Annotated in this window: 98 protein-coding genes and 3 tRNA genes (1 of these 101 running past the window's edge); 55 read left to right on the forward strand and 46 right to left on the reverse strand. The window is 63.3% G+C overall.

The genetic code is table 11. The features are described 5' to 3' along the window. Positions 1–878 carry the start of a transglutaminase family protein gene (locus tag QRN22_RS15640; RefSeq protein ID WP_042556253.1) on the reverse strand. The gene continues 2,413 nt to the left of window position 1, outside the view, so the window shows 878 of its 3,291 coding nt (coding positions 1–878); the start codon lies at positions 876–878; the stop codon falls past the left edge of the window. Between the two features lie 211 nt (positions 879–1,089). On the opposite strand from QRN22_RS15640, the gene QRN22_RS15645 reads away from it, so the two are divergent. The 14 genes from QRN22_RS15645 to QRN22_RS15710 all read left to right on the forward strand — a co-directional run bounded on the left by QRN22_RS15645 (position 1,090) and on the right by QRN22_RS15710 (position 19,819). Next, entirely contained in the window at positions 1,090–1,266 is a 177-nt protein-coding gene (locus tag QRN22_RS15645) for a hypothetical protein (RefSeq protein ID WP_042556252.1), read from the forward strand. A 56-nt stretch (positions 1,267–1,322) separates the two neighbouring features. After that, complete coding sequence (locus QRN22_RS15650; RefSeq protein ID WP_042556251.1) at positions 1,323–4,277, forward strand: sensor histidine kinase; 2,955 nt, start codon at positions 1,323–1,325, stop codon at positions 4,275–4,277. Positions 4,278–4,371: 94 nt separating this feature from the next. After that, the gene (locus QRN22_RS15655; RefSeq protein WP_042556250.1) at positions 4,372–5,796 is read left to right on the forward strand and encodes a sigma-54-dependent transcriptional regulator; all 1,425 of its coding nucleotides are present in this window, start codon (positions 4,372–4,374) and stop codon (positions 5,794–5,796) included. 649 nt (positions 5,797–6,445) lie between these two features. Continuing rightward, positions 6,446–7,843 (forward strand): polynucleotide adenylyltransferase PcnB, encoded by a 1,398-nt coding sequence (locus QRN22_RS15660; protein ID WP_042556249.1) that lies wholly within the window; start codon positions 6,446–6,448, stop codon positions 7,841–7,843. 2 nt (positions 7,844–7,845) lie between these two features. Then, positions 7,846–8,325, forward strand: a complete 480-nt coding sequence (gene folK / locus QRN22_RS15665; protein WP_042556248.1) for a 2-amino-4-hydroxy-6-hydroxymethyldihydropteridine diphosphokinase — start codon at positions 7,846–7,848, stop codon at positions 8,323–8,325. Positions 8,326–8,558: 233 nt separating this feature from the next. Continuing rightward, complete coding sequence (gene panB / locus QRN22_RS15670) at positions 8,559–9,359, forward strand: 3-methyl-2-oxobutanoate hydroxymethyltransferase (protein WP_042556247.1); 801 nt, start codon at positions 8,559–8,561, stop codon at positions 9,357–9,359. Then, complete coding sequence (gene panC, locus QRN22_RS15675; RefSeq protein ID WP_042556246.1) at positions 9,356–10,216, forward strand: pantoate--beta-alanine ligase; 861 nt, start codon at positions 9,356–9,358, stop codon at positions 10,214–10,216. The genes panB and panC overlap by 4 nt, the downstream gene beginning before the upstream one ends. A 124-nt stretch (positions 10,217–10,340) precedes the next feature. Further along, the gene (pgi, locus tag QRN22_RS15680) at positions 10,341–12,005 is read left to right on the forward strand and encodes a glucose-6-phosphate isomerase (RefSeq protein WP_042556245.1); all 1,665 of its coding nucleotides are present in this window, start codon (positions 10,341–10,343) and stop codon (positions 12,003–12,005) included. Between the two features lie 137 nt (positions 12,006–12,142). Next, positions 12,143–14,080 (forward strand): acetate--CoA ligase, encoded by a 1,938-nt coding sequence (acs, locus tag QRN22_RS15685; RefSeq protein WP_042556244.1) that lies wholly within the window; start codon positions 12,143–12,145, stop codon positions 14,078–14,080. Between the two features lie 132 nt (positions 14,081–14,212). After that, on the forward strand, positions 14,213–15,088 hold the full coding sequence (locus QRN22_RS15690) for an oxygenase MpaB family protein (RefSeq protein ID WP_042556243.1): 876 nt from the start codon (positions 14,213–14,215) through the stop codon (positions 15,086–15,088). A gap of 94 nt (positions 15,089–15,182) precedes the next feature. Continuing rightward, complete coding sequence (locus QRN22_RS15695; protein ID WP_042556242.1) at positions 15,183–16,199, forward strand: class I SAM-dependent rRNA methyltransferase; 1,017 nt, start codon at positions 15,183–15,185, stop codon at positions 16,197–16,199. 77 nt (positions 16,200–16,276) lie between these two features. Further along, positions 16,277–19,219 carry a DUF748 domain-containing protein gene (locus tag QRN22_RS15700; RefSeq protein ID WP_042556241.1) on the forward strand — a complete coding sequence of 981 codons (2,943 nt, stop codon included), beginning with the start codon at positions 16,277–16,279 and terminating at the stop codon, positions 19,217–19,219. A gap of 4 nt (positions 19,220–19,223) precedes the next feature. Beyond that, the gene (locus QRN22_RS15705) at positions 19,224–19,514 is read left to right on the forward strand and encodes a DUF2845 domain-containing protein (protein ID WP_042556240.1); all 291 of its coding nucleotides are present in this window, start codon (positions 19,224–19,226) and stop codon (positions 19,512–19,514) included. Continuing rightward, positions 19,511–19,819 carry a DUF2845 domain-containing protein gene (locus tag QRN22_RS15710; protein ID WP_042556239.1) on the forward strand — a complete coding sequence of 103 codons (309 nt, stop codon included), beginning with the start codon at positions 19,511–19,513 and terminating at the stop codon, positions 19,817–19,819. The genes QRN22_RS15705 and QRN22_RS15710 overlap by 4 nt, the downstream gene beginning before the upstream one ends. Positions 19,820–19,870: 51 nt before the next feature. Here QRN22_RS15710 and QRN22_RS15715 read toward each other — a convergent pair whose 3' ends face one another. Then, complete coding sequence (locus QRN22_RS15715; RefSeq protein ID WP_042556238.1) at positions 19,871–20,158, reverse strand: PA4642 family protein; 288 nt, start codon at positions 20,156–20,158, stop codon at positions 19,871–19,873. Positions 20,159–20,435: 277 nt separating this feature from the next. On the opposite strand from QRN22_RS15715, the gene dauA reads away from it, so the two are divergent. Continuing rightward, positions 20,436–22,145: a C4-dicarboxylic acid transporter DauA gene (dauA, locus tag QRN22_RS15720; RefSeq protein ID WP_042556237.1), complete on the forward strand. Its 1,710-nt coding sequence runs from the start codon at positions 20,436–20,438 to the stop codon at positions 22,143–22,145. A 52-nt stretch (positions 22,146–22,197) separates the two neighbouring features. Here dauA and QRN22_RS15725 read toward each other — a convergent pair whose 3' ends face one another. Beyond that, the gene (locus QRN22_RS15725) at positions 22,198–22,755 is read right to left on the reverse strand and encodes a hypoxanthine-guanine phosphoribosyltransferase (protein ID WP_042556236.1); all 558 of its coding nucleotides are present in this window, start codon (positions 22,753–22,755) and stop codon (positions 22,198–22,200) included. Between the two features lie 283 nt (positions 22,756–23,038). Here QRN22_RS15725 and upp point away from each other — a divergent pair, with 283 nt between their 5' ends. Together upp and QRN22_RS15735 are read left to right on the forward strand one after the other, a co-directional pair. Beyond that, entirely contained in the window at positions 23,039–23,677 is a 639-nt protein-coding gene (gene upp, locus QRN22_RS15730; RefSeq protein WP_042556235.1) for a uracil phosphoribosyltransferase, read from the forward strand. A 3-nt stretch (positions 23,678–23,680) separates the two neighbouring features. Continuing rightward, positions 23,681–24,958 (forward strand): uracil-xanthine permease family protein, encoded by a 1,278-nt coding sequence (locus QRN22_RS15735; protein WP_042556234.1) that lies wholly within the window; start codon positions 23,681–23,683, stop codon positions 24,956–24,958. Positions 24,959–25,004: 46 nt separating this feature from the next. Here the strand turns inward: QRN22_RS15735 and hemH are convergent, their stop codons facing one another. Together hemH and QRN22_RS15745 are read right to left on the reverse strand one after the other, a co-directional pair. After that, positions 25,005–26,036, reverse strand: coding sequence for a ferrochelatase (gene hemH, locus QRN22_RS15740; RefSeq protein WP_042556233.1), 1,032 nt, complete (start codon positions 26,034–26,036; stop codon positions 25,005–25,007). A 14-nt stretch (positions 26,037–26,050) separates the two neighbouring features. Next, positions 26,051–26,950 carry a TIGR01777 family oxidoreductase gene (locus QRN22_RS15745; protein ID WP_042556232.1) on the reverse strand — a complete coding sequence of 300 codons (900 nt, stop codon included), beginning with the start codon at positions 26,948–26,950 and terminating at the stop codon, positions 26,051–26,053. A 269-nt stretch (positions 26,951–27,219) separates the two neighbouring features. Between QRN22_RS15745 and QRN22_RS15750 the strand changes: the two genes are divergently transcribed. From QRN22_RS15750 to QRN22_RS15785, 8 genes are all read left to right on the forward strand, one after another. After that, complete coding sequence (locus tag QRN22_RS15750; protein ID WP_042556231.1) at positions 27,220–28,212, forward strand: NAD(P)/FAD-dependent oxidoreductase; 993 nt, start codon at positions 27,220–27,222, stop codon at positions 28,210–28,212. Beyond that, positions 28,209–28,436, forward strand: coding sequence for a TIGR02450 family Trp-rich protein (locus tag QRN22_RS15755; RefSeq protein ID WP_042556230.1), 228 nt, complete (start codon positions 28,209–28,211; stop codon positions 28,434–28,436). Before QRN22_RS15750 ends, QRN22_RS15755 begins: the two co-directional genes overlap by 4 nt. Positions 28,437–28,567: 131 nt before the next feature. Then, positions 28,568–29,536 carry a YbgA family protein gene (locus QRN22_RS15760; RefSeq protein ID WP_042556229.1) on the forward strand — a complete coding sequence of 323 codons (969 nt, stop codon included), beginning with the start codon at positions 28,568–28,570 and terminating at the stop codon, positions 29,534–29,536. Further along, positions 29,533–30,477 (forward strand): MerR family transcriptional regulator, encoded by a 945-nt coding sequence (locus QRN22_RS15765; RefSeq protein ID WP_042556228.1) that lies wholly within the window; start codon positions 29,533–29,535, stop codon positions 30,475–30,477. Before QRN22_RS15760 ends, QRN22_RS15765 begins: the two co-directional genes overlap by 4 nt. Positions 30,478–30,488: 11 nt before the next feature. Then, positions 30,489–31,937, forward strand: a complete 1,449-nt coding sequence (phrB, locus tag QRN22_RS15770; protein WP_042556286.1) for a deoxyribodipyrimidine photo-lyase — start codon at positions 30,489–30,491, stop codon at positions 31,935–31,937. Then, positions 31,934–32,701 (forward strand): SDR family NAD(P)-dependent oxidoreductase, encoded by a 768-nt coding sequence (locus tag QRN22_RS15775; RefSeq protein WP_042556227.1) that lies wholly within the window; start codon positions 31,934–31,936, stop codon positions 32,699–32,701. Before phrB ends, QRN22_RS15775 begins: the two co-directional genes overlap by 4 nt. A gap of 112 nt (positions 32,702–32,813) precedes the next feature. Beyond that, on the forward strand, positions 32,814–33,317 hold the full coding sequence (locus QRN22_RS15780; protein WP_042556285.1) for a DUF2878 domain-containing protein: 504 nt from the start codon (positions 32,814–32,816) through the stop codon (positions 33,315–33,317). A gap of 39 nt (positions 33,318–33,356) precedes the next feature. Continuing rightward, the gene (locus QRN22_RS15785; protein ID WP_042556226.1) at positions 33,357–33,674 is read left to right on the forward strand and encodes a YkgJ family cysteine cluster protein; all 318 of its coding nucleotides are present in this window, start codon (positions 33,357–33,359) and stop codon (positions 33,672–33,674) included. A gap of 86 nt (positions 33,675–33,760) precedes the next feature. On the opposite strand, the gene QRN22_RS15790 is transcribed toward QRN22_RS15785, so the two are convergent. From QRN22_RS15790 to hemA, 6 genes are all read right to left on the reverse strand, one after another. Continuing rightward, entirely contained in the window at positions 33,761–34,279 is a 519-nt protein-coding gene (locus QRN22_RS15790; protein ID WP_042556225.1) for an acyloxyacyl hydrolase, read from the reverse strand. 229 nt (positions 34,280–34,508) lie between these two features. Then, entirely contained in the window at positions 34,509–35,297 is a 789-nt protein-coding gene (gene murI / locus QRN22_RS15795; protein WP_042556224.1) for a glutamate racemase, read from the reverse strand. Further along, positions 35,290–36,057 carry a molybdopterin-synthase adenylyltransferase MoeB gene (locus QRN22_RS15800; protein ID WP_042556223.1) on the reverse strand — a complete coding sequence of 256 codons (768 nt, stop codon included), beginning with the start codon at positions 36,055–36,057 and terminating at the stop codon, positions 35,290–35,292. The genes murI and QRN22_RS15800 overlap by 8 nt, the downstream gene beginning before the upstream one ends. Next, positions 36,050–36,883 carry a peptide chain release factor N(5)-glutamine methyltransferase gene (gene prmC, locus QRN22_RS15805; RefSeq protein ID WP_042556222.1) on the reverse strand — a complete coding sequence of 278 codons (834 nt, stop codon included), beginning with the start codon at positions 36,881–36,883 and terminating at the stop codon, positions 36,050–36,052. Before prmC ends, QRN22_RS15800 begins: the two co-directional genes overlap by 8 nt. A gap of 137 nt (positions 36,884–37,020) precedes the next feature. Next, on the reverse strand, positions 37,021–38,103 hold the full coding sequence (prfA, locus tag QRN22_RS15810) for a peptide chain release factor 1 (protein WP_042556221.1): 1,083 nt from the start codon (positions 38,101–38,103) through the stop codon (positions 37,021–37,023). After that, a complete protein-coding gene (gene hemA / locus QRN22_RS15815; protein ID WP_042556220.1) occupies positions 38,100–39,380 on the reverse strand; it encodes a glutamyl-tRNA reductase in 1,281 nt (426 codons plus the stop codon). Before hemA ends, prfA begins: the two co-directional genes overlap by 4 nt. A 377-nt stretch (positions 39,381–39,757) precedes the next feature. On the opposite strand from hemA, the gene QRN22_RS15820 reads away from it, so the two are divergent. The 11 genes from QRN22_RS15820 (at position 39,758) to QRN22_RS15870 (ending at position 49,107) form a co-directional block, all read left to right on the forward strand. Beyond that, positions 39,758–41,488 (forward strand): tetratricopeptide repeat protein, encoded by a 1,731-nt coding sequence (locus QRN22_RS15820; protein ID WP_042556219.1) that lies wholly within the window; start codon positions 39,758–39,760, stop codon positions 41,486–41,488. Further along, positions 41,488–42,108 (forward strand): lipoprotein insertase outer membrane protein LolB, encoded by a 621-nt coding sequence (lolB, locus tag QRN22_RS15825; RefSeq protein ID WP_042556218.1) that lies wholly within the window; start codon positions 41,488–41,490, stop codon positions 42,106–42,108. The genes QRN22_RS15820 and lolB overlap by 1 nt, the downstream gene beginning before the upstream one ends. 208 nt (positions 42,109–42,316) lie before the next feature. Beyond that, the gene (gene ispE, locus QRN22_RS15830; RefSeq protein ID WP_042556217.1) at positions 42,317–43,192 is read left to right on the forward strand and encodes a 4-(cytidine 5'-diphospho)-2-C-methyl-D-erythritol kinase; all 876 of its coding nucleotides are present in this window, start codon (positions 42,317–42,319) and stop codon (positions 43,190–43,192) included. 25 nt (positions 43,193–43,217) lie between these two features. Next, positions 43,218–43,292, forward strand: a tRNA-Gln gene (locus QRN22_RS15835). A gap of 59 nt (positions 43,293–43,351) precedes the next feature. Beyond that, positions 43,352–43,426, forward strand: a tRNA-Gln gene (locus QRN22_RS15840). A gap of 44 nt (positions 43,427–43,470) precedes the next feature. Further along, positions 43,471–44,412 carry a ribose-phosphate pyrophosphokinase gene (locus tag QRN22_RS15845; protein WP_042556284.1) on the forward strand — a complete coding sequence of 314 codons (942 nt, stop codon included), beginning with the start codon at positions 43,471–43,473 and terminating at the stop codon, positions 44,410–44,412. A gap of 113 nt (positions 44,413–44,525) precedes the next feature. Beyond that, positions 44,526–45,152, forward strand: a complete 627-nt coding sequence (locus QRN22_RS15850) for a 50S ribosomal protein L25/general stress protein Ctc (RefSeq protein ID WP_042556216.1) — start codon at positions 44,526–44,528, stop codon at positions 45,150–45,152. A 51-nt stretch (positions 45,153–45,203) separates the two neighbouring features. After that, a complete protein-coding gene (gene pth / locus QRN22_RS15855; protein ID WP_042556215.1) occupies positions 45,204–45,794 on the forward strand; it encodes an aminoacyl-tRNA hydrolase in 591 nt (196 codons plus the stop codon). Between the two features lie 34 nt (positions 45,795–45,828). Next, complete coding sequence (gene ychF / locus QRN22_RS15860; protein WP_042556214.1) at positions 45,829–46,929, forward strand: redox-regulated ATPase YchF; 1,101 nt, start codon at positions 45,829–45,831, stop codon at positions 46,927–46,929. A 219-nt stretch (positions 46,930–47,148) separates the two neighbouring features. After that, positions 47,149–48,903, forward strand: coding sequence for a sensor domain-containing diguanylate cyclase (locus tag QRN22_RS15865; RefSeq protein WP_042556213.1), 1,755 nt, complete (start codon positions 47,149–47,151; stop codon positions 48,901–48,903). Between the two features lie 127 nt (positions 48,904–49,030). After that, positions 49,031–49,107 (forward strand) — tRNA-Met (locus tag QRN22_RS15870). A gap of 83 nt (positions 49,108–49,190) precedes the next feature. Here QRN22_RS15870 and QRN22_RS15875 read toward each other — a convergent pair. The 6 genes from QRN22_RS15875 to QRN22_RS15900 all read right to left on the reverse strand — a co-directional run bounded on the left by QRN22_RS15875 (position 49,191) and on the right by QRN22_RS15900 (position 51,748). Further along, the gene (locus QRN22_RS15875) at positions 49,191–49,787 is read right to left on the reverse strand and encodes a putative adenosine monophosphate-protein transferase Fic (protein ID WP_042556212.1); all 597 of its coding nucleotides are present in this window, start codon (positions 49,785–49,787) and stop codon (positions 49,191–49,193) included. Continuing rightward, complete coding sequence (locus tag QRN22_RS15880; RefSeq protein WP_156152798.1) at positions 49,787–49,957, reverse strand: YhfG family protein; 171 nt, start codon at positions 49,955–49,957, stop codon at positions 49,787–49,789. Before QRN22_RS15880 ends, QRN22_RS15875 begins: the two co-directional genes overlap by 1 nt. 119 nt (positions 49,958–50,076) lie before the next feature. Beyond that, positions 50,077–50,367 (reverse strand): FitA-like ribbon-helix-helix domain-containing protein, encoded by a 291-nt coding sequence (locus QRN22_RS15885; RefSeq protein ID WP_042556211.1) that lies wholly within the window; start codon positions 50,365–50,367, stop codon positions 50,077–50,079. A 20-nt stretch (positions 50,368–50,387) separates the two neighbouring features. Next, positions 50,388–50,759, reverse strand: coding sequence for an excalibur calcium-binding domain-containing protein (locus QRN22_RS15890; protein ID WP_042556210.1), 372 nt, complete (start codon positions 50,757–50,759; stop codon positions 50,388–50,390). A 298-nt stretch (positions 50,760–51,057) separates the two neighbouring features. After that, the gene (locus QRN22_RS15895; protein ID WP_156152797.1) at positions 51,058–51,501 is read right to left on the reverse strand and encodes a hypothetical protein; all 444 of its coding nucleotides are present in this window, start codon (positions 51,499–51,501) and stop codon (positions 51,058–51,060) included. After that, entirely contained in the window at positions 51,476–51,748 is a 273-nt protein-coding gene (locus QRN22_RS15900; RefSeq protein ID WP_042556209.1) for a helix-turn-helix domain-containing protein, read from the reverse strand. The genes QRN22_RS15895 and QRN22_RS15900 overlap by 26 nt, the downstream gene beginning before the upstream one ends. Positions 51,749–52,199: 451 nt before the next feature. Here QRN22_RS15900 and QRN22_RS15905 point away from each other — a divergent pair, with 451 nt between their 5' ends. Then, positions 52,200–52,943 (forward strand): hypothetical protein, encoded by a 744-nt coding sequence (locus tag QRN22_RS15905; protein ID WP_156152796.1) that lies wholly within the window; start codon positions 52,200–52,202, stop codon positions 52,941–52,943. Here QRN22_RS15905 and QRN22_RS15910 read toward each other — a convergent pair. The 4 genes from QRN22_RS15910 to QRN22_RS15925 all read right to left on the reverse strand — a co-directional run bounded on the left by QRN22_RS15910 (position 52,935) and on the right by QRN22_RS15925 (position 57,039). Further along, the gene (locus QRN22_RS15910; RefSeq protein ID WP_082045903.1) at positions 52,935–54,020 is read right to left on the reverse strand and encodes a DNA cytosine methyltransferase; all 1,086 of its coding nucleotides are present in this window, start codon (positions 54,018–54,020) and stop codon (positions 52,935–52,937) included. The two genes, QRN22_RS15905 and QRN22_RS15910, sit on opposite strands and share 9 nt — an antisense overlap. A 67-nt stretch (positions 54,021–54,087) precedes the next feature. Further along, complete coding sequence (locus tag QRN22_RS15915) at positions 54,088–55,041, reverse strand: O-methyltransferase (protein ID WP_156152795.1); 954 nt, start codon at positions 55,039–55,041, stop codon at positions 54,088–54,090. Next, entirely contained in the window at positions 55,041–56,366 is a 1,326-nt protein-coding gene (locus QRN22_RS15920; protein ID WP_082045902.1) for an ATP-binding protein, read from the reverse strand. The genes QRN22_RS15915 and QRN22_RS15920 overlap by 1 nt, the downstream gene beginning before the upstream one ends. Before the next feature lie 385 nt (positions 56,367–56,751). Next, positions 56,752–57,039 (reverse strand): hypothetical protein, encoded by a 288-nt coding sequence (locus tag QRN22_RS15925; RefSeq protein ID WP_042556206.1) that lies wholly within the window; start codon positions 57,037–57,039, stop codon positions 56,752–56,754. Between the two features lie 229 nt (positions 57,040–57,268). On the opposite strand from QRN22_RS15925, the gene QRN22_RS15930 reads away from it, so the two are divergent. From QRN22_RS15930 to QRN22_RS15940, 3 genes are all read left to right on the forward strand, one after another. Further along, on the forward strand, positions 57,269–60,322 hold the full coding sequence (locus QRN22_RS15930) for a sensor histidine kinase (RefSeq protein WP_156152794.1): 3,054 nt from the start codon (positions 57,269–57,271) through the stop codon (positions 60,320–60,322). Further along, positions 60,319–60,957: a response regulator gene (locus QRN22_RS15935; protein ID WP_042556205.1), complete on the forward strand. Its 639-nt coding sequence runs from the start codon at positions 60,319–60,321 to the stop codon at positions 60,955–60,957. Before QRN22_RS15930 ends, QRN22_RS15935 begins: the two co-directional genes overlap by 4 nt. A 158-nt stretch (positions 60,958–61,115) precedes the next feature. Beyond that, complete coding sequence (locus QRN22_RS15940; protein WP_042556204.1) at positions 61,116–61,547, forward strand: helix-turn-helix domain-containing protein; 432 nt, start codon at positions 61,116–61,118, stop codon at positions 61,545–61,547. On the opposite strand, the gene QRN22_RS15945 is transcribed toward QRN22_RS15940, so the two are convergent. The 9 genes from QRN22_RS15945 to QRN22_RS15985 form a co-directional block, all read right to left on the reverse strand. After that, on the reverse strand, positions 61,544–62,989 hold the full coding sequence (locus QRN22_RS15945) for an ATP-binding protein (RefSeq protein ID WP_042556203.1): 1,446 nt from the start codon (positions 62,987–62,989) through the stop codon (positions 61,544–61,546). The genes QRN22_RS15940 and QRN22_RS15945 overlap by 4 nt on opposite strands. 217 nt (positions 62,990–63,206) lie before the next feature. Next, on the reverse strand, positions 63,207–64,157 hold the full coding sequence (locus QRN22_RS15950) for a GlxA family transcriptional regulator (RefSeq protein WP_042556280.1): 951 nt from the start codon (positions 64,155–64,157) through the stop codon (positions 63,207–63,209). Between the two features lie 180 nt (positions 64,158–64,337). Further along, on the reverse strand, positions 64,338–65,240 hold the full coding sequence (locus tag QRN22_RS15955) for a LysR family transcriptional regulator (RefSeq protein ID WP_042556202.1): 903 nt from the start codon (positions 65,238–65,240) through the stop codon (positions 64,338–64,340). Positions 65,241–65,292: 52 nt separating this feature from the next. Continuing rightward, entirely contained in the window at positions 65,293–65,919 is a 627-nt protein-coding gene (gene ycaC / locus QRN22_RS15960) for an isochorismate family cysteine hydrolase YcaC (protein WP_042556201.1), read from the reverse strand. Continuing rightward, on the reverse strand, positions 65,916–67,568 hold the full coding sequence (locus tag QRN22_RS15965) for an MFS transporter (RefSeq protein WP_042556200.1): 1,653 nt from the start codon (positions 67,566–67,568) through the stop codon (positions 65,916–65,918). Before QRN22_RS15965 ends, ycaC begins: the two co-directional genes overlap by 4 nt. Positions 67,569–68,271: 703 nt before the next feature. Further along, a complete protein-coding gene (locus QRN22_RS15970; protein WP_179540103.1) occupies positions 68,272–70,113 on the reverse strand; it encodes an amidohydrolase in 1,842 nt (613 codons plus the stop codon). A 148-nt stretch (positions 70,114–70,261) separates the two neighbouring features. After that, on the reverse strand, positions 70,262–71,080 hold the full coding sequence (locus QRN22_RS15975; protein WP_042556197.1) for an alpha/beta fold hydrolase: 819 nt from the start codon (positions 71,078–71,080) through the stop codon (positions 70,262–70,264). 37 nt (positions 71,081–71,117) lie between these two features. Beyond that, the gene (locus tag QRN22_RS15980; protein ID WP_042556196.1) at positions 71,118–71,681 is read right to left on the reverse strand and encodes an antibiotic biosynthesis monooxygenase; all 564 of its coding nucleotides are present in this window, start codon (positions 71,679–71,681) and stop codon (positions 71,118–71,120) included. Between the two features lie 273 nt (positions 71,682–71,954). Further along, positions 71,955–72,344: a DUF3592 domain-containing protein gene (locus QRN22_RS15985; protein ID WP_042556195.1), complete on the reverse strand. Its 390-nt coding sequence runs from the start codon at positions 72,342–72,344 to the stop codon at positions 71,955–71,957. 219 nt (positions 72,345–72,563) lie between these two features. On the opposite strand from QRN22_RS15985, the gene QRN22_RS15990 reads away from it, so the two are divergent. The 3 genes from QRN22_RS15990 to QRN22_RS16000 all read left to right on the forward strand — a co-directional run bounded on the left by QRN22_RS15990 (position 72,564) and on the right by QRN22_RS16000 (position 74,331). Next, on the forward strand, positions 72,564–72,926 hold the full coding sequence (locus QRN22_RS15990) for an RcnB family protein (RefSeq protein WP_052493861.1): 363 nt from the start codon (positions 72,564–72,566) through the stop codon (positions 72,924–72,926). Positions 72,927–73,046: 120 nt separating this feature from the next. Continuing rightward, positions 73,047–73,481 (forward strand): hypothetical protein, encoded by a 435-nt coding sequence (locus tag QRN22_RS15995; protein WP_156152793.1) that lies wholly within the window; start codon positions 73,047–73,049, stop codon positions 73,479–73,481. Positions 73,482–73,671: 190 nt separating this feature from the next. After that, complete coding sequence (locus QRN22_RS16000) at positions 73,672–74,331, forward strand: DedA family protein (RefSeq protein WP_042556193.1); 660 nt, start codon at positions 73,672–73,674, stop codon at positions 74,329–74,331. 66 nt (positions 74,332–74,397) lie between these two features. Here the strand turns inward: QRN22_RS16000 and QRN22_RS16005 are convergent, their stop codons facing one another. The 3 genes from QRN22_RS16005 to QRN22_RS16015 are packed head-to-tail and all read right to left on the reverse strand — an operon-like array spanning position 74,398 to position 80,155. After that, the gene (locus tag QRN22_RS16005; RefSeq protein ID WP_042556192.1) at positions 74,398–75,852 is read right to left on the reverse strand and encodes an AdeC/AdeK/OprM family multidrug efflux complex outer membrane factor; all 1,455 of its coding nucleotides are present in this window, start codon (positions 75,850–75,852) and stop codon (positions 74,398–74,400) included. After that, positions 75,849–78,992, reverse strand: coding sequence for an efflux RND transporter permease subunit (locus tag QRN22_RS16010; protein WP_042556191.1), 3,144 nt, complete (start codon positions 78,990–78,992; stop codon positions 75,849–75,851). Before QRN22_RS16010 ends, QRN22_RS16005 begins: the two co-directional genes overlap by 4 nt. A 14-nt stretch (positions 78,993–79,006) precedes the next feature. Beyond that, positions 79,007–80,155, reverse strand: coding sequence for an efflux RND transporter periplasmic adaptor subunit (locus QRN22_RS16015; RefSeq protein ID WP_042556190.1), 1,149 nt, complete (start codon positions 80,153–80,155; stop codon positions 79,007–79,009). Positions 80,156–80,356: 201 nt separating this feature from the next. On the opposite strand from QRN22_RS16015, the gene QRN22_RS16020 reads away from it, so the two are divergent. Beyond that, positions 80,357–80,992 carry a TetR family transcriptional regulator gene (locus QRN22_RS16020; protein ID WP_042556189.1) on the forward strand — a complete coding sequence of 212 codons (636 nt, stop codon included), beginning with the start codon at positions 80,357–80,359 and terminating at the stop codon, positions 80,990–80,992. Positions 80,993–81,050: 58 nt separating this feature from the next. Beyond that, a complete protein-coding gene (locus tag QRN22_RS16025; protein WP_042556188.1) occupies positions 81,051–81,533 on the forward strand; it encodes an LEA/WHy family protein in 483 nt (160 codons plus the stop codon). Here the strand turns inward: QRN22_RS16025 and QRN22_RS16030 are convergent. Further along, positions 81,526–82,419 (reverse strand): YihY/virulence factor BrkB family protein, encoded by an 894-nt coding sequence (locus QRN22_RS16030; RefSeq protein WP_042556187.1) that lies wholly within the window; start codon positions 82,417–82,419, stop codon positions 81,526–81,528. The genes QRN22_RS16025 and QRN22_RS16030 overlap by 8 nt on opposite strands. Positions 82,420–82,894: 475 nt before the next feature. Here QRN22_RS16030 and QRN22_RS16035 point away from each other — a divergent pair, with 475 nt between their 5' ends. After that, positions 82,895–83,233, forward strand: coding sequence for a zinc ribbon domain-containing protein YjdM (locus tag QRN22_RS16035; RefSeq protein ID WP_042556186.1), 339 nt, complete (start codon positions 82,895–82,897; stop codon positions 83,231–83,233). A gap of 28 nt (positions 83,234–83,261) precedes the next feature. On the opposite strand, the gene QRN22_RS16040 is transcribed toward QRN22_RS16035, so the two are convergent. Continuing rightward, entirely contained in the window at positions 83,262–83,987 is a 726-nt protein-coding gene (locus tag QRN22_RS16040) for a hypothetical protein (RefSeq protein WP_082045905.1), read from the reverse strand. 372 nt (positions 83,988–84,359) lie between these two features. Here QRN22_RS16040 and QRN22_RS16045 point away from each other — a divergent pair, with 372 nt between their 5' ends. Further along, positions 84,360–85,277 (forward strand): ABC transporter substrate-binding protein, encoded by a 918-nt coding sequence (locus tag QRN22_RS16045; RefSeq protein WP_052493860.1) that lies wholly within the window; start codon positions 84,360–84,362, stop codon positions 85,275–85,277. 562 nt (positions 85,278–85,839) lie between these two features. On the opposite strand, the gene QRN22_RS16050 is transcribed toward QRN22_RS16045, so the two are convergent. Continuing rightward, positions 85,840–86,787 carry a DMT family transporter gene (locus QRN22_RS16050; RefSeq protein WP_042556185.1) on the reverse strand — a complete coding sequence of 316 codons (948 nt, stop codon included), beginning with the start codon at positions 86,785–86,787 and terminating at the stop codon, positions 85,840–85,842. After that, positions 86,784–87,425 carry a carbonate dehydratase gene (can, locus tag QRN22_RS16055; RefSeq protein WP_042556184.1) on the reverse strand — a complete coding sequence of 214 codons (642 nt, stop codon included), beginning with the start codon at positions 87,423–87,425 and terminating at the stop codon, positions 86,784–86,786. Before can ends, QRN22_RS16050 begins: the two co-directional genes overlap by 4 nt. A gap of 176 nt (positions 87,426–87,601) precedes the next feature. Here can and QRN22_RS16060 point away from each other — a divergent pair, with 176 nt between their 5' ends. After that, positions 87,602–87,853, forward strand: a complete 252-nt coding sequence (locus QRN22_RS16060) for a hypothetical protein (protein WP_042556183.1) — start codon at positions 87,602–87,604, stop codon at positions 87,851–87,853. Between the two features lie 4 nt (positions 87,854–87,857). On the opposite strand, the gene rimI is transcribed toward QRN22_RS16060, so the two are convergent. The 3 genes from rimI to QRN22_RS16075 form a co-directional block, all read right to left on the reverse strand. Further along, positions 87,858–88,310, reverse strand: coding sequence for a ribosomal protein S18-alanine N-acetyltransferase (rimI, locus tag QRN22_RS16065; RefSeq protein ID WP_042556182.1), 453 nt, complete (start codon positions 88,308–88,310; stop codon positions 87,858–87,860). After that, positions 88,307–89,116, reverse strand: a complete 810-nt coding sequence (locus QRN22_RS16070) for an energy transducer TonB (RefSeq protein WP_156152791.1) — start codon at positions 89,114–89,116, stop codon at positions 88,307–88,309. Before QRN22_RS16070 ends, rimI begins: the two co-directional genes overlap by 4 nt. 116 nt (positions 89,117–89,232) lie before the next feature. Continuing rightward, the gene (locus QRN22_RS16075) at positions 89,233–90,363 is read right to left on the reverse strand and encodes a lactonase family protein (RefSeq protein ID WP_042556181.1); all 1,131 of its coding nucleotides are present in this window, start codon (positions 90,361–90,363) and stop codon (positions 89,233–89,235) included. Between the two features lie 174 nt (positions 90,364–90,537). Here QRN22_RS16075 and QRN22_RS16080 point away from each other — a divergent pair, with 174 nt between their 5' ends. Next, positions 90,538–92,163 carry a methyl-accepting chemotaxis protein gene (locus tag QRN22_RS16080; protein WP_042556180.1) on the forward strand — a complete coding sequence of 542 codons (1,626 nt, stop codon included), beginning with the start codon at positions 90,538–90,540 and terminating at the stop codon, positions 92,161–92,163. A gap of 64 nt (positions 92,164–92,227) precedes the next feature. On the opposite strand, the gene QRN22_RS16085 is transcribed toward QRN22_RS16080, so the two are convergent. Beyond that, positions 92,228–93,118: a LysR family transcriptional regulator gene (locus tag QRN22_RS16085; RefSeq protein WP_082045897.1), complete on the reverse strand. Its 891-nt coding sequence runs from the start codon at positions 93,116–93,118 to the stop codon at positions 92,228–92,230. A 105-nt stretch (positions 93,119–93,223) separates the two neighbouring features. Between QRN22_RS16085 and QRN22_RS16090 the strand changes: the two genes are divergently transcribed. The 3 genes from QRN22_RS16090 to QRN22_RS16100 are packed head-to-tail and all read left to right on the forward strand — an operon-like array spanning position 93,224 to position 96,259. Then, on the forward strand, positions 93,224–94,573 hold the full coding sequence (locus QRN22_RS16090) for an acyclic terpene utilization AtuA family protein (protein WP_082045896.1): 1,350 nt from the start codon (positions 93,224–93,226) through the stop codon (positions 94,571–94,573). Further along, the gene (locus QRN22_RS16095; protein ID WP_042556178.1) at positions 94,573–94,896 is read left to right on the forward strand and encodes an AtuA-related protein; all 324 of its coding nucleotides are present in this window, start codon (positions 94,573–94,575) and stop codon (positions 94,894–94,896) included. Before QRN22_RS16090 ends, QRN22_RS16095 begins: the two co-directional genes overlap by 1 nt. 55 nt (positions 94,897–94,951) lie before the next feature. Then, positions 94,952–96,259: a CitMHS family transporter gene (locus QRN22_RS16100; RefSeq protein ID WP_042556177.1), complete on the forward strand. Its 1,308-nt coding sequence runs from the start codon at positions 94,952–94,954 to the stop codon at positions 96,257–96,259. Between the two features lie 1,362 nt (positions 96,260–97,621). Here QRN22_RS16100 and QRN22_RS16105 read toward each other — a convergent pair. Together QRN22_RS16105 and QRN22_RS16110 are read right to left on the reverse strand one after the other, a co-directional pair. Further along, the gene (locus tag QRN22_RS16105) at positions 97,622–98,866 is read right to left on the reverse strand and encodes a saccharopine dehydrogenase family protein (protein WP_042556274.1); all 1,245 of its coding nucleotides are present in this window, start codon (positions 98,864–98,866) and stop codon (positions 97,622–97,624) included. Positions 98,867–99,110: 244 nt separating this feature from the next. Next, on the reverse strand, positions 99,111–100,208 hold the full coding sequence (locus QRN22_RS16110) for a carboxynorspermidine decarboxylase (protein WP_042556176.1): 1,098 nt from the start codon (positions 100,206–100,208) through the stop codon (positions 99,111–99,113). A gap of 270 nt (positions 100,209–100,478) precedes the next feature. Between QRN22_RS16110 and mksB the strand changes: the two genes are divergently transcribed. The 3 genes from mksB (at position 100,479) to mksF (ending at position 105,369) form a co-directional block, all read left to right on the forward strand. Beyond that, on the forward strand, positions 100,479–101,723 hold the full coding sequence (gene mksB, locus QRN22_RS16115) for an Mks condensin complex protein MksB (RefSeq protein ID WP_042556175.1): 1,245 nt from the start codon (positions 100,479–100,481) through the stop codon (positions 101,721–101,723). A gap of 119 nt (positions 101,724–101,842) precedes the next feature. After that, positions 101,843–102,538, forward strand: a complete 696-nt coding sequence (mksE, locus tag QRN22_RS16120) for an Mks condensin complex protein MksE (RefSeq protein WP_042556174.1) — start codon at positions 101,843–101,845, stop codon at positions 102,536–102,538. Continuing rightward, on the forward strand, positions 102,535–105,369 hold the full coding sequence (mksF, locus tag QRN22_RS16125; RefSeq protein ID WP_042556173.1) for an Mks condensin complex protein MksF: 2,835 nt from the start codon (positions 102,535–102,537) through the stop codon (positions 105,367–105,369). Before mksE ends, mksF begins: the two co-directional genes overlap by 4 nt. 60 nt (positions 105,370–105,429) lie before the next feature. Here the strand turns inward: mksF and QRN22_RS16130 are convergent, their stop codons facing one another. The 3 genes from QRN22_RS16130 to QRN22_RS16140 are packed head-to-tail and all read right to left on the reverse strand — an operon-like array spanning position 105,430 to position 108,989. Next, entirely contained in the window at positions 105,430–107,727 is a 2,298-nt protein-coding gene (locus QRN22_RS16130) for a PqiB family protein (RefSeq protein WP_042556172.1), read from the reverse strand. Next, positions 107,720–108,343, reverse strand: a complete 624-nt coding sequence (locus QRN22_RS16135) for a paraquat-inducible protein A (RefSeq protein WP_042556171.1) — start codon at positions 108,341–108,343, stop codon at positions 107,720–107,722. Before QRN22_RS16135 ends, QRN22_RS16130 begins: the two co-directional genes overlap by 8 nt. Then, on the reverse strand, positions 108,330–108,989 hold the full coding sequence (locus tag QRN22_RS16140) for a paraquat-inducible protein A (RefSeq protein ID WP_042556170.1): 660 nt from the start codon (positions 108,987–108,989) through the stop codon (positions 108,330–108,332). Before QRN22_RS16140 ends, QRN22_RS16135 begins: the two co-directional genes overlap by 14 nt. Positions 108,990–109,486: the final 497 nt, after the last annotated feature.

The raw sequence follows: 109,486 nt of genomic DNA on the forward strand, positions 1-109,486 counted from the left end.
TCCCAGATACGCTCCACGCGCATCTCATGGCTGAACTCGCTTTCGCAGTCGTCCACCGCCCCGCTGATCGGCGCTGCCGACGAGGGCTCCGGGCTACAGGCCAGGGGAATGTGACCTTCACCGGCGAACAGCCCGCTGGTGGGGTCGAGGCCGATCCAGCCGGCGCCTGGCAGGTACACTTCGCACCAGGCGTGCAGGTCGGTGAAATCCACCTCGGTGCCCGACGGGCCATCCAGGGATTTGACGTCGGCACTGAGCTGAATCAGATAGCCGGACACGAAACGTGCGGCCAGGCCCAGGTGACGGAACAGCTGGACCAGCAGCCAGGATGAATCACGGCACGAGCCCGAAGCATTGACCAGGGTCTGCTCGGGCGTCTGCACGCCCGGCTCCATGCGGATCAGATAATCGATATCGGCGGCCAGACGCTGATTCAGGGCGACCAGGAAATCCACACTGGCCTTTGGCGTACGATCGATGCTCGCCAGGTACTCGTTGAAGCGCGCCTCGCCCGGCAGCTTGACCAGATACGGCGCCAGCTCGCGCTGCTCGCCGGCGGTGTAGGTCAGGGGAATCTGCTCGGCATAGGGCTCGAGGAAGAAGTCGAACGGGTTGAACACCGCCATCTCGGCGACCAGATCCACCTCGACGCGCAACTCGCGGGTCTTTTCCGGGAATACCAGGCGCGCCAGGTAGTTGCCCTGGGGGTCCTGCTGCCAGTTGATGAAGTGCTCACCCGGCTCGACGCTCAGGGAGTAGGAAAGGATCCGCGTGCGGCTGTGGGGGGCCGGGCGCAAGCGAATGATCTGTGGCCCCAGATTGACGGCACGGTCGTAGCGATAATGAGTAACGTGGTGCAACGCGACATGAATCGACACGGCGGGCCTCCTGCAAGCCTGGGCGATGGAGATAACGGCGCAAGACTTGTGCCAGCGCCGGTCTGAGGCGGCGCAGCGAACAGCTCGGCGAAGACTTGGCCCCAGCATGGGGCATGCCACGCCCCACAACGAACATCACGCACCATAACAGCACCTTAGCCAGCGCAGTGCGCTTCCGTTACCATCGGCACACTCAGTAGCGAGACGCGGCATGTATATCTATCGATTGGTTCTGATCCTGGTAGTGGGCATCTACCTGTTCTCGCCCGCCATCATGGACTGGTGGATCGACCCCAACGGCGCCTGGTACCGGCCTTACATGCTGTGGCTGATCCTCATCGTGGTGACCTTCATCCTGCAGAGCCAGCGCGATGCGGACGAGCTCTGACCTGATGCGGGGTTGCCCGCCCACCGCCGTTCAACTCCACTCGCAGAGCCAACGTGATGCCGACGAGCTTTAGCCTCAGCGGGTTGATGGCGGTCAGCGCCGCCTACCTGCTCGTGTTGTTCAGTGTCGCCTGGTGCGCCGACCGCGGCCTGATTCCGCGCCGGCTGATTCGTCACCCGCTGACCTATACCCTGTCGCTGGGCGTGTACGCCAGCGCCTGGGCCTTCTATGGCACCGTCGGCCTGGCCTACCAGTACGGCTACGGCTTCCTGGCCAGCTACCTGGGCGTGACCGGGGCATTCCTGCTGGCGCCGGTGCTGCTCTACCCCATCCTGCGCATCACCCGTACCTATCAGCTGTCGTCGCTGGCCGATCTGTTCGCGTTTCGCTTTCGCAGCACCTGGGCTGGCGCGCTGAGCACGCTGTGCATGCTGATCGCCGTGCTGCCGCTGCTGGCCCTGCAGATCCAGGCGGTCACCGATGCGATCGGCATCCTCACCCGGGAACCGGTGCAGCCACAGATCGCCCTGGCGTTCTGCGGCCTGTTCATTCTGGTCACCATCCTGTTCGGCGCCCGCCACCTGGCGACCCGGGAAAAGCACGAAGGCCTGGTGTTCGCCATCGCCTTCGAGTCGGTGGTCAAGCTGCTGGCCATGGGCGCCATCGGTCTGTATGCGTTGTACGCGGTATTCGACGGCCCGCGCGAGCTCGAGCAATGGCTGGTGCTCAACCAGGCGGCGCTGGCCAGCCTGCACACGCCGTTGCAGGAAGGCCCGTGGCGCACCCTGCTGCTGGTGTTCTTCGCCTCGGCCATCGTCATGCCGCACATGTACCACATGACCTTCACCGAGAACCTCAACCCGCGCGCCCTGGTCAGTGCCAGCTGGGGCCTGCCGCTGTTCCTGCTGCTGATGAGCCTGGCCGTGCCGCTGATTCTCTGGGCCAGCCTGCGCCTGGGCTCGACCACCAGCCCGGAGTACTTCACCCTCGGCCTGGGTATCGCCGTGGACAGCCCGACCCTGGCGCTGATCGCCTACATCGGCGGTCTGTCCGCCTCCAGCGGCCTGATCATCGTCACCACCCTGGCGCTGTCGGGCATGCTGCTCAACCACGTGGTGCTGCCGCTCTACCAGCCACCGGCCGAGGGCAATATCTACCGCTGGCTGAAATGGACGCGCCGCGCGCTGATCGTCGCCATCATCCTCGCCAGCTACGGCTTCTATAACCTGCTCGACGCCCAGCAGGATCTGGCCAACCTGGGCATCGTGTCCTTCGTCGCCACCCTGCAGTTCCTGCCCGGCGTGCTCTCGGTACTGTACTGGCCGACCGCCAACCGCCGCGGCTTCATCGCCGGTCTGCTGGCGGGCATCGGCGTGTGGTCGGTCAGCATGCTGATGCCGCTGCTGGGCACCCTGCCCGGCCTCTACGTGCCGATTCTGGACCTGGTCTACGTGCTGGATGACAGCAGTTGGCACATGGCGGCCATCGCCTCGCTGGCCACCAACGTGCTGGTGTTCACCCTGGTCTCGGTGTTCACCGACTCGAGCCCGGAAGAGGACAGCGCCGCGGAAGCCTGCGCCGTGGACAACGTGCGTCGCCCACAGCGCCGGGAGCTGCTGGCGCTGTCGCCCCAGGAATTCGCCACCCAGCTGGCCAAGCCGCTGGGTGCCAAGACCGCCCAGCGTGAAGTTGAACAGGCCCTGCGCGACCTGCATCTGCCGTTCGACGAAAGCCGCCCTTATGCGCTGCGTCGCTTGCGCGATCGCCTGGAAGCCAACCTGTCCGGGCTGATGGGACCGAGCGTGGCCCAGGACATCATCGAGTCCTTCCTGCCCTACAAGTCCGGTAGCGAAAGCTACGTGACCGAGGACATCCACTTCATCGAGAGCCGCCTCGAGGATTATCACTCGCGCCTCACCGGCCTCGCCGCGGAACTCGATGCCCTGCGCCGCTATCACCGCCAGACCCTGCAGGAACTGCCGATGGGCGTCTGCTCCCTGGCCAAGGATCACGAGATCCTGATGTGGAACAAGGCCATGGAAGAACTCACCGAAATTCCCGCACAGCGCATCGTCGGTTCTCGCCTGTCGACCCTTGGCGAGCCCTGGCGTGACCTGCTGCAACGCTTCATCGAGATTCCCGACGAACACCTGCACAAGCAGCGCCTGGCGCTGGACGGCCAGATCCGTTGGCTCAACCTGCACAAGGCGGCCATCGACGAGCCGCTGGCACCGGGTAACAGTGGCCTGGTGCTGCTGGTCGAGGACCTGACCGAAACCCAGATGCTCGAAGACAAGCTGGTGCACTCCGAGCGCCTGGCCAGTATCGGTCGCCTCGCCGCCGGCGTGGCCCATGAAATCGGCAACCCGATCACCGGCATCGCCTGCCTCGCGCAAAACCTGCGCGAAGAACGTGAAGGCGATGGCGAACTGACCGAAATCAGCGCGCAGATTCTCGAGCAGACCAAGCGGGTCACGCGCATCGTCCACTCGTTGATGAACTTCGCCCACTCGGGTAGCCATCAGCAAGCCGACGAGCCGGTCTGCCTGGCCGAAATCGCTCAGGAAGCCATTGGTCTGCTGGCGCTTAACCGGCGCAGTGTGGACGTGCAATTCTTCAACCTGTGCAAGCCCGATCATTGGGCACACGGTGATCCACAGCGCCTCGCCCAGGTGCTGATCAACCTGCTGAGCAACGCTCGCGACGCCTCGCCAGCTGGCGGTGCCATTCGCGTGCGCAGCGAAGCGTCGGAACACACCGTCGACCTGATCGTCGAGGACGAAGGCAGCGGGATTCCCAAGGGCGTGATGGACCGGCTGTTCGAGCCGTTCTTCACCACCAAGGACCCCGGCAAGGGAACCGGACTCGGCCTCGCGCTGGTCTATTCCATCGTGGAAGAGCATTATGGCCAGATAACAATCGACAGCCCGATCGACCCCGAGCAGCAACGTGGCACCCGCATCCGGGTAACGCTGCCGCGGCACATCGAGGCAATGCCACTGGCGACCTAAATTCCGAAGAACCGCATTCCTGGCGATGCGCGTGGCCCAGCTTGGCTACAGCACCGGGAAGCAGGTTCCGAGACCGTCGAGAGAATTCGATTAAATGCCTCATATCCTGATCGTCGAAGACGAAACCATCATCCGCTCTGCCCTGCGTCGCCTGCTCGAACGCAACCAGTACCAGGTCAGCGAGGCCGGTTCGGTACAGGAAGCCCAGGAGCGCTTCGACATCCCGGGGTTCGATCTGGTGGTCAGTGACCTGCGACTGCCTGGCGCACCGGGCACCGAGTTGATCAAGCTCGCCCAGGGCGCTCCGGTGCTGATCATGACCAGCTATGCGAGCCTGCGCTCGGCGGTCGACTCGATGAAAATGGGCGCTGTCGATTACATCGCCAAACCCTTCGATCATGACGAGATGTTGCAAGCCGTGGCGCGCATCCTGCGTGATCGTCAGGCGGTACGCAGCCAGGCAGGGAACGCTCCGGCCGCAACACGCGGCGCGGAAAAGAGCGACAAGGCCGCCAATGGCGAAATCGGCATCATCGGCTCCAGCCCGGCGATGCTGGAGCTGTACAGCAAGATCCGCAAGGTCTCCCCCACCGACTCCAACGTGCTGGTGCAGGGCGAATCCGGTACCGGCAAGGAGCTGGTCGCCCGGGCGCTGCACAACCTGTCGAAGCGCGCCAAGGCCCCGCTGATTTCGGTCAACTGCGCGGCGATCCCGGAAACCCTCATCGAATCCGAGCTGTTCGGCCATGAAAAGGGCGCATTCACCGGTGCCAGCGCCAGCCGCGCCGGCCTGGTGGAGGCCGCCGACGGCGGTACCCTGTTTCTCGATGAAATCGGCGAACTGCCCCTGGAAGCCCAGGCGCGCCTGCTGCGCGTTCTGCAGGAAGGCGAGATACGTCGGGTCGGCTCGGTGCAGTCGCAGAAGGTCGACGTGCGCCTGATCGCGGCGACTCACCGCGACCTGAAAACCCTGTCGAAAACCGGCCAGTTCCGTGAAGACCTCTATTACCGGCTGCACGTCATCGCCCTGAAACTGCCGCCACTGCGCGAGCGCGGCAGCGATGTGCTGGAAATCGCCCGCGCCTTCCTGCTGCGCCAATCCACCCGCATGGGGCGCACCGACCTGCATTTCGGCCCCGACGCGGAACAGGCCATCCACCACTACAGCTGGCCGGGTAACGTGCGGGAACTGGAGAACGCCATCGAGCGCTCGGTGATCCTCTGCGACGGCAGCACCATCAATGCCGACCTGCTGGGTATCGACATCGAGCTGGAAGACCTCGACGACGATGCGTTCATGGGCCTGCCGCCACAGAGCGGAGCGGTCAATGGCACCAGCCAGGACCCCAGCGAGGATCTTTCGCTGGAAGACTACTTCCAGCACTTCGTACTCGAGCATCAGGACCACATGACCGAGACCGAACTGGCCCGCAAACTGGGCATCAGCCGCAAGTGCCTGTGGGAACGTCGCCAGCGCCTGGGCATTCCGCGGCGCAAGTCGAGCGTTACCAGCGAATAGCGTCTAGCTCGGCTGTTACCGCACCGAGCGAAGCACGTAACAAAGCCGGGGTTTACGGTAACGGAATCCCGGCTTTTTTTTGCCCTCGCAAAAGTCAAAAAACCTAAATTATTGTTTTTAAAGGAAAAATAAAAACTGGCACGCGGAATGCTTTATCTCTCGCACAACAACAATAACAAGCATGACCAACGACAATAAAAATAAGACGAAACGACTCCAGCACAATAAGAACAAGACGGCAGGAGACGCAGCTAACTGATTCTTTTGGAGAGGATTTCCTCATGGGGCCTTGCCCCGTAACCAGATAGAGAACAATAAAACTGTCGATAGACAGCACCGGTTCTGGTTGGGTCAGAGACCCGAGGTAGCGTCAGCATCCAAAGTAATCCGTTTGCTCTTGCTCCCGATACGGGAGGTTTTCCGGACGGCATGGATTCCGGAACGGGCGATCGAACAAGAACAACAAGCCCGCATAACAAGAAAAACGCATAGCAACATTTGTGGGGGAGCTTCGGCTCCCCCAGTAGCTTGTGCCCCGGCCTGCCCTCCCTCCCCCGCTTACACCCATCCGCGACTCAATGCTAGAATCCGCGCTATTTCTGCGCCTTTACATTATTCTGGCCATTCATTTCGTCATACAGTGCTCTCCATGCTGAAAAAGCTGTTCAAGTCCCTTCGTTCGCCGCTGCGCCGCGCTCACCAGCCTCACAGTACGCCGCACGTGCTGAACAACAACCAGCACCCGATCCAGCGTGGGCAGATAAGCCGCTACGCGATCAGCGTGGTCGAGCGTCTGCAGAATGCAGGCTACGAGGCCTATCTGGTCGGTGGCTGCGTACGCGATCTGCTGCTGGGCATCGAGCCCAAGGACTTCGACGTCGCCACCAGCGCTACCCCGGAGCAGGTCAGGGGTGAATTCCGCAATGCCCGGGTGATCGGTCGCCGCTTCAAGCTGGTCCACGTGCACTTCGGCCGCGAGATCATCGAGACCGCCACCTTCCGCGCCAACCACCCGCAGGGTGAAGAGGAAGAGGATACCAACCAGTCCTCGCGCAACGAGAGCGGCCGCATTCTGCGTGACAACGTCTACGGCACCCTGGAGGACGACGCCCAGCGCCGCGACTTCACCATCAATGCGCTGTACTACGATCCGGTATCCGAGCGGATTCTCGACTACGCCAATGGCATGCACGACATCCGCAACAACCTGGTGCGGCTGATCGGCAACCCCACGCAGCGTTATCAGGAAGATCCGGTGCGCATGCTGCGTGCCGTGCGCTTCGCCGCCAAGCTGGACTTCGATATCGAGAAGCACAGCGCCGATCCCATCTATGACCTGGCTCACCTGCTGGGGGGCATTCCCGCCGCTCGCCTGTTCGACGAAGTGCTCAAGCTGTTTCTCAGCGGCTACGCCATCTACACCTATGACCTGCTGGTGGACTACGGCCTGTTCGGCCAGCTGTTCCCGGCCAGCGCCGCGGCGCTGAGACAGAACCCGGAATACACCGACACACTGATCCGCAACGCCCTGGACAACACCGATCTGCGCATCCACCAGGGTAAGCCGGTCACCCCCGCTTTCCTGTTCGCGGCGCTGCTCTGGCCAGCGCTGCCGGCTCGGGTGATTCGCCTCCAGGAGCGCGGCATGCCGGCCATTCCGGCCATGCAGGAAGCGGCTCACGAACTGATCGCCGAGCAGTGCCAGCGCATCGCCGTGCCGAAACGCTTCACCCTGCCGATCCGCGAGATCTGGGACATGCAGGAGCGCCTGCCACGACGCAGCGGCAAGCGCGCCGATTTGCTGCTGGAAAACCCACGCTTCCGCGCCGGTTACGACTTCCTGCTGCTGCGCGAGAGCGCGGGCGAGGAAACTGGCGGCCTCGGCGACTGGTGGACGGACTACCAGGACGCCAGCGACAGCGACCGCCGGGTGATGATCCGCGACCTGTCCAGCAAGGACGACGCACCAGGCGCGCCCCGCAAGCGCCGCCGCAGCGGCGGCAACAAGCGCAAGCGCAGCCCTCAGGGCGGCGGCGCAGCCGACTAAGCATGGAACGTGTCCATATCGGTCTGGGCAGCAACCTCGCCGAGCCGGCCGAGCAGTTGCGCCAGGCGCTTGCCGCGCTCGAGCACCTGCCAGATACCCGCCTCGCGGCGGTTTCTTCCTTCTATGTCAGCGATTCGCTGCTCCCCGGCCAGCCGCGCTACACCAATGCCGTCGCGGCGCTGGACACCGATCTGCAGCCGCTGCAGCTGCTCGATGCGCTGCAGGCCATCGAACGGGGTCAGGGCCGCGAACGCCACGAACGCTGGGGCCCACGTACGCTCGACCTGGACATCCTGCTGTTCGGCGAGCGGCTGATCGACGAGCCACGACTGCGCGTCCCGCACTACCACATGCACGCGCGGGCCTTCGTGCTCTACCCACTCGCGGAAATCGCTGCCGGCCTGGAGTTGCCCGATGGCCGCTCCCTCGGCGCACTGCTGGCGGCCTGCCCCTTCGAGGGCCTGGAACGCCTGACGCCCTGAAGCAGGTGGTTCTGCCGCTGGCGGTAACGACGTAACAGCGCGGTAACACATTCGATTGACTTGCCCCCCCGCCATCGGGACTATAGCCACCCATTGCCCCATGCCGGAGCAAAAAGGGCCGCCAAACAGGCCACATTGAAGCAGCCTAGCTGCCTCTTCGATGCCAGAAAGAACCTGCTCCACGAGAGCCTGCATTCAACAGGCCCGCACAGGTTCCGAGTGAGGATACGTTCATGCCTGATGTAACCCTGACCACCCTGCAAGCGCTCAAGCAGAAGGGCGAAAAGATCACCATGCTGACCTGCTACGACGCCACCTTCGCCAAGGTCAGCTCGCAGGCAGGCGTAGAAGTGCTGCTGATCGGGGACTCCCTTGGGATGGTGCTGCAGGGGCATGACAGCACGCTACCGGTCAGCGTCAACGACATGGCCTACCACACGGCCAGCGTCAAACGCGGCAACCGCGGTGCGCTGATCGTCGCCGACCTGCCCTTCATGGCATACGCCACCGTGGATCAAGCCCTGCAAAATGCCGGCGCCTTGATGCAGGCGGGTGCTCACATGGTCAAGATCGAAGGCACCGCCTGGCTGGCCGAATCCATCGCGCGCCTGGCTGAACGTGGTGTGCCGGTGTGCGCACATATGGGCCTGACCCCGCAAACCGTGAATATTCTCGGTGGCTACAAGGTGCAGGGCCGTCAGGAGGCACAGGCCCGGCAGATGGTTGCCGACGCCATCGCGCTGGAGCAGGCGGGTGCGGCCATGCTGTTGCTCGAATGCGTACCGGTCGACCTGGCGGGCGAGATCAGCCGTACCGTGAAGATACCGGTTATCGGCATTGGTGCCGGCCCGCAGACCGACGGCCAGGTACTGGTGCTGCACGACATGCTCGGGGTGTCCCTGACTGGCCGCATGGCCAAGTTCGTGAAGAACTTCATGGATGGCCAGGCCGGTATCGAAGACGCCATCGCGGCCTATGTGAAAGCCGTGAAGGACGTCAGCTTCCCGGCCGCCGAACACGGATTCTCCGCATGAACACCGTGAAGACCGTGCGCGAGCTGCGCGCTGCCGTTGCCCAGGCCCGTGCCGAAGGCAAGCAGATCGGCCTGGTGCCGACCATGGGCAACCTGCACGCCGGCCACGCCGCACTGGTGGAAAAGGCCGCGCAACGCAGCGACTTCGTGGTCGCCAGCATCTTCGTCAACCCGATGCAGTTCGGCCCCTCCGAAGACCTCGACAAGTACCCGCGCACGCTCCAGGCCGACCAGCAGCGCCTGGTCGACGCTGGCTGCCATCTGCTGTTCCACCCGGACGTCGCAGAGATGTACCCCGGCGGCATGGGCGAGCAGACCCGCATCAGCGTGCCGGGCGTGTCCGAGGGCCTTTGCGGTGCCAGCCGCCCTGGCCACTTCGAGGGCGTCGCCACCGTGGTCACCAAACTGTTCAACATGGTACAGCCCGATCTGGCGGTGTTCGGCCAGAAGGACTTCCAGCAACTGGCGGTGATCCGCACCATGGTGCGCGACCTCAACATGCCCATCCAGATCATCGGCGAACCCACCGTGCGCGCCGAGAGCGGCCTGGCCCTGTCATCGCGCAACGGTTATCTGAGCGATGAGCAGCGCGAAACCGCCACGGTTCTGTACCGCTCGCTGCAGCACATCGCCCAGGCCATCCAGGCTGGCGAGCGCGACCTGCCGGCCCTGATCGCCCAGGCGCAGCGCCAGCATGCCGATGCAGGGCTGCGTGCCGACTATCTGGAAGTGCGCGAAGCACAGAGCCTGCGCCAGCTCGGCCCAGGCGACCGCGAGCTGGTCGTGCTGGTGGCCGCCTACCTGGGTAATACCCGGCTGATCGACAACCTGAGCTTCACCCTTGATCAAGGCTACTGACGGCCACCTGCACCGGGCCTGAAAACCCGGATACACTCGAAAGCCCGGACGATCATCCGGGCTTTTTGGTATGTACCACCCTCGCTGAAGTCTGCCCAACCCAATGCCCCAACAAGGAAGCCCCATGGCGTATTACCAACAGCCGCTCGATGTTCTCGCCCTCCCTACCTGGCAGGCGTTGCAGCAGCATCGCCAGGCCATGCAGCACTTCAGCATGCGCGACGCCTTCGCTGGCAACCCGCAGCGTTTCGAGCAGTTTTCCCTGAGCAGTTGTGGCCTGTTTCTCGACTATTCGAAGAACCTGGCCAGTGACGAGACCGTCTCGCTGTTGATGGCGCTGGCCCGCGAAGCCGGCCTGGAGCAATCGATCCGCGCCATGTTCGACGGCGAGAAGCTCAATGCCTCGGAAGGTCGCCCGGCATTGCATACCGCACTGCGTCGGCCGCTCGGCGACAAGGTGCTGGTCGACGGCATCGACGTGATGCCACAGGTGCAGCGGGTACTGCAGCAGATGACCGAGCTGGTCGGGCGCATCCACAACGGCCTGTGGCGCGGTTACACCGAAAAACCCATCACCGATGTGGTGAACATCGGCATCGGCGGCTCCTTTCTCGGCCCGCAGCTGGTTTCCGAGGCACTGCTGCCCTTCGCCCAGCGCGGCGTGCGCTGCCACTACCTGGCCAATATCGACGGCAGCGAATTCCACGAGCTGTCGGCCAAGCTGCAGGCCGAAACCACCCTGTTCATCGTTTCATCGAAGTCCTTCGGCACTCTGGAAACCCTCAAGAACGCCCAGGCCGCACGCGGCTGGTACCTGGCTCAGGGCGGCTCCGAGGCCGAGCTGTATCGTCATTTCATCGCCGTGTCGAGCAACCGCGAAGCCGCGGTGGCGTTCGGTATCCGCGAAGAGAACATCTTCCCGATGTGGGACTGGGTCGGTGGGCGTTACTCGCTGTGGTCGGCCATTGGCCTGCCGATCGCCCTGTCCATCGGCATGTCCAACTTCAAGGAACTGCTGGCCGGTGCGTACAGCATGGATGTGCACTTCAAGACCGCGCCATTCGAGCAGAACATGCCGGTCCTGCTGGCCTTGCTGGGTATCTGGTACGGCAATTTCTGGGACGCCCAGAGCCAGGCGATCCTGCCGTACGACCATTACCTGCGCAACATCACCCGGCACCTGCAGCAACTCGACATGGAGTCCAACGGCAAGAGCGTGCGCCAGGACGGTAGCCCGGTCAGCGGCGCGACCGGGCCAGTGATCTGGGGCGGCGTGGGCTGTAATGGCCAGCACGCCTATCACCAGCTGCTGCACCAGGGCACCCAGCTGATTCCGGCGGACTTCATCGTTCCGGTGGTCAGCTACAACCCGGTCGCCGACCACCACCAGTGGCTCTACGCCAACTGCCTGTCGCAGAGCCAGGCCCTGATGCTCGGCAAGTCCCGCGAGGAAGCCGAGGCGGAACTGCGCGGCAAGGGCCTCGGCGAAGACGACATCCAGCGCCTGGCGCCGCACAAGGTGATCCCCGGCAACCGGCCGAGCAACACCCTGGTGCTCGAGCGCATCAGCCCCCGCCGCCTCGGCGCGCTGGTGGCCCTGTACGAGCACAAGGTGTTCGCCCAGAGCGCCATTTGGGGCATCAACGCCTTCGACCAGTGGGGCGTGGAACTCGGCAAGGAGCTGGGCAAGGGCGTCTATTCGCGCATGGTCGGCAGCGAGCAAAGCAGCGCCGAGGACGGCTCCACCCAGGGGCTGATCAACTACTTCCGCGGTCGCCATCGCGGTTGATGGATTGCCGGCGCTCGCTCATCGGCGAGCGCCGGCAACACTTTGCGTCACTCTCGGCCTCGTCGGGGTCGACCAGTAAAACTTGGCTGCTACCCTTAGTGTCTATTGCGGACATATAACAACAAGGGTACCCCGCCATGTTCACGATCAGCCGCCACCCTGTCAGCGACGAAACACGCCAGCGTGCTCACCTCGACGACGCCGCCTACCAGCGCCTCTACCGCCAATCGGTCGACGACCCGCAGACGTTCTGGGGCGAACAGGCCAAGGCCTTTCTCGACTGGTTCAAACCCTGGGATGAAGTCTCCAGCGGCAGCCTGAGCAAGGGCGACATTCGCTGGTTTTCCGGTGGCCAGTTGAACATCAGCCACAACTGCATCGACCGCCATCTGGCCAAACGTGGCGATCAGGTGGCGCTGATCTGGGAAGGCGACGACCCCAAGGATTCGGCCAGCATCACCTATCGGCAGTTACATGAGCAGGTCTGCCGGCTGGCCAACGTGCTCAAACAACGCGGCGTGAAGAAGGGCGACCGCGTGTGCATCTACATGCCGATGATCCCGGAAGCCGCATACGCGATGCTCGCCTGCACCCGCATCGGCGCCGTGCACTCGGTGGTGTTCGGCGGCTTTTCGCCGGATGCCCTGCGTGACCGCATTCTCGATGCCGACTGCCGCACCGTGATCACCGCCGATGAGGCCGTGCGCGGTGGCAAGTTCATCCCCCTCAAGGGCAATGTCGACAAGGCCCTGAAAAACTGCCCCAACGTCTCCACCGTGCTGGTGGTCGAGCGCACCCACAACACGATCGAGTGGGACGAGAGCCGCGATCTCTGGTACCACGAGGCCGTACGACAGGTGGCCGCCGACTGCCCCGCCGAGCCCATGGACGCCGAAGACCCACTGTTCATCCTCTACACCTCCGGCAGCACCGGCAAGCCCAAGGGCGTGCTGCACAGCACCGCCGGCTACCTGCTGCAGGCGGCGATGACCCACAAGTACGTGTTCGACTATCACGATGGCGATATCTACTGGTGCACCGCGGATGTCGGCTGGGTCACCGGGCACAGTTACATCGTCTACGGCCCGCTGGCCAACGGCGCCACCAGCCTGATCTTCGAAGGCGTGCCCAACTACCCGGACACCTCGCGCTTCTGGCAGGTGATCGACAAGCACAAGGTGAACATCTTCTACACCGCACCGACGGCACTGCGCGCACTGATGCGCGAAGGCGAAGCGCCGGTGAAGAAGACCTCACGCAGCAGCCTGCGCCTGCTCGGCAGCGTCGGCGAGCCGATCAACCCGGAAGCCTGGGAGTGGTACTTCAACGTGGTCGGCGAAAAGCGCTGCCCCATCGTCGACACCTGGTGGCAGACCGAGACCGGCGCCATCATGATCACTCCACTGCCCGGCGCCACCGACCTCAAGCCCGGCTCGGCGACCCGTCCGTTCTTCGGCGTGCAACCGGTGCTGCTGGACGAGCAAGGCAAGGAAATCGAGGGGCCCGGCGCGGGCGTACTGGCCATCAAGGCCAGTTGGCCAAGCCAGATCCGCAGCGTCTACGGCGATCACAAGCGCATGCTCGAGACCTACTTCACCGCCTACCCCGGTTACTACTTCAGTGGCGACGGTGCGCGCCGCGACGAGGACGGTTACTGGTGGATCACCGGGCGTATCGACGACGTGATCAACGTCTCCGGCCACCGTATCGGCACCGCCGAGGTGGAAAGCGCGCTGGTGCTGCACGACGCCGTGGCCGAAGCGGCTGTGGTCGGCTACCCCCATGACGTCAAGGGCCAGGGCATCTATGCCTTCGTCACCACCATGAACGGCATCGAGCCAAGCGACGAGCTGAAAAAGGAACTGCTCAGTCTGGTCGGCAAGGAAATCGGCAGTTTCGCCAAACCGGAGCTGATCCAGTGGGCACCGGGCCTGCCGAAGACCCGCTCAGGCAAGATCATGCGCCGCATCCTGCGCAAGATCGCCTGCAACGAACTGGACAGCCTGGGCGACACCTCGACCCTGGCCGACCCGGCCGTGGTCGACAGCCTGGTGGCCGAGCGGCTCAATTCCTGACGACGATTTCCCCGGGTATCGCCACACTCGACCGCAGGCTAAGGCCATCGCCTTGCAGCGTAGCGGTAACCGGGGCAACCGCGAACGGAACCATGACTTGTGGCGCGCAGCCCGGCGCTTTAGGCTCGCGCCATGGAAGTCATCCGCCGTCGTATAGAAAGCCAGGTACTCAGCCTCAGCGGCATCGCGCTGGGACAGATCGATTTCGAGAACCCCAAGGGCGATCCCGGCCTGTTCGGCCCGGATTCGGTGTGCTGGCGCATCCACGGTGACTTCACCAGCATGCTCATTGGCGGGGTCAGCGCCCTGCTGCTGCAGGCGTTGCATCCACTGGCCCTGGCCGGCGTATGGGACCACTCCAATTTCCGCGAGGATCTGCTGGGTCGCCTGCGCCGCACCGGCCAGTTCGTTTCCGGCACCACCTTCGCCAGCCGCGACGACGCCGACTGGCTGATCGACAAGGTCAAACGCATTCATTTGCACGTGGTTGGCACCGCGCCGGACGGCCGCCCCTATGCCGCCAGTGACCCGCATCTGCTCACCTGGGTGCATGTGGCCGAGGTGTACAGCTTCCTGCAGGCGCACCTGCGCTACCTGAATCCACGCATGAGCGAAGCCGATCAGGATCGCTACTACGCAGAAATCGCCCTGGTCGCCGAGCGCCTGGGGGCCGCCGAGGTACCGCGCAACCGGGCGCAGATAGCGGCCTACCTCGAGCGCATGCGCGAGCAATTGCTGTGCGACGAGCGCTCCCGGGAAATCCTGCGCATCCTGCTGGCCGCACCGGCACCCAGCAGGCTGGCAGCCCCCGTTGGCCAGTTGTTCCTGCAAGCCGGTATCGACCTGTTACCGGGCTGGGCGCAGAGCATGCTCGACCAGCGCATGACACCGCTGCGCAGCCGCCTGATCCGCAGCGGCGTGCACGCCATCGCACCGATCATCCGCTGGGCGGTACGCAGTGGTTCGCTGCACAAGTCGCGGATACGCATGGGCCTGCCACCCTACTGAGCATCTGCTCGACGCAGCAGGACCGATGCGCAGCAGGCGTTGAACTGATTGCGAGGGTGGTAGACTGCGCGCCCCTTATCACGAGTCGCTGCACATGCCGTCTCTCGACCAGGCAGTGCGCAGCGCACTTGCCAATCGCCACGCCCTGATCGCCGAGCTGCACGCACAGCAGACCGATTGCTATCGCCTGTTCCACGGCAGCCAGGAAGGCGCCGGCGGCCTGACCGTCGACCGCTATGGCCAGCAGTTGATGGTGCAGAGCTTTCACCAGACGCTGACCCGCGACGACCTGCTGGCGCTGCACGAACAGGTCAACGAAACCCTCGGGCTGCACACGCTGCTGGTCTACAACGACCGTTCCGGCGGTAACTCCCGTGTCGATCGCAGCGACCCCGTCTACAGTGCCAGCGACGAAGCCCTGGCCGATCAGGTGGGTCGGGAATGGGGCCTCGATTACCGCGTGCGAGGCCGCCATGCGGGCCAGGATCCGCTGCTGTTCCTCGACCTGCGCAATGCCCGTGGCTGGATCCAGCGCCACAGCGCCGGGAAAAGCGTGCTCAACCTGTTCGCCTACACCTGCGGTGTTGGCCTCAATGCCGCGGCGGGCGGCGCACGGGAAGTGGTCAATCTCGACTTCGCCGAGGGCAACCTCGCGGTCGGTCGCGAAAATGGCGCGCTCAACCCGCAGTTGCCGGCCATGCAGTTCGTCCAGTCGGACTACTTCCCGGCGATCCGCCAGTGGGCCGGCTTGCCTATCGCCGCGCGCCGCGGCCAGAAGCTGCCGAGTTACCCACGCCTCGAGCAGCGCCCGTTCGATCTGGTGTTTCTCGACCCGCCAGCCTGGGCCAAGAGCGCCTTCGGCACGGTCGACCTGCTGCGCGATTACCAGAGCCTGCTGAAACCGGCGATTCTCGCCACTGCCGAGCATGGTAGCCTGGTGTGCTGCAACAATCTGGCGAAAGTGCCGATGGCCGATTGGCGCGAGCAGGTGCTGCGCTGCGCCAGCAAACTGGGGCGCCCGGTGCGCGAGCATGAACAACTGCTACCCGCCGCGGACTTCCCCTCCACCGATGGCAACCCGCCGCTGAAAACCCTCGTCCTGCATTTTTGAGCCCGCGCGGCGTGCCGCGGAACCCAGGGCTCATGCCATAATCCAAGGCACTCTCGCCAGGAAGATGAAGCAAGACCATGCACAAAGGATTGCGACGCGCCGCCACCGCTCTGCTGATTGCCATTGGCCTGTACAGCCTGATCGGTTTCCTCATCCTGCCCGGCATTGCCCTGCGCATCGCCAATCAGCAGCTGGAACAGTATGCGACCGAGCCTGCACGGCTCGATCGGCTACAGCTCAACCCCTTTACCCTCGAGCTGGACCTCTGGGGGCTGCACCTGGGGGCGCCCGGCAAGGAACAGGTCGCTTTCGAGCACCTGGCCGTGAACCTGCAGCTGGACAGTCTGTGGAGCGGTGCCCTGCACCTGGCCGACGTCAAGCTGGTCAAGCCTCACACCGAAGTGCGTTTCGACAAGGACGGCACCCTCAACCTGGCGCAACTGTTCAAACTGCCGGCCAGCGAGAAACAGCCGGAAGAAGCCAGCGAGCCGTTTCCCCTGCGCATCGACCGCATCGAACTGCTGGGCGGCAATCTGCACTTCCAGGACCTGCGTCCGCAGGAGCCGATCGACATCCATTACGATGACCTCAATCTCGAGCTGCGCAACCTCAGCACCCTGCCCGATGACAACGCCGAGATGACCCTGGTGGCCACCGGCCCGGCTGGCGGCCGTATCGACTGGAGCGGCGAGCTGAGCCTGAGCCCGATCAGCTCCAGCGGTACCCTGAAGATCACCGACGAGCCGATGAAGGCGTTCTGGCCCTACGTGCGTGACGCCGTTCCGCTGGTACTGGAGAAAGGCGTCGTGAGCCTGTCCACCGACTACCGGTTGAACCTGCGTGACGGCACCGAGCTGCTGCTCAGCGACGCCCGCATCAAGGTGGCGCCATTCGCCATGCAGGCGCCGGACGGCAAGCCGCTGGTGAAACTGGACTCCCTCGAAGTCAGCGAAACCTCTCTGGACCTGGCCAAGCAGCAGGTGGTGATCGGCAAGGTACGCGGGCAGAAACTGGAAGCCTGGGCGGCCCGCGAGGCCGATGGCGAACTCGACTGGCAGAAACTCCTGGCCGGCAAACCGCAGCAAGCCGCCACGCCGGCGCCTGTGGCAGATGCACCGAAGCCAGAAGCCACTACCACTGCTGGCGACGAGGCACAGCCAGCCGCCAAGCAGCCCGCCAAACCCTGGCAGGTGCAGGTCAAGGACGTGCAACTGCGCGACTACCACGCCCACCTCGTCGACCGCGTGCCGAACGAAGCAGTCGCCGTGGAGCTGGGCCCGCTCGATCTGGACATGCAGAACTTCGACAGCCTCGGCACCTCGCCCTTCGCGCTCAAGCTCGATACCGGGGTCGGCAAACAGGGCAAGCTGCAGGCCGAGGGCCAGGTGCAACTGAGCCCGACCACCGCCAATCTGAAGGTCGCCACCCGCAATATCGACCTGCGTGTGGCACAGGCCTACATCAGCCCCTTCGTGCACCTGGAACTGCGTAGCGGCCTGTTGAGCAGCGATCTTGGCGTCGAGCTCACGGCAACCGAACCTCTGGCTCTGCGTGTTCAGGGCACCGCCCAGATCACCCAGTTGCACACCCTCGACACCCTCAAGGGCCGCGACCTGCTGCGCTGGAAGCAACTGGACCTGGGCGGCGTCGACTATCGCCATGGCGAGCGCCTGGACATCGCACGGGTCGATCTGGAGCAGCCCTATGCACGCTTCATCATCAACGAAGACCTGACCACCAACGTCAATGACCTGATCATCAAGCAACCTGCCGGCAATGCCGCCCAGGCGCAGTCCTCGGCCGCCGCCGAGAAGCCGATGGCGATCCGTATCGGCGAGGTCAGCCTGAAGGACGGCTCGGCCAACTTCGCCGACTTCAGCCTCAGGCCCAATTTCGCCACCGCCGTGCAGCAGCTCAATGGCCGCATCGGCACCCTCGACAGCACCAGCAGCAAACCGGCGCCCGTGGATATCAGCGGCAAGGTCGACCGCTACGCCCCCGTCAGCATCAAAGGCAGCCTGACGCCTTTCGACCCGATGCAGAGCCTGGATATCGCCACCCAGTTCAAGCAGGTCGAACTGACCACCCTGACGCCCTACTCCGGCAAGTTCGCGGGCTACCGCATCCGCAAGGGCCGCCTGAATCTGGACCTGCACTACCGCATCAATGACGGCAAGCTGAATGCCGAGAACAAGGTGCTGGTCGAACAATTGCAGCTGGGCGAAAAGGTCGACAGCCCGGACGCCGTGGACCTGCCGATCCGCCTGGCGGTGGCCCTGCTCAAGGACACCCAGGGGCGGATTTCCATCGAATTGCCACTGCAGGGTGATCTCAACAACCCGCAGTTCAGCGTCATGCCGATCGTCTGGCAGACCCTGCGCAATCTGGTGCTGCGTGCCGCCCAGGCGCCCTTCAAGTTCATCGGCGGGCTGGTCAGCGGTGGCGCCGAGATGGACCTGAGCACGGTGGTCTTCGCCGCCGGCAGCGACGAGCTGGACGGCCAGGCGAAGACGTCCCTCGACGTGCTCGCCACCGCCCTGCAGGAACGCCCGACCCTGCGCCTGGAGATCGAAGGCGCCAGCGCACAGAGCAGCGACGGCCCGCTGATGGCCGCCCAACGCCTGGAGCGCGAATATCAGGACTATCTGTATCGCATCATGCAGCGCCGTGGCGATCAGGTGCCGGCCAGCGCCGACCTGCTGGTCGTGCCCGAGGACGAGAAGGCTCCGCTGCTGGAAGGCATCTACCGCGCACGCCTGAAACAGCAGCCGCCTGCCGAGTGGGCCGAGCTCGACAGTGACGAGCGCACGGTGCGCCTGCGTGATGCCGTGCTCGAATCCTGGAGCGACAGCCGTGGCCTGCTGCGCCAGTTGGCTCAAGATCGCGCTGCGGCGATCAAGGCCTATCTGGTCGATAGCGGCAAGCTGGCGGCCGAGCGCGTCTACCTGCTCGACGTCAGCTTCGGCGAGGCTGCGAACGACGGCCGTGTGGCCACCCCCTTACACCTGGGCAGCGAGTGACGACATGAAACGACTGGGTCTGATGCTGGCGCTTTGCGCCGCCCCATTGCTGAGCCAGGCCGACACCCTGCGCTGCGGCAGCAAGCTGGTGAACCTCGGCGATCGCACCTTCGAGGTGATGCAGAAATGCGGCGAGCCGGCGTTCCGCGACCCTGTCGGCTACACCCTGGGCGGCTACGACAGGCGCGAAACGAATATCGAGGAATGGGCCTACGAGCCCAGCAACGGCATGTTCACCATCCTGACTTTCGAGGGCAACCGGCTGACGCGCATCGAGCGCAAACGCCAGCAATGACGACTATGAAGACACTGATCTCCTGCACCCTGCTGATGCTTCTGGCCGGCACCGCCAACGCGGCGACCTGGCGCTGCGGTAACGCGCTGGCGAGCACCGGCGACAGTACCGCCGAAGTCCAGTCCAAATGCGGCGAACCGAACAACCGCGCGTTCATCGGCTACAAGGACCAGACCGACAGCTACGGCTTCACCCATGAAGTGCAGATAGAGGAATGGAATTACGGCCCGCGCAACGGCATGAACTACTTTCTGCGTTTCGAGGGCAACCGTCTGAACAGGATCGACAGCAAACGCGGCGATTAGCCGCCAGTCGATCGGAACGGGTGGCGGCAGGACACCGTCACCCGCCAGCGATCAGCCGCGCGCGGCTTCGATCGCCTGGATGTAAGGTTCGGACTGACGCTGATCCCTGATCAGGGCGACGAAGTCGTTACCGTCGGCATCCTTGGCATCAAGGTCGTAGCCGGCTTCGACGAAGAACCCCACGAAACGCTCGAAATCGTGGTCACGCAGGCCACGGTAGGCCTTGACCAGCTTGTGCAGCGAGGGCGGCGTGGCATCAGCCGGTTCCACGGCGAGAAACAGCTTGATCTGCTCGTCGCTCACTTCGTCGCCAATCACCTGCTTCTTGTCTTTACGCATCGCTCACTCCAGCAAACCAGACCACACGGGGCGGGCAGTGTAACCCCGGCGCCGCACACGCTCAACGCAGGCGGTCCATCCCGTAGGGCGGTCGTGTGGATCTGTCACAGCCCCTAGCACCCGCCTGACGCGAGCGGTACGCGACCTAAGTCAACAACCACTCCTCCCGCCCGCTCCTATACTGGCGCATGATCAGGTTCCACTGACCGATCAGCACGACCGCGCCAAGGCCCGGCGGCTTGCGCTGAACCATCACCCGTTGCCAGGAAGTGCCACGATGCCCACCCTGTTCGCCGCTTGTCGCCAGAGCCTGCGCGGTTACTCCTGGGCCAGCCTGCGTGGCGATCTGAGCGCCGGCCTCACGGTGGGCATCATCGCCATCCCGCTGGCCATGGCCCTGGCGATCGCCGTCGGCGTGGCGCCGCAACACGGCCTCTACACCGTGCTGGTGGCAGCGCCGCTGATCGCCCTGTGTGGTGGTTCGCGTTTCAACATCTCCGGCCCCACCGCAGCCTTCGTGGTGATTCTGCTGCCGATCACCGGGCAGTTCGGCATCGGCGGCCTGTTGCTGTGCACCATGCTGGCCGGGCTGATCCTGATCGCCCTGGGCTTGCTCAAGGCCGGCCGCCTGATCGAGTTCGTGCCCTATCCGGTCACCCTCGGCTTCACCGCCGGTATCGGCATCGTCATCGCCACGCTGCAGATCAAGGACTTGCTCGGCCTGCAACTGAGCGGGCAGCCGAGCCACTACGTGGAGCAATTGCAGCTGCTGTTCCAGGCCCTGCCCGGCATCCACCTGGGCGACAGTCTGGTGGCGTTGGCCTGCCTGGGCGTGTTGCTGTTGTGGCCACGGCTGGTGCCGCGCATCCCCGGGCATCTGGTGGCACTGACGGTCGGTGCGCTGCTGGGCATGCTGCTGGAGCGAGGCGGTCTGCCGGTGGCGACTCTGGGCGAACGCTTCAGCTACGTCGTCGACGGCGTCAGCTACCCCGGCATTCCACCCTTTCTGCCAACCTTCGCCTGGCCCTGGCATCTGCCTGGCGCCGATGGTCAGCCTCTGGTTCTGTCCTTCGAGCTGATCCGCCAGTTGCTGGCTCCTGCGTTCGCCATCGCCATGCTCGGAGCCATCGAATCACTGCTCTGCGCCGTAGTCGCCGATGGCATGACCGGCAGCAAGCACGACCCCAATGCCGAATTGCTCGGCCAGGGCATCGGCAACCTGGTCGCGCCACTGTTCGGCGGTATCACCGCAACCGCGGCCATCGCCCGCAGCGCCGCCAACGTGAGAGCCGGTGCCCGCTCGCCCCTGGCAGCCATCATTCACGCGGCCGTGGTATTGGCGGCGATCCTGTTTCTCGCTCCCCTGTTCAGCTACCTGCCGATGGCCGCGCTGGCCGCCCTGCTGCTGATGGTGGCCTGGAACATGAGCGAGGCCCATCATGTGGCTCATACCCTGCGCATCGCGCCACGCAGCGACGTGCTGGTGCTGCTGACCTGCCTGCTGCTCACGGTGCTGTTCGACATGGTGCTGGCGGTCGGCGTCGGCCTGTTGCTGGCCGCCGGGCTGTTCATCAAGCGCATGAGCGAACTGACCGACACGCGCAGCCTGCCACGGCACAGCCATCAGGCCCTGAGTGACCTGCCGGAGCATGTACAGGCCCTGGCCATTCGCGGCCCGCTGTTCTTCGGCGCAGCGGAGCGCACGCTGGGCGCCCTGCGCCGCCTCGATCCGCATATCCGGGTGGTGATTCTCGACGTCAGCGGCGTGCCGATGCTCGACATGACCGCCCTCGCGGCACTGCACAGCATCGTGCTGGAGTACCGCAAGCACGGCATCTCCCTGATCGTCAGCGGTGCCTCGCCGTCGCTGCGCCTGAAGCTGCGCCGTGCCGGCCTGCAGAATGCCCACGGCCGCCTGAGCTATGCCCGGGATCTGCCTCGCGCCCGGGCGATCTGCGAGAGCTGGCGATCAGGCGCCAGCGAATAAGCGGGGGCTTACAGGCCGTGTGACCGAGCGCAGTAGTGTTCACACAGACTGCTTAGAGTCCCTTCACCGCATAGATCCCCGGCGCATTGCGCCAATAGCCCTTGTAGTCCATGCCGTAACCGAAGATATAGCGGTCGACGCACGGCAGGCCCACGTAGTCGGCCTTGAGATCGGGGCGCGCCTTGCGGTCGTGATCCTTGTCGATCAGCACGGCGGTGTGCACGTTGGCCGCGCCCGCGTGATGGCAGAAGTCGATGATCGCGCCCAGGGTGTGCCCTTCGTCGAGGATGTCGTCGATGATCAGCACATCGCGGTCGATGAACGAGACTTCCGGCTTGGCCTTCCAGAACAGCTCGCCGCCACTGGTCTGGTTGCGGTAGCGGCTGGCGTGCAGGTAGGACGCCTCCAGAGGGAAGTCGAGCTTGGTCAACAGCTTGCCGGAGAAGATCAGCCCGCCATTCATCACGCAGAACACCACCGGGTTGCGGTCGGCCAGCTCGGCGTTGATGGCCACGGCGACACGGGCGATGGCGGCTTCCACCTCGGCTTCGCTGTACAGGCAGTCGGCTTCGGCCATTACTTGGCGGATGTGAGCGAGATCGGCGGGCATGTCATGTCCTCGTTGGCGGCGATGGTGGGCAGAACCCTGGCTCTGCGGGCATCGATCCGCACGGTTATGGATGGCTCCGGCGCAAGAGCTGATCACCGGGTCAGAAAAAAGGCGGCAACGTTACCCATCCGCCGGGTGAGGCGCAAGCATCCACGGATACGCTCGACCAGTGGCAGGGCCCTTGTTCGCCGATTGTAAAAAGTTCCACATCCGCAGCGCCCACAGCGCAGTGCAATGCTTTAATCTAGCGTGTTTTTTGCCCATTTTTGCCGGAGACCCCGCAATGCCAGTCCTCGAGATCCGCCATCCGCTGATTCGCCACAAGATCGGCCTCATGCGCCGCGCGGATATCAGTACCAAGAATTTCCGCGAACTGGCCCAGGAAGTGGGTGCCCTGCTCACTTACGAGGCGACCAAGGATCTGCCGCTGGAAAACTACGAGATCGCGGGCTGGGCAGGCCCCGTGCAGGTCGAGAAGATCTCCGGCAAGAAGATCACCGTGGTGCCGATCCTGCGTGCCGGTATCGGCATGCTCGACGGCGTGCTCAGCCTGATTCCGGGTGCCAAGGTCAGCGCCGTCGGCGTGGCGCGCAACGAGGAAACCCTGCAGGCGCACACCTACCTGGAGAAGCTGGTACCGGAAATCAACGAGCGTCTGGCGATGATCATCGATCCGATGCTGGCCACCGGCGCCTCGATGGTCGCCACCATCGACCTGCTGAAGAAGGCCGGCTGCAAGGAAATCCGCGCCATGGTGCTGGTCGCTGCGCCCGAGGGCATCAAGGCGGTCAACGAAGCCCACCCGGACGTGAAGATCTACACCGCCTCCATCGACCAGCGTCTCAACGAACATGGCTACATCATCCCCGGGCTGGGTGATGCCGGCGACAAGATCTTCGGCACCAAGCAGAAGGACGCCTGATCGATGCGCGACGAATTCAACGATCCGTTGTGGCGTCAGGTGCTGTCCGGTGCGCAGATGCTCTTCGTGGCTTTCGGCGCCCTGGTGCTGATGCCGCTGATCACCGGCCTCGATCCCAACGTGGCACTGTTCACCGCGGGCCTGGGCACCCTGCTGTTCCAGATCGTCACGGGCCGTCAGGTACCGGTGTTCCTGGCGTCGAGCTTTGCGTTCATCACCCCGATCATTCTCGCCAAGGGCCAGTTCGGCCTGGCGGAAACCATGGGCGGCGTGGTCGCGGCCGGCTTCGTCTACACCTTTCTCGGCCTGGCCGTGAAGATCAAGGGCACCGGTTTCATCGACCGCCTGCTGCCACCGGTGGTGATCGGCCCGGTGATCATTTCCATCGGCCTGGCCATGGCACCGATCGCCGCCAACATGGCGATGGGCAAAGCCGGTGACGGCAGCGTACTGCTGCCCTACAGCACGGCGATGTGGATTTCCATGCCGACCCTGCTGACCACCCTGATCGTCGCCGTCTTCGGGCGCGGCATCTTCCGTCTGGTGCCGATCATCTCCGGCATTCTGGTGGGCTTCGCCCTGTCGATCTACTTCGGCGCCCTCGACCTCAGCCATGTTGCCGACGCGCCCTGGCTGGCGGTGCCGGCCTTCACCGCACCGGCCTTCAACTGGCAGGCGATTCTGTTCATCGTACCGGTGGCCCTGGCTCCGGCCATCGAGCACATCGGCGGCGTGATCGCGGTGGGCAGCGTCACCGGCAAGAACTACCTGAAGAAGCCGGGCCTGCACCGCACTCTGTTCGGTGACGGCCTGGCCACGTCGGCAGCCGGTCTGTTCGGCGGCCCGCCCAATACCACCTACGCGGAAGTCACCGGCGCGGTGATGCTGACCAAGGCCTACAACCCGAAGATCATGACCTGGGCGGCGATCTTCGCCATCACCCTGGCCTTCATCGGCAAGTTCGGCGCCATCCTGCAGAGCATTCCGGTACCGGTGATGGGCGGCATCCTCTGCCTGCTGTTCGGCTCCATCGCCGCGGTAGGCATGAACACCCTGATCCGCCATAGCGTCGACCTCAGCGAGGCGCGCAACCTGGTGATCGTCTCGGTGACTCTGGTGTTCGGTATCGGTGGCGTGCTGATCGGCACCGGTGACGGCCCGGACGACTTCGGCCTGAAGGGCATCGCCCTGTGCGCCATCGTCGCCATCGCCCTGAATCTGATCCTGCCGGGCAACGATGGCTGGAAGAAGAAGAGCGCGGACGACGCGCCAGATATCTAAGCGCTGAGCACCATCGCGCCCGGCTCCAGCAGCCGGGCGCGTGGCCTTACACCATGCTTTGCGGGGCTCGCTCGCAAAGCCGCTTGAGTGCCGCCGCCCAGTCCGGGTGGTCGTTCAGGCAAGGCACCAGCTCCAGGCTCTCGCCCCCCGCTTCCACGAACTGCTCGCGGCCGCGATCACCAATCTCCTCCAGGGTCTCGATGCAGTCGGCAACGAAGGCCGGGCACATCACCAGCAGCTTCTTGACGCCTTGAGCGGCCAGCTCGTCGAGGCGCGCTTCGGTGTAGGGCTCAATCCACTTGTCCTTGCCGAGCCGCGACTGGAACGACACCGACCACTGCTCGGGCCGTAACCCCATGCGCGCAGCGAACGCCTCGGCGGTGCGCTGGCACTGGCTGCGGTAACAGCGCGCCAGCACCTCGTCGCTGACCCCCACGCTGTCAGGCCGACGCAGGTCGTGCTTCGGGTCGATGTGCTTCACCAGCTTGCGGATGTGACGTTCCGGCAAGCCGTGGAAGCTCAACAGCAGGTGATCGAAATCCTTCTGCAGATAAGGCCGGGCACTCTCGGCCAGGGCGTCGAGGTAGTCGGGATCGTCGAAGAATGGCTGCAGGATGGCGAAACGGATCGGCAACTTACGCTCGCGCACCACGCGCTTGGCCTCTTCGATCACGGTCGTGGTGGTGCTGTCGGCGAACTGCGGATACAGCGGCGCCAGGGTGACCTGCTCGATGCCCTGGCTGGCAAGGCGGGTCAGTACGGTTTCCAGCGAGGGCTCGCCATAGCGCATGGCCAGCTCGACCGGCCCATGGGTCCACTGGCTTTTCATCGCCTCCTGCAGACGCTTGCTGAGCACGATCAGCGGCGAACCATCCGGCCACCAGATCGATGCGTAGGCATGGGCCGACTGCGCCGGGCGGCGGATCAGAATCAGCGACACCAGCAACCGCCGCAGCGGCCACGGCAGATCGACCACATAAGGGTCCATCAGGAACTGGTTGAGATAACTCCTGACATCCGCGACGTCGGTTGAGGCCGGTGAGCCGAGGTTGACCAGTAGTAAGGCGTGATCGGTCATGCAATGTCATCCTGTTAATGAAGGCTCAGCAAATCCACCAGAGCCACGTCCAGATGAGTGAAACGAAATTCGAAGCCGGCCTCCTGCGCCCTGACCGGCAGGGCGTGCTGGCCACCCAGCAGAAGCAGCGACATCTCACCCAGGCCGGCGCGCAGCGCAAAGGCCGGTAGCGGCACGATGGCGGGCCGGTGCACGGCATGGCCGAGCTCGCTGGCGAATTCGCCGTTGCGTACCGGGTGCGGCGAGCAGGCATTATAGGGACCGCGCGCCTGCTCCTGCTGCAAGAGAAAATCAATCAGGGCGATTTGGTCGGCGATATGAATCCACGGCATCCATTGGCGGCCACCGCCGATACGGCCGCCCAGCCCGAAGCGAAATGGCGTGACCAAGCGCTTGAGAATGCCACCCTGCTTCGCCAGCACCAGGCCGGTGCGCAGCAGGATCACGCGAATGCCCATGGCCTCGGCCTGCTGCGCGGTGTCTTCCCAGGCCACGCACAGCTGCGCGGCGAAATCGGCGCCCGACGGCGACTGCTCGTCGACGATGTGCTCGCCACTGTCGCCATACCAGCCAACAGCCGAGCCGGACAACAGCACGGCCGGTTTCTGCTCACGGCTCTGCAGCCAGGCCAGCAGGCGCTCGGTCAGTTGAATGCGGCTTTCCCACAGCAGTTGCTTGCGTGCCTTGCTCCACGGGCGGTCGGCGATCGGCGCGCCAGCCAGATTGACCACGGCATCCAGTGGCTCGTCGCCGATATCCTCGAGCCGTCCGACACCCCGTACGCGAGTACCGCAGAGCATGGCCACCTGCTCCGGGCGACGACTCCACACGGTCAGTCGATGCCCCTGTTCGATCCACTGGTGACAAAGCGCGCGGCCGATCAGACCAGTACCGCCGGTGATCAGGATATGCATGGCAGATTCCTCACTGTTTGTGCTCCGGAATTCGACGCTGCTGACAGAGGGCGAATCGCACCTCGGAACAGACCGTCGACAGAAACGGGGAAACTATTGCCGCCCGTGCCTATTCTGAAGAATAGATGCCCTGGCTGCGGATACTGGCCGACCGGACATAAGCTTATACATCAATTGTACATTGTATGAGCCATGTCCAAGGCGTAGCCTTGGGGCCCAGCGGCCTGTCGACATGCAGTTGCGACAGCCCGACAGCACGTGAGGTAGACATGACCAGCACAGCCCCCATCGCCATCATAGGTACCGGCATCGCCGGCCTGTCCGCGGCAGAGGCCCTGCATGCCGCCGGATACCCGGTGCAATTGTTCGACAAGAGTCGCGGCAGCGGCGGCCGCATGGCCAGCAAGCGCAGCGACGCTGGCGCCCTGGACCTGGGCGCTCAGTACTTCACCGCCCGAGACCGTCGCTTCGCCGCTGCCGTTCAGCAGTGGCAGGCCCGCGGCTGGGTCGAGGAATGGACCCCCAGCCTCTACCAGTACGCCAATGGTTCGCTCAGCCCGTCGGCAGACGAGCAGATACGCTGGGTCGGCAAACCGCGCATGAGCGCCATCACCCGCGCCATGCTCGGCGCCCTGCCGGTGAAGTTCTCCTGCCGCATCACCGAGGTGTTTCGCGGTGAACAACATTGGCATCTGCTCGATGCGGATGGCGAAAGCCACGGGCCATTCAGCCACGTCGTCATCGCCACCCCGGCGCCCCAGGCCAGTGCCCTGCTGGCAGCCGCACCCAAGCTCGCCGGAACGGTGGCCGGAGTCAGCATGGAGCCGACCTGGGCGGTGGCGCTGGCCTTCGAAGAACCGCTGAAGACGCCTCTGGAAGGCTGCTTCGTGCAGGATGAGGTACTCGACTGGACGGCACGCAATCGCAGCAAACCGGGCCGCGATACCACCCTGGACACCTGGGTGCTGCACGCCAGCAGCAGTTGGAGCCGCCAACATCTGGATCTGTCCAAGGAGCAGGTGATCGAGCGCCTGCATGGCGCCTTCGCGGAAATGATCGGCTGCGCCGTACCGGCCCCGGTGTTCAGCCTGGCCCATCGCTGGCTGTACGCCCGGCCGGCGGCGGCCCATCAACTGGGTGCCCTGGCCGATGCCGATCTGGGCCTCTACGCCTGCGGCGACTGGTGCCTGTCCGGCCGGGTCGAAGGCGCCTGGCTCAGCGGCCAGGAAGTGGCCCGCAAACTGATCGCGCACAATCAATGAACACCGCCAGGCATCGCCTCACCCCGCGCAAGCTGCTGCTGTCCAAGTGGACGGCAGCCACGCCACAGAACCGCGAAAAGCACTTTCTGGTCACCGAACTGTTCTGCGACGAAGAAGGCACGGTGCTGGAAGTCGAGCTGCAGGCCGTGCTCAGCAAGCGTGCCCAGCGCATCGACTGGCGCGTTCTTCAGGATGCCGACAACTGGAAGATGGGCTGGCGTTGAAACGCCGCCCGTTGGTCCTGTATCGGGTTGAGGCTGTACACAGCATTTGACTTGTACAAGATCGCGCTTAAGATGAAATGAAACTTGTACAAAAATAAATCCTTGTACAAGCACATTCTCGAAGGTGCGCCATGCCCGTCAGCCCGCTCCACCGCGAAAAACCCAAGCTTGGCGTCAGTGCCTGCCTGCTCGGTGCCGAAGTACGCTACAACGGCGGCCACAAGGCCTCCAGGCTGTGCCTGGATCAGTTGCGCGACTATTTCGAGTTCGTCCCCTTCTGCCCCGAAGTCGCCATCGGCCTGGGTACGCCGCGCGAGCCGATCCGCCTGGTCGGCGACCCGGCATCACCCCGCGCCGTGGGCACCGTGCACCCCGACAAGGATCACACCGAGGCGCTGACCGCCTATGGCGAGCAGGTGGCTGCCGATCTGCCGCCAATCTGCGGCTACATCGTCATGCAGCAGTCGCCGTCCTGTGGCCTGGAGCGGGTCAAGGTCTATCAGGACAACGGTCACCCCAGCGAGCCGAAAGGTCGTGGCCTGTACACCGCCGTGCTGTGCGAGCGCCACCCGAACCTGCCCATCGAGGAGGATGGCCGGCTCAACGACCCGGTGCTGCGCGAGAACTTCCTGACCCGGGTATTCACCTACGCGCAGTGGCAGGCGCTTTGCCAGTCCGGCCTGAGCCGCGGCAAGCTGATCGAGTTCCATGCCCGCCACAAGTACCTGCTGATGGCCACCGATCCACTGCGCTACAAACGCCTCGGCCGCCTGCTCGGCGACCTGTCCGGGCAGGATCTGCCGAGCCTGGCGGAGCACTACATCGGCGAGCTGATGATCGCACTGAAACGCTGCGCGACGCGCGGTACGCACGCCAACGTGCTGCAACACCTGAGCGGCTACCTGAAGGGCTCCCTGAGCGCCGGAGAAAAACAGGAAATGCAGCAGCTGATCGGTCAGTACCGGCAGGGCATCGTGCCGCTGGTGGTACCGCTGACACTGCTCAAGCACCACTTTCGGCAACACCCCGACAGCTACATCGCCCAGCAGGTGTATCTGCAGCCGCACCCGGAAAACCTCAGCCTGCGGAACGCCCTATGAACCAGCAGACCTCTGCCGAGCCAGGTGCCGAGACGTATCGCGACGCCATCGCCGACGGCTACCTGCCGATCCGCGACGTCGCCAGCCTGACCGGCGTGAATCCGGTCACCCTGCGCGCCTGGGAGCGCCGTTACGGGTTGATCGTCCCGCACCGCACCGCCAAGGGTCACCGCCTGTACTCCCCGGAGCAGGTGCAGACCATCCGGGCCGTACTCGGCTGGCTCAATCGCGGCGTATCGGTCGGCCAGGTCAAGGGCCTGTTGCGAGCGGATCAGCCGCTGCCCGCCGACCAGGCGTCGCAATGGCAGGAAAAACGTGAACAGCTGTGCCACGCCATCCACCTGCTCGACGAGCGTCAGCTGGACGAACGCTTCAACGCCGAACTGTCGCTCTATCCGCCACAGATTCTCTGCCAGCACCTGCTCCTGCCGCTGCTGATAACCCTCGAAGAACGCTGGCCGCAGCGCCCCGGCGCGAAGACCGAACGGCTGTTCCTGCACAGCTGGTTGCGCAGCAAGCTCGGCGCACGGGTCTACCACGACAACCGTCAGCACAGTGGCAAGCCGCTGCTGCTGATCAATCTCTGCCAGGTGCCGATGTCGCCGCAGCTGTGGCTGTGCGCCTGGCTGATCGGCACCGCCGGCTGCCCGGTCGACGCCTTCGACGGGCCGATTCCGCCCAGCGAGCTGCCCTTGGCCATCGCCCGCCTGCAACCCCGCGCCCTGCTGCTGTTCTGCGAGGCGGACGCCAACCCCGACGCCGAGTCATCACTGCATCACTGGCTCGGCGACCACGGCATTCCCTGCCTGCTGATCGGGGTACAAGACCCGGCACGTGGTGAGCGACTGATCGCCAGTGCGCCACCGGGCGCAGACATTACCTTCATGGCCGATCCGCTGGCAGCGCTGCAGACGCTCGCCGATCGCCATCTGCTCGAATAGGACGACTCATGTTGCAACTGATGTGGTTTCGAACCGACCTGCGCGTCACCGACAACAGCGCGCTGGCCGCAGCCATGCAGGCCGGGCCTACGGTCGCGGTGTTCCTGCTCAGCCCGGCTCAGTGGCGCCAGCACGACGATGCACCGAGCAAGGTGGATTTCTGGCTGCGCAACCTGGCCGAACTGAGGTTGGAACTGCAGCGCCTCAACGTGCCGCTGCTGATTCGCGAGGCGGATCGATGGAGCGCCGCGCCAGAGGTACTCGGTAAACTGGCGCAGGAACTGGAAGCCTCTGCCGTGCACGCCAACGAGGAATACGGCGTCAACGAGGCCCGCCGTGACCGGGATGTCGCCGCCGCGCTGGATGAGCTGGGCATCCACTTCCACAGCCACCTCGACCGCCTGCTGTTCAAGCCCGGCAGCGTACTGACTCGCACGGGCACCTACTTCAAGGTCTACAGCCAGTTCCGTGGCGTCTGTTACCAGCGCCTGCACAGTGCGCTGCCGCCCCTGGTGGCATTGCCGAAAGCCCAGACGAAGCTGAACATCGACGCCGACCAGGTGCCGGACAGCGTTGCCGGCTTCGAAACGCCAAGCCAGGCGCTGCGCGATACCTGGCCGGCCGGCGAGCAGGTCGCTCGTGAACGCCTGCAGCGCTTCGCCGATGAATGGATCGAGGACTATCACGACAACCGCGACTTTCCCGCACGCCCCGGTACCAGCCAACTGTCCGCCTACCTGGCGGCGGGCGTGGTCTCGCCGCGTCAGTGCCTGCACACGGCGTTGAACAACAACCAGGGCGAGTTCGAAAGCGGCAATCAGGGTGCCGTCACCTGGGTCAACGAGCTGATCTGGCGGGAGTTCTACCACCACATTCTGGTCGGCTACCCACGGGTCTCCATGCACCGAGCCTTCCGCCCGGAGACCGAAGCCCTGCCCTGGCGTAACGCCAGCAAGCATCTGCAGGCCTGGCAGGAAGGCCGCACCGGCATCCCGATCATCGACGCGGCGATCCGCCAGTTGCTGGAAACCGGCTGGATGCACAACCGCCTGCGTATGGTGGTGGCGATGTTCCTGACCAAGAACCTGCTGATCGACTGGCGCGAGGGCGAGCGCTTCTTCATGCGCCACCTGATCGACGGCGACCTCGCCGCCAACAACGGCGGCTGGCAGTGGAGTGCCTCGACCGGCACCGACTCGGTGCCCTACTTCCGCATCTTCAATCCGGTGAGCCAGTCCCAGCGTTTCGACCCGGATGGCCGTTTCATCCGCCATTGGCTGCCGGAACTGGCCAAACTCAGCGACAAGGCGATTCACGACCCGCACGCCGGTAGCAAGGGGCAGAAAGGCCTGTTCGGCAGCGGCCCGGACTACCCGTTGCCCATCGTCGACCTGCGCGCCAGTCGCCAGCGCGCTCTGGACGCGTTCAAGAACCTGCCCTCGGCCAGCGAGCTCGCATGAGCGCCTTCAGCAAGCGGATCTGGCTCACCGGTGCCAGCAGTGGCATCGGTCATGCCCTGGCAGAACGCTTGCTGCGTGATGGTCATCACCTGGCCCTGAGTGCACGCCGTGAAGAACCGCTGCGGACCCTGGCGGCACGTTTTCCTGACCAGGTACTGGTGTTGCCCGGCGACCTCAATGAAACCGCCGAGGTCAACGCCATTGCCGCCCACCTCACCGAACAGTGGGGCGCACTGGACTGCGCGATTCTCAACGCTGGCACCTGCGAGTACATCGATGCCAGCAACTTCGAAGCAGACACGGTGGAGCGGGTAATGCGCACCAACCTGTTCTCGGCCAGCCACTGCATCGTCGCGGCACTACCGTTGCTGCGCCAGGCCGAGTCGGCGCACCTGGTCGGCGTGGCCAGCGCGGTCACCTACGTGCCGCTGCCTGGCGCCGGTGCCTTCGGTGCATCCAAGGCGGCGTTGCGTTATCTGCTCGAGTCCCTGCGCGTGGACCTCGCCCAGGAAGGCATCGCCGTCACCGTGGTCAGCCCCGGCTTCGTCGATACGCCGCTGACCGAGAACAACGATTTTCCCATGCCCATGCGCTGGTCCGTGGGCAAAGCCGCCAATCACATCGCCGACAGACTCGACGCTCGCCCGTTGGAAATCGCCTTCCCCGGCCCGTTCATCGCTGCACTGGGCCTGCTCGGCCGGCTGCCCGCCCGGTTGCAACTGGCACTCGGCAAATGGCTGGCCCGCAAGGACCGCGACACGTAATGAAACCACCGGGGCGGTTGCAGCGCAGCCCGCCACGAAGGCACCATCGCCGTTCTTGCACAGCCGTCGCTGCCATCAGCGGCTGATTTATCGCGACTATCGGAAATTCTCGGTGCCCAGAAACCTGCTCAACGCGCTGCTCTTCGCCATCGGCTGGTTCGCCTGCATAGCTGGCGGCGGCCTCTGGTTGTGGTTGGTGGCAGTGATCATGCTGGTGCACCTGCTGCATATCGGCAGCTGGCAACGCGAAGGCAAGCTGCTGGTGAGCGTGTTCCTGTTCGGCAGTGCGGTGGACAGCTTTCTGCTGCAGTTCGGCCTGTTCGACTTCGGCGAACCGCGCCAGTTGATTCCCCTCTGGCTGGCCCTGACCTGGCTGCTGCTCGGCAGCACCCTGTGCCATTGCCTGGCCTGGACCGCTCGCCCCTGGTGGCGCGCCAGCCTGCTGGGCGCCTGCCTCGCGCCGCTGCACTATTACGCGGCAGCCAGCCTCGATGGCGTGAACTTCCCTTATGGCAGCGCTGCCACCCTGATTCTGCTGGCACTGATCTGGGCGGCCATGCTGCCGGTGCTGCATGGCTTCGCCCGACTGCATGCAGCGAACAACCACTCGGCTTGAACCCACGCCTTGCGACGGCACCTGGCGTAAACTACGCCGATGAGCGCCAACCACTACATCCCCCACACGCAGATTCCCGAAAGCACCGAGGTCAGCTGCAGCACCTGCGCGGCCTGCTGCTGTCAGCTGGAAGTCATGCTGATCACCGATACCGGCGTGCCGGAGCGTTTCATCGACAACGATGACTGGGGCGGCGAGGTGATGCGCCGTCTGGATGACGGCTGGTGCGCGGCCCTGGATCGCGACACCATGCGCTGCACCATCTACGAGGTGCGCCCATTGATCTGCCGCGAATTCGAACTGGGCGCCCCCGAGTGCCTGGAAGAGCGTCGCGGCATTTCCAGCATCTACCGCTGACAGCACGTCAGCCAACTGGCCGTGAACGTGCGGCGAGCATAAAAAACCGGGCGCGAGGCCCGGTTCCGGTATTGCGAGAAAGCCGCTTAGAAATTCAGACGGTAATGCACGGCATAAGACTCGACGCCATCGTTGGGCTTCTTGATGCCGGCGTTGGAATAGTGGATCGCACGAATACCGACTTCATGACCACCGGCGAAACGCAGGCCCGCGCCGATGCGATCTTCGAACTGGAACGAAGAACCCAGGTCATTGGACTCGAGTTTGGTGCTGGAGAACGCTGCCACACCGATACCGGCTTCCAGGTAGGGTTTGACGTTCTGCCCGGCGAACTCGTAAACGAACACCGGTGCGAAGGAAACACTGTGGTTGGTCGACGTGTCGTCACCTTCCCAGTAGGTGTAGCCGGCGTCCCAGTAGCCGCCCAGATGGCCGACACTGCTTTCGAACCAGCGGCTGTTGAAATCGAATTGAGCACCGAGACGGTAAACCATGGTGGAATCACCAGACTGACCCACGGAAAAGGTCAAACCTGCGGCCTGAACTGCTGTTACCGAGCCAAGAGACAACGCAACTGCAGCGGCCAAGCCAACCAGCTTCTTCATTGGAAACATCCTTTTTATAGGGATCACGGATTGTTTTAAGTGCGGCACGGGGAAAACTATAGTTACAGACTTTAGCTAAGTTCCATTTGTTCTAAAAATATTTAATGGCCATTGGCCCACGGGCGTTTCCAGCGCGTGCCTGCCAGCCCCCGGGCTAGAGCCCTGCACGGCAGCGTTTGGGGAGAGGTGAAAACGATGGCGGGTCGGAAGACCGCGGCTGACCGGCTGTTCAGAAAAAGCCGTTTACCCGTTCGGCATGGCCCCACAAACGCGGCATGACGTTCTGCATGAGTGCGGGATCGCCACTGCACCAGAAACGGTCTGGCGCTGCCGGGCCGGCAGCCAGTAACCCTCTCTCCCCCAACAACCGTTGCAGTTGCCGGGCGACGGCGGCGCCGGTGTCGATCAGGCTGATCGACGGGTCCAGCCATTGGCTCAGCAAGGGCTTGAGAAAAGGGTAATGGGTGCAGCCGAGAATCAGCGTGTCGCAGCCCTCGGCAAGCAGTGGGTCGACATAGCCGCGCAGCAACGCATGCAGCCGCGGATCGTCCAGCTCTCCCGCTTCGATCAGCTCCACCAGGCCTGGACAGGGCTGAGTGACCACCCGCACATCGCTGGCGAACTGGTCGAGCAGCGCGGCGAAGCGTGCGCTTTTCAGCGTGCCGGTCGTCGCCAGCACGCCGACCACGCCGGAACGGGTCGCAGCGGCAGCCGGTTTCACCGCAGGCTCCATGGCGACGATGGGCAAGTGCGGGTAAAGCGAGCGCAGTTCGGCGACGCCGGCCACGGTCGCGGTGTTGCAGGCCAGCACCAGCGCCTTGGCCTCGCGGGCCAGCAGGAACTCGGCGATGGCGCGGCAACGCTCGCGGATGTACTCGGCGCTCTTTTCGCCATAGGGCACATGACCACTGTCGGCCACATACAGCAGCGACTCCTGCGGCAGCAGGCTGCGGATCTCGCGCAGTACGGTGAGGCCGCCAACACCGGAATCGAACACCCCAATCGGCGCTTCACTCATGGGCATTGCCCGCACAGACCGCACACCCCGGATCGCGCTTGACCCGCAGCTCGCGAAAGCGCGAGCCGAAAGCATCGATCAGCAGCAACCGCCCCACCAGTGGCTCACCGAAACCGGCCAGCAACTTCAGCGCTTCGAGAGCCTGCAGGCTGCCGACCAGGCCGACCAGCGGGCCCGCCACACCGGCTTCGCTGCAGGTCAGCTCGGCTTCGCTGCCATGGCCGTACAGGCAGTGATAACAGGGGCTGTCGGCGCGTCGCGGGTCGAACACCGACAACTGCCCTTCCAGGCGGATCGCGGCGCCACTGACCAGCGGCCTGCGGGCAGCGACACAGGCCGCGTTGACCGCCTCGCGGGTGGTGAAGTTGTCCGAGCAGTCGAGTACCAGATCGACCGCCGTCACCGCTGCGGCCAGGGAGTCCGCATCCAGCGCCTGGCGGTGGGCACGCAGCTGGATCCCCGGGTTGATCGCCGCCAGCCGCGCCAGCGCCGAATCCACCTTGCTCTGCCCGATGCTCGCGGTGTCGTGGGCGATCTGCCGCTGCAGGTTGCTCAGGTCGACGCTGTCGAAATCCGCCAGGTGCAGCTCACCGACCCCGGCCGCCGCCAGATACAGCGCTACCGGCGAACCGAGCCCACCGAGGCCGACGATCAGCACACGGCTGCCCTTGAGCCGCAGCTGGCCGTCGATATCGACCTGCGACAGCAGGATCTGCCGGCTGTAGCGCAGCAGCTCTTCATCACTCAAGTGTTCATTCATGCGGCCACCGCCCCAGGCTGATGCGTTCATGACTGGCCAGATCGCGACGGCTGTGAACCTCGGCAAAACCGCGCTGGCTCAGCAACGCACGCACCGCCTCGGCCTGATCGAAGCCATGTTCGAGCAGCAACCAGCCGGGAGCCATCAGATGCGCCGGCGCCTGCTCGATGATCGAACGGATATCGTCCAGCCCATCGACGCCCGATACCAGCGCGCTGCTCGGCTCGAAGCGCACATCGCCCTCGCCCAGATGACGGTCGTCACTGGCGATATAGGGGGGGTTGCTGACGATCGCGGCATAGCGCTCGCCGCCCAGCCCTTCGAACCAGTGGCTGGATAAAAAGGCGGCGTTGTCCAGGCCGAGGCGCGCCCGATTGCCTTGCGCCAGGGCCACGGCCTGCTCGACCCGATCGACGCCGGTCACCTGCCAGGCCGGGCGCTCGCTGGCCAGGGCCAGGGCGATGGCGCCGCTGCCGGTGCCCAGGTCGAGCACCCGCGCCGGGCCGCCCGGCAGCAACGCCAGCGTGGTTTCCACCAGCAGCTCGGTATCGGGGCGTGGAATCAGGGTATGCGGCGCGACGTCCAGATCCAGGCTCCAGAAGCCCTGTCGGCCAAGAATGTAAGCCACCGGCTCGCCCTCACGTCGGCGCGCCAGGCTGGCCGCGAATCGCCCAGCCGCGTCGGCCTCGACCTCACGATCCGCCCAGGTGCGCAGATAGCTGCGCGGCTTGCCAAGGGCATGGGCCAGCAACAGCTCGGCATCCACACGGGCGCTGGGCGAGTCCGGCAGTTCGGCGGCGTTCAATAGAGACTCAATGGAAGCCATGACGCACCGCCTTTCGTGGGAACTCGCTTGCCAGCGAAGTCGTTCGCGCGATGAGCGCCGGCAAGCCGGCTCCTACAGGAGATTTATCGATCACGTATGCACCGTCCACGACATCCTTCCTCAAGCCCACTCGGGGCTCAATCGCTCAGCGCGGCCAACTGGTCGGCCTGGTATTCGGCGAGCAGCGGTTCGATCACCGCGTCGACGCCACCGGCGATCACTTCGTTGAGCGAATACAGGGTCAGGTTGATGCGGTGGTCGGTGACCCGGCCCTGGGGGAAATTGTAGGTACGGATACGCTCGGAGCGGTCACCGGAACCGACCAGCAGCTTGCGCGTGTCGGAAATTTCCTTGTGCGCGGCGGCGTCCTGCTGGTCCTTGAGCTTGGCCGCCAGCCAGGCCATGGCCTTGGCGCGGTTCTTGTGCTGCGAGCGCTCTTCCTGACACTCGACCACGGTACCGGTGGGAATGTGGGTGATGCGGATCGCCGAATCGGTGGTGTTGACGTGCTGACCACCGGCGCCCGAGGAGCGATAGGTGTCGACGCGCAGGTCGGCCGGGTTGATCTCGATGGCCATCTGCTCGTCCGGCTCGGGCAACACCGCCACGGTACAGGCCGACGTATGAATGCGCCCCTGGGACTCGGTTTCCGGGACGCGCTGCACACGGTGCGCGCCGGATTCGAACTTGAGCTTGGCGAACACGTTGTCGCCCTCGACCCGGGCGATCACTTCCTTGAAGCCGCCGTGCTCACCTTCGTTGGCCGACAGCACCTCGACGCGCCAGCCCTGCTTCTCGGCATAGCGCGAGTACATGCGGAACAGATCGCCGGAGAAGATCGCCGCCTCGTCACCGCCGGTGCCGGCACGCACTTCGAGGAACACGTTGCGACCGTCGTTGGGGTCCTTGGGCAGCAGCATGCGCTGCAGGCTGTCTTCCAGCTCGAGCAGGCGAGCCTTGGCGGTGTCGACTTCTTCCTCGGCCATTTCGCGCATGTCCGGGTCGCTGTCCTTGAGCAGCGCCTGGGCGCCCTCCAGATCGGCCTGTACCTTGCGGAACTCGCGGAACGCCATGATCACCGGTTCGATCTCGGCGTATTCCTTGGAATATGCGCGGAACTGGTTCTGGTTGCCGATCACTTCGGCATCACCGAGCAGGGCCGTGACCTCTTCGAAACGATCCTGCAAAACGTCGAGTTTATTGATCAGCGAAGCTTTCATTGCATGCCTTTGTTGGACGACGCGCCTTCTTCGAGGGCGAAGAGTTCCTGGGCCACGCCAAGCGCATCGGCGCGCCCGTCGGCGGAGAATTTTTTCAATTGCACGCTGGGCGCGTGCAGCAACTTGTTGGTCAGGCCGCGGGCCAGTTGCGCCAGCACGTCTTCGGCGGCGGCACCGTTGGCGAGCATGCGCTGGGCACGGGCCAGTTCATCGTCGCGCAGGCGCTCGGCCTGCTGCCGGTAAGCGCGTAACACATCCACCGCGGCCAGCTCGCGCAGGCGCACCATGAAATCATCGGCACCGACGGCGACCAGCTCTTCGGCGGCCTGGGCTGCGCCCTGGCGGCTCTTGAGATTTTCCTCGATGACTTCGTGCAGGTCGTCGACGGTGTACAGATAGACATCGTCCAGCTCACCGACCTGAGGCTCGATGTCGCGCGGCACGGCGATGTCGACCATGAAGATCGGCTTGTGCTTGCGCTGCTTGAGGGCACTTTCCACCGCGCCCTTGCCAAGAATCGGCAACTGGCTGGCGGTGGAACTGATGACGATATCGCTGTGCGCCAGTTCCTGGGGAATATCGGAAAGCAGCACGGCGTGGGCGCCGAACTGTTCGGCCAGGCTGCTGGCGCGTTCGAGCGTACGATTGGCCACGACGATTCGCTTGATCCCCTGATCATGAAGGTGACGGGCGACCAGGCTGATGGTCTCCCCCGCGCCGATCAGCAGCGCCTGGCTGCGATGCAGGTCGGCGAAGATCTGCTTGGCCAGGCTCACGGCGGCGAACGCCACCGATACCGGGTTCTCGCCGATGGCCGTGTCGGTACGCACCTGCTTGGCGGTACTGAAGGTGGCCTGGAACAAACGCCCCAGCAACGGCCCGAGGGTGCCGGCTTCACGAGCCACGGCGAAGGCCGACTTCATCTGACCGAGAATCTGCGGTTCGCCCAGCACCATGGAGTCGAGGCCGGACGCCACACGCATCATGTGACGAACTGCCGCATCGTCTTCGTGAACGTAGGAACAGGCTCGCAGCTCGTCGAGGCTCAAATGGTGGTAATCGGCCAGCCAGCCAAGCACCGCATCGACGCCCGGGCCGTCCTGTTCCAGATACAGTTCGCTGCGATTGCAGGTCGACAGAATCGCCGCCTCACGGCTCGGCGTGTGCCGGCAAAGCAGCTGCAGCGCCTCTACCAGCTGCTCCGGGGTAAAAGCCACGCGCTCGCGGACGTCCACCGAAGCGGTCTTGTGGTTGATACCGAGGGCGATAAAGGCCATGCACGTCGCTGACAGGGGGGTGGAAGCCGCCAATTGTCCTACTTCGGTCGAGGTAGGACAACCATTGCCCACCGCATCGCGACGATAGCCAACATCGATCGCCGGCAATGAGAATTACTCAACCCGCCACACCGGCAGGGCATGCCCGCCGAAGCCCGACAGGCCTGATTGACCTCTATATGCAGTCGACCAACGGCGTGGCTCACCTCACCAGCGGGCGAGTTCGCTGGCCGGCAAGGGAGCGCCTTTGATCCGATGCAACACTGCCCGGGTTCGGCAGTCCAACCTCACATCGCCAGGACACACGGCCTGCCCATGGGCTTGCCCAACGGCTTGTGTCATGATGGCCAAAACCGCAGGTTAGTCGCATTTCCTCTATGAATAGACCCATCGCGTTGCTGACCGCCCTTGCCTTTTTGGGTGGTTGCCAGACTTTTGCGCCGTCCGCTCCGGATGGCACCGCGCCCGTGGAAGAACCGGGCAATCAAGCGCAGGCCGAGGCGCCCGAGGCGTACGGCTCGTTCAGCCAGGAAACCCTGCTGGCACTGCTCACCGCCGAACTGGCGGGGCAGCGCAATCGCTTCGATATCGCCCTGAGCAACTACGTCCAGCAGGCCAACTCGACTCAGGATGCCGGCGTCGCCGAGCGCGGCTTCCGCATCGCCGAATACCTGGGTGCCGACGAAGAAGCGCTGGAAACCTCGCTGGTCTGGGCCAAGAACGCCCCCAGCAACGTGGACGCGCAGCGTGCCGCTGCCGTGCAACTGGCGCGTGCCGGTCGCTACGACGAATCCATGACCTACATGGAGCGCGTGCTGCAGCGCCAGGGCAACACCCATTTCGACTTCCTCGCCCTGTCGGCGGCGGAAACCGATCCGGACACCCGCGCCGGCCTGCTGCAGAGTTTCGACCGCCTGCTCGGCAAGTACCCGAACGACGGCCAGTTGCTGTTCGGCAAGGCCCTGCTGTTGCAGCAGGATGGCCGCCCCGAAGAAGCCCTGAAACTGCTCGAGAACACCGACGCCAAGCAGGACCAGGCCGTGCCACTGCTGCTGCGTGCGCGCCTGCTGCAGAGCCTGGGCCGTGGCGAGGAAGCGCTGCCGCTGCTCAAGAAAGGCATGGAGCAGAACCCCAGCGACAAGCGCCTGCGCCTGACCTACGCCCGCCAGTTGGTCGAACTCGGCCGCATGGACGACGCGCGTGGCGAGTTCTCTTCGCTGCTGCAACAGTTTCCCGAAGACGACGACCTGCGCTTCTCCCTGGCACTGGTGTGCCTGGAAGCCGAAGCCTGGCGCGAAGCCATCGTCTACCTGGAAGAGCTGGTGGCCCGCGATGCCCACGTCGACCCGGCGCAGTACAACCTCGGCCGCGCCCATGAAGCCCTGGGCGATGTGGACGAAGCCCTGCTCGCCTACTCCATGGTCGGCGGCGGCAACGATTACCTGCCGGCCCAGGCGCGCATGACCGATCTGCTGGTCGCCAACGGCCGTGGCGCCGAAGCCTCCAGGCACCTGGCCGAAGCGCGCGACAGCGAGCCGGACTATGCCCTGCAGCTGTACTTGATCGAAGCCGAGTCGCTGTCCAAGCAGAACCAGCCGGACAAGGCCTGGGCGCTGATCCAGCAGGCACTGGCGCAATACCCGGGTGACCTCAACCTGCTTTACACCCGCGCCATGCTGGCCGAGCCGCGCAACGACCTGAAGCAGCTGGAACAGGATCTGCGCACCATCCTCGACCGTGAGCCGGACAACGCCATGGCGCTCAACGCCCTGGGCTACACCCTGGTCGACCGCACGGATCGCCATCAGGAAGGCCTGGAGCTGATCCAGCAGGCGCACGACCTCAACCCCGAAGATCCGGCGATCCTCGACAGCCTCGGCTGGGCCAACTTCCGCCTGGGCAACCTGGCCGAAGCGGAGAAACTGCTGCGCCAGGCGTTCGAACGCTTCCCGGACCACGAAGTCGCCGCCCACCTGGGCGAAGCGCTGTGGGCTCAGAACAAGCAGCGCGAGGCCAGGAAGATCTGGCGTGACGCGCTGAAGGAACAGCCCGACAGTGAAATCCTGCGCAGCACCGTGCTGCGCCTGACCGGATCAGAGAGGCCTTGATGCAGTTCCGCCCCCTACTCGCACTCGCCCTGGTAACCCTGCTCGCTGGTTGCTCCGGCCTGTCCACCCGTGAAGCGGTGGAACAGGGCCTGGGCGACCCGGCGCGCTGGCAGGCGCACAAGCAACAGATCAGCACCCTCGACGGCTGGCAGATCAACGGCAAGGTCGGCATCCGCGCCCCGCGTGACTCCGGCAGCGGCACGCTGTTCTGGCTGCAACGCCAGGATTACGCCGACATTCGCCTGTCCGGCCCGCTCGGCCGTGGCGCCGCACGCCTCACCGGGCGCCCGGGTGACGTAGCGCTGGAAGTCGCCAACCAGGGCCGCTACCAGGCCGAATCGCCGGAAGAACTCCTGCAACAGCAGTTGGGCCTCAACCTGCCGGTTTCCCATCTGCTCTGGTGGATCCGCGGCCTGCCCGCCCCGGACAGCAAGAGCCGCCTGACCCTCGACAAAGACAGCCGCCTGGCGCAGCTGAGCCAGGATGGCTGGGAAGTGAGCTACACCCGCTATGCCGAGCAGAATGGCTACTGGCTGCCCGAACGTCTGCGCCTCGAAGGCCACGACATTCAGGTGACCCTGGTGATCAAGGACTGGCAACCACGCCAACTCGGCCAGTAACCCGTCCCGTCCGTCAGCGTGCGATGCATTGCCGTGTCGCACGCTGAGCCTGATTGCCGGCAAGCCGGAACCTAGGGTTCAGTGCGGTATCACGCATTCGCACAGCGCTACGCGGGACCTTGCCCGTGGTATCGCCGCGCTCGACCCGGGCCACGGGCTACGTTAGCCTGCAGCGCTCTCTAATCCCCTCTCGCCAGCCATTGCTCCCATGACGACCCACGCCATCCCTGCTCACGCCGAGCTGATTCTGCCGGCTCCGGCCAAGCTCAACCTGATGTTGCACATTCTCGGCCGCCGTGAAGACGGTTATCACGAGCTGCAGACCCTGTTCCAGTTCCTCGACCACGGGGACCAGCTCGGCTTCAGCCTGCGCGACGATGGCGTCATTCGCCTGCACACCGAGATCGCGGGCGTGCCCCACGACAGCAACCTGATCGTGCGGGCTGCGCGGCAGTTGCAGGAACAGAGCGGCACGCGCCTGGGTGCGGATATCTGGCTGGACAAGCGGCTGCCCATGGGCGGCGGCATCGGTGGCGGCAGCTCGGACGCCGCCACGACCCTGCTCGGCCTCGCTCACCTCTGGAAGCTCGATTGCAGCGAGGATCGCCTGGCAGCACTGGGCCTGAGCCTGGGTGCCGACGTGCCGGTATTCGTGCGCGGCCGTGCGGCATTCGCCGAAGGTGTCGGCGAGAAACTCACGCCCGTGGAGCTGCCCGAGCCCTGGTTTCTCGTCGCCGTGCCGCAAGTGCTTGTCAGTACAGCAGAAGTTTTCTCCGACCCTGAGTTGACACGCGATACGCCGCCCATTAAAGTTCGCAGCCTTCTTGAGGGGGGTGGTCGTAATGACTGCCAGCCGGTCGTCGAGAAGCGTTACTCAGCTGTTCGTAACGCACTGATCTTGCTGAACAAATTTGTTCCAACAAGATTGACCGGCACTGGAGCTTGTGTGTTTGGGAGCTTCCCAAACAAGGACGATGCTGATAAAGTCGCCCGCCAACTTCCAGCCACACTGCCAAGTTTTGTTGCGCAGGGTGCCAACGTTTCGATGTTGCACCGCACGCTGCAAGAACTGGCCAGGAAGTGAATGCGTAGCATCGGTTATACGTTACAGGGGCGTCGCCAAGCGGTAAGGCACCAGGTTTTGATCCTGGCATGCGTTGGTTCGAATCCAGCCGCCCCTGCCATAACCACCCAAGGGTGGCTCGTACTACCGAATTGAGCAGCATTGCGTCACACACGATACAGGGGCGTCGCCAAGCGGTAAGGCACCAGGTTTTGATCCTGGCATGCGTTGGTTCGAATCCAGCCGCCCCTGCCATTTTTATACTCATCCAGGTTACCCTCAGCCGGCAGGTACTGCGCGTGTCCAAGATGATGGTCTTTACGGGGAATGCTAACCCCGATCTGGCGCGACGTATCGTTCGTCAGCTGCACATCCCCCTCGGCGATGCCTCTGTCGGAAAGTTTTCCGACGGCGAAATCATGATCGAAATCAACGAAAACGTCCGCGGTAAAGACGTCTTCCTGATTCAGCCGACGTGCGCGCCAACCAATGACAACCTGATGGAACTGGTCGTGATGGCAGATGCCTTCCGCCGCTCCTCAGCCACTCGAATCACCGCTGTCATCCCCTACTTCGGCTATGCCCGCCAGGATCGCCGTCCGCGTTCCGCCCGTGTGGCAATCAGCGCCAAAGTCGTGGCCGACATGCTGACCGTAGTGGGCATCGACCGTGTTCTCACCGTCGACCTGCACGCGGATCAGATTCAAGGCTTCTTCGATATTCCGGTAGATAACATCTACGGTTCGCCAGTACTGGTGGACGACATCGAAGATCAGCGTTTCGACAACCTGATGATCGTCTCCCCGGATATCGGCGGCGTGGTACGTGCGCGTGCCGTGGCCAAGTCCCTGGGCGTGGACCTGGCGATCATCGATAAGCGTCGTGAGAAAGCCAACCACTCCGAAGTGATGCACATCATCGGTGACGTGGAAGGTCGTACCTGCATCCTGGTCGACGACATGGTCGACACCGCCGGCACCCTGTGCCACGCGGCCAAGGCTCTGAAGGAACACGGCGCCGCCAAGGTGTTCGCTTATGCGACTCACCCGGTACTGTCGGGCCGCGCCATCGAGAACATCGAGAACTCGGTACTGGACGAACTGGTGGTGACCAACACCATCCCGTTGTCCGCTGCCGCGCAATCCTGTTCGCGCATTCGCCAACTGGACATCGCGCCGGTTGTCGCTGAAGCGGTACGCCGCATCAGCAATGAAGAATCTATCAGCGCGATGTTCCGCTAACCCGGAATACCGCTGGTAAAAAGACGCCTGGCCATTTGGCCAGGCACATCACCGAACCGCCCCGTCGCTGGTCGCAAGCGTAACGGGCGGTTTGGTTATTCTGGAGAAGTGAAATGACTGCTGAATTTACTCTGAATGCCGAAGCGCGTTCCGACCTGGGGAAAGGTGCGAGCCGCCGCCTGCGTCGTAACGCCGCCCTGGTTCCTGCCGTAGTTTACGGTGGCGAGAAAGCCCCTCTGTCCATCAGCCTGGTTGCCAAGGATTTCGCCAAGCTGCTGGAAAACGAAGCGGCGTTCAGCCACGTGCTGAACCTGACCGTTGATGGCAAGAAAGAAAACGTACTGATCAAAGCCCTGCAACGTCACCCGTCCAAAGGCTTTGTTCTGCACGCTGACTTCATCCGCGTGATCGCTGGCCAGAAACTGACCGCACACGTACCGCTGCACTTCATCAACGAAGCCACCTCGGTTGGCGTCAAGCAAGGCGGCGGCGAAGTCCTGCACTCCTTGAACGAAGTCGAAGTTTCCTGCCTGCCGAAAGACCTGCCGGAATTCCTCGAAGTCGACATCGCCAAAGTCGAACTGGACCAGACCGTTCACCTGTCCGACATCAAACTGCCGAAAGGCGTTGAGCTGGTTGCTCTGGCCCACGGCAGCGATCTGCCGGTTGCCAGCATCCACCTGCCGCGCGTTCGTGTAGAAGACGCAGCTGAAGGCGAAGGCGAAAGCACCGCCGAGTAATTGGCGAGCTCCACACCTCGGTGTGGAACTGCTTTAGGAAAGGGCTCCTGTATGACTGCCGTACAACTGATCGTTGGCCTGGGTAACCCGGGTCCCGAATACGACCAGACCCGGCATAATGCAGGGGCCCTTTTCGTTGAGCGCCTGGCCGACAGCCAGCGCGTGAACCTCAGCGTCGATCGCAAGTATTTCGGCCTGGTGGGCAAATTCGTCCATCAGGGTCGCGAAGTTCGTCTGCTCATCCCCACCACCTTCATGAACCGCAGCGGCCAGTCCGTGGCGGCGTTGGCGAATTTCTTCAAGCTCAAGCCCGAAGAAATCCTGGTGGCCCACGACGAACTCGACATGCCCCCCGGCGTCGCCAAACTCAAACAGGGTGGCGGGCACGGCGGGCATAACGGGCTGCGCGACATCATCGCGCAGCTCGGCAACCAGAATAATTTCCACCGCCTGCGGCTTGGCATCGGCCACCCCGGGCACGCCAGCATGGTTTCCAATTTCGTGCTGGGCCGCGCACCGCGTGGCGAGCAGGAACTGCTGGATACCAGCATCGGCTTCGCCCTCGACGTCCTCCCGGAAATACTCGCCGGTGACTGGACGGTAGCGATGCGCAAGCTGCACAGCCAGAAAGCCACTCTCTAACTTCATCTACCGCCTTTGGCGCGAGGGACACACCATGGGATTCAATTGCGGCATCGTCGGCCTACCCAACGTCGGCAAGTCCACCCTGTTCAATGCCCTCACCAAATCCGGTATCGCGGCCGAGAACTTCCCGTTCTGCACCATCGAGCCGAACAGCGGCATCGTGCCGATGCCCGACCCGCGCCTCGACGCCCTGGCGGAGATCGTCAAGCCCGAGCGCGTGATCCCCACCACCATGGAATTCGTCGACATCGCCGGCCTCGTGGCGGGCGCGTCCAAGGGTGAAGGCCTGGGCAACAAGTTCCTCGCCAACATCCGCGAGACCGACGCCATCGCCCACGTGGTGCGTTGCTTCGAAGACGAGAACGTCATCCACGTCGCCAACAGCGTCGACCCCAAGCGTGACATCGAGATCATCGACCTCGAACTGATCATGGCCGACCTCGACAGCTGCGAGAAGCAACTGCAGCGCGTCACCCGTACCGCCAAGGGCGGCGACAAGGAAGCCGTGGCGCAGAAAGCGCTGCTGGAAAAGCTCATCCCCCACTTCACCGAAGCCAAGCCGGCGCGCAGCCTGCTCAAGACCCTGGGTGACGACGAGAAGCGCCTGGCCAAGACCTTCCACCTGCTGACCACCAAGCCGGTGATGTACATCGCCAACGTCGCCGAAGACGGCTTCGAGAACAACCCGCTGCTCGACGTGGTGCAAGCCATCGCCGACGCCGAAGGCGCCATCGTGGTACCGGTGTGCAACAAGATCGAGGCCGAGATCGCCGAGCTGGACGATCTGGAAGAAATGCAGATGTTCCTCGAGACCATGGGCATGACCGAGCCCGGCCTGAACCGCGTGATCCGCGCCGGTTACTCGATGCTCAACCTGCAGACCTACTTCACCGCCGGCGTGAAGGAAGTACGTGCCTGGACCGTCAAGGTCGGCGCCACCGCACCGCAGTCCGCTGCCGCGATCCACACCGACTTCGAAAAAGGCTTCATCCGCGCCGAAGTAATCGCCTATGACGACTTCATCCAGTTCAAGGGCGAAGCCGGTGCCAAGGAAGCGGGCAAATGGCGCCTGGAAGGCAAGGAATACATCGTCAAGGACGGCGACGTGATGCACTTCCGCTTCAACGTCTAAGCCGCACCCTGACCAGACGAAGCCGCGTTTTTACGCGGCTTCGTCGTTTCTGCATGCCTGGAAAGCCCGCAAAGCCAGTCACGGCGGTGCTTGCAGGCACGCTACCAGCTACCCGGCAGACGAACGGCAGTAAAATGGCGGCATTTAGCCACCACTCGCCATCGCTTTGCTCCAGCGCCGCAGTATACTGGCCCAGCCCTCACCAGCAGGCGCAGTCCCTTGAAACCTGACGATGAGCTTCTGGAGTCGTCGAACGCCGCCCCCGCGGAAGCCCGTTTCGACGCTTTGTTCCGGCTCGCAAAACGCCTGTGTGGCGTCACCCTCGCAAGGATCGCAACCGACACCCACCTCAGCGGTTCTACAGAGCCCGAGCAACGCCTGCCCGCAGCATTGGACGCCTACCTGCAGGAACTGATCGCCCGCACCGGCCTCGGCCACTCGCCCCTGTTGCTGCCCGACACCCGCCTCGACACCGCGCCCCAGGCCGCACCGTCGCCCGGCTTCTTCGTCGGTTACCCGCTGCGCAGCGTCGATGGCGGCTATCTGGGCGTGTTCTACCTGGCCGATGGCGAACCGCAGCGGCTCAGCGACGAGCAGTTGCTGGCCCTGGACGATATCGCCGAGAGCGCCGCCAACCTGCTCGAACAGATCCGCCGCGAAGCCGCCGCCCGTCAGGCCAGCGAAGCCCTGCTCGCCCAGGAAAGCCGCATGGCCCTGGCCATTCAGGGCAGCGGCACGGGTATCTGGGACCGCGACGTGGTGACCGGCGAGATCCACTACTCCAGCGCCTGGAAAGCCCTGCTCGGCTACGCCGACCACGAGGTCAGCAACCGTATCGAGGACAGCTACGGCCGCGTCCATCCCGACGACCGCACCTACGTGCAGCAAGCCGTGCTCGCGCACTTCGCTGGCCACACCGAGAGCTACGAAGTGGAGCACCGTCTGCGCTGCCGCGACGGCAGCTACAAATGGGTGTGCAGCCGCGGCAAGGTGGTTGCCCGTGACGAACGGGGCAATGCCCTGCGCATGCTCGGCACCACCACCGACATCACCGCCCTGCGCGAGCTCTCCGAACGCCTGCAACGCAGCGTCGAACTGATCACCCGGCTGACCGACCAGGTGCCCGGCATGGTCTTCCAGTTCCGCAGCCTGCCCGACAGCAGTGGCTACTTCACCTACCTCAGCGCCGGCGTCTACGACATGTTCGAAGCCACCCGCGAACAGATCGACAGAGACCCGGAGATCCTCCATACCCTGGTCCACCCGGACGACATGGAGACCTACCAGATGGCCCGCCTGCGCGCCGAACGCGAGCTGAGCACCTGGCACATCGAATACCGCGTGATACTGCCGCGCCAGGGCCTGCGCTGGCGCCTGGGCGAAGCGCGGCCACAACGTGAAGCCGACGGCAGCATCGTCTGGCATGGCGTGGTCACCGACATCACCGAACGCAAGCGCATCGAAAGCGAGCTGCAGGAATTCGCCTCCCTCGACGCCCTCACCCAGCTACCCAACCGCCGGGTGTTCATGGCCCACCTGGAAACTGAGCTGGCGCGTATCCAGCGCAGCGACGTCTTCACCTCCACCCTGCTGATGTGCGACCTCGACCACTTCAAGCTGGTCAACGACAAATGGGGCCACGCCATTGGCGACCAGGCGCTGCGTCACTTCAGCCGCATCCTTCGCGAACAGCTGCGCAAGAGCGACCTGGCCGGCCGTGTCGGCGGCGAAGAATTCGCCGTGGTGCTCAGCGGCGCGGGGCTGATCCAGGCCCGCGACTTCGCCTGCCGGGTGCAACACAGCCTCAAGGACGAGCCCCTGAACATCGAAGGAAAAAAGATCCACCTGACCCTGAGCGTCGGCATCGCCCTGCTCGAGCGCCAGGACACCACCCCCGACACCGTACTGTGCCGTAGCGATGCCGCCCTCTACCGCGCCAAGAAGAACGGCCGCAACCGCGTCGAGGTCGGCTGAGCCCCCCTCACCACCGAGCGCCCACCGGCAAAGCGCAGCCGTTCGGCTAAGCGTTTGAAAGTGCGTAAATTTATTCTGCCTCAGGGCTTGACACACCAAGGGCAGATGCGGAAAATGCGCGCCACTCGGCTACGTAGCTCAGCTGGTTAGAGCATAGCATTCATAATGCTGGGGTCCGGGGTTCAAGTCCCTGCGTAGCCACCAAACAAAACAAGGGTTTACCGAAAGGTAGGCCCTTTTTTGTTTCTGGGGTGTCCCCAAACTGTCCCTTTCTTGTCCCGCCCACATCAGGCGATGGGATCACCGATGCAGCGCTCGAAAATGGCGGTCATTGCGCGATAGTCGCAAACCACCGAATCGATGTTTGCCTGAATCCACTCAGCCTCATCTACACCCCACCAGTCGACCTGATAGCCCGCGTTGATGATCAGGTGCTCGAACAGAATCCGCTGAGCCCGGCCATTTCCCTCCCGAAACGGGTGGATGATGTTCAGATCTCCGTACAACTCTGCTGCGGCCACCACCAGATCTGGTCGAGCCATCGCTTCGAACCAGCCTGCTGAGGCTACTCGCTTGAACAGCTTGCTGGATTCCGCCGCGATGCGGGTCACGTTGCAGAAATGCGTTCCGCCCTTTGAGATATCGACCGTGCGCAACTCACCCGCCCAATCGTAGACGTCGCCGAACAGATGCCGGTGTATACGCTGCAGGTAGGCGAGATCGTAGGGAGGTAGGTCGAAGTCCAGCTGGCTAGCTGCGATTTCAGAGAGGCTGCGCTCAGCCTCATGCAGAGCGCTATCGTCAGTCAGGCCAAGACGATTACGTAGAACATCGGTGCCTGGGTAGCAGTAAGGATCTTGCCCAGCGCCGTACTTGTCGAGCATCAGGCCTGACTAGACCGCGCAGCGTTCAAAGCAGCCTCACGGGTCGGGAGCTTACGCTCGGCATCGGCCTGGGTCGTGTTGAACCCCTCGAGGCGCAGGCTGGCCGCGTAGTTCGACCGGCGTGCCTTGGCGCAATAAGCCTTCTTGGCTTGCAGAGATACACCTGTCATGGGATTGCCTCTTCGGTTTCGCCAGCGGCCATTATACCGGATGCACGCCGCTATCAGGTTGCCCCTCATTCTGGCTCAGTAATGCAATCGGTGAAAGGATCAAGGCGGTGTCGAAGCGATCAGGTGCCAGATGCGAATACTGGCTTCATCCGTTTGGAAAGCACGTTGTCGTCGAAGCTCGCAGCCTTGGCTTTGGTGTTTCGCTCAGGCACATCGAGGTCAACACCACCCGCCGCAGAAAAACGAGCGTGGAGGCGACGCCCTAAGCCACCTTTCTTATCTTGCTTGGTCAGCGCTTGGCGAATGATCAGTCTCGCCTCTTCTTCCATGGAGCGCCCGTGGCTGGCAGCAACGACGCGCAGCATGGCCTTGAGGTCATCGTCCAGATTTCGAATCGTGATAGTTGCCATTCAATGCCTGCGTTTCGTGACTACCCGCACCACTGTCGCTCGCAGGGTACGCCATCGTTATTGCCGTCCATCTCTACGCCGGGGCAGTTATGTAGAAAGAATTTGGCCTCGTCACAAGAACGCATCTGGGAACAATGCTGACGGCCATCGCAGCGATAGCTCGAGGCGGGCTGCGATTGGGACTTTGGCTTGATCTGAGCGTCCGTGCCGGTCCAGGCGAAGGTCGGGATGAAGCGTTCGAGAGAAAACGCCGGGGCGGGCTGTTCGATCACCGGGCTGCTCAAGACCGAGCCGTCGGCGGCGACATTGGTGATTACCGGGCTGCTTGGCGGCTTCAGGTAGAAGTGCCAGAAGGCAAAGCCCAGGGCGATGATGACGATCAGTTTTTTCACGCCTGCACTCCATTGCGTAACGGCTTTCGCAGCCTGCGGACGGCAAGATTAGCGCATCCTGCTTTGGCCGTGGAGTCATCTATCCAGCAGCATGGCACTGCAGCGTGCCGCACAGAACCCGGCGCCTGCCGACTGGCTACCTTGTAGCGTTATCACAGCGTCTCGTCAGCGCCATGCTCCGACTAACCGGGCACCTGCGCCCTCTCCTCGGCTAGACCGTCGAGGCGCACCACCCGAAGGGTGCGGATATCCGAGAAGAACACCTCATCGGGAAACGGGCTAGCGCCCGCCACGCCCATCACCATGAAATAGCCGTGCGCCCAAACACCCTCCACCGGCAGCACAACACCCACCACCTGGACGCACTGCCACAAAGGCTCCAACTGATCGTCCCACACCAGCTCGACCAGATGGTCTGCCCGAGATAGGCCAGGGCAGCCTGAGCATCCTGAGCTAGCTGTTCGCCCATGGTGTTGCGAGCTTCGCCGATGTCGCCCTCCTCCCCATCGAGACCAGTTGCACGCAGCTTGCTCAGATCGACCATCAGCAAGTCAGCGCGGGTTACGCTCGGCAGGCTGCCGTTCTCGATCATCTCGCCCACCTGATCGGTAGTGATTCCGCAGGTAGCGGCAAAACGCGCGATGCTGAGTAGGTCGTTGGCGGCGGTGCTGAGTAGAGCAACCTTGCCGTCCGCATCGACCTCGCTAGAAATTGGCTCAGTCATCACGGCAATCCCTTTCATAGACCATGCTCTTGCCGCAGTCTGTTCCTCGGCGGATATGGTGCAGGTTGATGACGCGGTGACGGCCAATTTTGGCGGTCGGGACGGTGCCGGATTCGATCCAGCGGCGTACGACATCCTCGGTAATGACGTCGATGCCCACGAGCTTGGCGAACACGAGCTTTGAGCAAAACGGCGCATCACGCAGGTCGTTGACGCGTTCTGGGTTTCCCTGTGTGTCGAACCCCTCTATTCCAGACTGTTCCATGCAAAGCCCCTATAATCCGTCGATCATCACATCGGCCTAAGTGGTAAATCTCCATAGGCTTAGTGGAATAATACCACCTCAAATGAGTTGTGGAATATTTCAACGAAGAGCTTTTAGATCTTTATGAAATCAACACAGGATCGCGTTAGATACTTTATGTCTATCCTCGGCCACCGAGAGGTTGGCGAAGCCACAGGACTAAAGGAAGAGAGATGCAAAACGATCCGCTACGACAAGCGGGCAAATCTGCGCACCAACGAGCTGGACTTGATAGCAAATCGCTACCCTGAGTACTCTCTTTGGCTTCGGACTGGGATGACGGCGCCGGAAACCGGCCAGATAGATCCAGACTACGCAGAGGCAAATCGAAACTTGACCGGTCAAAACGCGGGATAGCGATCACTCAGGAAGCAGCTAGGCGCTGGTACGCCCGAGACTCAGGGACGAGATGATGAAAACTAAATCAACTAAAAAATTTGATATCGGGGTGAAGACCCTATTGCCGGTTCTTATAGGTGTAGCAATAGTAATAGGTTTTTTTCTATTCGAATTCCAAGCCCAGCCATTATCAGGAAAAACAGAGCATTGGGGGCAATTCGGAGATTATCTTGGCGGAACCTTAAACCCATTCCTGAGCTTTATAACAATAATCATACTAATTGCGACACTAAAGTCCCAAAAAGAAGAACTTGCCACATCAAAAGAAGATCTTGAACTGACTCGTATCGAGTTGAGAAAAACGGCAGAAGCCGCTACAAATCAAGCATTACACCTTGAGAAACAGGCTGCCCTGTCGGAAATACAACTGTTAATAGAAAAACTAGCGACCCGAATAAATCGAAACTTTAACGAAAACCGTCTCGAAAGGGATGGATCAATTCATAGATTTGTACAGATTTTCAAAAAGAAGAAGAATTCAAATTATGTTGAAATGTACAGCGCACTGTATACGCAGGAAGGTTCCGCAACCCAAGAAACCGTAAACTGGATCAGAAGCGACTTGCATAGACTCGCAGTATTGATAAAAAAATATGAAGAAATTGCGAGAAAAAACTCAACCACCACGACAACTGAATCTCAAGTCCCTGGATATTATCAGGAAGAATTCGGCGACATGGTGGAAGCGTTATACATTAACGGAATGTTAGATGGGAACCTAATGGAATTCTATAGGCCCTGCAAACAATTATACTGATAAATTCTTCTCGAAATTTGAGGGGCGCTCTGCAACTCGAAGTTCGGACAAACCATCGTGAATATTTCCCAACAGAGCTTCGGCAATGATTGGTGACACACTATTCCCAATCATCCGAAAGCTGTGCCAAACAGTATCATGAAATATAAACTCGTCAGGAAAGCCCTGTAACCTAGCCCCTTCACGCGGGGTTATGACTCTATCCTCATCAGGATGTAGAGGACGGACAGACTGATAGGAGCCCTTGTCTGACCCTGTACCCGCTCGCAGTGTTGGGCAGTAGCCTGACCAAGCCAACCTCTTATGCTTACCGACAGGATCTACACCGCCTTGAGGAATAGTCGAAAATCGGAGCTCAGTTGAGAGTTTATGTTTGGTCAATTGATGGCCATTAAACTTTCCCGACTGAGATCTCATCTTGAAGGCATATGTAGACCTAGCTTTACTCTTATATCTCCACAAACCGTCTTTAGCAATATAAGCCCCTTTAAGATCTGCAATCGCATCCTTCACATTGACACTAGGATAGAAACCAGAAGTAATTTTCGATAGGGAAAGAGGAGCAGTTTTTAATTTATTAAACCCAAAAACGAAAACCCTCTTTCTTTTCGTAGGCGCACCAAAATCGGACGCATCGAGTATAACAGGCCCGACAATCTCCCACTCAGAGCCTAAGCGAGCAAGTGCAGAATCAAGAACGGGTTTATTATCTGGAAACATTAATCCGGGGACATTCTCCATTACAAAGAACCGTGGAGAGACCAAATCAACAATGCGAAAGAACTCTCCCAAGAGAGTTCTTCTAGGATCTGCAGCATCGCCCCGCCCTATTCCGCTGAACCCCTGACAAGGAGGCCCCCCTATAACACCATCTACACCGTGCGCTATAACCTCGGAAAGATTTTCTGCTCCCAACAAACTAACATCGGCACGCAGAAAAGGAATATTCGGAAAATTCTTCCCAAAGGAACTACTCAAGATGGGATCGATATCAACCGCGAGTGCCGTCTGAAAGCCTGCGTTCTTGGCTCCCAAAGTCATTCCACCGCATCCACTGAACAGATCTAGCAATTTCATTTTAATTCCCACAAATACGCTGGAAACTATTATACAACACAATATAGGCCGGTGTCGATCGTGCCGTTTAGATAAGAATCTCGCCAAAAACGGGATACAGCTTATAAAACTCCGAGTAACCACTGAGGCTTTTCTGTGGAATTCTAAACCCACAAGCATCTTCAAACTTGGCCTCACTTATGCCTTCATGATCAGGAAGCAGGCTATCCAGTACAGCTCGTTCCCTTTGTGTTAAGTGTGGAATACTTATCTCGAAAAGAGGATTATTTAGATAATGACTAGTTTGCACATGAGTGTTAGTAAGAAATTTTTCTTTAGTTGGAGTGTCTAGAAAAACACCACCTACAGTGATCATTGGCGCATTATCACTATACTTGAAGTTCATAAATGGATAAAACTCGATACCTCTAGCTGATCGGCGAGTTTCCCTTTCAACGCATAGCGTCAGGGCCTTGGCTAGGGCAAAAGGGTATTGTTTAAGATTTAAGTTAGGAAACTCACTGTCATCGGGTGCAAACTCCCCCATAAGTTCGGAAAGAGCTTCGTGTCTTGTAATTGGATTCCCTTGGCTATCTTTATCCGGAAGCCTAGCAACGTGGGCATTGAGAGTGATCAGTAAAAAAGAACCAACAGACATGCGCTGAGCAAGATAACCTACATCTTCAAGAACAGGGCCTTCGGGGCCGGTATCATAATCCAGCCAAACAACTGAATTTTCCTGCCAGTTTAGGTTTTTAATTCCATCAGATACTGTTTCTCCGCGAACTTCAATGGCCTTATAAGGGCAATTAAACTTAGCTCTACTCGAGTAATCAGGGTGCTCAAAAGAAATCAGCTTTGAAATACCTAAATTTCTGTGAGCTAAAACGAAGTCAATAAACCACATTGACCCCATTCCAACATATATGTAGCTAGGTATATCGAAAGTCTTCGAGAGGTGCAAGAGCGTATCAAAAATCAACTTTCGCTCAACACTTTTATTTGGACGAATCAAGTAATTTACAGCTTCAAAAGAGGCCATTATTCACCGACCTCATTCTCATAAAAATACTCAAATGTTTTTATGCCAACATCTTTGTAAGAAAGAGATCGATTACCTAAAGCCCTTGCTACCGCCTCTACTTGCTCGACAGGTTTTTGGTAGAGAATATTAGCCATTCTAACTTTCGGCTTTGGACTATAAGTGGGTAGCTTCATTGACTTGGCGGCTGAGGGTGCAGCTGTTTTTACGGATACGTACTCAGCCTTTCCCTCGACTGTTTTTGCCTGTTCTAGAGATGACTTTCTGGTGTTAGTATAATTAAGATAGGTGCGAGTTGCATCACGCATTCCAACGACAGCGCGGCGATACACCGGAACGGTTTCATCTATTTGGCGCTTAGTAGTTGTCCATGGTAGCTCGCCAGGCTTATCTGACTCAAAAAATACAATCCCCATAAAGCCATTATACTGGGGGTGCCAGCTTGGGAATGTTCCGTCACCCCAAACTGTTTTGTCGGTCTTATCTCCCGCTAGCACGACGCGATTATTGCACACCACAAACCAGCCCCAGTTGCTTGTATTTCGGCTGACTACATCAGGATCTGAAGCATCATCTGGAGGAACTCCGGCAAGGCCAGACACGATTCTTACGGTTACACCTGTTTCTTTATCAACGTAAGAGTCTACATATGGTTCGATCTCTTCACTGGATCGAACACCAAAAATATGTTGCTTGACTGTTACACCATTAACTTTTATTTCAAATCCGTCTTCTATGAAAAACGAATAATATCGACCGATGTTCGTTCTGAGCTCCTTAACGAAAAGCTCATCCCCAAATTCGGCACCTACACCTTCTTTGAGATCTGTTATATCAATCTGCGTACCAATGAAATCAGGCTGGGTAAGCTGCTCCAGGGTGAAGTCCCATTCTTTACTTGCGGCCCAGTTATCGACCTCAATGGTCGTTGAAAATGCCTCTTGCGGGTTACTCTTGGTTGAGCTCTGAATTACAATCTTTTTCCCTATTTTGAAAACCGCCCTCTTCATGCCAATACCATAAAGACCGATAGAGCGATCAGAGTCTTTAGGTGCATCAGCACGCCGACCAAAATGGAAGGCGTAATCCGTCGCGTCAGATAGCTTCATGCCTCCGCAGTTATCATGGATTGTAAAGGAGTCGGCATAAACATTAATTTCGGCATGGAAGCCATCCAGGCGGCCATTTTCATGACGGTTTCTATAAGCGCCATCTATGCTGTTATCAAGTAGATCAAAAATACATTCATCTAGACCGATATCTCTCGTGATCATGTCGATGAAGAATTCTTTAGTAGGATCAGCTTTAGCAGTCCACTGCGTCATCCTTGCCCCCAAACTTTCGTCCGAAATTTAATTGCAAAACTAGGTCTTATCAGAGTTTTACAGCGAGTCACCGTTCTGTAGCTAGATGCTCGTAGCATGACGAGTGACTGACTGCAATGTGCCATCCCTTGAGAAGCTAGCGCGGTAAGACGCAGAGGTAAAGATGCAAGATGACTACATTGATCGAATTTTCTGGAAAAGACTGGTCTAGCTAGCACCATGAAGGGCTAGAAGGGCTGATCTATGGGGGGCTCTGGCTCAGCGAGGAGGTTCTTAGGGGATTCATAATGCTTAGCGCGTCCTTTCTCCGGAAACCAAAAAGGCTTATCAACCGATAAGCCTTTTTCTCCGCTGCCTATATCTGCCCTACCCGCTCCAACCTCCGTTAAAAAACGAAATATCCCACCGCCACCATCGACCCGCAGGCGACCACGCCGAGGATCAGCAGCAGGCGGCTGGTGCTGGAGCCTTCGCGGGCGTCGAGGAGTTGTTGGGCGTGCAGGTGCAGGTAAGAGGGGGTCGCGCGCAGTTTGGCGGGGCGCTGGATTCTGAGGACGCTGGCGTCAGGCGTGGAGGGATCGTTTTCAGGTTTGGCCCTGAAGTTGTCCCATGATGCGTTGTGTCCCTGCTGTCGGCGCTCTTCGCGCCACCACTCGTGGTCTTCCAATCCCATGATCAGCCCTCCTGGCTGGTGATGATCATTCCCGTCGATCATTGAGAGCCACGATGGCGGCTCGGAGTTCAGTGTACAGCTGTAAACAGATTCGTGCAGGTTCGTTGAGGCGGATAATTTTAGTCCCACTTACATTTCGCGTGCTGTGCGGCCGGTCACCCTACGGCTATGGCATCGCTGTAACGCTGGGCGCACAATCGGCGTTTTCGCGTTTACCTGACGGCCTGCCGTGAACCGCCCTCCCCTGACTCTAGCCTATGGTGTGCCTGACGTGGCACGGCGTGGTCGCGCCTGGCTGCTGGCGGTGTTACTGGGTGTGTGCCTGCCGGGCGTGCAGGCCGAACCGCTGGCGGTGCGCGAGCATCACCGCTGGACCACGGCGGACGATGACGGTCCCAACCAGGTGGGCACACTGGCGCAGACGGCCGATGGCTACCTGTGGCTGGGCAGCGATGACGGGCTGCTGCGCTTCGATGGTTTCACCTTCGTGCCCTATCGCCCCGGCGACGAGCAGCCCCTGGGCACCGTCGCCAGCCTGCTGGCGGTGGACAATGGCCTGTGGGTCGGGCTGCGGGCCGGTGGCGCGCGGCTGATCGAGGGGCCGGCCGCCCGCTACTTCGCGCCCGGGGCCGGGCTGCCGAGCGGAGCGCTCTACGGTTTCGCCCGTGAGCCCAGCGGCACGCTCTGGGCGGCGGCCCATGACGGCCTGGCACGTTTCGACGGGCAGCGCTGGCAGCGGGTCGGTGAAGCCGAGGGTTTTACGGCGAACAGTGCCCGGGCCGTGTTCGTCGACCGGGAGGGCGGTGTGTGGGCGGCGAGCAGCAAGGGGCTGTATCAGCGCCCTGCCGGTGCGCCGCGTTTCAGCGAGGTGGCGGGCGAGCTCGATTGGGCCAGCCAGATCGCCCAGGCGGCGGACGGCACGCTGTGGGTCGCCGAGCGCTACGTCAATCGCCTGCACCGCGTCGTGCAGGGCCCGGCGCCGCACCTGCTGAGCCAGGAACTGGACTCGCCCATCAACGGTTTGTTGTTCGACCACAGCGGCGGGCTCTGGACCAGCACGCCCGGCAACGGGCTGCGCCGCTACCCGGCCGCGAACGCGATGCTGAAGGAGGCCGATGCCGAGCAGCTCACCAGCGCCCAGGGGCTGAGTGCCGATTACCTGTGGCCCTTGCTGGAGGACCGCGACGGCACGGTGTGGGCCGGCAGCAGCGGCGGCCTCGACCGCTTTCGCTTAGGCGAGCTGAAGGCCGCATCGTTGCCCGCCGGCACCCTGAATGCCGCACTGGCGGTGGCCAGTGACGGCGCGCTCTGGGCAGCCAGCAATAACCAGGGAGTGATGCGCCTGCACGGCGGTGACCTGCAACGCTGGCCGATCCCCGAGCCGGTCACCAGCCTGATCGCCGCTGCCGATGGCGCAGTCTGGGTTGGCGGCCCCAATGGGGTATGGCGCGGCACGCCAGGGGGCGTCGAGCGACAGGCCGAACTGCCCGAGCAGGCACCGGAAGATGCCTCGATCCGCGCCATGGCGGTAGGTGCTGAGGGCGCCTTGTGGGTGTCGATCAACCGGCTCGGGCTGTTCGTGCTGCGCGGTGGGCAGTGGCAGGCGGTGCCCGGCGTCAGCGAGGCGCCGAGCCAGATGATGCCGGTCAGCGCGGGGAGCGATGAGCAAGGCCGCCTGTGGTTCGGCTACCGGGACAACCTGCTGGTCACCCGCCAGGGCGATCAGATGCGCCGATGGGGCGCGGCGGATGGCCTGAACATCGGTCACGTTACCGCTCAGTTGCATCAGGGCGGCAGCTCCTGGGTCGGCGGCCAGCATGGCCTGGCACGTTTCGACGGCCAACGCTTCCAGACCCTGCATCTGCCGGACAACGGCCAGTTCGACAACATCTACGCGATTCTCCCCGGCACGGCTGGAGACCTGTGGGTGCATGGCAAGGCTGGCATCGTGCAGGTGCCTGCGGCCGAGTGGCAGCGTGCCCTGGCCGAGCCGCAGCATCGCCTGCGCTACCGCTCCATCGGCCTGGACGGCAGCCTGGCCAACGACCCCTACCGGGTGCTGCCCTTGCCCACGGCGGTGGCCGGGCCGGATGGGCGGCTGTGGTTCTCCACCAGCGCGGGGGTGAGCTGGATCGACCCGGCCAGCCAGTCGCCCGCCCCGCCGCTGCCACTGGTGGTGATCGAAGGGCTGCAAGTGGACGGTGCGCCCATGCCACTGCAGGCAGGGCTGCGACTGCCCGCCGCCACCCAGCGCCTCGTCATCGACTACACGGCGCTGAACCTGCGGGCGCCGCACAGCCTGTCGTTCCGCTATCGCCTGCAGGGTTACGACCGCGTCTGGATCGAAGCCGGGCGCCAGCGTCAGGCCATCTATACCGGGCTGCCAGCTGGGGATTTCCGTTTCGAGGTGCAGGCCTTCGACCAGGGGGGTGGCGAACCGGCCGCGCCGACCGTGCTGGCGTTCAGCGTCGAGCCGGTGTTCTACCTGCGGCCGCTGTTTTACCTGCCGCTGGGCACCGCGCTGCTGCTCGGCCTGTGGTGGCTGCATCGCCTGGTGGTGCAGCGTGATCGGCGGCGCCTGCAACTGCGCCTGCAGGCCCGGCAGAGCGAACGCGAGCGGATCGCCCGGGAGCTGCACGACACCCTGCTGCAAGGTTTGCAGGGGCTGATGCTGCGCTTCCAGGCGGCGACCGACACGCTGACGGCCGACCACCCCGCACGGCCGCGCCTGGAGCACGCCCTGGACCGCGCCGACGAGGTGATGCACGAAGGCCGCGAGCGCGTACAGGACCTGCGTCAGCCGGGCCCGGGCATCGACCTGCCCGCCGCGCTGGAGCGCCTGGGCGCAACGCTGGACGAGCCGGGCCTGGCCTTTGCCGTACAGGTCAAGGGCCAGCGGCGCGCCCTGCAGGCGCCGGTGCATGACGAGGCCTATCGCATCGCCGCCGAGGCCATCGGCAACGCGATACGCCATGGCGCGGCACGGCGCATCGCGGTTCGCCTGGTGTATGGTGGGCGGCGCTTCCAGTTGCGTATCGACGATGACGGCCAGGGCATCCCGGCCGCCTACACCGCCGCTGAAGGTCGGCCCGGGCACTGGGGCGTGCGTGGCATGCACGAGCGCGCCAGCGGTATCGGCGCCCGCCTCGTGGTGCAACCGCTGCCGACTGCCGGCACCCGCGTGCACCTGCAACTGAGCGCCAGCCTGGCCTATGCCGGGCCAACCCGAAGTGCCTGGCGGCGCTGGCTGACGGCGCGCCCCCGAACGGAAGACGATGCATGAACGACGCCCCCATCCGCCTGCTGGTGGTCGACGATCACCCCCTGCTGCGTGACGGCATCGCAGCGGTGCTCGACGCCCACGACGACATCCTGCTGGTCGGCGAGGCCGCCGATGGCCTGCAGGCCGTGGAGCGGTTCGCAGCGCTGCGCCCGGACGTGACCCTGATGGACCTGCAGATGCCCGGCCTCAACGGCACCGAGGCCATCCAGGCGATTCGTCGGCAGTTCGCGGACGCCTGCATCGCCGTGCTCACCACCTACAGCGGCGACGCCCGTGCCTTGCAGGCGGTGCAGGCCGGTGCCCGGGGCTACCTGCTGAAAAGCATGCTGCGCAAGGAGCTGGTCACGGCCATCCGTACCCTGGCGGCGGGCAAGCGCTACTTCCCCGAACCGATCGCCAGCGAGCTGCTCGATGCCATCGCCCAGGACACCCTCACCGCCCGGGAAACCCAGGTGCTGGGCAGCGTCGCCCAGGGCCTGGGCAACGGCGATATCGCCAGCCAGCTGGGCATCTCCGAAGACACGGTGAAGGGCCATATGCGCAGCATCATGGACAAGCTCAAGGCGCGTAACCGCACCCACGCGGTGGCCATCGCGATGCAACGCGGGATCATCGACGCCTGGCCGCCAGGCTGATGTGTTGCAACGTTAAGCACCGCCCTTAACCTTAATTAACATTACGCAACTCGCCCCTACCGCCCTGCTCTCCAACAATCCGTATCGCCCGCGGCGTTCTCTGCAATGCCGCACAGCACCGCGCTCCTGCGGCGCTGCCAGCGAATACGGACATCCCAATGAATCGAGCAGCGCAGCCCCGCCCTACCCTCGTCGCCAGCGACGCCACGCCTGCGATCGGTCGGCTCGCGACCTGGCAGGAGGCCATCGCCAAGCGGCTGATGCTCGAACACCTGGATGCTGGTATTTCGGTCGCCGAAGTGGCCGAGGCCTGCGCCCTGTCACGCAGCCATTTCACCCGCAAGTTCAAGGAGAGTACCTGCCTGTCGCCCCACGTGTGGTTGCGCCAGCAACGGGTAGCAAAGGCCAGGGAAATGCTGCTGCAGTCGTCGCTGTCGCTGACGGCTATCGCCATGGATTGCGGCTTCTTCGATCAGGCGCATTTCTGCCGGGTGTTCGCCAAGAGCACGGGCCTGAGCCCGCTGGCCTGGAAGCGCCAGCAGATGGCTGCCCAGCCGGTGTCGGCGCTGCTCCGGCAGGTTGCCTGCTAAGCCGGTGTCGGCAGCACCTGCGCCGCAACGATGGCGGCCTGGCGGCGCTTCTCGGCGGCGTAGGCGCGGGTGCTGTTGAGCATGTGGTAGTAGACCCGATCGCCGTCGCGGCGCAGGCCGATCAACGACAGCGAGACCAGCCGCGCCAATGAAGCGCAGCGCTCGCTGTCGCTGATCGGCAAGCCTGCCAGTGCGCTGCGCACATCGGCCACGGTGAAGTATTCGTCGCACACCGACAGCCCGTGCAGGCAACTGCGCTGGCGCTGGTCGAGCAGCGCGTAACTCCAGTCCAGCGAGGCCATCAGGCTGGACTGCCGGGCCGGCGTGGTGCGCCGCCCAAGCAGGCTCAGGTAACTGTGGTTTTCCAGCTGGGCGAGGATGCCTTCCAGGCTCTGCACGTCGAGTTGCGCGGCAGCCAGTTCGATGGCCAGGGGCAGGCCGTCGAGGCGCCGACAGAGTTCGACGACCCGCGGCACATCGGTCTCGCGCAGGCTGAAGCCCGACTGCCGCGCCCGGGCACGGCGGGCGAACAGCTTTACCGCGGGGTAACGCAAGGCAGCGGCCAGGCGCAGGTGGCTGCCCAGCGGCGGGGTGTCCAGCGGCGCCAGCGGTTGCACGTATTCCTCGCGGGTACGCAGGGCCTCCCGGCTGGTGGCAACAATGCGCAGAGCTGGCGCGGCGTGCAGCAGGGCTTCGCAGAGCGCGGCGCAGGCGTCGATCAGGTGCTCGCAGTTGTCCAGCAGCACCAGCATGTGACGGTGCGCCAGGGTGGTGAGCAGAAAGGCCTGGGCGTGCTGATCGGCCGGCACCGCGAAGCCCAGTTCCGAGACGAGCGCAACCGCCAGTTGCGCCGGGTCGCTGACCATCGCCAGGTCGACGAAGCGCACGCCGTCGCGGAACTGGCCGAGCTGTTGCTGGGCGACGCGCAGGGCGACGGTGGTCTTGCCGACGCCACCGGGGCCGATCAGGGAGATGTGCCGGCGGGTCTGCAGGCGCCGGGTCAGTTCCTCGATCAGTTTGTCGCGGCCTTCGATGCGCACCGGCTTGCCGGGCAGGCTGGGCACTGCGCAGGGCTGCAGGTCGAGCTCGCCGGAACGCTGGCTGACCTGCTCGACGTAGGCGACGAAGCTGTAGCCGCGCTGGCGCACGTTGGTGATGTAGTCCCGCGATTGCGGGCAAACGCCCAGGGCCCGGCGCAGGGCCGAGATGTGCACGCGCAGGTTGATCTCTTCGACGAAGGTCTTCGGCCAGACCTGGGAGATGATGGTCTCCTTGCTGACGATCTTGCCGGCGCTTTCCACCAGCACCAGCAGGATGTCCAGAGCCCGGGCGCCGATCTGCAGCGGGCGGTCGCCATCGAGCAGCAGGCGGCGCTGCGGGTGCAGTTCGAAACGGCCGAAACGCAGGACAGTGTCTTCGCCACGGGTGTCGAGATCGTGCATGATCCTTTCAGCGTCGCGCCAGGCCGGACACGCACCCCAATGGGCCTCGGCTGGTCGGCGATGCGCCGCTCCTTGCAGTGATAAGAGAATCATTCTCCGCCGATCGCCGACGGTGCGACATCGCTATGGGGGTATCGATTCGGCCATACCGGTGCCCATCACGGACAACAGCCTGGCCGCTCTGGCACGGGGCTTTCGTCAACCAAACGGGTCGAGATCAGCCGAACTGGTGGCGGTACTGCACCGGGGTCAGCCCCAGGCGTTTGTCGAACATCTGGCGCATGTGCCGGGCGCTGCCGAAGCCGCTGCGAAAGGCCACGGTCTTCATCGGCAGGTCGGTGCCTTCGAGCAGGCTGCGGGCGTGGTCGATGCGGGCGGCGAGCACGAACTCCATGGGCGTCATCTGCAGCTCACGGGTGAATACCCGGGCGAAGTTGCGCACGCTCATGGCCGCCAATTCGGCCAGTTGCTCGACGCTGAACGGCTCGTGAATGTTCTCCAGCACGTGCTGCTGGATGCGCTCGAGGGGCGTGGCACCCTGCCCGGTCGGTGGCAGCAGCGGGCTGAACTGGGCCTGCCCACCCTGGCGCTTGATCACCACCAGCAGCACCTTGGCGACATCCAGCGCCAGCTTCTTGCCGTGGTCGTCGGCAAGGATCGACAGCGCCAGGTCGATGCCAGCCGTCACGCCGCCGGAGCTGAGCAGCTTGCCGTCCTTGGTGAACAGCTGATCGCTTTCCAGCCGCGCCTTGGGATAGCGCTTGGCCAGGCGATCCAGATAATGCCAATGGGTGGTCACACGATGGCCGTCGAGCAAACCCGCCTCACCGAGGATGAACGCACCGGTGCACACCGCGCCATGCCGACGCGACGCTGCGGCGGCGTCCCGCAGCCAGGCATGCAGATGCGGGTGGCTGGAGTCGTAGGCGCCGGGGCCGCCGGGCACCAGCAGGGTGTCGTAGGCGACCGGCGCGTCCTCGGCCAACTGGTCGGCCTGCATGACAATGCCGTTGGAGGCGCGCACGGCCAGCGACGACGCCCCCAGGGTGAGGATGCGGTAGTGATCGCTCTCGGGCAGATAGCGGTTGGCGACCGAAAACACCTCGATAGGGCCGGCCACGTCGAGCATCAGCACGTCGGGAAAGAGCAGGATCGCCACGGTTCTAATGGGCATGCAGGGTCTCGAAACACGGAGGGACACGGCCTGACATGGATGTCGGACAACTGCCGGGTGGGGAATCGTACGCCGATTATCGGGGCCCGACAGCCTGAATGGCAGACCCGCAAGGACCGCCTCGGTACAACACTAAAGTGTTGCTGGCAGGCGGCCAGAAAGGCACCAGCGGGATCAGGCGCCCATGAAGCGCAGGATCTGCTCGCGCAGCCAGCGCTCGGCGGGGTCCTGGTCCTGGGCGGCGCGCCAGACCATGGTCAGTTGCGCGGGGACGATATCGAACGGTGGCGCTTCCATCACCAGCCCACCGCCTTGCACCAGGGCTTCGGCGGCGTAATCCGGGATGGTGGCGATCATGTCGGAATTGCGCAGCAGCGCACCCAGGCCATTGAAGTGCGGCACGGCCAGGGCGATCTTGCGCGAGCGCTCGAGGCGCGCCAGATCCTGATCGATGTTGCCGCACAGGTCGCCGGACATGGACACCAGGGCGTGAGGCCGCGTGCAGTAGTCGTCCAGGCTCAGCGGCGGCGTGCCATCGGCAGCACGGATGACCATGGCACGGATGTCACGCAGGCTGCGGCACTTGGCGTTGGCCGGTAGCTGCGTGGTGTAGCTGATGCCGATGGACACCTCGCCCGTGGCGAGCAGCCCCGGCAACAGCAGGAAGTTGGCGTTGCGTACCACCAGCACGCAGTCGGGCGCCTGTTGGCGCAGGTGGGCGAGCAACTGCGGGAGCAGGCCGCACTCGACGTCGTCGGACATGCCGATGCGAAACACCGCGGTGCTGCTGCTCGGGTCGAAGTCCGTCACTTCGCTGATCGCCTGGGAAATGCCATCCAGCGCCGTTGGCAGGCGGCGGAAGATTTCCAGCGCGCGGGGCGTGGGCTCCATCTCGCGGCCGTTGCGCACCAGCAGCGGGTCATTGAAATAGTCGCGCAGACGGGTCAGCGACGCGCTGATCGCCGGCTGGCCGAGGTAGAGCTTCTCCGCCGTGCGCGTGAGGTTGCGCTCGTGCATCAGGCTTTCGAATACGACCAGCAGGTGCAGGTCGACCTTGCGAAGATCGTTGCGGTTCAAGAAGGTGCTCCAGAGGCCGACCGCGGCGAAGGATCACCGCGGCCGGGTGTCATCACTTGCTGGCGGTCAGCGTGAAATAGCTGGTCATCAGGTTGCGGTAGTTGGGGATGTGGTTGGACAGCAGCGCGCCCAGCCCTTCGATATCGTTGCGCCAGTCGCGATGCAACTCACAGGCCACGGAGAACCAGTTCAGCAGTTGTGCACCGGAAGCACTCATGCGGTTCCAGGCGGCTTGCTGCACGGTCTTGTCGAAGGTGCCGGAGGCATCGGTGACCACGAACACGTCGAAGCCTTCGGCGATGGCCGAGAGGGTCGGGAACGCCACGCAGACGTCGGTCACCACGCCAGCGATGATGATCTGCTTCTTGCCGGTGGCCTTGACCGCCTTGACGAAGTCTTCGTTGTCCCAGGCGTTGATCTGGCCAGGGCGGGCGATGTACGGCGCATCCGGGAACAGCTCCTTGAGTTCGGGAACCAGCGGTCCGTTGGGGCCTTGCTCGAAGCTGGTGGTGAGGATGGTCGGCAGGTTGAAGAACTTCGCGCAGTTGGCCAGGGCCAGGACGTTGTTCTTGAAGTCGCTGGGGCTGAAATCCTGAACCAGGGAGATCAGGCCAGCCTGGTGGTCGACCAGCAGAACGACGGCGTCATCTTTGTTGAGGCGCTTGTAGGGAACGGTCATGGTGATACTCCTGTTGCGTTAGGGGTGTTTGCTGAAGGGGCTTGCGGGGTATGCGGTGCCGGCACGCCGAGCAGGTGGCGAATGCGCACGGCGACGCCGTCGCGCTGGTACTGCCGGGCGTTGGCTTCGATGCGTTGCTCGGCGACGGTGACGCGGCCGTGGTGGCGCAGGTGCTCGAGCCAGGACGCATCGAAGAAGAATTCCTGCCAGAGCTGCGGGTTCTCGCTGTCCTGCAGCAGGCCCCAGGACAGCGCGCCGTTGCGCCGGCGCATGGCACGCACGGCGAGCATGGCTTCGCTGAACGCGGCGGCGTTCTCGGCGGGGATGTCGTACTCCAGGGTGACCATCACCGGGCCGCGCTCGCGGTCCATGTCGGCACTGAGTACCGGCGCGGGCCAGTGCACGGAGGGCGCCAGGTCTTCGGCAGCGGTGACCGGCAACGCGAACCCCCAGGACAGCAGCACACCGAGCAGCAGCATCGTGCCGCCGCCAGCCAGGGCAACGGTCAGCGAAAACTCGCTGGCCAGCGAACCCCAGACGATGCCGCCCAGGGCACTGCAGCCGAAGAACACCAGGATGTACACCGCCAGGGCCCGGGCCCGTACCCAGCTGGGCACCGAGGTCTGTGCGGCCACCTGCAGGCTCGACAGCACGGCGATCCAGGCGGCGCCGCTGACCAGCATCACCGGAATCAACAGCGCGAAATCGCGGATGAAGGCCAGGGCGAACAGCACGGCGGCATAGGCGACGCTGGCACCGGCGACGATCAGGTCGCTACGCAGCCGCTCACGCAGCTTGGGCAGGAACATCGCCCCGGCGATGGCACCAGCGCCCACGCAGCCGAGCAGGATGCCGAAATCCGCCGCCGTGCCCTGCAGTTCGCGGCGCACCAGCAGAGGTAGCAACGACATACCGGCACTGGCGCCGACGAAGAACGCCAGGGTGCGTACCAGCACGGCCTGCAGCGGCTTGGCACTGCGCGCATAACGCACGCCGAGGCGCACCGCGCCGAACAGCCGCTCGGCCGGCAGGATGCTCACCGTAGGCGTGCGTTTCCAGGCGTACAGGGCGGCGATCACCGCGAAGAACGACACGGCGTTGAGGGCGAAGGTCAGCCAGGGCCCGCTGAGGCTGACCAGAATCCCGGCGATGGCCGGCCCGATGGCCCGCGCCACGTTCATGCCCAGGCTGGAGAGCGCCACCGCGGCTGGCAGTTCATCCTTGCCGACCAGCTCCGGGGTGAGTGCCGACCAGGCCGGCATCATCAGCGCGGTGCCGATGCCCATGGCCAGGGTCAGCAGGAGCAACAGCGGCACGTTCATCCAGCCGAGCAGCGTCAGGCTGGCGAGCAGCACCGCCACGCTGGCCATCCACAGCTGCACGGTGAGCAGGTAGCGACGCTTGTCGACGATGTCCGCCAGGGCGCCAGCGGGCAGCGCCAGAAAGAACATCGGCAAGGCCGCCGCCACCTGCACCATCGCCACCGCGAGTGGGCTGGCAGACAACGAGGTCATCAGCCAGCCGGCCCCCACCTCGTGCATCCAGGTGCCGATGTTCGAGGCGATACTGGCCAGCCACAACCAGCGAAACACGCTGCTGCGCAACGGGCTCCAGGGGCTGGCGGGGTTCCGCTTGATGACGCTTTCCATGGCTGCTCTCGTAAACCGCACAATGACGATCTGTGTTCGTTGAAAAAATGCGCATGCCCGCAATGCAGACGTCAGCCCATGCCTCGCGAATCTCCTCCTCACCTGCGGGAGCGTCGCCATGCGTGCGAATCGCGGGCATGGCCCGCTCCCACAATCCCCGCAGGGTGGATGACGCTTCACCCATCCACCGGGGCCGAAATCGCTTGGTGGATGAAAAAAGCGTCATCCACCCTACGGGCGCCCATGCCTCGCCAATTGCCTTCTCACCTGTGGGAGCGCCGCCATGCGCGCGAATCGCGGGCGTGGCCCGCTCCCACAATTCCGTGGGGTGGATAACGCCTTATCCATCCACCGGAGCCAAAATCGCTTGGTGGATGAAAAAAGCGTCATCCACCCTACGGCGCCCATGCCTCGCCAATCGCCTCCTTACCTGTGGGAGCGTCGCCATGCGCGCGATTCGCGGGCATGGCCCGCTCCCACAATTCCGTGGGGTGGATGACGCTTCACCCATCCACCGGGGCCGCAATCGCTTGGTGGATGAAAAAAGCGTCATCCGCCCTATGGCGTGCGAGCCCATGTCCCGTAAATCGCCTACTCACCTGTGGGAGCGTCGCCATGCGCGCGAATCGCGGGCATGGCCCGCTCCCACGGTTTAATGCGGCCCGTCGTTCTCGCGCAGAGCGTGGGAACAACGAGGCCGGTTCTAGAACGCGAAGCACGAGCAGCCGAAGGCGCCCCAGAAGCCGGCGTAGTCGCTGATCGGCACCTTGCTCTGCCGGGCGCGCTCATGGCTGTGGGCATGCACGGCGCAGGAGCCGATGCACTGATGCACGGCGGCTTGCAGCGGTGCGGACGGTTTCCAGTGCCCAGGCACCTTGGCCACCGGGGACCATTCCGGCAGGACCGGCAGCGGCGGGTTGCCGAGTTTGTCGAATTCGCCGGCGCCATAGACGACCTTGCCGCCGACCACGGTGAGGACCGACTCGAGGTGCTTGATGGCTTCTTCCGTCACGCTGAAGTAATCCGCCGAGAGCACCGCCACGTCAGCCAGTTGCCCGACCTTGATCTGGCCCTTCTTGCCCTGTTCACTGGAGAACCAGGCACTGCCCTGGGTGAACAGTTGCAGGGCGACGGCGCGGGACAGACCTTCGGGGTACAGCGCGGTGCCGCCCACGGTCTTGCCGCTGACCAGCCAGTACAGCGATGTCCAGGGGTTGTAGCTGGCGACGCGGGTGGCATCGGTACCCGCACCGACCGGCACGCCTTCGGCGAGCATGCGCTTGATCGGGGGCGTGGCTTCGGCTGCCTTGGCGCCGTAGCGGTCGACGAAGTACTCGCCCTGGAAGGCCATGCGGTGCTGGATGGCGATGCCGCCGCCAAGCGCCCTGACCCGCTCGATGTTGCGCGGGGTGATGGTTTCCGCGTGGTCGAAGAACCACGGCAGGCCATTGAACGGGATGTCACGGTTGACCTTCTCGAACACGTCGAGCATGCGCGAGATGGATTCGTCGTAGGTGGCGTGCAGGCGGAACGGCCAGCGGTGCTCGACGAGGTGACGCACCACCGGCTCGAGATCGGCCTCCATGCCGGCGGGCAGGTCCGGGCGCGGCTCGAGGAAATCTTCGAAGTCGGCGGCGGAGAACGCCAGCATCTCCCCTGCGCCGTTGTGGCGGAAGTAATCGGTGCCCTGGCCGTAGGTGACGGTCTTGGTCCATTTCTGGAAGTCGGCCAGTTCTTCCTTGGGCTTCTGGGTGAACAGGTTATAGGCGATGCGCACGGTGAGCTGATCGGCGTCGGCCAGTTGCTGGATCACCTGGTAGTCGTCGGGGTAGTTCTGGTAACCGCCGCCGGCATCGATGGCGCTGGTCAAGCCGAGGCGGTTGAGTTCACGCATGAACTGCCGGGTGGAGTTGACCTGATAGTCCAGAGGCAGCGCCGGCCCCTTCGACAGCGTCGAGTAGAGGATCATCGCGTTGGGCCGGGCGATCAGCATGCCGGTCGGTTCCCCGCTGCTGTCACGCTGGATCTCGCCACCGGGCGGGTTAGGCGTGTCTTTGGTATAGCCAACCACCCGCAGTGCGGCACGGTTGAGCAGGGCGCGGTCATAGAGGTGCAGCAGGAATACCGGGGTGTCCGGCGCCGCCTGGTTGATCTCGGCCAGGGTCGGCATGCGCTTTTCGGCGAACTGGAATTCGTTCCAGCCGCCGACCACGCGCACCCACTGTGGCGTGGGTGTGCGGTCGGCCTGGTCCTTGAGCATGCGCAGGGCATCGGCCAGGGACGGCACGCCTTCCCAGCGCAGCTCCAGGTTGTAGTTCAGGCCGCCACGAATCAGGTGCAGGTGCGAGTCGTTGAGGCCGGGAATCGCGGTGCGCTTGTTCAGGTCGATGACCTTGCTGCCTGCGCCCTTGGTGGCCATGGCTTCGGCGTCGCTACCCACGGCGATGAAGCGGCCGTCCTTGATGGCGACCGCGGTGGCCTGGGGCCGCTCGGGGTCGACGGTGTGGAATTTGCCGTTGAGCAGGATCAGGTCGGCGTCGTTCATGTTCGCTCCGAATGCGTAGCCGGCGCGACCGGCGAAAGGTAAGGCGGACCAGAGCGCGCCGGCGGCGCCGAGCAGGCTGCCGGCAGCGACGACCTGGCGGCGCTTGGGATCTTTGGGATCTGAAGTCATGGCGGGGCGCTCCGGTCGGTTAGCGGGACACGAAGGCCAGCAGGTCTTCGTTGAGGCGCTGCTGGTGGGTCACGGCGAAACCGTGGGGCGCGCCCTCGTAGACCTTCAGTTCGGAGCCCTCGATCATCTGCGCGGCGAGCCTGCCGGTGGTCGCGAAAGGCACGATGGCGTCGGCGTCGCCGTGGATCACCAGGGTCGGCACGTCGACCTTGGCCACGTCGGCGCGGAAGTCGGTTTGCGAGAATGCGCTCACGCAGTCCACGGTGCCCTTGAGCGAGGCCAGCAGGGCAATGTTGAGGGTCTGAGCGAGCACGCCAGCGGAGACTTGCTGGCCCTTGTCGATGCCATAGAAGGGGGTAGCGAAATCGGCGATGAACTGCGCGCGATCCTTGAGCAGGCCGGCCTTGATGCCCGCGAATACCGACTCGTCGACGCCCTCGGGGAAGTCCGCCGCCTTGCCGAAGATCGGCGTCACCGCGCCGAGCAGCGCCAGCTTGGCGACCCGCGAGGTACCGTGGCGGCCGATGTAGCGGGTCACGTCGCCGCCGCCCATGGAGAAGCCCACCAGGGTCACGTCACGCAGGTCGAGGTGCTCAATCAGTTCAGCGATGTCGTCGGCGAAGGTGTCGTAGTCGTAGCCGGTCCACGGCTGGCTGGAGCGCCCGAAGCCGCGACGGTCGAAGGCGATGGTGCGGTAGCCACGGCTGCTCAGGTACTCCATCTGGTAGTCCCACATGTCCGCGTCCAGCGGCCAGCCATGGCTGAACAGGACGGGCTTGCCGCTGCCCCAATCCTTGAAATAGATCTCGGTGCCGTCGCGGGTCGTGAACGTGCTCATGGGCGTTTCCTCTCGGGTATCGCAATGGATGGGGAAATCAACGGGCGCTCAGCCAGCCCGCGCAACAGCGAGTAACTGCCGGCATGATCCAGAACACCACCGGCACGACGATGCACAGGGTGATCAGCAGGTTGCTCGGTACCACCGCGCCCAGGGCCGGGTACTGCTGGAACAGCGGCAGCCAAAACTGGGGGATGAGCATGGTCAGCGGGCAGATGACCAGGTAGGTCAGTACGGCCTGCTTCCACTTCGGCGGTTGCGCAGCCTGGGCGTGTTCGGGGGTGAACCAGAATTCGTGATCGCGGCTGACCTGGGTCTGGTCGCCGCCGTCGAGCAGTGGCAGCACTTCGTCGATCAGCAGGCGGCGGCGGTCGGAGGCGATCCACTCGTCCAGCTGCCAGCTTTCGGCGAAACGCAGGACGGTGGTGAAGGTGTCGCTCTGCCCGTCCGAGCGAATCACGTTCACGCCCAGGTGACCGCTCTGCTGCTCGGCGGCCGTCAGGGCACGCTTGAGCCAGGCCTCGTAGGCCGGCACATGACCGGGGCGCACCTTGTGCTGGATGACCAGGGTCACCACGTCGCTGGGTTGAACGGCAGTCATGGTCACTGGCCTCCTGCCAGATGCACGCAGCCGGGCCACACACGCAGACGCTCGACGGTGGATGGCGAGGCGCGCAGCAACGGCTTCAAGGGGCTGACCCTCGTGGCAAAAATCGACGAACCGCAGGGCCATGCAACGAGCGCCAGCGGCATCCCGGAGTCGGGCCCTGAGGCGCACGACGACCGTGCAGCCACTATGCCGCCGGGGTCGGCTTATCGATTGGACGTATGTGCTGAATCGTCGCAAGCCGAGGGGATCGGCCGCAGGGCGTGGCTACTGCAGTACCAGCTCGACGAGCAGGAACAGGCCGGCGATGCTCAACAGCAGCACGCCCAGCCAGAAGAACGAGGCGCCACGCTGTACCGCGGTGTCGATCACCGCGCGCTTGGGGAACGCCGGGTCGTAGCGCACCGAGACCGCATCGCCTTTGCGGTAGTGGCGCCAGCTGCTCATGCTGCTTTCGTGCATGTGCAGGTTGCCGTGCTCGTCGCGCCACTCGAAGCGCGGGTAGCGGCTCGAGGTATTGAGCCCCCAGTCACTGGCGATGATTCGCCCCTGGGCCAACTGCCAATCCTGGCTGGCGCGGCGACGGGACAGGCCAATGCCCACCAACACGGCGCCGACACAACCGAAGACCAGGGCGAGAAACACGGAAACAGGCATGACGGACTCGAATAGTGGAACGTCATCAGTAGGCGCATTAGCGAAGCGAAGGTTCATGGAAAAACCGCACCGTTCGGCGGTTGTATGATCTCCCTCCTCCCGTACGTAACACCGCACGTCCGAAATATCCGGCGGCCGATAGCCCGTGAAAATTTAGGTTGAGTTTTCTGCAACCTCCCCCTGTCCATAATCATGGACACGGATTAAGGAGAGTCACCGATGAAAACCACCAATACCCTCAGCGTTCTGCTCGCCAGCCTGATGGTCGCGGGCCTTGCCCACGCGGCCGATCCTGCAGAGCAGGAACCTGCCCGCGAGGTCTATCAGGAGCAGGTGCTCAAGCAGCAGCCTGATCAGGAAGACCCGCAGGCCAAGGACCCGATGCACATCGGTGATCTCAAGGAAGGTACCCCGGCGCCGCACAAGTACTGGCGCGAGGATTACGCCATCAAGGACCTGAAAAAACATGACCTGCCCGAGCCGGAAGACAAGGAACACGAGCAGTGGGTGAAGATCGGTACCGACTATGTGTTGTTGAATAACAACACCGGCACCATCCAGCGCATCATCAAGGGCAAGTAACCGCTCTGGCGCAGCGTTCCGGCGCTGAAATAAAGCTTATCAGCGGCGCGTAAATGGCTATTATTCACTGACGTTTCCGCCATGATCATATGTCGGCCCTTTCTCTTCTAGGGATGGATGATGAAAGCTTCAGTTCGAACCCATCGTAGCGAGCTCATGCGCGGTGCCACGGCGATAGCCGTTGGTGCCGCGCTGGCGTATGGCGGTGCCTATCTGCTCGCCATGCTGCGAGGTGCGCCGCAGCAGACCGCGCCCGAGGTCTTCGAGGTGGTGCCCGCCGTTGCAACGCACAAGCCGCAGGTGGTCGAGCCGCCTGCGCCCGGTGAAGATCCCTGGTGGCGCGGTGATGCGGCGTTCTGGCAGGAGCAGGCACGCCTCAACAGTGCCGTGGTCGCGCCGCAGTACCGCGACCTGCAAGTCGCCTGGTCGGAGAAGATGGCGGCCAATGCCAGGCAACGTGCCTTGCAGGATCCCAACGGCAACGAGCCACTGGCGATGCCGGCCAATGAAGCACAAACCACCGAATTGCAGATCCCCGAGAAGCCGCGCCGCTGAGCGCAGCCCATTACCGTTTCAAGGTTTTCGTCGCGCTGCGACCAATCCACGGAACGCTTGCCCGCCTGACGGCTCAAACCCCTGCCTTGACCCTGTAACACGCGCCTGTGCACGCTGACGCGCGCATAATGCCGCCCTCAAGCAGCCCTCCCCTGAACGCACCGGGCTGCGCATATCGTTGGAGCCCTCGATGGAATTCATTCACCTGGTTATCGATTTCATTCTGCATATCGACCAGCACCTGGCGGCCTTGACCGCCCAGTACGGCACCTGGATCTACGCGATCCTGTTCCTGATCGTGTTCTGTGAAACCGGCCTGGTGGTCACCCCTTTCCTGCCGGGCGACTCGTTGCTGTTCGTGGCCGGTGCCATCGCCGTGCACGGCACCATGAATGTGCACCTGCTGGTACTGCTGCTGATCACCGCGGCGATTCTCGGCGACGCACTGAACTACACCATCGGCCGCTTCATGGGCCAGAAGCTGTTCAGCAACCCGGACTCGAAGATCTTTCGCCGCAGTCACCTGGAGGTGACCCAGAACTTCTATGCCCGGCACGGCGGCAAGACCATCATCCTGGCGCGCTTCGTCCCCATCGTGCGGACCTTCGCGCCCTTCGTCGCCGGCATGGGCCGCATGAACTACGCCCACTTCGCGGCCTACAACGTGGTCGGGGCGATTCTCTGGGTGACCCTGTTCACTTACGGCGGCTACTTCTTCGGCAACCTGCCGGCGGTACAGAGCAACCTGCACTACCTGATCATCGGCATCATCGTGGTATCGATCCTGCCAGGCGTGATCCAGCTGATCCGCCACAAGATGAACAGCTCGGCCCGTGTGCAGACGCCTTGACCGGCGAATCGCAGACATGAAAAAGCCCCGGAATTCCGGGGCTTTTTCTTGCCTTGCCGCTGTCGGTCAGGACTGCGGGGCGGCGGGTGCAGGTGCGGGGGCTGTCTGGGTACGTTCGTTCCAGCCACCGCCGAGCGCTTTGTAGAGCTCGATCTCGCTGGTGAGCTGCGACAGACGCACACCGATCAGCTCCTGCTGCGCGCTGAACAGCTGGCGCTGCGCATCGAGCAGGGTCAGGTAGCTGTCCACGCCAGTACGGAAGCGGCGATCGGCGAGATCGTAGTAGTTCTCGGAAGTCGCCACCAGGCTGCGTTGCGCCTGCAGTTGCTCTTCATAGGTACCCCGGGCAGCCAGGCCGTCGGAGACTTCCTGGAAGGCGGTCTGGATCGCCTTCTCGTAGGTCGCCACCTGGATGTTCTTCTGGATCTCGGCATAGTCGAGGTTGGCGCGCAGACGCCCGGCCGTGAAGATCGGCAGGTTGATCTGCGGCTGGAACAGCCAGGTACCCGAACCACCATCGAACAGCCCCGACAGCTGGCTGCTGGCGGTGCCGGCGTTGGCGGTCAGGCTGATGCTCGGGAAGAACGCGGCACGCGCGGCGCCGATGCTGGCATTGGCGGCGAGCAGTTCACGCTCGGCCTGCAGCACGTCGGGACGACGCTGCAGCAGATCGGACGGCAGGCCAGCGGGAACGTCCGCCAGCAGCTGCTTGCTCAGGCCTTCGCCTTGCGGCAGATCGGCCGGCACGGGGCCACCGAGCAGCACGCCCAGGGCGTTGCGGTCCTGCGCCACCTGACGGGTGTACTGCGCCAGGTTGGCCTGAGCGGTCTGCACCGAGGTGCGCGCCTGGCTCAGAGATAGGGCATCGGTCACGCCGACGTCGAAGCTGCGCTGGGTCAGTTCCAGGCTGCGCTGGAAGGTGCCCAGCGTCTCGCGGGTCAGCTTGAGCAGCGCTTCATCGGCCTGCAGGGTCAGGTAGGCGTTGGCCACACTGGCGATCAGGCTGATCTGCGTGCTGCGCTGCGCTTCTTCGGTCGCGAAGTACTGCTGCAGGGTCTGCTCGTTGAGGCTGCGCAGGCGACCGAAGAAGTCGACTTCCCAGGCATTCACACCGACGGTGGCGCTGTACTGCCCGCCCACGGCGGAGCGGCCGGTCTGCGACAGATCGGCTGGCGTGCGCTGACGGGTACCGCTGCCATCGGCCGAGATGTTGGGGAACAACTCGGATCGCTGGATGCGGTACTGGGCACGATAGGCGTCGACGTTCAACGCGGCGACGCGCAGGTCGCGGTTGTTGTTCAGCGCGGTTTCCACCAGACGCTGCAGCGCCGGGTCACGCAGGAACTCGCGCCAGCCGAGATCGGCTGCGGCGACGGCGCCCTGCACGTTGCTGCCCTCGTAAGCCTTGCCCTGGGGCCAGGCTGCCTCTACCGACGCCTCGGGGCGCTGGTAGTCGGGGATCATGGTGCAGCCGCTGAGCACGATGCCCGCGACTGCCAGAGACAACAGGGACTGCCTCACTGGACGGCCTCCTCATCGTTGATTTTTTTGGCGCTCTTGTCCTTGAACATAGAGCTGACGACCACATAGAACAGCGGAATCCAGAAGATAGCCAGCACCGCGGCGGTGATCATGCCGCCGATCACGCCCGTACCGATGGCGTGCTTGCTGCCGGCACCGGCGCCGCTGGAAATCGCCAGCGGTACCACACCGAGGATGAAGGCCAGCGAGGTCATGATGATCGGACGCAGACGCATGCGGCAGGCTTCCACCGCGGCCTCGAGATGGCTCATGCCCTGCTCGTGCAGCGACTTGGCGAACTCGACGATGAGAATCGCGTTACGCGCCGACAAGCCGATGGTGGTGATCAGGCCCACTTGGAAGAACACGTCGTTGGACAACCCACGCCCCAGGGTGAACAGCAAGGCGCCGAGGATACCCAGCGGAACCACCAGGATCACCGAGAACGGAATCGACCAGCTTTCGTACAGTGCCGCCAGGCAGAGGAACACCACCAGCAGCGACAGCGCATAGAGTGCCAGCGTCTGCGAACCCGCCAAGCGCTCCTCGTAGGACTGACCGGTCCAGTCGAAACCGACACCCTGCGGCAGCTCGGCAGCGATGCGCTCGACTTCGGCCATGGCCTCACCCGAACTGTGCCCTGGCGCCGGCGCACCGAGAATCTCGATGGCGCTCACACCGTTGTAGCGCGACAGCTTGGGCGACCCGTAGGTCCATTCGCCGGTGGCGAAGGCGCTGAACGGGACCATCTGGCCCTGGTCGTTGCGCACGTGCCATTTGCTCAGGTCTTCAGGGTTCATGCGCGAGTCGCTTTCACCCTGCAGATAGACCTTCTTGACCCGGCCGCGATCGATGAAGTCGTTGACGTAACTGCCACCCCAACCGATTTGCAGGGTGCTGTTGACGTCCGACAGGGAGACACCCAGGGTGCGCACCTTCTCGTCGTCGATCAGCAGCTTGTACTGCGGTTCGTCGAGCAGACCGTTGGCCCGCACGCTGGACAGCACAGGGCTCTGGTTGGCCAGTTGCAGGAACTTGTCACGAGCCTCGTTCAAGGTAGCCTGGCCGACGCCGGCGCGATCCTGCAGGAACAGGTTGAAACCGGTGGCGTTACCCAGCTCCATGACCGCAGGCGGAGCGAAGGCGAAGACCATGGCATCGCGGAACTCACCACCGAAGAACCGGCCCTGAGCACGCTGCGCCAACTCGGCAACGCTGGTACCGGCAGCGGTACGCTCGGACCACGGCTTGAGCATGATGAACGCCATGCCCGAACTCTGGCCACGGCCGGCGAAGTTGAAGCCGGTTACGGTGAACACCGAGTTGACCACGTCCTTCTCGTCTTCGAGCAGGTATTTGCGCATGTCGTCGACGACAGCCTGGGTACGCTCGGCGCTGGAACCCGACGGGGTCTGTACCTGAGCGAACAGCACGCCCTGATCTTCCTCGGGCAGGAACGCCGAGGGAATCAGGGTGAACAACCAGCCCGCGACCGCAACGATCACCGCATAGATGATCAGGAACGGCGCCTTGCGCTTGACCACGCCACGCACGCCACGCTCGTAGCTGTTGACGCTACGCTCGAAGGTGCGGTTGAACCAGCCGAAGAAACCACGCTTCTCGTGATGGTCGCCCTTGGCGATGGGCTTGAGCATGGTGGCGCACAGCGCCGGGGTGAAGATCAGGGCGAGGATCACCGAGAGCACCATGGCCGAAACGATGGTGATGGAGAACTGCCGGTAGATGACCCCCACCGAGCCGCCGAAGAAGGCCATGGGCAGCAGTACCGCCGACAGCACCACGCCGATGCCCACCAGCGCGCCCTGGATCTGGCCCATGGATTTGCGCGTCGCTTCGAGTGGCGAGAGCCCCTCCTCGCGCATGACCCGCTCGACGTTTTCCACCACCACGATGGCGTCGTCCACCAGCAGGCCGATGGCCAGGATCATGGCGAACATGGTCAGGGTGTTGATGCTGTAGCCGAATACCGCGAGCACACCGAAGGTACCCAGCAACACCACCGGTACGGCGAGGGTCGGGATCAGGGTCGCACGGAAGTTCTGCAGGAACAGGTACATGACCAGGAAGACCAGCACGAAGGCTTCGATCAGGGTCATGATCACGCCGTGAATGGACTCCTGCACCACGGGGGTGGAGTCGTACGGCATGACCACTTCCATCCCGGCCGGGAAGAAAGGCTTGAGCTCATCGATGGTCGCGCGAATCGCCTTGGCGGTATCCAGGGCGTTGGCCCCGGTGGCCAGCTTGATCGCCAGACCCGATGCCGGGTTGCCGTTGAACTGGGCGCGGATGTTGTAGTTCTCGCCGCCCAGCTCGACTCGGGCGACATCGCCCAGACGAACCTGGGAACCGTCACGGTTGACCTTGAGCAGAATCTCGCGGAACTGCTCCGGGGTCTGCAGACGGGTCTTGCCGATGATGGTGGCGTTGAGTTGCTGACCCGGGCCAGCAGGCAGGCCGCCGAACTGACCGGAGGAGATCTGCACGTTCTGCGCTTCGACCGCGCTACGCACGTCGACCGGAGTCAGCTGGAAGTTGTTGAGCTTGGCCGGATCCAGCCAGATACGCATGGCGTACTGGGCACCGAACACCTGGAAGTCACCGACGCCCGAGGTACGGGAGATCGGGTCCTGCATGTTGGCGACGATGTAGTTGGAGAGATCCTGGTTGGTCATGCTGCCGTCGGTGGAAACCACGCCGATGACCAGCAGGAAGTTCTTCACGGCCTTGGTGACGCGCAGGCCCTGCTGTTGCACTTCCTGAGGCAGCAGCGGAGTAGCAAGCTGCAGCTTGTTCTGGACCTGAACCTGAGCGATGTCCGGGTTGGTACCCTGGTTGAAGGTAACGGTGATCTCCATGCTGCCATCGGAGTTGCTCGCCGAGCTGATGTAACGCAGCCCGTCGATACCGTTCATTTGCTGCTCGATCACCTGGACCACGGTGTCTTGCACGGTCTGTGCGGAAGCACCCGGGTAGTTGACCTGGATGCTCACGGCGGGGGCCGCGATGCTCGGGTACTGGTTGACCGGCAACTTGAGGATGGACAGACCGCCCGCCAGCATGATCACCAGCGCGATCACCCAGGCGAAGATGGGCCTGTCGATGAAGAAATTCGACATCGTGAAATCGCTCCTTAGCGGTTGTCAGCCTGGTCGGAAGCCGACGCCTGCTGCTGCGGTTCTGCCACGTTCTTCGCGTCGGTGGTCTTCACCTCGGCGCCTGGCTGCACGAACTGCAGACCTTCGGTGATCAGCTTGTCGCCAGGGTTCAGGCCTTCGAGGATCAGCCAGCGGTTGCCCGCGGTGCGCTCGGCCTTGAGCTGACGCAGCTCGACCTTGTTCTCGGCATTGACCACCAGGGCGGTCGGCTCACCTTTGGAGTTGCGGGTGACGCCTTGCTGGGGCGCGAGGATGGCTTGCTTGTTCACACCGGCAGCCAGGCGCGCATGCACGAACATGCCGGGCAGCAGGTTGTGATCCGGGTTGGGGAACACGGCGCGCAGGGTGACCGAACCGGTGCCCTCGTCGACCGACACTTCGGAGAATTCCAGGGTGCCTTCATGCTCGTAGTTGCTGCCGTCTTCGAGACGCAGTTGAACCTTGGCGGCGTTGTCGCCTGCCTTCTGCAGTTGACCGCTTTCCAGCTCGCGGCGCAGACGCAGCAGATCCTTGGTGGGCTGAGTCACGTCGACGTAGATCGGATCGAGTTGCTGAATGGTCGCCATGGCGTTGGTCTGGCCGTTGCTGACCAGGGCACCCTCGGTGACCGCGGAACGACCGACGCGACCGGCGATGGGCGCCATCACCTTGGTGTAACGCACGTTGATGCGCGCCTGCTCCAGCGACGCTTCGGCCTGCAGACGGGCAGCCTGGGCTTCATCGTAGGCCTGACGGCTCACGGCCTGGTCGGCGACCAGATCCTTGTAGCGCTCGGCCAGCGACTTGGCCGAAGCCAGGGTCGCCTGGGCGCTCTTGGCAGCGGCTTCATAGACCGACGCATCGATCTGGTACAGCTGCTGGCCAGCCTTGACTTCAGAACCTTCCTGGAACAGACGCTTCTGGATGATGCCATCGACCTGCGGACGCACTTCGGCGATACGGAAGGCGGCGGTGCGGCCCGGCAGTTCGGTGGTCAGCGTGTAGGGCTCGGCCTGCAGGGTGACGATACCGACGGTAGGCGCCTGTTGCGGTGGTGGCGCGGCGTCTTCGCTGCAACCAGCGAGCGTCAGCGTGGCCAGAGCGATAGCGGAAACCATAGCGGCGAAGGCTGGCTTCTTCTGCATCTGAAAGGACCTCATTTTCATATTGATTCGAGCCGCACGGGCGGTACCTGGCAGATAGCCGAGGTGGATACTGGGAGATAGGTGGTAAATATACTTACATCCGAGAATGTTTGTAAACGCATCTTTTGTGTAACACTGTGGTCTGCCTCAGACCCTGAGACGGGGTTTTCATCCACTTTTTCATTTCCTGGGACCTGCCAGATGGTGAGACGCACCAAAGAGGAAGCCGAAGAAACCCGAGCGCACATCCTTGATGCAGCGGAGCGGGTGTTCTATGCCAAAGGCGTTTCCAGCACCTCGCTGGCCGATATCGCGGCCTCGGCAGGTGTGACTCGAGGCGCCATCTATTGGCACTTCCAGAACAAGGTGGACGTGTTCCAGGCCATGCTGGACCGCCTCATGCTGCCCCAGGAAGAGCTGGCCCGGGCCTGCGAGAGCGAAGACGAGCCCGACCCGTTGGGCAGCATGCGCCAGTTACTGGTGCAACTGCTGCTGCGCATGTACAGCGACGCCCAGTGCCGCCGGGTTGGAGAAATCCTGCAATACAAATGCGAATACACCGCCGAACTCGGCGACCTGCGCCAACAGATGCAAACATTCAACCAAGATTGCGATCAGCGCATTGCAAAGACGTTACGCAATGCCGTGAACCGCGGCCAGTTGCCTGCCGATCTCGACTGCCAGCGAGCCGCCATCTGCCTGCACGCCTATATGGACGGCATCCAGGCACACTGGTTGCTCAACCCGGAAGCCTATGACCTCGGCGCCCACGCCCATGCCATGGTGGAAGCGATGATCGACATGCTTCTGCACAGCAAGGCACTGCGCACAGCCTGAGCCGAACTCGGTCGAGTGCGGTCACAACTGCATGATCGACTGCCATCGGAGATATGCCATGCGCTTCGCCGCATCCCTGCGTCACCTGAGCATCCTGCTGCTGGTGGCGACCCTCGGCGCCTGCGCCAACTGGGCGCCACGCGACCCGCTGCACATCGACCTGGTCGGCCTAGAGCCCCTACCGGGCGAGGGCCTGGAGGTTCGTTTCGCGATGAAGCTGCGGGTGCAAAACCCCAATGAAAGCGCCATCGACTTCAATGGCGTGTCGCTGCAACTGGATATCAATGATCAGCCCCTCGCCCGGGGCGTCAGCGACCAGAGCGGCCAGGTACCGCGCTTCGGCGAAACCGTGATCAGCGTACCGGTGACCATCTCCGCCTATTCGGTGTTCCGCCAAGCCTGGGGCGCCAGCGCCCATCAACCTGGCCAGAGCCTGCCGTATCAACTGCGCGGCAAGCTCGCCGATGGCCTCTTCGGTACCCGCCGCTTCAGCGACAGCGGGCAACTGACCTGGCCACCGGCACAGCCCAGCGTCAGGTAGTGGGCTCGTTTTCCGGCAGGATCTCCTTGTCGCCCGGCGCCTTGCCTTCTTTCGAGAAATGTTCGATCACCGCATTGAGCTCGGCGCCGAACAACAGCACCGCACAGGAGATGTGCAGGTACAGCAGGAAGATGATGATCGCCCCGATACTGCCGTAGGTGGCGTTGTAGTTGGCGAAGTTCTGCGCGTAATAGGCGAAGCCCAGCGATGCGGCGATCCACACCACCACCGCCAGCACCGAGCCCGGGGTGATGAAGCGGAAGCGCTGCTCGACATCCGGCGCCACGAAGTACACCACCGCCACGACGATCATCAGCAGGGAAATCGCCACCGGCCAGCGCAGCCAGTTCCACAGGGTAACGACGATCTGCTCGATGCCGATCTGCTGCGCCAGCCAGCTCATCACCTGCGGGCCGAGCACCATCAGCGCGGCAGCGGTGAGCAGGGCAGCGGCGATGCCGATGGTGTAGAGCAGCGACAGGGGGATGCGCTTCCAGGGCTTGCGCCCCTCTTTCACGCCATAGGCCTTGTTCATCGCGTCCATGGTCGAGCGCACCGCCGACGAAGCCGTCCACAGCGCTACCACGATACCGATGGAGAACAGGCCGGCTTTCTGGGTCTGCAACTGATCGATGACCGGGTTGACCAGCTCCACCGTGGACTGCGGCAGCACCAGCTCCGCCTGTTGGCGCAGCCAGTCGAAGAACGGTTGCATGTCCAGCAGGCTGATCAGCGCGACCAGAAACAACAGAAAGGGAAACAACGAGAAGAACATCTGGAAGGCTAGGGCCGACGCGTAGGTGGGCAGCTCGTCCTCGATGAAGTCACTCACCGTTTTCTTCATCACCTGGAACAGGCTGACACCCTCTAACTTGGGTAAAAACATAGCGCCTCCACTGGCTATGCCGGCCCGCACGCTCGCGGCCCGGTGAATCATCGGCAGATGCAGCGCCCGATCCCGGATCAGACGGCTGCTACAGAGCCTGTTCACGCTTGGCGAGCTCGCGCCATACAAGGCGAAAATAATCGAGGAAGCGGCGTTTACGAACTGTAAGTCAGCATTCCGACTGGGCTGGCAATCCAGTTTGTTTTCAACGCCGCAGGGCCGAGGTGCCGCAGATCGTGAACAGGTCCTAACGGTTGGAGGTACCGAACTCGGCATGAGTTCGGGTTATCCGTGCGCGCTCTCGAACGCGCTGCGCCGACGAGCTTACCTGACAGGACGCAGCCCTTCGGATTCGTTGACAATTCGTCACAACCGGACAGGCAAGAACCCCGATCGTCTGCCGCGATCAACCGGCCACGGCTAAAACCCTATATAATCTGCGGCCTTTTTATCATTGGTCTCAGAAGGATCCCCCGTGAGCACGCTGCCACCCTGCCCCGCCTGCAACTCCGAATACACCTACGAAGACGGCACCCAACTGGTCTGCCCGGAATGCGCCCACGAATGGTCGGCCAATGCCAGCGAAGCGGCCGATGACGTCAAGGTGATCAAGGATTCGGTCGGCAATGTGCTGCAGGACGGTGACACCATCACCGTGATCAAGGACCTCAAGGTCAAGGGCTCGTCGCTGGTGGTCAAGGTCGGTACCAAGGTCAAGGGCATCCGCCTGGTCGATGGTGACCATAACATCGACTGCAAGATCGACGGGATCGGCGCGATGAAGCTCAAGTCCGAGTTCGTCAGAAAGGTCTGACCCGCTGAGCGCTCGCCGAGGCGAGCGCTCACTGCACCGGCAGGAAGTTCAGGAACATCAGGCTGTGGGCGTAGTTCACGCCGATACGCCGGTAGCGCTCGTCGAGCACGTCGCTGAGGTAATCCAGGCGCGCGACGATCTTGCCGAACTCCACGGCGAAGCTCAGGTTGCGCCCCTGCTCGGACAGCTCGTTGGACAACAGCAACGGATTGCCCTGGGCATCGCGCCGGGTCGCCAGCAGCCAGGTGGCCTTCTCGATATTGCGCGCAGCGTTGTGCACGAACTGCGCGTCGATGGTATCGGTGATGTAGAACTGGGTGTTGCCGCCATGGGCGGTGACCAGCATGCTGCCGATGGCATAGATGAACGCGCCGACCCTGTCTCCCTGAAACTCCGGGCTCAGCGCGTAGCTGAGGGCCACGATGTCCTGCCTGCCGTCCAGTGACGCCGGCGGCCTGCCCTGCTCGATGGCCTGCTGCACCGCACGCTGGGTGGCCTCACGATCACCGAGACCGCTCTTGCGCCATTCCCGTGGATTGCGCTGGTAAAGCTTGCCCATCACGCGGTAGAGGCTGTTCAGGTTGTTGCGCATGCCGATGGTGGCAAGGCGGTCGGAATGGGTCTGGAACAGTTCGCTGGGCGCTGCGGGCGAACTGTTGCTGAGGAAGGCGCGGTTGTCCTGGTTACGGGCGCAGCCCCCCAGAGAGAGCACCAGCACCAGCAGCATCACGCCCTGCCAGCGGGCGCTGCGCATAGACACGAAAAACGCCGCCAGCGTGGTGGCGGTACCCGTTTGGTAAGCTCGAGAGACGTGCGAGTAATCCATTAACTCACGATCCATCCTTCCGCAGATGACATAACAGTAGCAAGGTTCTGCATTTATGCCCGTTACGGCGCCGCGTCGAGACGCACGCCAGCCAACGACATAGACCCCCGAATATCGTGCAAAGTTTTCCAGCACCTGAAATTAGCCTTACAAAGCCCGAGGTAAAAGGCCTGCGCTGCGCTGCGTTTGCAATCTTTACCCGTTGAGAAAGCTTCTCGATCAGCCTCGAATGCTATGGTCCCCGCCCTGAGGATGACGGCACGTCAGCCGCGATCCATCACGACAAGGAGCATCATCGAGGTGAAGAAGGTCACTCTGTTTACACTGCTCGCCCTGGCCATCGCCGGTTGCAGCCACGACACCCAGCAACGCGCCAGCACCGTCAGCGTTGCCCAGGCCGACGGGCAGGTCGACGTCGCTCGCGACCCACAACGGGTGGTCAGTTTCGATTACGGCAGCTACGACACCTTGATCGCCCTGGGCGTCGGTGATCGCGTGGTGGCGACGCCTGCCAGCGTGCCGCCCTATCTGGCCGACAAGGCCGGCAAGCTGCGCGACGCCGGTGGCATGAAGACCCCGGACGTGAACACGGTACGCGCCCTTCAGCCGCAACTGATCCTGATCACCGGGCGTCAGGGCGAAAGTCGCGATGCGCTGCAGCAGGTGGCACCGACTCTGGACATGGGCATCACCGCAGGGGACTACTTCGCGGGGGTGGCTCATAACGTCAATCTGCTCGCGCAGCTCTTCGACAAATCCGCCGAGGCGCAGCAGGCGCTCGCCGCACTGCGCAGCAAAGCCGACAAGGCGCGCGACGTCGTCGCAGCCTCGAACAAGCGCACGCTGGTGCTGACCCACAACGATGGCCGCTTCTCGCCGACCGAGCAACCGGTGATCTATTCGCTGTTGCAGGCCCAGCGCACCCTGCCCGCACCCGCACCGCAGGCACCCGGCGCGCCTCGCCAACGCCCGCAAGCGGTCACCGCGCAGACCATCGCCGCCGCCAACCCGGAAGTGATCTTCATCATCGACCGCAGCGCGGCCATCGGTGCCACACCGCTGGATGTCGACACCCTGGCCCATTCGCCGCTCTCCACCACACCAGCTGCCCAGGCCAAGCGTATCGTCTACCTGGACCCGGCGCTCTGGTACCTCTCAGGCGGTGGTCTGCAGAGCCTGGACCTGCAGATCGACCAGGTGCTGGCGGCTTATCGCTGACAATGCCGGTGGGCTGAAGCCCACCCTACCCCTAGGTGCATCAACCGTAGGGTGGGGCTTTAGCCCACCAAAACCATTCAACCCCGATGGTGGCTGGAGGTCCAAAGCACGCGGTTCAGCACACCGGGCCGTGGCTTGTGGTGCTGCGCTGAAACCCACCCTACTCCCAGGGGCATAAACCGTAGGGTGGGGCTTTAGCCCACCAAAACCATTCAATCCCGATGGTGGCTGGAGGTCCAAAGCACGCGGATCAGTACCTCGGGCCGTGGGGTGTGGTGCTGCGCTGAAACCCACCTTACTCCCCAGGGCATAAGCCGTAGGGTGGCGCTTTAGCCCACCAAAACCATTCAACCCCGATGGTGGCTGGAGGTCCAAAGCATGCGGTTCAGTACCTCGGGCCGTGGCCTGTGGTGCTGCGCTGAAACCCACCTTACTCCCCAGGGCATAAGCCGTAGGGTGGCGCTTTAGCCCACCAAAACCATTCAACCCCGATGGTGGCTGGAGGTCCAAAGCATGCGGTTCAGTACCTCGGGCCGTGGCCTGTGGTGCTGGGTTTCCTCCCCTACGGCGCCGCGCGCGGTGCGTGATTGGTCGCCAGGGTCGAGCGTTTTGGCAGTGTGGCGAGGAGCAGGCCCGCGAAGATCATGGCGCCGCCCAGCCAGTGGAACAGTTGCAGGGCCTCGTTGAGCAGAATCCAGCCGAGAATCGCGGTAAACACCGGCATCAGGTAGTTGCCCATGGCCGCCGTCGAGGCACCGAGCACCTTCACGCCATGGTTCCAGCCCAGATACGCCACCAGCGAAGCGAACACCGCCGTGTAGGCGATGGCGGCGAGGTTGGCGGGAGTCGCCAGCAGTTGAGCGCCATTGGCCAGTTCGTAAAGGTACAGCGGCAGGATCAGCGGCACGCCGAGCAGCATGAAGGTGCCCAGCAGCGCCAGCGGCGGGATCGGCGCCAGGTAGGATGCCCAGCGGCGCAGCAGGACGGTGTAGAGCGCCCAGTCGAGCACCGCCAGCAACATGATCAGGTCGCCACGGTTGAACGCCAGCCCGGCCAGGGTCTGCCAGTCCCCCCGGCAGATCAGCACCAGCAGCCCCAGCACTGCCAGGGCCATGCCCCACCAGGCGCGGCGGGCTGGCCACTCGCCAAGCAGCAGCCCGGCGAAGATGAAGGTCACCAGCGGAATGCAGGTGTTGACCAGGGTGATGTTGATCGCGGCAGTGGTCTGCGCTGCGCTGTATAGAAAGGTGTTGTAGCCGGCGATGCCGAATGCGGCGATGACCAGCAGGCGCCAGCCGGCATGCCGCAGTGCCGCGCGATGACGCCACAACGGCAGCACCACGAACGGCAGCACGATGACCAGCGCCAGGCTCCAGCGCCAGAACGCCAGGGCCAGGGGCGGAATCTCTCCGGCGAAGGCTCGGGCCACCAAGGCATTGCCCGCCCAGCACAGCACCGCCACCAGCACACCGGCAATCGCCAGCTGGCGGGAGTGTCCCCCGCCACTCATGATTGCAAGGGGCGCAGACGGTACTGCTCGGGCAGTTGCTCGGCACCGGTGACGGTCACGTCGAGGTCTTTCCAGCGCCCATCCTTGAGGCCGTAGATGCAGCCGTGCACCGACAGCGGCTGACCACGGTGCCAGGCATTCTGGACGATGCTGGTGCGGCTGACGTTGGCCACCTGCTTCATCACGTTCAGTTCGCAAAGGCGATCGACCCGTGCTTCCTCGTCGGCCAGCGCAGCCAGGTGCTCGTGCTGCTCGTAATACAGGTCACGGATGTTGCGCAGCCAGCCATCGATGAGCCCGAACTGCGTGTCGTGCATGGCTGCGCGTACGCCGCCACAACCGTAGTGGCCGGTGACCAGCACATGTTTGACCTTGAGTACGTCGACCGCGTACTGGATGACCGACAGGCAGTTGAGGTCGGTGTGCAGCACGACGTTCGCCACATTGCGATGCACGAACAGCTCACCGGGCAGCAGCCCGACGATATCGTTGGCGGGCACGCGGGCGTCCGAACAGCCTATCCACAGATACTCGGGCGTCTGCTGGCGAGCCAGGCGGGGAAAGAAGTCCGGGTCGTTGTGGGTGATGTTTTCAGCCCAGCGCTCATTGTTGTCGAACAGGTGTTTCAGGTCGCTCATGCCGGTGGCTCGCGGAAAGATCGATGTGCACCATACGGATGCGCTGCCCTTTTTGACAAGGCGATTTCCACCCTGGCGCGTGCACCGAAGGCCACGGCGAGGCATACGAAACGCTGAATCTTTCAGCCGACAAGGCCGTCCACTGACTGTAGCCATCGACAGATCCGGAGTTCGTGATGACGGACAAACAGCTTGAAAACCGCGTGCCGCCAGTTGGCGAACCGCCCATTCTCTGGGACCGGGTGGAAGAGATTCCGCCGAGTCTGCGCGAAACAGGCCCTACCCGTACGCTCGCCAACCAGGGGGACGACGAGGCCCGGGAGACCGATGATCAGCGTGATGCCGTGCAGCCGCCGCCCCTATCGGATGAATACGACCTGAGCCTGGTCGATGACGAGCGCGAGCTGCGCCGTCAGGCACGCCGCTGAGCGATCACTCGACCAGCGTACAGGCCATCACCAGCGCGTCTTCGCGGCCGCCCGGCGCCGGGTAGTAATCGCGGCGCCGGCCGATCTCGTTGAAGCCGTAGCGCTCGTAAAGGCGGTAGGCGGCCTGATTGCTGGAGCGCACTTCGAGAAAGCATTCCCCCGCCTTGAGCTGAGCGGCACGCTCCATCAGATGCTCGAGCAGGCGCAGGCCCAGCCCACGGCCCTGGCTTTCCGGCTTGACGGTGATGTTGAGCAGATGCGCCTCGTCGATGATCACGTTGATCACCCCGTGGCCGACCTGCTGGCCACCTTCGAACATCAGCCAGACTTCGTAGGATTTCAGGCTGTCGAGGAAGATGCCGCGCGTCCAGGGATGACTGAAGGCCGCGTATTCGATCTTCAGCACGGCGTCGATATCCGCCTCGGTGGCCCGGCGGAAGGAGATCGCGTCACTCATGCCGATGCCTCCAGCCAGCGCCGCCGCACCCGCTGCATGGCCTGCCACAGCTCGCGCTTGCGCTGAGGCTCGTCCATCAGCAGTTCCAGGCCAGGGAGCGCCCAGGCGGCGCCCAACTCCTCGACCTGCAACTCGCGGTTGTAGGCCTCGGCGTCAGCGTCGCCGGCGAAACGAATCGCCGGCAGGCCGATCAGCCACAGGCAGGCGCAGGGCTCCTGCTCCTCCAGGCGCGCACCGATGAAGCTCTGCACGAAATCCAGGGCTGCCTGTGGCCCCTGATCCATATTGCCGCGCACCAGCAAGGGCCAGCGCACCGGTTCGCCAACGATCTGCGGGGCGTCCGGCAGGCCGGCGGCGCGCAACAGGTCCTTGAGCAGCAGATAGGCCGGATCGCGACTCTGGAACGGCTCGCCCGTGGGAAGCTCGACCAGCAGCGCACAGCTGCCGGCACGCAACAACTGCAAGGCGAAACGCGGTGGAGGAGCCGGGCGTTCTCGGGGCGGCGGCGCACTGACTTCAGCGGTCGCCGCGGGCTCACTGGCCTTGGCTGCAGAACCGGGTTTGGGCACCTCGATGCGTGGCCGCTCGCGAACCACCTCGTTGCCGGCGGGTGCCACCACTGGCGCGGCTACCGGTGCCTTGGCCTGCGGCTGTGGTGCCACGGCCACTTCAGGCTCCGGCTGTGGCTCGACAGCAACCAGCAACTCGGGCCGCGAAGGTGCCGCGAACGGCAGTTCGACACGGGGCAGCCAACTGGCCACTTGCATGGCATCCAGATAGGCGCGGCGTCGCAGCTCGGTGTTCAAACGTCAGGTACCCGGCACTTCGATTTTCGAGGGCGGTGATTGTCGCGTGAATCGCCTGCTGCGGGTAGCCCCAATGATCCAAAGGATCACCGAGGCGCCCTTGCCTGGCCGTGCGATCAGGGCCGCTGCAGGATCTCGATCCACAACGCGCCATCACCGGCTGGGGCCTCACCGACCCGCTTGAGGCTACCGTTCTCGCCAATCGCGTAGCTGCCCACGGTCTGGCTTTTCTCACCAGTCACCAGCAGCCACTTGCCGCTCGGAAAGAAGGCGATGTTGCGCGGCTGCTTTTCCTCGAGCGGGTAATTGCCGATGTAGCTCAGGCCACCGCTCCGTGGATCGACCTTGAAGGCCGAGACCGAACTGGTGGTGCGCTCGGTGATGTACAGCAGCGTGCCATCTGGCGACAGACGAATATCGGCAGCCCAGATACGGGGCGTTGGGTCATCCTTGAGGTCGTTGTTGGCCGCGCTGCGGGCCTCGCCCCGCGCCAGCCCCAGGCTCTCGGGAACGCCCTCGGCAAGGGCGACTTCCTTCAATGCGCCAGAGTCGGGATCGATGGCGTAGCCGGTGACGCTACCGCTGAGCTCACCGACCACATAGAGGAACTTGCCATTGGGTGAGAAGGCGATATGCCGTGGGCCGGTCTTCGCGGCGGTGCTGGCGAAGCCCTCACCGATGGGCGTCAGCGCGCCGGTTTGCTTGTCCTGGCTGAACTGCAGCACCTTGTCGACGCCCAGGTTGCCGGCGTAGACGAAGCGATCGCTGATGTCGCTGCGGATCGAGTGGGCGAACGGGCCGGTCTTGTAGACCTCGGCCTTTTCCGACACACGCTGCTCGGCATCGATGGCCTGAACGGTGAGTACCGCACCGCCATAGGACGCGCCCATCAGAAACCGCCCGCTGCGGTCGGTCGACAGGTACGCCAGGCTATCGGCCAACGGCGCCTGGCCGCGCTTGTGCAGGCGCCCGGTTTTGCCATCGATGCTGTACACCAGCACGGTGAACGGTGCGACGCGTTGTGCGGCGAAGAGCGTCTTGCCGTCCGGTGAAAGGGCCATCGGGTTGACCTTGTCCCCCGCCGCCGTTTGCTCGACGAGCGCGATGGCACCGTTGCTTTCGTCCAGGCGGTACTGGGAAATCAGGCCGTCATTGGGGCTGGAGATGTAGGCGAACGTGGTGGCGGCATGGACGGGTGCGGCAAGTGCCGAGGTCAGCGCAGCGGCAAGCAGGAGCGGCTTGAACATGATCGAGTGGCCTGTCTGTTGTGATTATTGTGGTCAGTCATCGTATGACTACATAATTATTACGGCAAGTGTAGAGCTACTGGACTCCCGCTGGCGTTGATGCTCAAGCCCGACAGGCGGCAGCCGATACGCTCAAAGAATTACAACAATATCTGCCCGAACAACGAGGCTTTCATGTCATTACGCAATTTGAACATTGCTCCTCGAGCTGCCCTTGGATTTGCCTTGATCGCGCTGATGGTGGCTTTCCTCGGCATTTTCTCGCTGATCACCATGTCGAGCATTCGCGACCGGGCGTCCACCATCGAGACCGACTGGGTGCCCAGCATCCGTACCGTCGATACCATTCGCGAAAACATGCTGCGCATCCGCACCATTTCCTTGCGCGTGGCACTCGACCCCGATCCCAAGAACATCGACACCTACGTCGGCCAGTACGAAGCGCGCAACAAGGTCCTGATGCAGAACATCCAGGACTTCGAGCCCTTCGTCGACACACCGGACGAACAGCGGATCTACGACCAGTTTCGCAAGGACTTCGCCGCGTATCAGCGGGGCATGGGTGAATCCTTCGTGCTGGCGCGCAGCGGCGATCGGCAAGCACTGAACAAGCTGTTACTGGTGGACATGAAACCGGTCGTCGATGGCACCGGGGCACAACTCGCCGAGCTGGGAGAGATTTACGGCAAGGGCATCGAAAACGAAGGCAAGGTCTCGGCCGAGGAATATGCCCAGTCGCGGCTGGTGGTCATCGCCGTGATTCTGCTCGCCGCTCTGGTGACCGTACTGCTGGCCTGGTTGCTGACGCGCAGCATCGTCGGGCCGCTGAAGAACGCCGTACAGGCGGCGCAGCACGTGGCCGACGGCGACCTGACCAAGCGCATCGAAGTCGACGGCCGTGACGAAGTCAGCCAGTTGCAGACCTCGCTGGCGCAGATGCAACAGCGCTTGCGCGAGACCCTGGCAGAGATTTCCGGCTCCTCGACTCAGCTGGCAGCGGCTGCCGAAGAGCTCAACATGGTGACCGAGGAAGCCGGTCGCGGGCTGCAGCAGCAGAACGACGAGATCGAACAGGCCGCCACCGCCGTCAATGAGATGAGCGCGGCGGTGGATGAAGTCGCACGCAACGCGGTATCGACCTCGGAGGCCTCGAAGGCGTCCAACCAGTCGGCCCAGGTCGGCCAGACCCGGGTATCGGAAACCATCGCGGCCATCAGCGGCCTGTCCGGGGAAGTGGAAGGCACCTCCACACTGGTGCAGCGCGTAGCCGAGCAATCCCAGGAAATCGGCAAGGTGCTGGACGTGATTCGCGCCATCGCCGAGCAGACCAACCTGCTGGCGCTCAATGCCGCCATCGAAGCGGCACGTGCCGGTGAGTCCGGGCGCGGCTTCGCGGTAGTGGCCGATGAAGTACGGGCGCTGGCCCACCGTACGCAAAACTCCACCCAGGAAATCGAGCAGATGGTTTCCAGCATGCGTACCGGCGCCAGCCAGGCGCTTACCTCCATGCAGTCCAGCACCAGCAGGGCTCGCGAGACCCGTGAGCTGGCACAGAGCGCCGGCACGGCGTTGAACGACATCACCAACGGGATCAGCGAGATGTACGAACGCAACCTGGTGATCGCCAGCGCGGCGGAGGAGCAAGCTCAGGTGGCCCGCGAAGTCGACCGCAACCTGGTGAACATCCGAGACCTGTCGGTACAGTCCGCCACGGGCGCCCACCAGACCAGCGCATCCAGCCATGAGCTGTCCCGCCTGGCGGCGGACCTCAGCCGCCTGGTCGGGCGCTTCAGCGTCTGAGCAAAACCTGAGTCAGAGAAAGGATCGCCGCGGCGATCCTTTTTTCATTCAGGGCAGGCGTCGATCAAGCGGTCGCACCCGCCTGCTGCTTGAGCAGGCTGACGAAAGCCTGGGCCGGTGGGCTCAGGTAGCAGGGTTTGCGTTGCAGCACGCCAATGCCACGGGGCGGTGCAGCCGGCAGCGGATGGACGGACAGGCTGCCATCGCCATTGAAGGTGTCGGCCACGCTCGCCGGCAGCAACGCATAGCCCAGCCCTGCCCGCGCCAATGCGGCTGCGCTGCTCATGTAGGCGACCTCCCACGCTGGCTCGCGCAGCAGGCCCATGCGTTCGAGAGTCTGGTCGGCCATGGTGCGCAGGCTGGTATCCCGGGTAGTGGCCACGTAATCGAGAGCCTGCAGGGCGGCCACCAATTTTGCGCCACGCAGCCTGGCCAGGCCTCGCACCAGCAGCACCAGGCTGTCGTCGTAGAGGGGCTGAAAATCCAGCACACCGGGCTCGTCCGCCACCGAGGTGATGGCGAAGTCCACTTCGGCGTTGCTCACCCACTGACGGATTTCCCCGGCGCGGCCATCGCGCAGGCTGATCTCGATCCCGGGATAGCGCTGGCGATAGTCGACCAGCACCCGGGGCAGCGGCTCGATGGCGACCGAGGGCAACACCGCGATACGCAGCGAACCGCTCTGCAAATGCAACTGTTCGTGGGCGTCGTGCACCGCGTTGTGCATGTCGCGCAGCAAGCGGCGGGCCTGTTCGAGAAAACGCACCCCGGCCTCGGTCAGCTCCACGCTGCGGGTGTTGCGCGCGAACAGCGACAGCCCCAGCGCCTCCTCGAGCTTGCGCAGGCTGTAGCTCAGAGCCGGTTGCGACAGATGGATCTGCTCGGCAGCGCGACTGAAGCTGCGCTGCTCGGCGATCAGCACGAAGGCTTGAAGCTGGCGAAAGCTGATATCCATGGCCACTGCTTTTATAAAATTAACTTATCAATTGATATCACATTTCGAATTCACAACTAAATCCAGACGCTGCAGGCTGACACCCGACCTCGACCTGGATCAATAATGATGACAACAGTCCATATCGGTTGCGGGGCAGGCTTCGCCAACGATAGACCCGATGCCGCCCTGGCGCTGGCGAGCGATCTGGCCGCTCGTGACGGCCGCCGCTTCCTGTTCTTCGAACTGCTCGCCGAACGCACCCTGGCCGAGGCGCAGCTTCGTCGCCTGGCTGACGCGGAAAGCGGCTACGCCACCCGCCTATTCGACTTTCTCGAGCCTGTGCTGGATATCTGCCTGGCTGCCGGCATCCCGATCATCACCAATGGCGGCGCGGCCAATCCCAGCGCTGCGGCCCGGCGCCTGCGCAAGCAACTGCAGGCTGGCCGCTTCGCAGCGGCGCGAATTGCCTGCGTACTGGGTGACGATCTGCTCGGGTCGGGCGAGGTGCTACGACGCTGGCTGCCAGAGACACTCGACGGCGAGGTGGTGTCGGTCAACGTCTACACCGGTGCCGATGGCATCGCCCAGGCCCTCGACGAAGGTGCCGACATCGTCCTTTGCGGGCGCGTGGCCGACCCAAGCCTGGCGGTTGGCCCGCTACGCCATGCCTTCGGCTGGCAGGCCGAGGATTGGGACCGCATTGCCCTGGCCACTGCGGTTGGCCATTTGCTGGAATGCTGCACCCAGGTCAGCGGTGGCTACTTCGCCCATCCGGGCCTCAAGGATGTGCCGGATCTGGCCAACGTCGGTTGCCCGATCGCCAGCGTCCAGGCCGACGGCCGTGTGACCATCGGCAAAGCCGCCGGCACCGGTGGCTGCGTCAGCGAACGCACGGTCAAGGAGCAGTTGCTCTATGAAGTCCATGACCCCGCTGCCTACCTGACCCCGGACGTGACTCTCGACCTGAGCCAGGCAACAGTTCGGCAGGTCGGTCCTGATCGTGTAGAGGTAGAAGGCATACGCGGTCATCCACGCCCCGCCGAACTGAAAGGGCTGGTCGGTCTGCGTGGCAACTGGTTCGCCGAGGCGGAAATCTCTTACGCAGGGCCCGGCGCCCTCGCCCGCGCCGCCCTGGCCCGGGACATTCTGCTGCAGCGCTGCGCCCGCCTGGCGCCGCGGCTCACGCCCTGGATCGATCTGATTGGGGTCGCCAGCCTGTTCAACGACGCGCGAGGCGAGTGGCTGCAGCAGCGCCTGGCCAACGCAGCGGACCCGCAGGATGTGCGCCTGCGCATCAGCTTCGTCGACCACGACAGGGCACTGCTGGAAAACCTTCTGCTCGACGCCGAGTCGCTCTACACCAACGGCCCGGCGGGCGGCGGCGGTGTGCGCCGGCATCTGAGCGAATCCCTGGGCACGGCGAGTTTCTTAATCCCACGCACCGCGGTGCAGCAACAGGTGGAGTGGTTCTGATGAGCGATACGGTATTGCTATGCGATTACGCCCACGCTCGCGCAGGCGACAAGGGCAACATCCTCAGCGTGGCAGTGTTCGCCTATGACCCGGCGCATTACGCCTGGCTGGTCGCCGAGCTGACCAGCGAACGCGTGGCGGGCTGCCTGGCCCACCGGCGGATCGGCAGCGTACGCCGTTATGAGCTGCCGAACCTGGGCGGCCTCAACTTCGTGGTGGAAAACGCCCTGGAGGGCGGCGTCAACGCCAGCCCCGGCATCGACCGGCATGGCAAGAGCCTCAGCTATGCCCTGCTTGACCTGAGGCTTCCCACGCCCTCCTGAGCTCACCCAACGCCAGACCCGCGACTCCAACAATAATAAAACCGGAGAGATCGTCATGATCACCGCACTCGGTTTCACCCTGATGTTCGCCATCGTCATCCTGATTCTGATGCGCCGCATCACCCCGCTGGTGGCCTTCGTCACACTGCCGGTCATCGCTTGCCTGCTGGCCGGTTTCGCGCCCGCGCAAATCGGCACGTTCATCACCGAAGGGCTGAAGACCGTGGCGCCTACAGCCACGCTGTTCATCTTCGCCATTCTGTATTTCGGCATCATGCGTGATCGTGGTCTGTTCGACCCGCTGGTGCGTTTCCTGCTCAAAAGCACCAAGGGTCGTCCGCTGGCGGTCGCCATCGTTACCGTCGCGGTGACGGCGGTCACTCATCTGGACGGCATCGGCGCCGCCACCTTTCTGCTGGTGATTCCCGCCTTGCTGCCGCTGTACCTGCGCCTGGGCATGAGCCGGCAGATGCTGCTCTGCCTGGTGGTGCTCAGCGCCGGGGTGATGAACATGGTGCCCTGGGGCGGCACCACCACGCGCGCTGCCGCGGTGTCCGGGCTGGATGCCTCGCAGCTGTGGATATCGCTGATCCCGATCCAGGCCATCGGCCTTGCTCTGGTGATGTCGCTGGCGGTATTTCTCGGCCTGCGCGCGCAACGCAGCTTCGCCGCCAGCGGTGGTGTGATCGATGACAGCGAACCGGCCGACGCGCCGCTGCCCGACACCTCGCAGATGCTGCCCCCCAATACCTGGCTCTATTGGGCCAATCTGGCGCTGACCGCGGGCATCCTGGCCTGCCTGTTCACCGGTGCTTTCCCGCTGTTCGCCTGTTTCATGGTCGGCCTGGGGGTGGCGTTACTGCTCAACTATCCAAGCCTGGACGAACAGAACCGCGCCCTGCGCGCACACGCCACCGATGCCATGCAAATGGCCCTGGTGATGCTCGCTGCCGGCATCCTGCTCGGGGTACTGGCCGGTGCCGGCATGTCCGATGGCATGGCCCACTGGATGATCAACGTGCTGCCCGAAGGCTCGGCCAACTGGATTCACGTGATCATCGGCGCTTTCGGCGTGCCGCTGGGCATGCTGTTCTCGCCGGATGCTTACTACTTCGCACTGCTGCCCGTGATTCGTGATGTCGCGGTAGCGGCTGGCGTCGACCCGGCCGCCGTGGCCAGTGCCATGCTGATCGGCGAAAACACCGGCTTCGGCGTCAGCCCGGTGGTACCCAGCGTGTACCTGGCCATCGGCCTGGCCGGTGTCGAGCTGTACAAGCACATCCGTTACACCGTGCTGTGGGCCTGGGGCATCAGCCTGATCATGCTGGCCTCGGCGGTGCTGCTGGGGGTGGTGACGGTCTGAGCGAGCCCGCGCGAAGCCGTAGACGCCCGCTTGCGGGCGGTGCGATGGCGGGCATTGCCTTTATCTGCGCCATGGCCACCATTCGCCGGCAAGCCGGCTCCTACAGGATCACGGTGATCGTGCCAAGCGTAGGAGCCCGCTTGCGGGCGATGCGATGGCGGGCATTGCCGGTATCCGCGCCATGACCACCATTCGCCGGCAAGCCGGCTCCTACGGATCACGGTGATCTTGCTATGCGTAGGAGCCCGCTTGCGGGCGATGCGATGGCGGGCATTGCCGGTATCTGCGCCATGGCCGCCATTCGCCGGCAAGCCGGCTCCTACAGATCAAGGTGATCTTGCTACGCGTAGGAGCCCGCTTGCGGGCGATGCGATGGCGGGCATTGCCGGTATCTGCGCCATGGCCGCTATTCGCCGGCAAGCCGGCTCCTACAGATCAAGGTGATCTTGCTACGCGTAGGAGCCCGCTTGCGGGCGGTGCGATGGCGGGCATTGCCTTTATCTGCGCCATGGCCACCATTCGCCGGCAAGCCGGCTCCTACAGGATCACGGTGATCGTGCCAAGCGTAGGAGCCCGCTTGCGGGCGATGCGATGGCGGGCATTGCCGGTATCCGCGCCATGGCCACCATTCGCCGGCAAGCCGGCTCCTACAGATCACGGTGATCTTGCTACTCGTAGGAGCCCGCTTGCGGGCGATGCGATGGCGGACTTTGCCGGTAGTTGCGCCATGGCCACCATTCGCCGGCAAGCGGGCTCCTACAGATCACGGTGATCGTGCCACCCGTAGGAGCCCGCTTGCGGGCGATGCGATGGCGGCCTTTGCCGGTAGTTGCGCCATGGCCGCCATTCGCCGGCAAGCCGGCTCCTACAGATCAAGGTGATCGTGCTGCGCGTAGGAGCCCGCTTGCGGGCGATGCGGTGGCGGCCTTTGCCAGTATCCGCGCCATGGCCACCATTCGCCGGCAAGCCGGCTCCTACAGATCACGGTGATCTTGCTATGCGTAGGAGCCCGCTTGCGGGCGATGCGATGGCGGGCTTTGCCGGTATCTGCGCCACCATTCGCCGGCAAGCCGGCTCCTACAGATCACGGTGATCGTGCTGCGCGTAGGAGCCCGCTTGCGGGCGATGCGGTGGCGGGCATTGCCGGTAGTTGCGCCATGGCCACTATTCGCCGGCAAGCCGGCTCCTACAGATCACGGTGATCTCGCCACCCGTAGGAGCCCGCTTGCGGGCGATGCGATGTCGGGATTTGCCGGTAGTTGCGCCATGGCCACCATCGCCGGCATGCGAGTTCTCACCCGCATGGAAATGAAAAAGGACCGCCGAGGCGATCCTTTTTTGCAGCGAGTGTGCAAACACGTCTTACAGGGACTGATCCCACGGGCGGTCGCCGTGCTCATCCTTGATGCGCGTCGGCAGGCCCATCACGTCCAGCGCCTTGAGGAACGGCTGGGCTGGAAGCTCTTCGACGTTGACCATGCGCTGCACGTCCCACTCGCCACGGGCAACCAGCAGGGCTGCCGCCACCGGTGGTACACCTGCGGTGTAGGAGATGCCCTGGCTGTCGGTCTCGGCATAGGCTTCTTCGTGGTCGGCCACGTTGTAGATGAACACTTCGCGCGGCTTGCCATCCTTGGTGCCTTTCACCAGATCACCGATGCAGGTCTTGCCGGTGTAGCCCGGCGCCAGCGAGGCGGGATCTGGCAGCACGGCCTTGACCACTTTCAGCGGCACGACTTGCAAGCCTTCTGCCGTGGTTACCGGTTGCTCGGAGAGCAGGCCAAGGTTCTTCAGTACGGTGAATACGTTGATGTAGTGCTCGCCGAAGCTCATCCAGAAACGCACGTTGGGCACGTTCAGGTTCTTGGAGATCGAGTGCACTTCATCGTGACCGGTCAGGTACAGGTTCTGCTCGCCGACGACGGGCAGGTCATCGGTACGCTTGACCTCGAACATGGTGTTGGTCGTCCACTGGCTGTTCTGCCAGCTGTAGACCTGTCCGGTGAATTCGCGGAAATTGATTTCCGGGTCAAAATTGGTGGCGAAATACTTGCCGTGGGAGCCAGCATTGACGTCGAGGATGTCGATCGACTCGATCTTGTCGAAATGCTCTTGCTGGGCCAGTGCCGCATAGGCGTTGACCACACCCGGGTCGAAGCCCACGCCGAGAATGGCGGTGACGTTCTTCTGCTGGCATTCCTCGAGGTGTTTCCACTCGTAGTTGCCATACCAGGGCGGAGTTTCGCAGATCTTGCCCGGTTCTTCGTGAATGGCGGTGTCCAGATAGGCAACGCCGGTATCGATGCAGGCACGCAGCACCGACATGTTGAGGAAGGCGGAACCGACGTTGATGACGATCTGCGATTCGGTCTCGCGGATCAGCGTCTTGGTCGCCTCGATGTCCAATGCGTCAAGCGCGAATGCCTTGATCTCGGCCGCCTGTTTCAGGCTGCCCTTGGCATGCACGCTGTCGATGATGGCCTGGCATTTGGAGATGTTCCGTGACGCGATGGCAATACGACCGAGTTCGTCGTTGTGCTGCGCGCACTTGTGGGCCACCACCTTGGCGACACCTCCTGCACCAATGATAAGAACGTTCTTCTTCAATTGTTTCACCTCCAGATACTGCATGTGTTGAGAAAGTTACTGCGCTATCACAAGCCAACTCACGCCTGAGTACGGCGCTGAAAGCCATTCGATCCGGTGGGCTGAAGCCCACCCTACCCCGCACATCGCGGTATCACTACAGGTGACTCGTAGGGTGGACGTCGCTTCATCCGTCCACCAAACACGGTGTCCAAAAGAGCGTTGGCCACGCGCCCCGGCCCCCCCTACGCCCACATTGCGGCTGTTATGAAAGGCTCGACAGGTAGTCGTCGAAACCGAACTCGCGCACCACCTCGACACTGCCGTCGAGCTGCTTCACCACGATGGCCGGCATCTTCAGGCCGTTGAACCAGTTCTTCTTGACCATGGTGTAACCCGCCGCGTCGACGAACGACAGGCGATCGCCGATCTGCAGGGGCTTGGCGAACTGGTACTCGCCGAAGATATCGCCGGCCAGGCAGGATTTACCGCACACCATGTAGGTGTGCTCACCCTCGCTGGGCGCCAGTTTGGCGTTGAGGCGATAGATCAGCAGGTCGAGCATGTGCGCTTCGATGGAGCTGTCGACCACGGCCAGGTGCTTGCCGTTGTAGAGCGTGTCGAGCACGCTGACTTCCAGCGATGCGCTGCCGGTGATGGCCGCTTCGCCTGGTTCCAGATAGACCTGCACGCCATACTTCTCGGAGAACGCCTTGAGGCGCGCGCAGAAGGCGTCCAGTGCATAACCTTCGCCGGTGAAATGAATGCCGCCACCGAGGCTGACCCACTCGACCTTGTGCAGCAGGTGGCCGAAGCGCTCTTCGATGTGCGAAAGCATCGTGTCGAACAGGCCGAAGTCGCCGTTCTCGCAGTTGTTGTGGAACATGAAGCCGGAGATCCGATCGATCACCGCTTCGATCTTCGCCGGATCCCACTCGCCCAGGCGGCTGAACGGGCGCGCCGGGTCGGCCAGCAGATAATCCGAGCTGCTCACCTGCGGGTTCACGCGCAGGCCACGCACCTTGCCTTCGGACTGTTCGGCGAAGCGCTCGAGCTGACCGATGGAGTTGAAGATGATCTTGTCGCAGTTGGCCAGCATCTCCTCGATCTCATCGTCGGCCCAGGCCACGCTGTAGGCGTGGGTCTCGCCGGCGAACTTCTGGCGACCGAGCTTGAGCTCGTAGAGCGAGCTTGATGTGGTGCCGTCCATGTACTGCTGCATCAGGTCGAAGACCGACCAGGTGGCGAAGCACTTGAGCGCCAGCAGCGCCTTGGCACCGGAGTGTTCACGCACGTAGGCGATCTTCTCCATGTTGCCCAGCAGCTTCTGTTTGTCGATGAGGTAGTACGGCGTTTTGATCATTGCGCAGTCCGTAATAAAGGTCGGCCAACAGGAGCCCGCCAGCCTCCTGAAAAAAGCGGACGCGAATTGTGCCGACAACCGCCACAGATCGAAAGGCCGCTGAGCATATTTTGTCCATTTGCGGATATTTCAGGCCGCGAACCGATCAGCGTCCAACGCGCTATTCGCCGCCGAGCATGCCCATCGGCGATGACGACCGCGTGACAATGCAGCGGCATGCCGCTTTCCCGTACAATTGGCGTTTTTTCGAAATCGAGCGACCGCCCCGCGATGATCGACCCCAAACGCGTATTGCGCGCCCTAGCCGAGCACTGGGCGCTGCTCGAACCGCTCTGTGAAAGCTTCGATAGCGGCACCCTGAGCCTGGTCGAGCTGCGCAAGCAGCTTACCGCCCAGTTGCCGCCGCAAAGTACCGCGGTGGACGTCACTGCCCTGCTCGACCAGTGGATCCGTCTGGATATTCTGGTACCAGTGGCCAAGAGCCCCAACCGTTTCGAGCTCAACGCGCAGATTCACGACTTTCTAGCCTACCTGCGCCGCGAGCACCGCCTCGGCCTGTGCCTGGAAATCGAAGCCTACCTGCGCCACCTCGAGCGCCTGGCCGGCTACATCCAGGACGCCTTCGAGATACGCGACGGCAACGATCTGGCCCGCCAGTTGCGCCTGCTCGACATGCGCGTGCGAGACGTTCTGAAGAAGCTGGGCAACGATGAACAGGCGCTGATGGGCGTGGCCGAACGGGCCAAGACCAGCGACCGGCAGATCCCCCTGCGCCAGCGCTACGCCGAAGTGCTGGCCACCTGGGACGAGTACGTCGAGCCGATGATCCAGTTGGTCGCCGCCGACGGCGCCTTCGAGCAGGGTGTGCGCCGTGTCGAGCAGGTGCTGCTCAAGCTGCTCGGCGAACAGCAGCGCCTCGGCCAACTGGTCGATGATGACCTGCTGCTGCGTACCCATGCCCGTATTCTGGAAATGCAGACCACCGCCCAGTTGACCCTGCGCAAGGCCCGCGAGCTGCTGCTGCCGCTGCGCGAAGAGGCACGCCGGCACAACGCCGTGACCCGCGGTGCGGCGCTGGCCCTGTCGGTGATCCGCAAGAAGGGCATCGAGGCGGTGCCGCAGGCTGCGATGCCGATGTTCACCCGCCCGCAGAGCAACTTCCTCGGCAGCGCGTCCCAGGTCGAGGCCTATGTGTATGCACTGGCTCGCTTCGAGGCCAAGCCCAATCATTTCCCGAAGGCCAGCGGCAAGCGCAAGGGCGACAGCCCACGGGCACCGAAAACCGCACGGGAAATGATCGACCGCTGCGAGCAGTCGCTGCCGCTGCCGGACCTGATGACCTGGCTGCTGGAACAGGAGCCCGAGGGCGCCACCGACGAACTGCTCTACTGGTTCTCGCGCCTGTCGCGCGAAGGCCGCTTCCAGCGCGATCGCCTGGAGCGCCAGGTCTACCTGACCCGCGAGCACGAGATCAGCCTCGCGTCCTTCGCCCTGGTGGGCCGGCCAAGTGCCTGATTTTTACGTAGGGTGGACCGGGGCGCGCGGCCAACGCGGTCTTTTGTCCACCTTATTGATTGCCATGCGGTGGACGGATAAAGCGCCGTCCACCCTACGACTGCCCGTGAGCATGACGCATGAACATTGATTTGAAAGAAATGACCCAGCTCGCAGCCGCGTTCCGCGACCTGTTCAAGGGCTACCACATCTCGCGCAGCGAGCCCGAGTGCTACGCCCAGCTGTCCAGCATGCAGGATCAGTATCGCGCGCTGTTCCGCGCCCTGGGCTTCGAGCTGGTGTGCGACCCGCGCGGCTTCTACTACTTCGTGCCGGAGCAGGCCGCGCCGCAGGTCAACAAGACCGCCCAGCGCCTGGCGCTGTTCACCTTCATCCTGGTCGAGCACCTGGCCGATCAGGGTCGCGACCCGCTGTCGGTGCTCGACGGCGGCAGCATCGGCCGTGACGAGTTGCCGGCCCTGCTCGACAAGTACCGCGACCTGTTCCTGCAGGCCGAAGTGACCACCCATGAAGAGCTCGAAGACAAGGTCATTCGCCGCCTGACCCAGCTCGGTTTCGCCGAGGACAGCAACGGCGTGTACCGCTTCCTGCCGCCGATGCATCGCTTCCTCGACGTCTGCCTGGCGGTGCAGCACGACCGTGATCTGGCAGCCAGCCTGCACAGCTCGGAACTGTCGCTGCCGGCGCCGGTGCTGATCGACGATGACAGTGGTGACCCGATCATCACCCTCGACGATGCCGTCGAAGAAACCGAGGAACAAGCCATGGCCCGCGCCCTGGCCGAAGAGCGCGCTGCACAGGAGCAAGACGCATGACCCAGGAACGCTACGGCATCCGCCGCTTCGCTCTGCTGAACACCGCCGGCTACAGCCTCGGCCTGTTTCCGCTGGAAAACCCGCTGTCGGTCTATGGTGCCAACAACCTCGGCAAATCGGCGTCGATCAACGCCCTGCAGTTCCCGATCCTGGCGCGCATGTCGGACATGAGCTTCGGCAAGTACAGCCTGGAGCAATCGCGCAAGTTCTACTTCGCCACCGACACCAGCTACATCCTCGTCGAAGTCGCCCTGCCCCATGGTCCGCACGTGATCGGTGTGGCGGGGCGTGGCCCCGGCGGCGGCTTCGGCCATCAGTTCTTCGCCTACGCGGGCGAACTGGATCTGGATCACTACCAGCAGGGTGGCACCTGCCTGCGTCAGCGCGAGCTGTTCAAGAACCTCGGCCAGGCCGGCATCACCGCCTATGAGCTCAAGCCCGACGAACTGCGCCGACTGCTGGTCGGCGGGCACACCAGCATCCCGCTGGATCTGACCCTAATTCCGTTGCGCTCGACCAGCGAGCAGAGCCTGAAGACCTTCCGCGCGTTGTTCATCAACCTGCTGCACATGCGCGAAATCACCGCTGCCAAGCTCAAGCAGCTGTTCCTCGACGCTTTCGAGCACAGCCTGCGCTCCGGCAGCGTCGACTACATCGCCGCCACCGAAGAGGCCTTCCGCGACGTGCGCCGCATGGAGCAGGACTACCAGGCGCTGGTCACCGCCGGCCCGCTGATCGAGGCACTGGCGTCCGGCGTGACCCAGCGCGAACAGCTACGCGGCAAGCTGCATCGCCTGTCGCCGCTGCTCGACTCGCTGCTCGGCACCTGGCACGACTATGCCGATGCCCGCAAGGAAGAGCTGGTGATCCAGGCCGAGCACTACCGCAACGAGCAGGATGGCCTGCAGAACGATCAGCGCGGCGGCACTCAGGAACTGATGCGCATGGAGCGCGAGATCAGCGAGATCCAGCGCTGGCTCGGCGAGCTGGCGGTGCTGAAGAACCGCTTCGCCCTGGTCGACGACGTCAAGGTACTGGAAGCCCAGTTGCTGGCCGCCAAGGATGCCCACGACGAACTGGCCGGGGCCCTGGCGCAGTCCCGCCAGTTCTCCAGCGAAGACCTGGACGAACGCCTGCGCGATCTGGAGAAACGTCTCAAGTCGGTCAAGCAGCAGCTCGACCACGCCGACAACAACAGTTACTCGCGCCTGCGCGAAGAGTTCTCCCAGGGCGACGTCGATCGCCTGATGCGCCTGTTCAACGGCCAGCTATTCAGCCTGCCACTGGGCGAGAAAGGCATTCAGCTCGACGACGGCGATGTGTGGGTCAAATCCCTGGAAGCGATTCTCGACAGCTTCAAGGGCGAACACTTCCAGGTGCCCGGTCTGGACATCGACCTCTCGAACATCGAGCCGCCTGCCCTGCAGGCCCTGGCCGATCGCGCCGCACTGCGTGACCAGAAGGATCGCCTCGACCGCGAGTACAAGCAGCTCAAGACCCAGCAATCGGTGGCAGCCGACCGTGCCGCCAGCAAGGCCCAGGCCGAGCAGCTGTACCAGGCCGTACTCGACGCTCAGAAGGCGCTGGAAGACTTCCGTCGCAGCCAGACACTGACCGCCGAAGAAGACGGCAAGCTGGAAAAGCTCGCCCAGCTGGAAGGCGCTCAGGACGAACTCAAGCGTGCCAGTGATGCCTTCACCGAGCGCGTCCAGCAGCTCTCCGCCAAACTGCAACTGGTCGGCCGGCAGATCGCCGATCTGGAGGCCAAGGAGCGCACCCTGGAAGATGCCCTGCGCCGTCGCCAATTGCTGCCCGCCGACCTGCCCTTCGGCACGCCCTACATGGAGCCGGTCGACGACTCACTGGACAACCTGCTGCCGCTGCTCAACGACTACCAGGACACCTGGCAGGGTCTGCAGCGCATCGACGGGCAGATCGAGGCGCTGTACGCCCAGGTCCGCCTCAAGGGGGTCGCCAAGTTCGACAGCGAAGACGACATGGAGCGCCGCCTGAAGCTGCTGGTCAACGCCTACGCCCACCGCCAGGACGAAGCCCTGACCCTGGCCAAGGCACGTCGTGCCGCGGTGACCGACATCGCCCGCACGCTGCGCAACATCCGCAGCGACTACGACAACCTCGAGCACCAGTTGGCACTGTTCAACCGCGAGATCAACAAGCGTCAGGTTTCCAACCTGCAGAGCTTCCGCATCGTCCTGGCGCCGAACAAGGATGCCCTGCGGCATATCGATCAGATCATCCACAGCGCCGGTCAGTACGAAGAGGGCGAAACCCTGTCGGTATTCGACCTCAACCAGTCCAGCGAACAGGATGCCAAGAACGAAGAGGCCAAGGACTACCTGTCGCGCCTGGTCGCTGCCAACGGCAACCAGCTGGGCCTGAAGGATCTCTTCGAACTGGCCTTCGAAATCACCAAGGTACACGGCCAGCCGGTGATCCACACCGACATCGATGGCGCAGCAAGCAACGGCACCACGATGACCATCAAGGCGCTGACCAACATGTACCTGCTGCTGCACCTGATGGATCGCGATCAGGCTGGCCGCGTACGCCTGCCCTACTACCTCGACGAGGCGGCGGACATCGACGAGCGCAACCAGCAGGCGCTGATCGAGACCAGCCTGCAACTCGGTTTCGTGCCGATTCTGGCCTCGGTTAAACCTCAGGTCTCGGCCACCGTGGCCATCGATCTGGAAGGTGGTAGCGGGCCGAACGGCATCTACATCGACGAAGCCGACTGGAAGTACATCAAACGCCGCGAGCAAGCCGAAGCACCGGCAAGCAGCGAGCAGGATGCGGCCGAGCCGGCCTGATAGCGCTGTACAACGTAAAAGGCCCGCGTTTTCACGCGGGCCTTTTCGTTTACGGGCAAGTCACTTGGGCAGGGCGATTTTCGGCGCCCACTGCAGCCACTCCGGCTGCGACTCATCGAACAATGCGAACGTCTGCCCGGCTCTGGCCGTATTGCTGTCACCCTCCGGGGTGGCAAAGGCAACGCCGCCGGCAACCAGGGTTTCCAGGGACTCGGTGCGGACCGTCATGCCCTTGAACAAGCCGACATCGATACCGAAACCCGAGCTGTTCCAGAAACGGCTGCCGGTTTTCACCAACCCGGCATAACGCGGCTCAATGAGCACCTCGATCAGTACCCGATCCGCCGTGGCCCCCAATTCGTAACCCGTTACCTTGCCGACCTGAATTTCCCGGTAGGTGACCGGCGCTCCGGCCTTCAGCGAGCCGCGTCGCGCGGCACTCAGCACCAGGCGCAGGCCTGGCTCTTCGGCGACTTGCTCCGGTGGCTGCTCCAGAGCGACGAACTCGCTCTGCCGACCGTTGCTCTGCGCCGACGGCAGCACGTCGATGTACTGGCCACCGATCAGCGTGTCGAGGTTGGCGGCACCGGCAAGGCTCAGTTGAGGCTTGACCACCCAGAAGCGCGAGCCGGGCCGCAGCACCTGTTTGGCTGCCGTGGTGATCCGACCATGCAGCATGACTGCCTGCAGATCGTCGGTCAGCTCGACACGCTCGATCTTGCCGATCTGCAGCCCCTTGAAGCGGATCTCGGTGCCAGGTGAAAGGCCGTCACCCCGTGCAACGCGAATGCTCAGCGCATCACCGTGCTGCATCGCGGCATCGCGGTCGGCGTACAGGTTGAAGCGCTGCACGCGCTTGGCATCGGCCGGTGCGCTCAGGTCATCGGTCTCGAACGAAATACCGCCTGCCATGAGGGTCTGCAGGGATTCGCTCTTCACTTCGATACCGGACAAGCCGCCCTTGAGCGTTATCCCGCTGACGTTCCAGAAGCGCGTGGTGACGTTTACCAGCCCGGCATATTCCGGCTCGATGTGCACGCCAACTACCACCTGCTTGTTGTCTCTGGCCAACTGAAAGCTCTGCACAGTACCCACTTTCATCTGCCGGTAAAGGATGGGGCTGCCCACATCCACCGAGCCGAGCGTATCGCTGAACAGCACCAGGTGCAGGCCTTCGGCACCTAGATCCAGTGGGGGGGCCTTGGCCCGGGCGACGAAGTCCCGACGCGGCGCACCGCCCAGCTCACCGGGGCGAATGGCGATGTAGTTGCCCTTTACCAGCGCCTCGAGCCCCGTGATGCCAGCCAGGGAGATCGATGGCTTGACCACCCAGAACTGGCTGCCCTCGACCAGATAATCTTCGGCTAGAGGGTCCATCGCCAGTTCGGCGGTGGCACTTTTCAAATCCGGATCGACCTTGAGGTTTTTCAGCGTGCCCGCCTGGATCCCCTTGTACATGACTGGCGTACGCCCAGCCTGGAGCCCCTCGAAGTCGGTCAGTTTGACCACGGCCTTGATACCCGCCTGGGCGGCATCGAAGTCCTCGTAGAGGCGAAAGGGTTTGCTCGGGTCGGTAGGCGGGCTGTCCTTGCGGTGCTCAGGTGTGGCGAAGGCGATGCCTCCCGCGACGATGCTGGCCAGAGACTCGCTGCGGAACTTCACGCCGGAGAAGTTGGCATCGACGCTGATGCCGCTGGCATTCCAGAAGCGCGTATGTTTGCGCACGAGATCGGCATAGGCCGGCTCGATGAATACCTTCACATCGACCGAGGTCTGGTCATTGGCGAGCTCGTAGCTTTTCACCCGCCCGACCTGAATCTGCTTGTAGAACACCGGGCTGTCGCGGTTCAGCGAACCCAGTCGCTCGGCCTTGAGGGTCAGGTGCAGGCCGGGTTGTTCATCCGAAAGCGGCGGCGCCTGCGGCAGCGCCTGGAAATCGTAGGTCGGTTCACCGTTGCCAGGACTGACGGCGATGTAGTTGCCGGAGACCAGCGTTTCCAGACCGGTGATACCGGCCAGGCTCACACTCGGCTTGACCAGCCAGAAGCGCGTGCCGGCACGCAGTTGGTACTCGACGTCCTTGCTCATCTCCAGCGTGGCGATCACCCCACGCTGCTTCTCGCTCTGGTCCAGGGTCAGGCTCGATACCTTGCCGATCGACATGCCCTTGTAGACGACCTCGGTCTTGCCTGCCTCGATGCCCTCGCCGCTGGCGAACACCACCTGGATCTCGATGCCTGCATCACTGTAGGCACGCCAGCCCAGCCAGCCGCCAATCAGCAAGGCGATCAGTGGCAGCACCCATATCGCGGACCAGTTGGAGGCCGGACGCGTCCTGGCCGTGGGCAGATCATTCATGGTCGTCATCCGATTCCGTGTTATCCCAAATCAATCGAGGGTCGAAGGTCAGTGCTGCCAGCATGGTCAGAATCACCACGCTGGCGAAAGCCACCGCTCCCATCCCTGGCTCGACGCTCGCCAGACTGCCGAATCTGACCACCGCCACCAAAATGGCAATGACGAAGATATCCAGCATCGACCAGCGCCCGATCCATTCGATGAAGCGGTACATCAAAATCCGTTGGCGCGCCGACATCGGCTGATGGCGCTGCACCGAGTAGAGCAGCAGGCCGATCCCGACCAGCTTGAAGGTCGGCACCAGGATGCTGGCGATGAAGACCACCGCAGCAATCGGCAGCATGCCATGTTCGAAGAGGGTGATGACACCCGACATGATGGTGTCCGGCTGCCCCTTGCCGAGGGAATTGACCGTCATGATCGGCAGCAGGTTCGCGGGAATGTAGAGAATGGCTGCCGTGATCAGCAATGCCCAGGTACGTACCAGGCTATTGGGCTGGCGAGGATGAACCCGCCCCCCACAGCGCGAACAGAACTGGCGCTTCAGCTCGGGCTCGTGACGGTTGAGCTGGTGGCATTCGTGGCAGATCAGCAACCCGGCATCAATGGCGCGCACTGATATCCTCCCCTGCCAGAGCTTCCCAGATCTGGTGGGGCGACATGGTCACCTCCAGCCAGACCTGCACCAACAGCAGCGCAATGAAACAGAACAAGCCGAAGCCCAGCGACAAGGCGGCGATATCGGCCAGTTTGACGATGGAAACCAGAATGCCCATCAGGTAGACCTCGAGCATGCCCCACTCGCGCATGTGGTGATAAATACGGTAAAGCAGCAGCCCGTAACCACGACCGATCTTCAGGCTGATGCTCAGCAACACCAGCAGTTGGCAAAGCAGCTTGAGCAGGGGCACTGCCATGCTGCACAGGAACACCACCACGGCGATGCTCTGCATACCGCTGTTATAAAGGCCCAGCACGCCGCTCCACACCGTATCGTTGGCGGTTTGCCCCAACAGGGTCAGATGCATGATCGGCAAGAAGTTTGCGGGGACATACAGCAGAAGCGCCGCGAGTACCAGAGCGAGGCTACGGCGCACCACCTGGTGACGGTGGTTGTAGAGCTCATAGCCACAACGCGGGCATTCGACGCTCTCACCATCTCCGATGTGCGGCTTGCGCATGAGCAGATCGCATTCATGGCATGCGACCAGCTCCGTCAGAGGTACTTCAGCTAACGACTGCTGCTCGGCCGACTGGGGCATGGATGGAATTCTCGAAGGGATCGAACCATTCTAAACGAGACCCCGTCGGCGGCGCACAGTTGTGCCGATAATTTCCGCTTGCAAACATTTCCCGGGTTACCGGGGCTGGCGTCGGTTACGTCCGTTGTGCGTAGGCGGAAGGTATTTGAGCGCCCCAGTGAACCCATGCCTGCCTCGGTCACCCCAGCCGACAGAGCCACCTCAAGGCCCCGCAGGGCAGAAGACGCTTCACCCTTGCACCACTGCCCCACGCGCAGGACGACCTGCTGTAGGAGCCAGCTTGCTGGCGATGCTCTTGAGCGCGGCTCGCCAGCAAGCTGGCTCCTACACGTGCTCCGTAGCCTGGGCTGGCGACGCGAAACCTGGGGCGCGATCCGTAGGGTGGAAGACGCTTCACCCTTCCACCACGCCCCGCGCGCAGGACGGCCTGCTGTAGGAGCCGGCTTGCCGGCGATGCTCTTGATCGCGGCTCGCCAGCAAGCTGGCTCCTACACGTG

The sequence above is a fragment of the Pseudomonas sp. MEJ086 genome (assembly GCF_030209025.1).
In the GTDB taxonomy this organism is placed as follows: domain Bacteria; phylum Pseudomonadota; class Gammaproteobacteria; order Pseudomonadales; family Pseudomonadaceae; genus Aquipseudomonas; species Aquipseudomonas fulva_A.

Excerpts from the sequence above, each read along its gene's own strand:
- QRN22_RS15645 (WP_042556252.1), top strand. The coding sequence starts at position 1,090 with ATGTATATCTATCGATTGGTTCTGATCCTGGTAGTGGGCATCTACCTG.
- QRN22_RS15650 (WP_042556251.1), top strand. The coding sequence starts at position 1,323 with ATGCCGACGAGCTTTAGCCTCAGCGGGTTGATGGCGGTCAGCGCCGCC.
- QRN22_RS15655 (WP_042556250.1), top strand. The coding sequence starts at position 4,372 with ATGCCTCATATCCTGATCGTCGAAGACGAAACCATCATCCGCTCTGCC.
- QRN22_RS15660 (WP_042556249.1), top strand. The coding sequence starts at position 6,446 with ATGCTGAAAAAGCTGTTCAAGTCCCTTCGTTCGCCGCTGCGCCGCGCT.
- folK (WP_042556248.1), top strand. The coding sequence starts at position 7,846 with ATGGAACGTGTCCATATCGGTCTGGGCAGCAACCTCGCCGAGCCGGCC.
- panB (WP_042556247.1), top strand. The coding sequence starts at position 8,559 with ATGCCTGATGTAACCCTGACCACCCTGCAAGCGCTCAAGCAGAAGGGC.
- panC (WP_042556246.1), top strand. The coding sequence starts at position 9,356 with ATGAACACCGTGAAGACCGTGCGCGAGCTGCGCGCTGCCGTTGCCCAG.
- pgi (WP_042556245.1), top strand. The coding sequence starts at position 10,341 with ATGGCGTATTACCAACAGCCGCTCGATGTTCTCGCCCTCCCTACCTGG.
- acs (WP_042556244.1), top strand. The coding sequence starts at position 12,143 with ATGTTCACGATCAGCCGCCACCCTGTCAGCGACGAAACACGCCAGCGT.
- QRN22_RS15690 (WP_042556243.1), top strand. The coding sequence starts at position 14,213 with ATGGAAGTCATCCGCCGTCGTATAGAAAGCCAGGTACTCAGCCTCAGC.
- QRN22_RS15695 (WP_042556242.1), top strand. The coding sequence starts at position 15,183 with ATGCCGTCTCTCGACCAGGCAGTGCGCAGCGCACTTGCCAATCGCCAC.
- QRN22_RS15700 (WP_042556241.1), top strand. The coding sequence starts at position 16,277 with ATGCACAAAGGATTGCGACGCGCCGCCACCGCTCTGCTGATTGCCATT.
- QRN22_RS15705 (WP_042556240.1), top strand. The coding sequence starts at position 19,224 with ATGAAACGACTGGGTCTGATGCTGGCGCTTTGCGCCGCCCCATTGCTG.
- QRN22_RS15710 (WP_042556239.1), top strand. The coding sequence starts at position 19,511 with ATGACGACTATGAAGACACTGATCTCCTGCACCCTGCTGATGCTTCTG.
- QRN22_RS15715 (WP_042556238.1), bottom strand. The coding sequence starts at position 20,158 with ATGCGTAAAGACAAGAAGCAGGTGATTGGCGACGAAGTGAGCGACGAG.
- dauA (WP_042556237.1), top strand. The coding sequence starts at position 20,436 with ATGCCCACCCTGTTCGCCGCTTGTCGCCAGAGCCTGCGCGGTTACTCC.
- QRN22_RS15725 (WP_042556236.1), bottom strand. The coding sequence starts at position 22,755 with ATGCCCGCCGATCTCGCTCACATCCGCCAAGTAATGGCCGAAGCCGAC.
- upp (WP_042556235.1), top strand. The coding sequence starts at position 23,039 with ATGCCAGTCCTCGAGATCCGCCATCCGCTGATTCGCCACAAGATCGGC.
- QRN22_RS15735 (WP_042556234.1), top strand. The coding sequence starts at position 23,681 with ATGCGCGACGAATTCAACGATCCGTTGTGGCGTCAGGTGCTGTCCGGT.
- hemH (WP_042556233.1), bottom strand. The coding sequence starts at position 26,036 with ATGACCGATCACGCCTTACTACTGGTCAACCTCGGCTCACCGGCCTCA.
- QRN22_RS15745 (WP_042556232.1), bottom strand. The coding sequence starts at position 26,950 with ATGCATATCCTGATCACCGGCGGTACTGGTCTGATCGGCCGCGCGCTT.
- QRN22_RS15750 (WP_042556231.1), top strand. The coding sequence starts at position 27,220 with ATGACCAGCACAGCCCCCATCGCCATCATAGGTACCGGCATCGCCGGC.
- QRN22_RS15755 (WP_042556230.1), top strand. The coding sequence starts at position 28,209 with ATGAACACCGCCAGGCATCGCCTCACCCCGCGCAAGCTGCTGCTGTCC.
- QRN22_RS15760 (WP_042556229.1), top strand. The coding sequence starts at position 28,568 with ATGCCCGTCAGCCCGCTCCACCGCGAAAAACCCAAGCTTGGCGTCAGT.
- QRN22_RS15765 (WP_042556228.1), top strand. The coding sequence starts at position 29,533 with ATGAACCAGCAGACCTCTGCCGAGCCAGGTGCCGAGACGTATCGCGAC.
- QRN22_RS15775 (WP_042556227.1), top strand. The coding sequence starts at position 31,934 with ATGAGCGCCTTCAGCAAGCGGATCTGGCTCACCGGTGCCAGCAGTGGC.
- QRN22_RS15785 (WP_042556226.1), top strand. The coding sequence starts at position 33,357 with ATGAGCGCCAACCACTACATCCCCCACACGCAGATTCCCGAAAGCACC.
- QRN22_RS15790 (WP_042556225.1), bottom strand. The coding sequence starts at position 34,279 with ATGAAGAAGCTGGTTGGCTTGGCCGCTGCAGTTGCGTTGTCTCTTGGC.
- murI (WP_042556224.1), bottom strand. The coding sequence starts at position 35,297 with ATGAGTGAAGCGCCGATTGGGGTGTTCGATTCCGGTGTTGGCGGCCTC.
- QRN22_RS15800 (WP_042556223.1), bottom strand. The coding sequence starts at position 36,057 with ATGAATGAACACTTGAGTGATGAAGAGCTGCTGCGCTACAGCCGGCAG.
- prmC (WP_042556222.1), bottom strand. The coding sequence starts at position 36,883 with ATGGCTTCCATTGAGTCTCTATTGAACGCCGCCGAACTGCCGGACTCG.
- prfA (WP_042556221.1), bottom strand. The coding sequence starts at position 38,103 with ATGAAAGCTTCGCTGATCAATAAACTCGACGTTTTGCAGGATCGTTTC.
- hemA (WP_042556220.1), bottom strand. The coding sequence starts at position 39,380 with ATGGCCTTTATCGCCCTCGGTATCAACCACAAGACCGCTTCGGTGGAC.
- QRN22_RS15820 (WP_042556219.1), top strand. The coding sequence starts at position 39,758 with ATGAATAGACCCATCGCGTTGCTGACCGCCCTTGCCTTTTTGGGTGGT.
- lolB (WP_042556218.1), top strand. The coding sequence starts at position 41,488 with ATGCAGTTCCGCCCCCTACTCGCACTCGCCCTGGTAACCCTGCTCGCT.
- ispE (WP_042556217.1), top strand. The coding sequence starts at position 42,317 with ATGACGACCCACGCCATCCCTGCTCACGCCGAGCTGATTCTGCCGGCT.
- QRN22_RS15850 (WP_042556216.1), top strand. The coding sequence starts at position 44,526 with ATGACTGCTGAATTTACTCTGAATGCCGAAGCGCGTTCCGACCTGGGG.
- pth (WP_042556215.1), top strand. The coding sequence starts at position 45,204 with ATGACTGCCGTACAACTGATCGTTGGCCTGGGTAACCCGGGTCCCGAA.
- ychF (WP_042556214.1), top strand. The coding sequence starts at position 45,829 with ATGGGATTCAATTGCGGCATCGTCGGCCTACCCAACGTCGGCAAGTCC.
- QRN22_RS15875 (WP_042556212.1), bottom strand. The coding sequence starts at position 49,787 with ATGCTCGACAAGTACGGCGCTGGGCAAGATCCTTACTGCTACCCAGGC.
- QRN22_RS15880 (WP_156152798.1), bottom strand. The coding sequence starts at position 49,957 with ATGACAGGTGTATCTCTGCAAGCCAAGAAGGCTTATTGCGCCAAGGCA.
- QRN22_RS15885 (WP_042556211.1), bottom strand. The coding sequence starts at position 50,367 with ATGGCAACTATCACGATTCGAAATCTGGACGATGACCTCAAGGCCATG.
- QRN22_RS15895 (WP_156152797.1), bottom strand. The coding sequence starts at position 51,501 with ATGAAAGGGATTGCCGTGATGACTGAGCCAATTTCTAGCGAGGTCGAT.
- QRN22_RS15900 (WP_042556209.1), bottom strand. The coding sequence starts at position 51,748 with ATGGAACAGTCTGGAATAGAGGGGTTCGACACACAGGGAAACCCAGAA.
- QRN22_RS15905 (WP_156152796.1), top strand. The coding sequence starts at position 52,200 with ATGAAAACTAAATCAACTAAAAAATTTGATATCGGGGTGAAGACCCTA.
- QRN22_RS15910 (WP_082045903.1), bottom strand. The coding sequence starts at position 54,020 with ATGAAATTGCTAGATCTGTTCAGTGGATGCGGTGGAATGACTTTGGGA.
- QRN22_RS15915 (WP_156152795.1), bottom strand. The coding sequence starts at position 55,041 with ATGGCCTCTTTTGAAGCTGTAAATTACTTGATTCGTCCAAATAAAAGT.
- QRN22_RS15920 (WP_082045902.1), bottom strand. The coding sequence starts at position 56,366 with ATGACGCAGTGGACTGCTAAAGCTGATCCTACTAAAGAATTCTTCATC.
- QRN22_RS15925 (WP_042556206.1), bottom strand. The coding sequence starts at position 57,039 with ATGGGATTGGAAGACCACGAGTGGTGGCGCGAAGAGCGCCGACAGCAG.
- QRN22_RS15935 (WP_042556205.1), top strand. The coding sequence starts at position 60,319 with ATGAACGACGCCCCCATCCGCCTGCTGGTGGTCGACGATCACCCCCTG.
- QRN22_RS15940 (WP_042556204.1), top strand. The coding sequence starts at position 61,116 with ATGAATCGAGCAGCGCAGCCCCGCCCTACCCTCGTCGCCAGCGACGCC.
- QRN22_RS15945 (WP_042556203.1), bottom strand. The coding sequence starts at position 62,989 with ATGCACGATCTCGACACCCGTGGCGAAGACACTGTCCTGCGTTTCGGC.
- ycaC (WP_042556201.1), bottom strand. The coding sequence starts at position 65,919 with ATGACCGTTCCCTACAAGCGCCTCAACAAAGATGACGCCGTCGTTCTG.
- QRN22_RS15965 (WP_042556200.1), bottom strand. The coding sequence starts at position 67,568 with ATGGAAAGCGTCATCAAGCGGAACCCCGCCAGCCCCTGGAGCCCGTTG.
- QRN22_RS15970 (WP_179540103.1), bottom strand. The coding sequence starts at position 70,113 with ATGAACGACGCCGACCTGATCCTGCTCAACGGCAAATTCCACACCGTC.
- QRN22_RS15975 (WP_042556197.1), bottom strand. The coding sequence starts at position 71,080 with ATGAGCACGTTCACGACCCGCGACGGCACCGAGATCTATTTCAAGGAT.
- QRN22_RS15980 (WP_042556196.1), bottom strand. The coding sequence starts at position 71,681 with ATGACTGCCGTTCAACCCAGCGACGTGGTGACCCTGGTCATCCAGCAC.
- QRN22_RS15985 (WP_042556195.1), bottom strand. The coding sequence starts at position 72,344 with ATGCCTGTTTCCGTGTTTCTCGCCCTGGTCTTCGGTTGTGTCGGCGCC.
- QRN22_RS15990 (WP_052493861.1), top strand. The coding sequence starts at position 72,564 with ATGAAAACCACCAATACCCTCAGCGTTCTGCTCGCCAGCCTGATGGTC.
- QRN22_RS15995 (WP_156152793.1), top strand. The coding sequence starts at position 73,047 with ATGAAAGCTTCAGTTCGAACCCATCGTAGCGAGCTCATGCGCGGTGCC.
- QRN22_RS16000 (WP_042556193.1), top strand. The coding sequence starts at position 73,672 with ATGGAATTCATTCACCTGGTTATCGATTTCATTCTGCATATCGACCAG.
- QRN22_RS16010 (WP_042556191.1), bottom strand. The coding sequence starts at position 78,992 with ATGTCGAATTTCTTCATCGACAGGCCCATCTTCGCCTGGGTGATCGCG.
- QRN22_RS16015 (WP_042556190.1), bottom strand. The coding sequence starts at position 80,155 with ATGCAGAAGAAGCCAGCCTTCGCCGCTATGGTTTCCGCTATCGCTCTG.
- QRN22_RS16020 (WP_042556189.1), top strand. The coding sequence starts at position 80,357 with ATGGTGAGACGCACCAAAGAGGAAGCCGAAGAAACCCGAGCGCACATC.
- QRN22_RS16025 (WP_042556188.1), top strand. The coding sequence starts at position 81,051 with ATGCGCTTCGCCGCATCCCTGCGTCACCTGAGCATCCTGCTGCTGGTG.
- QRN22_RS16030 (WP_042556187.1), bottom strand. The coding sequence starts at position 82,419 with ATGTTTTTACCCAAGTTAGAGGGTGTCAGCCTGTTCCAGGTGATGAAG.
- QRN22_RS16040 (WP_082045905.1), bottom strand. The coding sequence starts at position 83,987 with ATGCGCAGCGCCCGCTGGCAGGGCGTGATGCTGCTGGTGCTGGTGCTC.
- QRN22_RS16050 (WP_042556185.1), bottom strand. The coding sequence starts at position 86,787 with ATGAGTGGCGGGGGACACTCCCGCCAGCTGGCGATTGCCGGTGTGCTG.
- can (WP_042556184.1), bottom strand. The coding sequence starts at position 87,425 with ATGAGCGACCTGAAACACCTGTTCGACAACAATGAGCGCTGGGCTGAA.
- QRN22_RS16060 (WP_042556183.1), top strand. The coding sequence starts at position 87,602 with ATGACGGACAAACAGCTTGAAAACCGCGTGCCGCCAGTTGGCGAACCG.
- rimI (WP_042556182.1), bottom strand. The coding sequence starts at position 88,310 with ATGAGTGACGCGATCTCCTTCCGCCGGGCCACCGAGGCGGATATCGAC.
- QRN22_RS16075 (WP_042556181.1), bottom strand. The coding sequence starts at position 90,363 with ATGTTCAAGCCGCTCCTGCTTGCCGCTGCGCTGACCTCGGCACTTGCC.
- QRN22_RS16080 (WP_042556180.1), top strand. The coding sequence starts at position 90,538 with ATGTCATTACGCAATTTGAACATTGCTCCTCGAGCTGCCCTTGGATTT.
- QRN22_RS16085 (WP_082045897.1), bottom strand. The coding sequence starts at position 93,118 with ATGGATATCAGCTTTCGCCAGCTTCAAGCCTTCGTGCTGATCGCCGAG.
- QRN22_RS16090 (WP_082045896.1), top strand. The coding sequence starts at position 93,224 with ATGATGACAACAGTCCATATCGGTTGCGGGGCAGGCTTCGCCAACGAT.
- QRN22_RS16095 (WP_042556178.1), top strand. The coding sequence starts at position 94,573 with ATGAGCGATACGGTATTGCTATGCGATTACGCCCACGCTCGCGCAGGC.
- QRN22_RS16100 (WP_042556177.1), top strand. The coding sequence starts at position 94,952 with ATGATCACCGCACTCGGTTTCACCCTGATGTTCGCCATCGTCATCCTG.
- QRN22_RS16110 (WP_042556176.1), bottom strand. The coding sequence starts at position 100,208 with ATGATCAAAACGCCGTACTACCTCATCGACAAACAGAAGCTGCTGGGC.
- mksB (WP_042556175.1), top strand. The coding sequence starts at position 100,479 with ATGATCGACCCCAAACGCGTATTGCGCGCCCTAGCCGAGCACTGGGCG.
- mksE (WP_042556174.1), top strand. The coding sequence starts at position 101,843 with ATGAACATTGATTTGAAAGAAATGACCCAGCTCGCAGCCGCGTTCCGC.
- mksF (WP_042556173.1), top strand. The coding sequence starts at position 102,535 with ATGACCCAGGAACGCTACGGCATCCGCCGCTTCGCTCTGCTGAACACC.
- QRN22_RS16130 (WP_042556172.1), bottom strand. The coding sequence starts at position 107,727 with ATGAATGATCTGCCCACGGCCAGGACGCGTCCGGCCTCCAACTGGTCC.
- QRN22_RS16140 (WP_042556170.1), bottom strand. The coding sequence starts at position 108,989 with ATGCCCCAGTCGGCCGAGCAGCAGTCGTTAGCTGAAGTACCTCTGACG.